This is a genomic window from Zhongshania sp. (assembly GCF_029212375.1).
Classification (GTDB): domain Bacteria; phylum Pseudomonadota; class Gammaproteobacteria; order Pseudomonadales; family Spongiibacteraceae; genus Spongiibacter.
In genome coordinates this window covers 23,688-120,648 of record NZ_JARGNU010000012.1, presented here as the reverse complement: position 1 = coordinate 120,648, position 96,961 = coordinate 23,688, and the positions used below count along the sequence as shown (strand labels likewise).

101 protein-coding genes and 1 tRNA gene are annotated in these 96,961 nt (G+C 50.6%); 60 read left to right on the top strand and 42 right to left on the bottom strand.

The window, feature by feature from the left end:
* Positions 1–121 precede the first annotated feature (121 nt).
* The 4 genes from P1U47_RS13200 to typA form a co-directional block, all read right to left on the bottom strand.
* Positions 122–727 (bottom strand): outer membrane beta-barrel protein, encoded by a 606-nt coding sequence (locus P1U47_RS13200; RefSeq protein WP_301029506.1) that lies wholly within the window; start codon positions 725–727, stop codon positions 122–124.
* 142 nt (positions 728–869) lie between these two features.
* Complete coding sequence (dtd, locus tag P1U47_RS13195; RefSeq protein ID WP_301029505.1) at positions 870–1,307, bottom strand: D-aminoacyl-tRNA deacylase; 438 nt, start codon at positions 1,305–1,307, stop codon at positions 870–872.
* Between the two features lie 104 nt (positions 1,308–1,411).
* The gene (gene pip, locus P1U47_RS13190) at positions 1,412–2,383 is read right to left on the bottom strand and encodes a prolyl aminopeptidase (protein WP_301029504.1); all 972 of its coding nucleotides are present in this window, start codon (positions 2,381–2,383) and stop codon (positions 1,412–1,414) included.
* A 134-nt stretch (positions 2,384–2,517) separates the two neighbouring features.
* A complete protein-coding gene (gene typA / locus P1U47_RS13185; RefSeq protein ID WP_301029503.1) occupies positions 2,518–4,326 on the bottom strand; it encodes a translational GTPase TypA in 1,809 nt (602 codons plus the stop codon).
* A 208-nt stretch (positions 4,327–4,534) separates the two neighbouring features.
* Between typA and P1U47_RS13180 the strand changes: the two genes are divergently transcribed.
* Together P1U47_RS13180 and P1U47_RS13175 are read left to right on the top strand one after the other, a co-directional pair.
* On the top strand, positions 4,535–5,848 hold the full coding sequence (locus tag P1U47_RS13180; protein ID WP_301029502.1) for a sodium-dependent transporter: 1,314 nt from the start codon (positions 4,535–4,537) through the stop codon (positions 5,846–5,848).
* A gap of 14 nt (positions 5,849–5,862) precedes the next feature.
* Positions 5,863–6,318 carry a hypothetical protein gene (locus tag P1U47_RS13175; RefSeq protein ID WP_301029501.1) on the top strand — a complete coding sequence of 152 codons (456 nt, stop codon included), beginning with the start codon at positions 5,863–5,865 and terminating at the stop codon, positions 6,316–6,318.
* Between the two features lie 3 nt (positions 6,319–6,321).
* On the opposite strand, the gene P1U47_RS13170 is transcribed toward P1U47_RS13175, so the two are convergent.
* Together P1U47_RS13170 and thiI are read right to left on the bottom strand one after the other, a co-directional pair.
* Positions 6,322–6,750 (bottom strand): thioesterase family protein, encoded by a 429-nt coding sequence (locus tag P1U47_RS13170; protein ID WP_301029500.1) that lies wholly within the window; start codon positions 6,748–6,750, stop codon positions 6,322–6,324.
* Positions 6,747–8,201 carry a tRNA uracil 4-sulfurtransferase ThiI gene (gene thiI, locus P1U47_RS13165; RefSeq protein ID WP_301029499.1) on the bottom strand — a complete coding sequence of 485 codons (1,455 nt, stop codon included), beginning with the start codon at positions 8,199–8,201 and terminating at the stop codon, positions 6,747–6,749. Before thiI ends, P1U47_RS13170 begins: the two co-directional genes overlap by 4 nt.
* Positions 8,202–8,527: 326 nt before the next feature.
* Between thiI and glnA the strand changes: the two genes are divergently transcribed.
* The 4 genes from glnA to ntrC all read left to right on the top strand — a co-directional run bounded on the left by glnA (position 8,528) and on the right by ntrC (position 13,307).
* Entirely contained in the window at positions 8,528–9,934 is a 1,407-nt protein-coding gene (gene glnA, locus P1U47_RS13160) for a glutamate--ammonia ligase (RefSeq protein WP_301029498.1), read from the top strand.
* A 158-nt stretch (positions 9,935–10,092) separates the two neighbouring features.
* A complete protein-coding gene (locus P1U47_RS13155) occupies positions 10,093–10,593 on the top strand; it encodes a DUF4124 domain-containing protein (RefSeq protein ID WP_301029496.1) in 501 nt (166 codons plus the stop codon).
* Between the two features lie 222 nt (positions 10,594–10,815).
* On the top strand, positions 10,816–11,892 hold the full coding sequence (gene glnL, locus P1U47_RS13150; RefSeq protein ID WP_301029494.1) for a nitrogen regulation protein NR(II): 1,077 nt from the start codon (positions 10,816–10,818) through the stop codon (positions 11,890–11,892).
* Positions 11,889–13,307, top strand: a complete 1,419-nt coding sequence (gene ntrC, locus P1U47_RS13145) for a nitrogen regulation protein NR(I) (RefSeq protein WP_301029492.1) — start codon at positions 11,889–11,891, stop codon at positions 13,305–13,307. Before glnL ends, ntrC begins: the two co-directional genes overlap by 4 nt.
* Positions 13,308–13,403: 96 nt before the next feature.
* Here ntrC and P1U47_RS13140 read toward each other — a convergent pair whose 3' ends face one another.
* The 4 genes from P1U47_RS13140 to P1U47_RS13125 all read right to left on the bottom strand — a co-directional run bounded on the left by P1U47_RS13140 (position 13,404) and on the right by P1U47_RS13125 (position 15,266).
* The gene (locus P1U47_RS13140; RefSeq protein WP_301029491.1) at positions 13,404–13,883 is read right to left on the bottom strand and encodes a tRNA (cytidine(34)-2'-O)-methyltransferase; all 480 of its coding nucleotides are present in this window, start codon (positions 13,881–13,883) and stop codon (positions 13,404–13,406) included.
* Between the two features lie 106 nt (positions 13,884–13,989).
* Positions 13,990–14,460 (bottom strand): protein-export chaperone SecB, encoded by a 471-nt coding sequence (gene secB / locus P1U47_RS13135; RefSeq protein ID WP_301029490.1) that lies wholly within the window; start codon positions 14,458–14,460, stop codon positions 13,990–13,992.
* A gap of 74 nt (positions 14,461–14,534) precedes the next feature.
* Positions 14,535–14,789: a glutaredoxin 3 gene (gene grxC, locus P1U47_RS13130; RefSeq protein WP_301029488.1), complete on the bottom strand. Its 255-nt coding sequence runs from the start codon at positions 14,787–14,789 to the stop codon at positions 14,535–14,537.
* Between the two features lie 63 nt (positions 14,790–14,852).
* A complete protein-coding gene (locus P1U47_RS13125; protein ID WP_301029486.1) occupies positions 14,853–15,266 on the bottom strand; it encodes a rhodanese-like domain-containing protein in 414 nt (137 codons plus the stop codon).
* A 157-nt stretch (positions 15,267–15,423) separates the two neighbouring features.
* On the opposite strand from P1U47_RS13125, the gene gpmM reads away from it, so the two are divergent.
* The 3 genes from gpmM to P1U47_RS13110 all read left to right on the top strand — a co-directional run bounded on the left by gpmM (position 15,424) and on the right by P1U47_RS13110 (position 19,626).
* Positions 15,424–16,980: a 2,3-bisphosphoglycerate-independent phosphoglycerate mutase gene (gene gpmM / locus P1U47_RS13120; RefSeq protein ID WP_301029485.1), complete on the top strand. Its 1,557-nt coding sequence runs from the start codon at positions 15,424–15,426 to the stop codon at positions 16,978–16,980.
* Entirely contained in the window at positions 16,977–18,146 is a 1,170-nt protein-coding gene (locus tag P1U47_RS13115; protein WP_301029483.1) for a peptidoglycan DD-metalloendopeptidase family protein, read from the top strand. Before gpmM ends, P1U47_RS13115 begins: the two co-directional genes overlap by 4 nt.
* Before the next feature lie 94 nt (positions 18,147–18,240).
* The gene (locus P1U47_RS13110) at positions 18,241–19,626 is read left to right on the top strand and encodes a S41 family peptidase (protein WP_301029482.1); all 1,386 of its coding nucleotides are present in this window, start codon (positions 18,241–18,243) and stop codon (positions 19,624–19,626) included.
* A 50-nt stretch (positions 19,627–19,676) separates the two neighbouring features.
* Here the strand turns inward: P1U47_RS13110 and hisF are convergent, their stop codons facing one another.
* Genes hisF through hisB form a run of 4 tightly spaced genes read right to left on the bottom strand, consistent with a single transcriptional unit; the run spans position 19,677 to position 22,495 of the window.
* A complete protein-coding gene (gene hisF, locus P1U47_RS13105; RefSeq protein ID WP_301029480.1) occupies positions 19,677–20,453 on the bottom strand; it encodes an imidazole glycerol phosphate synthase subunit HisF in 777 nt (258 codons plus the stop codon).
* A 21-nt stretch (positions 20,454–20,474) separates the two neighbouring features.
* Positions 20,475–21,209 (bottom strand): 1-(5-phosphoribosyl)-5-[(5-phosphoribosylamino)methylideneamino]imidazole-4-carboxamide isomerase, encoded by a 735-nt coding sequence (gene hisA, locus P1U47_RS13100; protein ID WP_301029479.1) that lies wholly within the window; start codon positions 21,207–21,209, stop codon positions 20,475–20,477.
* Positions 21,210–21,224: 15 nt separating this feature from the next.
* The gene (gene hisH / locus P1U47_RS13095) at positions 21,225–21,890 is read right to left on the bottom strand and encodes an imidazole glycerol phosphate synthase subunit HisH (protein WP_301029477.1); all 666 of its coding nucleotides are present in this window, start codon (positions 21,888–21,890) and stop codon (positions 21,225–21,227) included.
* An 11-nt stretch (positions 21,891–21,901) separates the two neighbouring features.
* Complete coding sequence (gene hisB, locus P1U47_RS13090) at positions 21,902–22,495, bottom strand: imidazoleglycerol-phosphate dehydratase HisB (RefSeq protein WP_301029475.1); 594 nt, start codon at positions 22,493–22,495, stop codon at positions 21,902–21,904.
* Positions 22,496–22,576: 81 nt separating this feature from the next.
* Between hisB and P1U47_RS13085 the strand changes: the two genes are divergently transcribed.
* The 14 genes from P1U47_RS13085 (at position 22,577) to P1U47_RS13020 (ending at position 31,825) form a co-directional block, all read left to right on the top strand.
* Entirely contained in the window at positions 22,577–22,975 is a 399-nt protein-coding gene (locus tag P1U47_RS13085; protein WP_301029473.1) for an acetyl-CoA sensor PanZ family protein, read from the top strand.
* Positions 22,972–24,045: an A/G-specific adenine glycosylase gene (mutY, locus tag P1U47_RS13080; protein ID WP_301029471.1), complete on the top strand. Its 1,074-nt coding sequence runs from the start codon at positions 22,972–22,974 to the stop codon at positions 24,043–24,045. Before P1U47_RS13085 ends, mutY begins: the two co-directional genes overlap by 4 nt.
* Entirely contained in the window at positions 24,042–24,314 is a 273-nt protein-coding gene (locus P1U47_RS13075) for an oxidative damage protection protein (protein WP_301029470.1), read from the top strand. Before mutY ends, P1U47_RS13075 begins: the two co-directional genes overlap by 4 nt.
* 83 nt (positions 24,315–24,397) lie before the next feature.
* A tRNA-Phe gene (locus P1U47_RS13070) sits at positions 24,398–24,473 on the top strand.
* A gap of 676 nt (positions 24,474–25,149) precedes the next feature.
* A complete protein-coding gene (locus P1U47_RS13065; protein ID WP_301029467.1) occupies positions 25,150–25,548 on the top strand; it encodes a hypothetical protein in 399 nt (132 codons plus the stop codon).
* Entirely contained in the window at positions 25,538–26,560 is a 1,023-nt protein-coding gene (locus P1U47_RS13060) for a phage/plasmid replication protein, II/X family (protein WP_301029466.1), read from the top strand. The genes P1U47_RS13065 and P1U47_RS13060 overlap by 11 nt, the downstream gene beginning before the upstream one ends.
* Positions 26,561–26,573: 13 nt before the next feature.
* Positions 26,574–26,876 carry a hypothetical protein gene (locus P1U47_RS13055; RefSeq protein WP_301029465.1) on the top strand — a complete coding sequence of 101 codons (303 nt, stop codon included), beginning with the start codon at positions 26,574–26,576 and terminating at the stop codon, positions 26,874–26,876.
* Positions 26,877–26,885: 9 nt separating this feature from the next.
* Positions 26,886–27,182 carry a hypothetical protein gene (locus P1U47_RS13050; RefSeq protein ID WP_301029464.1) on the top strand — a complete coding sequence of 99 codons (297 nt, stop codon included), beginning with the start codon at positions 26,886–26,888 and terminating at the stop codon, positions 27,180–27,182.
* Positions 27,183–27,271: 89 nt separating this feature from the next.
* On the top strand, positions 27,272–27,409 hold the full coding sequence (locus P1U47_RS13045; RefSeq protein WP_301029463.1) for a hypothetical protein: 138 nt from the start codon (positions 27,272–27,274) through the stop codon (positions 27,407–27,409).
* A 132-nt stretch (positions 27,410–27,541) separates the two neighbouring features.
* The gene (locus P1U47_RS13040) at positions 27,542–28,633 is read left to right on the top strand and encodes a hypothetical protein (protein WP_301029462.1); all 1,092 of its coding nucleotides are present in this window, start codon (positions 27,542–27,544) and stop codon (positions 28,631–28,633) included.
* A gap of 10 nt (positions 28,634–28,643) precedes the next feature.
* Positions 28,644–28,934 (top strand): DUF2523 family protein, encoded by a 291-nt coding sequence (locus P1U47_RS13035; protein WP_301029461.1) that lies wholly within the window; start codon positions 28,644–28,646, stop codon positions 28,932–28,934.
* Positions 28,935–30,032 carry a zonular occludens toxin domain-containing protein gene (locus P1U47_RS13030; RefSeq protein ID WP_301029460.1) on the top strand — a complete coding sequence of 366 codons (1,098 nt, stop codon included), beginning with the start codon at positions 28,935–28,937 and terminating at the stop codon, positions 30,030–30,032.
* A 138-nt stretch (positions 30,033–30,170) separates the two neighbouring features.
* A complete protein-coding gene (locus P1U47_RS13025) occupies positions 30,171–30,479 on the top strand; it encodes a hypothetical protein (RefSeq protein WP_301029459.1) in 309 nt (102 codons plus the stop codon).
* 434 nt (positions 30,480–30,913) lie between these two features.
* On the top strand, positions 30,914–31,825 hold the full coding sequence (locus tag P1U47_RS13020; RefSeq protein WP_301029458.1) for a site-specific integrase: 912 nt from the start codon (positions 30,914–30,916) through the stop codon (positions 31,823–31,825).
* Here the strand turns inward: P1U47_RS13020 and P1U47_RS13015 are convergent.
* Positions 31,773–32,189, bottom strand: a complete 417-nt coding sequence (locus tag P1U47_RS13015; protein WP_301029469.1) for a hypothetical protein — start codon at positions 32,187–32,189, stop codon at positions 31,773–31,775. The two genes, P1U47_RS13020 and P1U47_RS13015, sit on opposite strands and share 53 nt — an antisense overlap.
* A gap of 402 nt (positions 32,190–32,591) precedes the next feature.
* Here P1U47_RS13015 and P1U47_RS13010 point away from each other — a divergent pair, with 402 nt between their 5' ends.
* The 10 genes from P1U47_RS13010 to P1U47_RS12965 all read left to right on the top strand — a co-directional run bounded on the left by P1U47_RS13010 (position 32,592) and on the right by P1U47_RS12965 (position 39,267).
* Complete coding sequence (locus P1U47_RS13010) at positions 32,592–32,990, top strand: hypothetical protein (RefSeq protein ID WP_301029467.1); 399 nt, start codon at positions 32,592–32,594, stop codon at positions 32,988–32,990.
* Positions 32,980–34,002, top strand: a complete 1,023-nt coding sequence (locus P1U47_RS13005; protein ID WP_301029466.1) for a phage/plasmid replication protein, II/X family — start codon at positions 32,980–32,982, stop codon at positions 34,000–34,002. Before P1U47_RS13010 ends, P1U47_RS13005 begins: the two co-directional genes overlap by 11 nt.
* A 13-nt stretch (positions 34,003–34,015) precedes the next feature.
* On the top strand, positions 34,016–34,318 hold the full coding sequence (locus tag P1U47_RS13000) for a hypothetical protein (protein ID WP_301029465.1): 303 nt from the start codon (positions 34,016–34,018) through the stop codon (positions 34,316–34,318).
* 9 nt (positions 34,319–34,327) lie between these two features.
* Entirely contained in the window at positions 34,328–34,624 is a 297-nt protein-coding gene (locus P1U47_RS12995) for a hypothetical protein (protein WP_301029464.1), read from the top strand.
* An 89-nt stretch (positions 34,625–34,713) separates the two neighbouring features.
* Positions 34,714–34,851, top strand: a complete 138-nt coding sequence (locus P1U47_RS12990; protein WP_301029463.1) for a hypothetical protein — start codon at positions 34,714–34,716, stop codon at positions 34,849–34,851.
* A gap of 132 nt (positions 34,852–34,983) precedes the next feature.
* Positions 34,984–36,075 carry a hypothetical protein gene (locus tag P1U47_RS12985; RefSeq protein ID WP_301029462.1) on the top strand — a complete coding sequence of 364 codons (1,092 nt, stop codon included), beginning with the start codon at positions 34,984–34,986 and terminating at the stop codon, positions 36,073–36,075.
* A 10-nt stretch (positions 36,076–36,085) separates the two neighbouring features.
* Positions 36,086–36,376 carry a DUF2523 family protein gene (locus P1U47_RS12980; RefSeq protein WP_301029461.1) on the top strand — a complete coding sequence of 97 codons (291 nt, stop codon included), beginning with the start codon at positions 36,086–36,088 and terminating at the stop codon, positions 36,374–36,376.
* Positions 36,377–37,474 (top strand): zonular occludens toxin domain-containing protein, encoded by a 1,098-nt coding sequence (locus tag P1U47_RS12975; RefSeq protein WP_301029460.1) that lies wholly within the window; start codon positions 36,377–36,379, stop codon positions 37,472–37,474.
* 138 nt (positions 37,475–37,612) lie between these two features.
* Positions 37,613–37,921 carry a hypothetical protein gene (locus P1U47_RS12970; RefSeq protein ID WP_301029459.1) on the top strand — a complete coding sequence of 103 codons (309 nt, stop codon included), beginning with the start codon at positions 37,613–37,615 and terminating at the stop codon, positions 37,919–37,921.
* A gap of 434 nt (positions 37,922–38,355) precedes the next feature.
* Positions 38,356–39,267, top strand: a complete 912-nt coding sequence (locus P1U47_RS12965; protein ID WP_301029458.1) for a site-specific integrase — start codon at positions 38,356–38,358, stop codon at positions 39,265–39,267.
* Between the two features lie 155 nt (positions 39,268–39,422).
* Here P1U47_RS12965 and P1U47_RS12960 read toward each other — a convergent pair whose 3' ends face one another.
* From P1U47_RS12960 to P1U47_RS12945, 4 genes are read right to left on the bottom strand one after another with little or no spacing between them, the layout of a single operon-like run.
* Positions 39,423–40,424, bottom strand: a complete 1,002-nt coding sequence (locus P1U47_RS12960) for a spore coat protein U domain-containing protein (RefSeq protein WP_301029457.1) — start codon at positions 40,422–40,424, stop codon at positions 39,423–39,425.
* The gene (locus P1U47_RS12955; protein ID WP_301029456.1) at positions 40,421–42,808 is read right to left on the bottom strand and encodes a fimbria/pilus outer membrane usher protein; all 2,388 of its coding nucleotides are present in this window, start codon (positions 42,806–42,808) and stop codon (positions 40,421–40,423) included. The genes P1U47_RS12960 and P1U47_RS12955 overlap by 4 nt, the downstream gene beginning before the upstream one ends.
* Positions 42,759–43,547 (bottom strand): molecular chaperone, encoded by a 789-nt coding sequence (locus tag P1U47_RS12950; RefSeq protein WP_301029455.1) that lies wholly within the window; start codon positions 43,545–43,547, stop codon positions 42,759–42,761. The genes P1U47_RS12955 and P1U47_RS12950 overlap by 50 nt, the downstream gene beginning before the upstream one ends.
* A 21-nt stretch (positions 43,548–43,568) precedes the next feature.
* On the bottom strand, positions 43,569–44,075 hold the full coding sequence (locus P1U47_RS12945; protein WP_301029453.1) for a spore coat U domain-containing protein: 507 nt from the start codon (positions 44,073–44,075) through the stop codon (positions 43,569–43,571).
* 548 nt (positions 44,076–44,623) lie between these two features.
* Between P1U47_RS12945 and P1U47_RS12940 the strand changes: the two genes are divergently transcribed.
* The 5 genes from P1U47_RS12940 to P1U47_RS12920 all read left to right on the top strand — a co-directional run bounded on the left by P1U47_RS12940 (position 44,624) and on the right by P1U47_RS12920 (position 47,193).
* On the top strand, positions 44,624–44,917 hold the full coding sequence (locus P1U47_RS12940) for a putative quinol monooxygenase (RefSeq protein WP_301029452.1): 294 nt from the start codon (positions 44,624–44,626) through the stop codon (positions 44,915–44,917).
* A 299-nt stretch (positions 44,918–45,216) separates the two neighbouring features.
* Positions 45,217–45,702 carry a pantetheine-phosphate adenylyltransferase gene (gene coaD / locus P1U47_RS12935; protein WP_301029451.1) on the top strand — a complete coding sequence of 162 codons (486 nt, stop codon included), beginning with the start codon at positions 45,217–45,219 and terminating at the stop codon, positions 45,700–45,702.
* A 7-nt stretch (positions 45,703–45,709) separates the two neighbouring features.
* Positions 45,710–45,961 (top strand): YfhL family 4Fe-4S dicluster ferredoxin, encoded by a 252-nt coding sequence (locus tag P1U47_RS12930; protein ID WP_301029450.1) that lies wholly within the window; start codon positions 45,710–45,712, stop codon positions 45,959–45,961.
* 131 nt (positions 45,962–46,092) lie between these two features.
* Complete coding sequence (locus P1U47_RS12925; RefSeq protein ID WP_301029448.1) at positions 46,093–46,863, top strand: dienelactone hydrolase family protein; 771 nt, start codon at positions 46,093–46,095, stop codon at positions 46,861–46,863.
* 30 nt (positions 46,864–46,893) lie between these two features.
* Positions 46,894–47,193 carry an SET domain-containing protein gene (locus P1U47_RS12920; protein ID WP_301029447.1) on the top strand — a complete coding sequence of 100 codons (300 nt, stop codon included), beginning with the start codon at positions 46,894–46,896 and terminating at the stop codon, positions 47,191–47,193.
* Between the two features lie 29 nt (positions 47,194–47,222).
* Here the strand turns inward: P1U47_RS12920 and P1U47_RS12915 are convergent, their stop codons facing one another.
* Positions 47,223–48,443, bottom strand: a complete 1,221-nt coding sequence (locus tag P1U47_RS12915) for an Nramp family divalent metal transporter (protein ID WP_301029446.1) — start codon at positions 48,441–48,443, stop codon at positions 47,223–47,225.
* A gap of 188 nt (positions 48,444–48,631) precedes the next feature.
* Here P1U47_RS12915 and P1U47_RS12910 point away from each other — a divergent pair, with 188 nt between their 5' ends.
* On the top strand, positions 48,632–50,014 hold the full coding sequence (locus P1U47_RS12910) for an AarF/ABC1/UbiB kinase family protein (RefSeq protein ID WP_301029444.1): 1,383 nt from the start codon (positions 48,632–48,634) through the stop codon (positions 50,012–50,014).
* A gap of 114 nt (positions 50,015–50,128) precedes the next feature.
* On the opposite strand, the gene P1U47_RS12905 is transcribed toward P1U47_RS12910, so the two are convergent.
* From P1U47_RS12905 to P1U47_RS12890, 4 genes are all read right to left on the bottom strand, one after another.
* Positions 50,129–50,710, bottom strand: coding sequence for a YceI family protein (locus P1U47_RS12905; protein ID WP_301029442.1), 582 nt, complete (start codon positions 50,708–50,710; stop codon positions 50,129–50,131).
* Positions 50,707–51,303, bottom strand: a complete 597-nt coding sequence (locus P1U47_RS12900; protein ID WP_301029441.1) for a cytochrome b — start codon at positions 51,301–51,303, stop codon at positions 50,707–50,709. Before P1U47_RS12900 ends, P1U47_RS12905 begins: the two co-directional genes overlap by 4 nt.
* 237 nt (positions 51,304–51,540) lie before the next feature.
* Complete coding sequence (gene ggt / locus P1U47_RS12895; protein ID WP_301029440.1) at positions 51,541–53,310, bottom strand: gamma-glutamyltransferase; 1,770 nt, start codon at positions 53,308–53,310, stop codon at positions 51,541–51,543.
* A gap of 72 nt (positions 53,311–53,382) precedes the next feature.
* Positions 53,383–53,640 carry a hypothetical protein gene (locus P1U47_RS12890; protein WP_301029439.1) on the bottom strand — a complete coding sequence of 86 codons (258 nt, stop codon included), beginning with the start codon at positions 53,638–53,640 and terminating at the stop codon, positions 53,383–53,385.
* 178 nt (positions 53,641–53,818) lie between these two features.
* On the opposite strand from P1U47_RS12890, the gene P1U47_RS12885 reads away from it, so the two are divergent.
* From P1U47_RS12885 to metF, 7 genes are all read left to right on the top strand, one after another.
* Positions 53,819–54,790: a class 1 fructose-bisphosphatase gene (locus tag P1U47_RS12885; RefSeq protein WP_301029437.1), complete on the top strand. Its 972-nt coding sequence runs from the start codon at positions 53,819–53,821 to the stop codon at positions 54,788–54,790.
* Positions 54,791–54,829: 39 nt separating this feature from the next.
* Entirely contained in the window at positions 54,830–55,669 is an 840-nt protein-coding gene (gene rlmJ, locus P1U47_RS12880; protein ID WP_301029436.1) for a 23S rRNA (adenine(2030)-N(6))-methyltransferase RlmJ, read from the top strand.
* A gap of 110 nt (positions 55,670–55,779) precedes the next feature.
* Complete coding sequence (locus tag P1U47_RS12875) at positions 55,780–56,802, top strand: metalloregulator ArsR/SmtB family transcription factor (RefSeq protein ID WP_301029434.1); 1,023 nt, start codon at positions 55,780–55,782, stop codon at positions 56,800–56,802.
* A gap of 36 nt (positions 56,803–56,838) precedes the next feature.
* On the top strand, positions 56,839–58,047 hold the full coding sequence (metK, locus tag P1U47_RS12870) for a methionine adenosyltransferase (RefSeq protein WP_301029433.1): 1,209 nt from the start codon (positions 56,839–56,841) through the stop codon (positions 58,045–58,047).
* A 93-nt stretch (positions 58,048–58,140) separates the two neighbouring features.
* On the top strand, positions 58,141–58,479 hold the full coding sequence (locus tag P1U47_RS12865; RefSeq protein ID WP_301029432.1) for a four helix bundle protein: 339 nt from the start codon (positions 58,141–58,143) through the stop codon (positions 58,477–58,479).
* 55 nt (positions 58,480–58,534) lie between these two features.
* Positions 58,535–59,911: an adenosylhomocysteinase gene (ahcY, locus tag P1U47_RS12860; RefSeq protein WP_301029431.1), complete on the top strand. Its 1,377-nt coding sequence runs from the start codon at positions 58,535–58,537 to the stop codon at positions 59,909–59,911.
* A 130-nt stretch (positions 59,912–60,041) separates the two neighbouring features.
* Entirely contained in the window at positions 60,042–60,875 is an 834-nt protein-coding gene (metF, locus tag P1U47_RS12855; protein WP_301029430.1) for a methylenetetrahydrofolate reductase [NAD(P)H], read from the top strand.
* Between the two features lie 52 nt (positions 60,876–60,927).
* Here metF and P1U47_RS12850 read toward each other — a convergent pair whose 3' ends face one another.
* The 5 genes from P1U47_RS12850 to P1U47_RS12830 are packed head-to-tail and all read right to left on the bottom strand — an operon-like array spanning position 60,928 to position 66,629.
* Positions 60,928–61,776: an SDR family oxidoreductase gene (locus P1U47_RS12850; protein WP_301029429.1), complete on the bottom strand. Its 849-nt coding sequence runs from the start codon at positions 61,774–61,776 to the stop codon at positions 60,928–60,930.
* 27 nt (positions 61,777–61,803) lie between these two features.
* Positions 61,804–62,973 (bottom strand): acyl-CoA dehydrogenase family protein, encoded by a 1,170-nt coding sequence (locus P1U47_RS12845; RefSeq protein WP_301029428.1) that lies wholly within the window; start codon positions 62,971–62,973, stop codon positions 61,804–61,806.
* A gap of 29 nt (positions 62,974–63,002) precedes the next feature.
* Positions 63,003–64,610, bottom strand: coding sequence for a carboxyl transferase domain-containing protein (locus P1U47_RS12840; RefSeq protein WP_301029426.1), 1,608 nt, complete (start codon positions 64,608–64,610; stop codon positions 63,003–63,005).
* A 41-nt stretch (positions 64,611–64,651) separates the two neighbouring features.
* Positions 64,652–65,140, bottom strand: a complete 489-nt coding sequence (locus tag P1U47_RS12835) for a biotin/lipoyl-containing protein (RefSeq protein WP_301029424.1) — start codon at positions 65,138–65,140, stop codon at positions 64,652–64,654.
* A gap of 1 nt (position 65,141) precedes the next feature.
* Positions 65,142–66,629: a biotin carboxylase N-terminal domain-containing protein gene (locus P1U47_RS12830; protein WP_301029423.1), complete on the bottom strand. Its 1,488-nt coding sequence runs from the start codon at positions 66,627–66,629 to the stop codon at positions 65,142–65,144.
* Positions 66,630–67,247: 618 nt separating this feature from the next.
* On the opposite strand from P1U47_RS12830, the gene P1U47_RS12825 reads away from it, so the two are divergent.
* From P1U47_RS12825 to P1U47_RS12805, 5 genes are read left to right on the top strand one after another with little or no spacing between them, the layout of a single operon-like run.
* Entirely contained in the window at positions 67,248–67,373 is a 126-nt protein-coding gene (locus P1U47_RS12825) for a hypothetical protein (RefSeq protein WP_301029421.1), read from the top strand.
* Positions 67,374–67,411: 38 nt separating this feature from the next.
* Complete coding sequence (locus tag P1U47_RS12820; protein WP_301029419.1) at positions 67,412–68,212, top strand: SDR family oxidoreductase; 801 nt, start codon at positions 67,412–67,414, stop codon at positions 68,210–68,212.
* Between the two features lie 55 nt (positions 68,213–68,267).
* Positions 68,268–69,059 (top strand): enoyl-CoA hydratase-related protein, encoded by a 792-nt coding sequence (locus P1U47_RS12815; RefSeq protein ID WP_301029418.1) that lies wholly within the window; start codon positions 68,268–68,270, stop codon positions 69,057–69,059.
* The gene (locus tag P1U47_RS12810) at positions 69,007–69,783 is read left to right on the top strand and encodes a TetR/AcrR family transcriptional regulator (protein ID WP_301029417.1); all 777 of its coding nucleotides are present in this window, start codon (positions 69,007–69,009) and stop codon (positions 69,781–69,783) included. Before P1U47_RS12815 ends, P1U47_RS12810 begins: the two co-directional genes overlap by 53 nt.
* Before the next feature lie 20 nt (positions 69,784–69,803).
* Positions 69,804–70,223, top strand: a complete 420-nt coding sequence (locus tag P1U47_RS12805; RefSeq protein WP_301029416.1) for a GFA family protein — start codon at positions 69,804–69,806, stop codon at positions 70,221–70,223.
* An 88-nt stretch (positions 70,224–70,311) separates the two neighbouring features.
* On the opposite strand, the gene P1U47_RS12800 is transcribed toward P1U47_RS12805, so the two are convergent.
* From P1U47_RS12800 to P1U47_RS12790, 3 genes are all read right to left on the bottom strand, one after another.
* Positions 70,312–71,943: an AMP-binding protein gene (locus P1U47_RS12800; protein WP_301029415.1), complete on the bottom strand. Its 1,632-nt coding sequence runs from the start codon at positions 71,941–71,943 to the stop codon at positions 70,312–70,314.
* Positions 71,944–72,009: 66 nt separating this feature from the next.
* Complete coding sequence (locus tag P1U47_RS12795) at positions 72,010–74,166, bottom strand: 3-hydroxyacyl-CoA dehydrogenase NAD-binding domain-containing protein (RefSeq protein ID WP_301029413.1); 2,157 nt, start codon at positions 74,164–74,166, stop codon at positions 72,010–72,012.
* Positions 74,167–74,263: 97 nt separating this feature from the next.
* Positions 74,264–75,469 (bottom strand): acetyl-CoA C-acetyltransferase, encoded by a 1,206-nt coding sequence (locus tag P1U47_RS12790; RefSeq protein ID WP_301029412.1) that lies wholly within the window; start codon positions 75,467–75,469, stop codon positions 74,264–74,266.
* 163 nt (positions 75,470–75,632) lie between these two features.
* Here P1U47_RS12790 and P1U47_RS12785 point away from each other — a divergent pair, with 163 nt between their 5' ends.
* The 3 genes from P1U47_RS12785 to P1U47_RS12775 all read left to right on the top strand — a co-directional run bounded on the left by P1U47_RS12785 (position 75,633) and on the right by P1U47_RS12775 (position 79,562).
* The gene (locus P1U47_RS12785; protein WP_301029411.1) at positions 75,633–76,655 is read left to right on the top strand and encodes an AraC family transcriptional regulator; all 1,023 of its coding nucleotides are present in this window, start codon (positions 75,633–75,635) and stop codon (positions 76,653–76,655) included.
* A 255-nt stretch (positions 76,656–76,910) separates the two neighbouring features.
* Entirely contained in the window at positions 76,911–78,362 is a 1,452-nt protein-coding gene (locus P1U47_RS12780) for a coniferyl aldehyde dehydrogenase (protein WP_301029410.1), read from the top strand.
* 39 nt (positions 78,363–78,401) lie between these two features.
* Positions 78,402–79,562 (top strand): epoxide hydrolase family protein, encoded by a 1,161-nt coding sequence (locus P1U47_RS12775; RefSeq protein WP_301029409.1) that lies wholly within the window; start codon positions 78,402–78,404, stop codon positions 79,560–79,562.
* 179 nt (positions 79,563–79,741) lie between these two features.
* Here the strand turns inward: P1U47_RS12775 and P1U47_RS12770 are convergent, their stop codons facing one another.
* The 6 genes from P1U47_RS12770 to P1U47_RS12745 all read right to left on the bottom strand — a co-directional run bounded on the left by P1U47_RS12770 (position 79,742) and on the right by P1U47_RS12745 (position 85,764).
* Complete coding sequence (locus P1U47_RS12770; protein ID WP_301029408.1) at positions 79,742–80,017, bottom strand: DUF1971 domain-containing protein; 276 nt, start codon at positions 80,015–80,017, stop codon at positions 79,742–79,744.
* A 77-nt stretch (positions 80,018–80,094) separates the two neighbouring features.
* A complete protein-coding gene (locus P1U47_RS12765; protein ID WP_301029407.1) occupies positions 80,095–80,445 on the bottom strand; it encodes a cupin domain-containing protein in 351 nt (116 codons plus the stop codon).
* A 193-nt stretch (positions 80,446–80,638) separates the two neighbouring features.
* Positions 80,639–81,478, bottom strand: a complete 840-nt coding sequence (locus P1U47_RS12760; RefSeq protein WP_301029406.1) for an alpha/beta hydrolase — start codon at positions 81,476–81,478, stop codon at positions 80,639–80,641.
* A 10-nt stretch (positions 81,479–81,488) separates the two neighbouring features.
* The gene (locus P1U47_RS12755) at positions 81,489–83,048 is read right to left on the bottom strand and encodes a wax ester/triacylglycerol synthase domain-containing protein (protein ID WP_301029404.1); all 1,560 of its coding nucleotides are present in this window, start codon (positions 83,046–83,048) and stop codon (positions 81,489–81,491) included.
* Positions 83,049–83,081: 33 nt separating this feature from the next.
* Entirely contained in the window at positions 83,082–84,554 is a 1,473-nt protein-coding gene (locus P1U47_RS12750) for an HAD-IB family hydrolase (protein ID WP_301029402.1), read from the bottom strand.
* Positions 84,555–85,125: 571 nt separating this feature from the next.
* Positions 85,126–85,764 carry a TetR/AcrR family transcriptional regulator gene (locus P1U47_RS12745; protein WP_301029401.1) on the bottom strand — a complete coding sequence of 213 codons (639 nt, stop codon included), beginning with the start codon at positions 85,762–85,764 and terminating at the stop codon, positions 85,126–85,128.
* 552 nt (positions 85,765–86,316) lie between these two features.
* On the opposite strand from P1U47_RS12745, the gene P1U47_RS12740 reads away from it, so the two are divergent.
* On the top strand, positions 86,317–87,717 hold the full coding sequence (locus tag P1U47_RS12740) for an SDR family NAD(P)-dependent oxidoreductase (RefSeq protein WP_301029399.1): 1,401 nt from the start codon (positions 86,317–86,319) through the stop codon (positions 87,715–87,717).
* 332 nt (positions 87,718–88,049) lie between these two features.
* On the opposite strand, the gene P1U47_RS12735 is transcribed toward P1U47_RS12740, so the two are convergent.
* Positions 88,050–88,751: an FKBP-type peptidyl-prolyl cis-trans isomerase gene (locus tag P1U47_RS12735; protein ID WP_301029398.1), complete on the bottom strand. Its 702-nt coding sequence runs from the start codon at positions 88,749–88,751 to the stop codon at positions 88,050–88,052.
* A gap of 206 nt (positions 88,752–88,957) precedes the next feature.
* Here P1U47_RS12735 and P1U47_RS12730 point away from each other — a divergent pair, with 206 nt between their 5' ends.
* Entirely contained in the window at positions 88,958–89,647 is a 690-nt protein-coding gene (locus tag P1U47_RS12730; RefSeq protein WP_301029397.1) for a hypothetical protein, read from the top strand.
* Here P1U47_RS12730 and P1U47_RS12725 read toward each other — a convergent pair.
* A complete protein-coding gene (locus P1U47_RS12725) occupies positions 89,644–90,168 on the bottom strand; it encodes a TIGR02444 family protein (protein WP_301029395.1) in 525 nt (174 codons plus the stop codon). The genes P1U47_RS12730 and P1U47_RS12725 overlap by 4 nt on opposite strands.
* Positions 90,169–90,200: 32 nt before the next feature.
* Between P1U47_RS12725 and P1U47_RS12720 the strand changes: the two genes are divergently transcribed.
* Positions 90,201–92,084 carry an ATP-binding cassette domain-containing protein gene (locus P1U47_RS12720; RefSeq protein WP_301029393.1) on the top strand — a complete coding sequence of 628 codons (1,884 nt, stop codon included), beginning with the start codon at positions 90,201–90,203 and terminating at the stop codon, positions 92,082–92,084.
* Positions 92,085–92,398: 314 nt separating this feature from the next.
* Here P1U47_RS12720 and P1U47_RS12715 read toward each other — a convergent pair whose 3' ends face one another.
* Positions 92,399–93,061 carry a glutathione S-transferase family protein gene (locus P1U47_RS12715; protein WP_301029392.1) on the bottom strand — a complete coding sequence of 221 codons (663 nt, stop codon included), beginning with the start codon at positions 93,059–93,061 and terminating at the stop codon, positions 92,399–92,401.
* A 211-nt stretch (positions 93,062–93,272) separates the two neighbouring features.
* Here P1U47_RS12715 and P1U47_RS12710 point away from each other — a divergent pair, with 211 nt between their 5' ends.
* On the top strand, positions 93,273–93,902 hold the full coding sequence (locus P1U47_RS12710) for a class I SAM-dependent methyltransferase (protein ID WP_301029390.1): 630 nt from the start codon (positions 93,273–93,275) through the stop codon (positions 93,900–93,902).
* A 24-nt stretch (positions 93,903–93,926) separates the two neighbouring features.
* On the opposite strand, the gene P1U47_RS12705 is transcribed toward P1U47_RS12710, so the two are convergent.
* Positions 93,927–94,595, bottom strand: a complete 669-nt coding sequence (locus P1U47_RS12705; protein ID WP_301029389.1) for a 2OG-Fe(II) oxygenase — start codon at positions 94,593–94,595, stop codon at positions 93,927–93,929.
* 208 nt (positions 94,596–94,803) lie between these two features.
* Between P1U47_RS12705 and argA the strand changes: the two genes are divergently transcribed.
* Positions 94,804–96,114 carry an amino-acid N-acetyltransferase gene (gene argA, locus P1U47_RS12700; protein ID WP_301029388.1) on the top strand — a complete coding sequence of 437 codons (1,311 nt, stop codon included), beginning with the start codon at positions 94,804–94,806 and terminating at the stop codon, positions 96,112–96,114.
* A gap of 1 nt (position 96,115) precedes the next feature.
* Complete coding sequence (locus P1U47_RS12695; RefSeq protein ID WP_301029387.1) at positions 96,116–96,844, top strand: 16S rRNA (uracil(1498)-N(3))-methyltransferase; 729 nt, start codon at positions 96,116–96,118, stop codon at positions 96,842–96,844.
* Positions 96,845–96,961 lie beyond the last annotated feature (117 nt).

Here is a 96,961-nt window from a genome sequence, read left to right as displayed (position 1 = left end):
ACCAAGGCTACTATCTTAAAATAGGATGGGAAGGTGGGTTTGCCGGACGGTTACAGGATTTCGGTAAAACCCAGCAACAAAAAAGGCGCCACTGGCGCCTTTTTTGTAAACAAGTATTTAATTAAAACTGTAAGCGAGCATTTAAACCGATTTCATCGGTATCTAAGTCACCGATAAAGCTGCGGCTTATATTGGCGGCAACCGAAAACTGTGGCACCACGTAAACTCGAATACCCGCACCGAGGATCGCGCCGCTATCTGAGCCGCCGTAATCTGCGTCTTGGTAGGCTAAGCCACCCATCAAATTACCTTCAATATTATTGGTCAACCACGTTCTGGTCATAGCACTACCGGTTAAGGTATCAACATCGTAATTGTCCAGCGCGGGAATCTTGCTGCTTGACTCAGCAAAGCTGTAATCCAGCGCAAAAACTAAATCACTGCGCTCCGACATTCTCATGGGGTGGCCAACACCAATACTGACCGTGTCAAACTCTAGGTTTTTATCGACATCAAGATTACCCAAAGAGCCCCGCACAAAAATATTCTTATCCAGCGCTAGAGAGCCGCCGCCATAAATATAGTCGGCGTCTTCATTGTCGATATCCACATCAGCAAAACCGCCCTCAACATAGGTGTAGCTAAAATCTTTGGCGTACAGTGGGCTTGCGCCAATAACACCCAAGATACCTACGGCAAGTAATACTTTCTGTTTATGTAGCATCATCATCTATCTCCGTTGCGTTGATACCGGATTTAGACTGGAGATTAAGACACAGTTCCTGAATTTCAGAGAGAGTGTGACTTATCTACATAAACAGTTGAAAACAAAGACATTAAGGGAACTTAGTGGCGATAGGCCTGCCCAACTACGCTTCCAATAAAAATGTAACGGGGCCATCATTAATCAAGCTGACCTGCATGTCGGCGCCAAACTGGCCACTGGCAACCACACCATGCTGAGCACGTAATTCCCTCAGCGCAAACTCATACAAAATCTCTGCGCGAACCGGCTCTGCTGCGGTCGAGAAGCCTGGCCGACGACCTTTTTTGGTATCCGCTGCCAAAGTAAATTGCGAAACCAATAACACCCCACCGGCAACGTCGACCACAGACTGATTCATTTTACCGTTGCTATCGGAAAATACCCGATACTGAAGCAAACGCGTCATCATCTTGCTTATCGCCGCTTCGTCGTCGTGCTTTTCTAGCCCCAAAAAAACCAACAAGCCCTGCGCGATCTCACCAACACACTCACCATCGACTTCCACGCGGGCAAATTTAACCCGCTGTAATAACGCTTTCATTGAAACCTATATTTTAAATTTACAAAAAATTGATTAACTGTAACACCGCCCAGCGACCCTAAGGCCCTCGCGTTAACCGCCTCCCGTAAAGCGTAAAAGCCCAATCAATAACTCAATTCACCATTGCTAAGCAACTTGGCAATATCGTTACTGGCCTTAATTAAAGCATCAGTAATACTTGGCTCAAACGCCGAGTGACCGGCATCGCGAACAATATGCAGCTCGGCATTTGGCCAACGCTGGTGAAGTTCCACCGCACTCTCTAGCGGACAAATCATATCGTAGCGACCCTGCACAATAATACTTGGAATGTCTTCAATTTTGGGCATAGCAGCTAAGAGCTGGTTATCTGCCAAAAAGCCCTGATTCACAAAATAATGGGTTTCAATATGCGACATCGACACCGCGGTATGTGCGTCCATCAGGTGATCTTCCACATCATGATTCGGCCGCAGCGTTGAGCAGCGCGCCTCCCACAGCGACCACGCCTTGGCTGCCGACATCCGCGCCAATTCATTTTCGCCATGCAATATGCGGTGATAGGCCTCTATCCAATTCTCACCCTCGCGACGCAGTACTGCGTCATTAAAATCGTGCCAGTAGTCTGGAAATACGCGGCTGGCGCCACCCTCGCTATAGAACCACGCCAATTCTTTGGGACGGCACAGAAAAATTCCCCGCAAAATCATCGCCGCCACCCGCGCAGGATGCGCTTGGGCATAGGCCAAGCCAAGGGTTGAACCCCACGAGCCGCCAAACACCACCCATTTATCAATGGCGAGAAACTCGCGAATACGCTCCATGTCGGCAATCAGGTCTTGAGTGGTATTGTTTTGTAAACAGGCATGGGGTTCGGAATGACCACAGCCGCGCTGATCAAACAAAATAATGCGATAGCGCTCAGGATCAAAAAAGCTTCGCGCCTTTGGGCTGCAAGCAGCGCCTGGGCCGCCGTGCACAAAAATCACCGGAATACCGTCGGGGTTACCAGATTCTTCTAAATACAGAATATGAGGCGCCTGAACCGGCAATTGATGGGTTTTGTAGGGTTTTATATCGGGAAATAAGGTGAGCATAGCGTTGACCACATCCAATTAATGCACTGGATCAGTGTAGCGCAGACTGCGACTTAACGCTCAAAGGAATAATTCGGCGACCTAGAACAGGTCGCCGAGGAGCTGCTTACTTGGGTAAGCAGCTATCTACTAAATTACTTAGGAGCGCGTTTACGCTCGTTTTCTTTCAATAGTTTTTTACGCAAGCGAATGCTCTTTGGCGTTACTTCAACCAATTCATCGTCTTCGATGAATTCTAAAGCTTGCTCCAAGGTATGCTTGATGTGCGGCGACAGGGTCAGCGCTTCATCAGTACCGGAGGCGCGAACGTTAGTCAGCTGCTTAGCACGGGTAGGGTTAACAACTAAGTCGTTGTTGCGGTTATGAAGCCCAATAATCTGACCTTCATACACTTCCGCAGCGTGGCCCATAAACAAACGACCGCGATCCTGCAGGTTAAACAAACCGTAGCTCAGCGTCTTACCGCCAACCATTGACACCATTACGCCATTCTGACGACCAGCTAATTCGCCGCCCTTCACTTCGCCGTAGTGATCGAACACAGTAGTCATAATACCGCTACCAGAGGTCATCGTTAGGAACTGACCACGGAAACCGATCAAGCCACGGGCTGGCGCAATAAACTCAAGTTTAACGCGACCTTTGCCATCGGGTTCCATATTGCTCATCTCGGCTTTACGCAAGCCAAGCTCTTCCATAACCGAACCTTGGTGCTGTTCTTCAACGTCGATTACCACATGTTCAAAGGGTTCTTGAACCACGCCGTCAACGATCTTGGTTACAACTTCAGGGCGAGAAACACCCATTTCAAAACCTTCACGACGCATGGTTTCGATTAGTACTGACAAGTGAAGCTCACCACGACCAGATACCTTAAATTTATCTGGGGTCTCACCTTGCTCAACACGCAGTGCCACATTGTGAATAAGCTCTTGGTCAAGACGGTCGCGAATATTACGCGAGGTAACAAACTTACCTTCTTTACCAGCAAACGGTGAATCGTTTACTTGGAAAGTCATGCTTACCGTTGGCTCGTCTACGCTCAATGGCGGCAACGCTTCTGGGTGACCCGGTGCGCACAAGGTGTCAGAGATGTTCAGGCCTTCAATACCGGTTACACAAACGATTTCACCGGCCTTGCCTTCTGGTACTTCTACGCGCTCAAGCCCGTAGTAACCCATTACTGTCAGCAGTTTACACTTACGGGTTTTGCCATCGGCGCCAACCACAACCAGTTGGTCGTTGGCTTTCATGGTGCCGCGGGTAATACGGCCAACACCAATAACGCCAACATAGCTATTGTAATCGAGGGCCGAGATTTGCATCTGCAGCGGACCGTCGGCATCAACCTCTGGGGTTGGCACTTTGTCGACAATCATTTGAAACAAGGGGGTCATGTCTTCGGCCAGATCATTAAAATCTAGACCCGCAACACCATTAATTGCCGAGGCGAAAATAATGGGGAAGTCTAACTGCTCGTCTGTCGCGCCAAGGCGATCAAACAGATCAAAAACTTGATCCACAACCCAGTCTGGACGCGCGCCAGGACGGTCAACTTTGTTAACTACCACAATTGGGTTCAAGCCTTGCTCAAACGCCTTTTGGGTTACAAAGCGGGTCTGAGGCATGGGGCCATCAACCGCGTCCACCAGCAGCAATACACTGTCGACCATCGACAATACACGCTCAACCTCACCACCAAAGTCGGCGTGACCTGGGGTGTCTACAATATTGATTCGGTAGCCATTCCACTCAATTGCAGTGTTTTTGGCAAGAATGGTGATACCGCGCTCTTTCTCCTGGTCGTTGGAGTCCATGATCCGCTCGGAATCTTGGTTACGGCGATCAAGGGTTCCCGATTGACTCAACAGTTTATCCACTAGCGTGGTTTTACCGTGGTCAACGTGGGCGATAATGGCGATATTGCGCAGCGTATCAATCATGGAGGGGCTTCGTTGTTGGATAAAATGGCCGCGCATTATACAACAAGCCTGCCCCTCATAGCAGCAGGAAGTCACATATCTTCTTGGCAAAATCTACTAATTACGATTAAAAGAGCAAAATCAAGGTCTTGAGCATCCACGCGGTACCCGATACCCGCTACAATCAACCCATAACCCATTTTTCCTCTTTTCTACGGATAGCACTGCAATGACCACCGCAAATGTGACATGGAAAAGCCGCTGGACCTTTATTTTGGCCGCCACGGGCTCTGCGGTCGGCTTGGGCAATATCTGGAAATTCCCCTATATCACCGGAGAATACGGTGGCGGGGCTTTTGTACTGGTGTATCTCGGCTGCATTTTGCTCATTGGCATCCCAGTGATGATTGCCGAAATTATGGCCGGCCGCGCTGGGCGCAGCGACCCCGTACACAGCATGGCCAAGCTCGGCCGCGAAGCGGGCAAGTCCTCATACTGGGGCGCGGTGGGCGCCGCCGGCATTATTGCCGGCCTTATGATCATGATGTTCTACAGCGTTGTTGCTGGCTGGGCGCTGGAGTATGTCGCGCAAAGCGTGATGGGCGGCTATAGCAATGCCTCTACCCCCGAGATAGAAGCTAACTTCAGCAACTTACTTAGCAACAACACCCAGCAAACTATATGGCACTCGCTGTTCACCCTAATCACGGCAAGCGTCGTTGCAGGCGGCGTTGCCAATGGGATTGGCAAAGCAGTAGAGATACTCATGCCAATTTTATTTGGTTTTTTACTGCTATTACTCGGTTACAGCTGGTTTAACGGTGACTTTAGTGCGGGCCTGCACTTTATGTTCGACACCGACTTTAGCAAATTAACTGGGGAAGCCGTGTTAGTTGCTATGGGCCACGCCTTCTTCACCTTGAGCTTGGGTATGGGCGCAATCATGGCCTACGGCGCCTATTTCCCAGGCCACTCATCGATTGGCAAAACTGTACTCGCCATCGCCGCCCTCGATACCATTATTGCGCTAGTTGCGGGCATGGCCATGTTCCCACTGGTCTTTGCCAACGGCCTAACCCCTGGCCAGGGCCCAGGCCTAATGTTTGTCACCCTGCCCATCGCCTTTGCCAACATGAATGGCGGCCTATTTTTTGGCACCATCTTTTTCAGTTTAGTTAGTATTGCCGCACTCAGTTCGTCAATATCCTTGATTGAACCCGGTGTGGCCTGGCTGGAAAAATACGATGTAAAAAGACCGCTATCAACTTTCGGGCTGGCTGGTATTGCGTGGCTTGGCGGCTTAGCGTGCATTCACTATGGCGCCGTGTTTGATGCGCTAGACTACATAACCGCCAACATTATGCTGCCCATTGGCGGCTTATTAATTGCCATATTTGTCGGCTGGGTACTGCCAGCCAACACCACCGCTACCGAAGTGAGCATGGGCCGCGGTCTTATTTTCAAAGCTTGGCGCATAGCGCTGCGCTATATAGCCCCAGCGGGTATCCTGCTGGTCTTTTTAAATAGCCTTAAACTCATCTAAACAGGATCTATTCCGTGCGCAACCCGCTCTTAAATACCTTTATTATTGCCAGCTTAGTTCTGTTTGGCGGCCTTTATTATTACAGCGGCCAAGTGGAAGACCACTACAGCGACAACGCCGCACGCTACTTAAACGCCTCGCTAACCAGCATTTCAAGCTGGCAGGTGGCAGACCTAAAAGCCCAGCTATCGGCAGAAACTTTAGATAAGGTCGACGATGAGCAGCTGGCCAAATTGTGCGCGGACTACGCCCACCTAGGTCAATTTCAATCGATGGAAACGCCCTTGTTTTCGCGCTTAAGCGGCGCGCTGTCGCTGTTTAGCGAGCCGCCCAAATTAAGCTACAGCAGTAATGTTCACTTCGAACACGGCAACGCGGTAATGACCGCAACCCTTACTTTAGAAAAGCAGCATTTCAGGCTATACAATCTTAATCTTGGCAAGCCCGAACAAAGCCCAGCCGCCGAGTAACATTCAAACCGCCAATAAATGCGCCTGCAAATGGGCGCGAGCGGATTCCGACAGAGGTACTGGCCGATGCGCACCGTCAACACAAACCAAGGTTGACTCACCATCGGCAACCAGCTCGCTGCCGTCTTCTGAGTAGAGGCACTGTCGCAAACTAAAGCTACTATTGCCGATGTGCAGCACCCACGCCTTAGCTCTCAGCAAGTGGCCGTGATGCCACTCGCGGCGAAAGTTTAAGCCCACCGCCGCCATTATCAGCCCAAAATTATTAGCTCCTTCGCCCATTCCAAAGCCAGACTGCGCAAGCCAGTCGACCCGAGCCTCCTCTAAATAGCGAAAGTACTGAACATTATTAATATGGCCCATGCTGTCTTGATCGGCCCAGCGCGGCTTAATTAACACGTCAAACAAGGCTTTAATGGCAGCTTCACTCATGATGGACGATACACCTTTACGTTTTCAAAACCCTGTTCTACCAAATGTGAAGCGTGGAGACGGCTCATCACGCCCTTGTCGCAATACAGCATATAGGTTCGCGACTGATCGAGCTGCGCAAAGCGGCTATGTAGCTCGTAAAAAGGAATAGCCTGCACTTCACTCGTCGCCAATTTCAGAGGTTTACGATCAACCTCATCTGGGTGACGCACATCTACAATAACCGCGCCGGGCAGCGGGATCGGCAAGGACTCTACGGCGGCAACCGTGAGATCTTCGTCGGCGAGGGCGTCAATATTGATGTAATTGGCCGCGGCAATCGCCCGCTCTAGCACCGCAAAATCAAAATTCGCCTCTTGAGCCGCAATTTTTTCGGGCTTGGCGCGGGTGGTCGGCTTAACCGAAATCACCCCGCAGTACTCAGGCATATTGGCCGCGAAGGCCTCAGTGCCAATTTTAGCCGCAATGTTAATGATATCGAGCTTGTCGGCGCAGATCAGCGGGCGCAGCACCAAGGTGTCGGTGACTTGATCGATGACCGATAGATTCTGCAAAGTCTGACTAGAAACCTGCGCCACCGCCTCACCCGTAACCAAGGCCGCCACTTCTAGCTCGGCAGCGACTTGCGAGGCGGCACGCAACATCATGCGCTTGAGAATAACGCCCATTTGCGAGTTCTCAACATTTTTCAGAATCTCACCAACCACATCCTCAAAGGGCACGCTGACAAACTTCACACGATGAGAGGCGCCGTATTTTAGCCACAAATACAAGGCGACTTCTTTCACGCCAACTTCATGCTCGCGACCGCCAAGATTAAAAAAGCAAAAATGCGTGCGCATCCCGCGTTTCATGGTCAGATAACTGGAAACCGTTGAATCAAAGCCCCCAGAAATTAGCGAAACCACCGCATCAATGGTGCCCAGCGGAAAGCCCCCAAGACCTTCAATCCGCCGGTTCACAATGTAAACCAAATCCTGACGCACCTCGATGCGTACCGTCACGTCAGGGTTGTGCAAATCAACACCCGCAGACTCAACGTATTGATTCAGGCCGCCGCCCACGTAGCGCTCGACTTCACTGGAATTAAAATCGTGCTTACCCACCCGCTTACAACGCACCACAAAGCGTTTACCGCGGAGACTGTCGCCAATGGCAAGACGGGTTTTCTCGTAAATATCGTGCACATCCACCAGCGGGTATTCCAGCACCTCAACAAAGTGTGAAATGCCAGGGGTATTACTGAGCACAGCAACAAAACCAGCAATGACCTCGGGATCCTCACTCGCGGTTTCAATGGTTATTCTGTCCCAGTCACGAATAATCTCTAGGCTCGGATCTAGCGGCAGGAGTAACTTGCGCAAATTGTCGCGCAGCTGCCGAGTAAACTTCTTGCGAACCGGCTTACTCTTAATGATGATTTCAGGAAATAATTTAACGAGGAATTTCATTTAACGACCGAAAAAATGGAGGGGCGATTATTATACCCCCTCTGCCCAGCAGGGGGCAGCCCATCACCGTGCGCACCAAAACAGAGCAAATTATTGAGCAGAGCACCAATGTAACGCATTTATTTTGGCGTCGTGCACAAGCTTTAAGCAAAATTATCAAATGCAGCTAACAAGCAATACCGTGTAATAATCTTAAATCGGCATGTTTATTGCGTTTTCAGTTCGCAGATTGCGCCGCTATGCGGCACAATACATTGCGAATATAATTAATATCCCTCGGCGATGCCGAATTCAAACTTACTCTCTCTATCTGGAGGACGAAAATAATGTCAGAGAACACTCTGCAGTTAATCGCCGAAAATGACGTAAAGTGGGCCGATATGCGCTTTACCGATACCAAGGGCAAAGAGCAGCACGTCACTATTCCGGCAACAGACGTCGATGTAAGCTTTTTTGAAGACGGCAAAATGTTTGACGGTTCATCTATTGCCGGCTGGAAAGGAATTAACGAATCAGACATGATTCTGATGCCCGACGACGATGCATCTGTTTTAGACCCCTTCACCGAAGAATCTACTATTATCATCCGCTGCAACATCGTAGAGCCTACGACTATGCAGGGCTACAACCGCGACCCACGTTCAATCGCCCAGCGCGCCGAAGACTATATGCGCGCTACCGGCATTGCCGACAACGCACTGTTTGGCCCCGAGCCCGAGTTTTTCATTTTTGACGATGTTAAATGGAAAGTGTCAATGGAAGGCGCTAGCTATGCAATTGCCTCCGACGAAGCCGCATGGAAATCAGGTGACAACTTCGAAGAAGGCAACACCGGCCACCGCCCAGGCGTAAAAGGCGGCTACTTCCCCGTACCGCCGGTAGACAGCCTCCACGATCTGCGTGGCGCTATGTGTAATGCCATGACCGATATGGGTCTGACCATCGAAGTACACCACCACGAAGTGGGTACTGCTGGCCAGTGTGAAATTGGCGTTGGCCCCAACACCTGCGTTAAGAAAGCGGATGAAGTGCAGATTCTCAAGTACTGCGTACACAATGTTGCCCACGCCTACGGTAAAACGGCAACCTTTATGCCTAAGCCAATCGTTGGCGACAACGGTAGCGGCATGCACGTTCACCAGTCACTAAGCAAAGACGGTACAAACCTGTTTGCTGGCGATGTGTACGGTGGCCTGTCTGAAACTGCCCTGTTCTACATTGGCGGCATCATTAAACACGCCCGTGCTATTAACGCCTTCACCAACGCCTCTACCAACTCGTATAAGCGTCTGGTTCCTGGCTTTGAAGCACCCGTAATGCTGGCTTACTCAGCGCGTAACCGCTCTGCATCTATCCGCATTCCCTTTGTACCAAACCCCAAGGCCCGTCGTGTTGAAGTTCGCTTCCCAGACCCGTCAGCCAACCCTTACCTTGCGTTTGCGGTAATGCTAATGGCTGGTCTTGACGGCATTCAAAATAAGATCCACCCCGGCGATGCAGCCGACAAAGATCTGTACGACCTGCCAGCCGAAGAAGCTGCCGCCATCCCAACGGTTGCCTCTAGCCTAGAACAAGCCCTGCAAGCACTGGATGCGGATCGCTCGTTCTTGACCGCCGGCGGCGTATTTGACGACGATACTATCGACGCCTATATCGCCCTTAAGTCTCAGGAAGTTGAGCGCCTAGCCATGACAACTCACCCCGTTGAGTTCGATATGTACTACAGCGTTTAAACCACACTGCGCCTAAAAAGCCCGCTTAATGCGGGCTTTTTTGTGCCGGCAACCTTCGCTAGATTTACCCCCTGTTGCACATAGCCCACACCAATAGCAAAGCTTGCACTCCACAGCGCTTCACCACATCATAGAGCCCTTAAACACCGAGGTGCTGTATGGCTCGCAACTTACTCGTAATTTGTTTCACGCTGCTTACCAGCCTTAGCTTTGCCACTGAAATTTACCGCTCCACGGACCAGTACGGCAACACCGTGTTTTCCGACAAGGCGCCAAAGAACAGCACTCCCGTGGTACTCCCCCCCACCAATACCACCCCAGCAACCGAAGTTAACAGCCAAGCTAACCACCGGCCAGCCAGCACTAGCGTCAGCGCCAGCAACCAAATCACAATTCAATCACCCAGCAATGGCGCCATTATCGCCAACGGACTACTCCCCACCACCGTGAGCGCAAGCACTAAAAGCCCATTAGATTCTTCCCAGCACATAGTTTTCAGCCTAGACAATAAAACCCTAGCCAGCTCTAGCAGCACGCAATTCACCATCCCCAGACTAAGCCGTGGCCCCCACCGCATCAGCGCCACCATAATCGACGAGCACGGCCGACGAATCGGCAAAGACGCCGTCGATATTATGGTGTATCTACCAGGAAACTAAGCAAAGCCGATAATTAGCGCACCAATTTAGAGCGCAACCCCCTATACTAAGGGCAAGGGCGCCCGCAAATATTGCGTGCCACCCCCATCGACACTGCACTATATTGGGACTCAGGTCACAAGAGGCCCTCAAAAGCCGTCGATATTGGCGGTTAAATCTCCCTAACTCGCTTGGCCTAGAAATTGCTTTGAGCTAATGCATTACGAACATAATGGCGACGCTATGCCCCCGAGTAATATCCACCATCAAATTCTCGACAACCTTAAAACGGCAATCTTACTGGTAGAGCCGAACCTGACCGTGAGCTACATTAATCCCGCGGCAGAGGCTTTATTGGCGGTGTCAGATCAACGCATTCACGGCGAAGCCATCACCAAATTATTTCACGAACAAGAAGACACCCTTGTTAAATTACTCGACGCCATTAACAACTGCGAGGCCTATACCAAGCGCGAGACCGTTCTCACCCTGCGCTCGGGAATTGAAATCACCGTCGATTACGCCGTAACCCCAGTTACTGAAAATCGCCGCACCTCGCTCATCATCGAATTACAACCACTGGATCGACTCATTAGAATCAGCCGCGAAGAAGGCCTATTGTCGTCACAGCAAAATAGTCAGGCGCTAATACGCGGCATTGCTCACGAAGTTAAAAACCCTCTTGGTGGACTGCGCGGCGCCGCGCAACTGCTGGCCCGCGAACTCAACGACCCCAAGCTCCACGACTACACCAACATCATTATTGAAGAGGCCGACCGCCTGCGCAATTTGGTCGACACCATGCTCGGCCCCCATCGCGCGCCCGAAAAGCAAATGACGAATATCCACGAAGTTTTAGAGCGCGTGCGCCAGCTCGTCGAAGCCGAGAGCGAAGGCTATATCCGCATTATTCGCGACTACGACCCCAGCATTCCCGATATTCTTGGCGACCGCGAACAATTAATTCAGGCGTTTTTAAATGTTACCCGCAATGCCCAACAAGCACTGCGCCAACACGGTAACGAAGATAGCGACCCCACTATTATTATTCGCACTCGCACCCTGCGCCAACTCACCATTGGCGCCCACCGCCATCGCTTGGTGTGCAGCGTCGATATTATTGATAACGGCCCAGGCATCCCCCAAGACCTGCGCGCCTCAATTTTTCTGCCCATGGTCAGCGGCCGCGCCGAGGGCACAGGCTTAGGCCTGTCAATTGCACAATCCATACTCAATCATCATAACGGACTAATCGAATGTAGCAGCGAGCCGGGCAACACCACCTTTTCACTGCATATTCCGCTGGAGCAAGCCTCATGAGCCAAACCAATGCTGTCTGGATAGCTGACGACGATCGATCGATACGCTGGGTGCTAGAAAAAGCCCTAAACCAAGCCGGCATCATTACCCGCTGTTTTGAAAATGGCGACGGCCTGCTAAGCGAATTAGAGTCTGAAGTACCCGATGCCATCATTAGCGATATACGCATGCCCGGCATCGACGGGCTTAAATTATTGTCGCGTATTACCGCCGCCCACCCAGGCTTGCCGGTAATTATCACTACCGCGCACTCCGACTTAGACAGCGCCGTAGCCTCTTACCAAGGTGGCGCTTTCGAATATTTACCCAAACCCTTTGACGTAGACGACGCGGTTGCCACCACCCAGCGCGCACTGCAGCACGCCAATAAAAACCGGAATTTACTGCCCGAGCAGGCGCCGCTAGAAACTACCGAGATCATCGGTGAAGCGCCCGCCATGCAGGAAGTATTTCGGGCCATTGGCCGTTTGTCGCAGTCGAATATCACCGTGCTCATCAACGGTGAATCCGGTACTGGTAAAGAGCTAGTCGCTCAGGCGCTACACCGCCACAGCCCCCGCGCCACCAAGCCTTTTATTGCATTAAACATGGCCGCCATCCCTAAAGACCTAATGGAGTCGGAACTGTTTGGCCACGAAAAAGGCGCCTTTACTGGCGCCAGCGCCCAGCGCCGCGGCCGCTTTGAACAAGCCAATGGCGGCACCCTGTTTTTAGATGAAATTGGCGACATGCCCGCCGACACCCAAACCCGTTTATTACGAGTGCTGGCCGACGGCGAATTTTATCGGGTCGGTGGTCACACCCCCGTCAAAGTTGACGTGCGCATTATCGCCGCCACCCACCAAAACTTGGAAAAGCTGGTTAAGAGCAATCACTTCCGCGAGGATTTGTTTCACCGTATCAATGTTATTCGCATTCACCTGCCCAAGCTCTCGGAACGTCGCGAAGACATACCCAAGCTCATGCAGCACTTCTTTACCCGCGCGGGCAATGAATTAAACGTTGAGCCTAAGCGTCTGCGCCCAGAAACCGAAGAATACCTATGCCAAATGGAATGGCAGGGCAATGTTCGTCAACTGGAAAACACCTGCCGCTGGCTGACGGTGATGGCCTCGGGCCGCGAAATTCATATCGACGACCTGCCACCTGAGCTACTAGAGCGCCCCCAAGGCGAAGCCGCGCCCGCCTCTAACTGGCAGGACAACCTCAAGCGCTGGGCAGACCAAGAACTGATGCTAGGCCGCGAAAAACTACTCGACCGCGCCGTACCCCAATTTGAACGCATCATGATTGAAGCCGCCCTGCGCCACACCCACGGCCGCCGCCGCGACGCCGCAAACCTGCTCGGCTGGGGACGCAACACCCTGACCCGCAAGATTAAGGAATTGGGAATGGGTGGAGATGATGAGGATTGATTTGGGGCGAGTCGGGTGTCTGAAGTCGGATGTCTGAGGCTTAAAGAACCGGTCGGACGTTACACAACGAAGCTCCGCACGGTTTTTCGTCTGACGTCAGACCTCCGACGTCAGACTTGCCCCTATAAACCCCACTTGCCGCCACGCTTCATAACTCACTAGCGCCACGGTATTCGACAAATTCAAACTGCGCGCCTCGGCCATCATTGGCACCCGCAGGCAGTGTTCCTGCCCTAAGCTTTCCCGCACGGCTGGCGGCAGGCCCGAGGTTTCTGAGCCAAACAGCAGTACGTCTTCAGCTTCAAATTTGGCGTCGGCATAATTGCGGCTGCCCTTGGTGGTTAACGCAAATATCCGGCGGTCGCCCATCGCTGCCAAAAAACTCGGGTAGTCGGGATGGCGGGTCACCCGCGCTAGGTCAGCGTAGTCTAGCCCCGCGCGCCGTAGTTTTTTCTCCTCCATATCAAAACCCAGCGGCTCAATCAGGTGAAGATGGCAGCCATTATTAGCCACCAGCCGAATAATATTACCGGTATTGGGGGCAATGCGCGGCTCGTACAAGGCAATATGGAACATAGCTGAGGCACCAAAAAAACTAAGTGGCTAATAACAATATAGGGGATAAAAAAATACCGCATACCGAGTAATCAGTAATGCGGTATTTTTATACGAGCGCCAGAAATTAGTGTGTCGTAGACGCCGCTTCGGCCTGACGCGCAGCCGCTTCTTCGGCTTGGCGATAAAGCGCTTCAAAGTTCACTGGCTGCAGCGCCAAAGCGGGGAAACCACCTTTCACTACCAGTGAATCAACCGCTTCACGCAAATACGGAAACAGCATATTAGGACAAGCTATGCCGAGTAGCTGACGCAATTGCTCGCCTTCAATACCTTCGGCCATAAACAAACCAGCTTGATGAATTTCCACCAAGAAGGCAGTTTCGTCATCTTCAAGCTTGGCGGTGATCGTCACCGTAAGAACCACTTCGTAGGTATTGTCAGCCACCGCTTTGCTGCGGGTATTGAGGTCAACCTGTATTTTCGGTTTCCACGCCTTGGTAAAAATTAATGGGCTAGCGGGAGACTCGAAAGATACGTCTTTAGTGTAAATACGCTGTAAGGCAAATTTGGCTTGAACGGGCGTTTCTTCTGACATTGTTTTCCGTTTCCTAAACTAATTTAAAGGGGTTATACCGTATATAAGGCCTAGTTCCACACTTAACAAGGCTACTAAGAGGCAATCAGCGCATCTAATTTAGCGCCACGCTCTAAGGCATACAATTCATCGCAGCCGCCAACATGGGTCTCGCCGACCCAAATCTGCGGCACCGTGCGCTGACCACTGCGCTTAGCTAAGTCACTGCGCAAATCATTGCGACCGTCGACTGGGATTTCGTCAAAGGCCACACCCTTGCTAGTCAACAACTGCTTGGCGCGAACACAATATGGGCAAAATCGCGTTGTATAAATTGTTACCTGTGCCATTTCCACCTCTTTTATAACATCTTCACTTACGCAAAACACCGCGTCACAAAATACTGACCAGCTTTATTTTTTAATCAGCGGCATTTGCATTATCTGCCACTCAGAAACGCCACCTTTAAGACGGTAAACTTGGCTATAGCCCAGCGAACCTAACTTTTTACCCGCGGCGCTAGCATGCTGCCCCAACTTGCAAACCAATATCACCGGCTTGTCTTTTTCAACGTGGTCGGCTACTTCTTTCTCTAGCTTAGAGAAAGGCAAATTGACCGAACCCAAAATATGGCCCTTGCTAAACTCGGCCTTATCGCGCAAATCGATCACTACTGCGCCTTGCTGGTTCACTAAATTCACCATTTGCTGGGGGCTAAGACTCTTCCCCGCGCGGCGCTGCTCATGAAAGCTCAGCAACAACAGGCAAGAAATTAATGCCGATATCAGTACCCACTGCTCAGCAACAAAGGGGATTAATTTATCCATGGAAACATCTCTTTATGCCATGTGCGCTGCACAATTCGCGAAAAAAGCGAGAGTATACACTGCCAAGCAGCAATTCTCACCCACCGCCGCATAGCCTCAACTCTGCGAAAAAGCTACAATGCAACGTTAATCCCCAGTGTTCTAAAGTGTGAGATTTATGGCCAACACCCTAGCAAAAAAACCAGTCGTACTCGTCATCCTCGACGGCTTTGGCTATCGCGAAGACCCTAAAGACAATGCTATTTTCCACGCCAACACCCCAAACTGGGACCGCCTGTGGCACGAAGCACCTCACACCCTTATATCTGGCTCAGGCCTTGATGTTGGCCTACCCGACGGCCAAATGGGCAATTCAGAAGTTGGCCATATGAGCCTTGGCGCCGGCCGCGTGGTTTACCAAAGCATTACCCGCATCGACAAAGCCATTAGCGACGGCGACTTTTACAGCAACCCCGTTTACACCCAAGCCGTCGATAAAGCCGTTGCCGCGGGCAAAGCCGTGCACATTCTCGGCCTGCTCTCGGCGGGTGGCGTACACAGCCACGAGAACCACATTCTGGCAATGATTGAGCTTGCCGCCCAGCGCGGCGCCAAGCAGGTTTATGTTCACGCCTTTTTAGATGGCCGCGACACGCCGCCGCGCAGCGCCCTAAGCTCGCTCGACAAGCTCGATGCCAAATTTAGTGAACTGGGCTGCGGCCGCACCGCCACCATGATTGGCCGCTACTTCGCAATGGACCGCGATAATCGCTGGGACAGGGTCGAGAAAGCTTACAATTTACTGACAAGTGCTGACGCCGACTATTGCTACGACAATACCAGCAGCGCCTTGCAAGCAGCCTACGAGCGCGACGAAAACGATGAGTTTGTCAGCGCGTCTATTATTCAGAAGGCGGGTGATCGCGACGCCAAGATCAGCGACGGCGACAGCGTCATCTTCATGAACTTCCGCGCCGACCGCGCTCGCGAAATTACCCGCGCCTTTGTCGACACTGACTTCGATGGCTTTAAACGCAAAGTGCGCCCCGCGCTGGCAGAGTTTGTAATGACCACCGAATACGCCGACAGCATCCCTGCCGCCGTCGCCTACCCACCCAGCACCATGCACAATAGTTTTGGCGAAGTAATGGAAAAGCAAGGTAAAACCCAGCTGCGCATTGCCGAAACCGAGAAGTACGCCCACGTTACCTTCTTCTTTAGCGGCGGCCGTGAAGCGCTTTATGAAGGCGAAGAGCGCAAACTGATCGCCTCACCAGATGTTGCCACCTACGACCTACAACCAGAGATGAGCGCCCCCGAACTGACCGACCAACTGGTTGCGGCAATTCACAGCGGCAATTACGACGCTATTATTTGCAACTACGCCAATGGCGATATGGTTGGTCATACCGGCGTATTTGCGGCCGCGGTTAAAGCGGTTGAAGCCTTAGATATTTGCATAAAACGCGTTGCCGATGCAGTGTTAGAAGTTGGCGGCCACTGCCTAATAACCGCCGACCACGGCAATTGCGAGCAAATGGTAGACTACGACGCCGGCCAAGCGCACACCCAGCACACCACAGAACTAGTGCCATTAGTCTATGTGGGCAGCAACAAACAGAAACTCCAAGAAAAGGGCGGCAAGCTGGCCGACATTGCCCCCACTCTCTTGGGCTTAATGGCTGTGGAGCAACCCGCCGAAATGACCGGCGTAAACTTGCTTAGCGACATTTGAAACGGCCAGCGGCCTTGTCCATTCGCATGAAACTCTGCCGCGCTGTAGTGCTCGCATCACTGCTAGCCGTGCAGTTTGTCAGCACTGCCGTGGCCGACGGCGAAGCCAGCAAGCAACAACTGCGCGAGCTCAACCAAAAAATAGGCAATTTAAAAAAGTCTATTAGCAAACAACAGAGCGAACGCAGTAAAACCGCCAAGGCACTGCAAAGTATAGAAAAAGATATTGGTGTCACTGCCGCTAAGCTGCACCACGCCAAGCAAAAATCACAGCAACAACAACAGCAGCTAAACGAACTAGAAGCCCGTCAGCGCCAATTGCGCAGCCAGCAAGAAAGCCAAAAAGCGCTTATTGCCGAGCACGTGCGCAGCGCCTACGCACTGGGTAAAGAAAGTCAGTTAAAAATGCTGCTGAATCAAGAAAACCCCGAAGAGCTCAGCCGCACCCTCACCTACTTTGATTACTTCAACCGCGCCCGCAGCGTTGAGCTGCACAAATACCGCGACACCCTTCAAGAATTAGACGACATCAAGCCCGCGATCGCTGCCGAAGCGGCGGCCCTAGCCGACAGTCGCCGCGAGCTTGAGCAACAGCAACACGCCTTGGTTGAGCAAAAGCAGCGTCGCGCCAAAGCCTTGGCCGGTATTGATACCGAAATCGCGAATTCAAGCAGCTCACTAAGCGGCCTCGACAAGCAGCGCAAAGATCTCGAGAGCGTACTGCAAGCCGTTGAGCGCGAAGTGACCAATATTGCCATGCCCGCCAACTACAAACCCTTTAAAGCCCTGCGCGGAAAAATGCCTTGGCCCATTAACGGCAAGCCATTAAATCGCTACGGTGCAGCGCGCCACGGCAGCTCAGTAACGTGGCAGGGCATTCAAATTAGCGGCAATGAAGGCGATGCCGTAAAAGCCATTCATAATGGCCGCGTGGTCTTTGCCGACTGGTTGCGCGGCGCCGGCCTGCTTATTATTGTTGACCACGGCGGTGACTATCTCAGCCTTTACGCTCACAATCAGAGCCTATTGCGCGCCGAGGGAGACTGGGTGCGGGGCGGCGAAGGCATTGCCACCGTCGGCAATAGTGGGGGCCAACGTCAAGCTGGGCTGTATTTTGAAATACGCTACAAAGGGCGCCCTACCGACCCGCGCAGCTGGTGCCGCTGAGCTAAACCACGCTAGCCAATTACGGCTCGGCAGCTTTCACCAGCAAAGCAAGATACAATAAGTTTCGTTTTAAAGACGTTCTGGGAATTCATTTATGCCTGATATGTTTCGCCACACCTTTTCTGCTTTATTGGTATTACTGCTGGCAGCACCTACCCCGCTACTGGCCGACCAAGACAAAAGCGCCGATCAAGCAGAGCAGCTCGCCGAAGCGAGCAGCCAAGGCCAGCTACCCCTTCAGGCACTGCGCAATTTTGCCGATGTATTCAACCAAATTCGCCTCAGCTATGTTGAAGAAGTAGACGACAAAACCCTGCTCGAAAATGCTATTCGCGGCATGCTCAGCGGCCTCGACCCGCACTCAGACTATCTCGACGCCAGCTCCTTTGAAGACTTACAAAACCACACCACTGGCGAATTTGGCGGCCTCGGCATTGAAGTCGGCATGGAAAACGGCTTTATCAAGGTCGTCACCCCCATCGACGATACACCCGCAGAGCGGGCTGGCATTCAACCTGGCGATCTGATTATTCAAATCGACAACAAGCCCATAAAAGGCATGAACCTGCAGGAAGCGGTTACCTTAATGCGCGGCCCAGCGGGCAGCAAAATTGTGCTCACTATTTTGCGCAACGGTGTTAACGCGCCCTTTGAAGTGAAACTCAAGCGCGATGTAATTACCGTTGCCAGTGTGCGCGGCGAAATGCTCCAGCCTGGCTACGGCTATATTCGAATTTCACAGTTTCAAAGCCGCACCGGCCAAGACCTGAAAAAAGAATTAGCCACCCTCAACGCCGGCCGCACGCCCCTAAAAGGCTTAATTCTAGACTTGCGCAACAACCCAGGCGGCTTGCTGCAAGCCTCAGTGCAGGTAGTGGACGAGTTTATCAACGACGGCCTTATTGTTTACACTGAGGGCCGCCTACCCAATGCCTATAGCCGTTTTATGGCCAGCGCCAAAGCCCCCGCCGATGACACGCCAATGGTGGTATTAATTAATGGCGGCTCGGCCTCGGCCTCAGAAATTGTCGCTGGCGCCCTGCAAGACCACCAGCGCGCCCTTATTGTCGGCACCCAAAGCTTTGGCAAAGGCTCGGTGCAAACGGTACTGCCACTATCCGAAGACAGTGCAATAAAACTCACCACCGCCCGTTACTACACGCCGAGTGGCCGCTCCATACAGGCACAGGGAATTATCCCTGACATCGTGGTAGAAAAGGCACGGATAGAAACCTTAACCGCAGGCATTCAAGTTACCGAAGCCGATTTAGCGGGTCACCTTGGCCGTGGCGATGGCGCAGAAAGCGACAGCAATAGCCGCAAACAAGATAAAAAAGACAAGAACGACAGCAATGAATTAGCCGCCAATGACAACCAGCTCTATGAAGCGCTAAACTTATTGAAAGGCTTACACATTATGTCTAGCGCCAAGAAGGCCTTGGCCGAAGCGAACGGCGAAGCAGAAACTGCAACAAAGTAAGCGGCAAGCAGAAAGACAGGAAAAACAAAAACGGGCCGCGGCCCGTTTTTTTATAAGCGAACTTCTATTCCCCGCGCCGCCATATAGGCCTTGGCTTCTGGTACGGTGAATTCACCAAAATGGAAAATACTGGCGGCCAATACAGCGTCGGCATGCCCCTCAATAATCCCATCGACTAGATGGTCGAGATTACCCACCCCGCCAGAGGCAATCACCGGCACCGCTACCGCATCGGAAATCGCTCGCGTTAACGCCAAGTCGTAACCGGCCTTGGTGCCGTCGCCGTCCATGCTGGTTAATAGCACCTCACCGGCGCCGTTATTTACCATTTTAATCGCCCACTCCACCGCATTAATACCAGTGTGTTTGCGACCACCGTGGGTAAAAATTTCCCAGCGCGGGCGGCCATCTGCTTCGTCGGCAACGCGCTTGGCGTCAATAGCGATCACAATGCACTGAGAGCCAAAACGGTCGGCCGCTTCTTTTACAAAATCGGGGCGGTGAATGGCGGCAGAGTTAATACCCACCTTGTCGGCACCGGCGTTAAGCATGGCGCGAATATCTTTAATCTCGCGAATACCGCCGCCAACCGTAAGCGGAATAAATACCTCCGTAGCAATCTGCTCCACGATGTGCGCGGTGGTTTCTCGGTCTTCGTGGGTAGCGGTAATATCTAAAAAGGTGATTTCATCCGCGCCCTGCTCGTTATAGCGCTTAGCCACCTCAACTGGGTCGCCAGCGTCGCGAATACCAACAAAATTCACACCCTTCACCACGCGACCTTTGTCAACGTCTAGGCAGGGAATAATACGTTTAGCCAAAGCCATTATGCTGTCCTGTTCCGGTGTTTAAGCCTTGCCGTCGCAATAGCTTTGCGCTTCGCGCAAATCGAGCTGACCTTCGTAAATTGCGCGACCAGTAATAGCGCCGAGAATACCGGCATCCGCAACTTCTTGTAAGGCGCGAATATCATCCATATTGGTCACGCCGCCAGAGGCAATCACTGGCAAGCCGGAAGCTTTGGCCATCGCAACCGTCGCATCAATGTTCACACCCTGCATCATCCCGTCGCGGGCAATGTCGGTATAAACAATGGAATCCACGCCGTCTTGTTCAAAGCGCTTAGCCAGCTCGGTGGCCAATAAGGTAGAAACCTCCGCCCAACCATCGGTAGCCACTAAGCCGTCTTTGGCGTCTAAACCAACAATCACCGAACCAGGAAAAGCCTTACAGGCCTCGGCAACAAACTTAGGCTCTTTAACCGCCTTGGTGCCGATAATCACGTAATTCACACCGGCATCCAAATACTGCTCAATGGTGTGCAGCGAGCGAATACCGCCGCCAATTTGAATTGGCAAATTGGGGTAGGCCTTGGCAATGGCGCTAACCGCCTCGCCATTCATGGGCTTGCCTTCAAAGGCGCCGTTCAGATCGACCAAATGCAGACGACGGCAGCCTTCCTTTACCCAACGCGCCGCCATTTCAACGGGATCGCTGCCATAAACAGTAGCATCATCCATTTCGCCCTGACGCAGGCGCACACAGTGGCCGTCTTTTAAATCAATCGCGGGAATAATCAGCATAGTGAAACCTTAAAATTAGTCAGTTACTGGGAAGAAGGCCGCAGGACGATCCCAGTTCAAAAAATTGCTCAGCAAACGCAGGCCCATATCACCGCTTTTTTCGGGGTGAAATTGCACGGCAAACACATTGTCGCAGGCCAGCGCCGCATGTACTTGCACGCCGTAGTCGCAGCTGCCCGCCACAAACTCTGGCGCGTCAACGTAATAGCTGTGCACAAAATAGAAACGGCTGGCGTCGGGAATACCCGCCCACAGCGGGTGCTCAATGGTCTGAATAACATTATTCCAACCCATGTGCGGAACCTTAAGACGCCCACCTGCTGCATCGCGCAGATCACTGCCAAAGAACTTAACAGCGCCAGGCAATACGTCTAAGCACTCAACGCCGCCATTCTCTTCACTGGTTTCCAGCAATGCTTGCATACCAAGGCAAATCCCAAGTAATGGCTTTTGCGCCGCAACTTCCTGAATTACCTCGTCTAAGCCACGGGATTTAAGCTCTGCCATGCAATCGCGAATCGCGCCCACACCGGGAAAAATCACCCGATCGGCGCTTAAAATTGTGTCAGGGCAATCGGTAACAATGACCTTAACGCCATCGCCAACCTTCTCGAGGGCGCTGGCCACCGAGTGCAAATTACCCATGCCGTAATCGATTACGGCAACGGAAGACTTACTCATATTGAAAAATCCTAGAGACTACCCTTGGTAGAAGGCGTAATGCCCGCCATCCGCTCATCTGCCTGCAAGGCCATGCGCAGCGCGCGGCCAAAGGCTTTAAACACGGTTTCGGCCTGATGATGGGTGTTTTTGCCGCGCAAGTTATCGATATGCAGGGTTACCTTGGCGTGATTAACAAAGCCGTGGAAAAACTCAGAGAATAAATCCACATCAAAGCCGCCAACGCTGCCACGGGTATAGGGCACATGATATTCCAGACCGGCGCGACCAGAGAAGTCGATCACCACCCGCGACAAAGCCTCGTCTAGCGGCACATAGGCGTGGCCGTAGCGAGTAATGCCTTTTTTGTCGCCAACCGCCTCGGCAAAGGCTTGGCCCATGGTGATGCCAATGTCTTCAACGGTGTGATGAGCGTCGATATGCAAATCCCCTACCGCGTGAACGTCTAGGTCAATTAAACCGTGACGGGCGATTTGATCCATCATATGGTCAAGAAACGGCACACCCGTTTCAAAATGGGATTTACCCGTACCATCTAGATTAACGGTCACAGTAATCTGCGTCTCTAGGGTATTACGGCTGATCGTAGCTTTGCGCTCGTTCATCGACGCCTCATCGGTTATTTGCTTACAATGAGGTATTATAAAAAATCCCGAACCGTATTACACCAAGCAGAAACGTCATAAATGCCCGTATACGCAGAAATCATCACTAATCCAGACCAACAAGACAGCAGCGATCTGGAAATACTCTATCCTGGTAGCAGCGCCAAGCTGGTCGCCGAGGCCGCCGCTGGCAAGCTAATCTTGTTTGGCGGTCGCTTTAATGGCCGCCTGCTGGCCGCATGCACCCTCACCCCCATATTCGGTGGCGACTACCAGCTCGCACAGCTCTCTGTGCGGGAAGTGACCCGCCGGCGCGGGGTTGCTCGGCAATTAATCATCCAAGCCATGAAGCAACTCCCTCCCGACCTAAAGTGCATTTCAGCAGATTTGCGCAAAGGCCCAGAGCTGATTAACTTATTCTCTGAGCTGGGGTTCAGCGCCAACAACACCATCTGGCAGTGGCATCGCCCCGACGCATGAGTAAAACCACATTCAGTCAGCAATTGCTGCAATGGTTTGATATTGCCGGCCGCAAAGACCTGCCTTGGCAGCAAGACATTAGCCCCTACCGAGTTTGGGTGTCGGAAATCATGCTGCAACAAACCCAAGTCAGCACGGTAATCCCCTATTACCAGCGATTTATGGCGCGCTTTCCTGACCTAGTAAGCCTTGCACTCGCGGCCAACGATGAAGTGCTCGCGCTATGGACAGGTCTTGGCTACTACGCCCGCGCCCGCAATTTACACAAAGCCGCCAAAATGATTTGCGAAGACTTTGGCGGGGTATTTCCTAACGATCCCGAAACCATCCAAACCCTACCAGGAATTGGTCGTTCCACCGCCGCGGCCATTTACTCCATTGCTATTGGCGGCCGCGCGCCAATATTAGACGGCAACGTAAAGCGCGTACTTAGCCGCTACGCCGCTATCGACGGCTGGCCAGGACTGAAAGACATCGAGGGCCAATTATGGCTCCTCGCCGAAGACCTCACCCCTAACAAGCGCGTGGCCGACTACACCCAAGCCATCATGGATCTCGGCGCCACACTCTGCACCCGCAGCAAACCCAAATGCCCAGAGTGCCCAGTGCAATCTGGCTGCGCAGCCTATGCCGCCGGCAACCAAACTAATTACCCTGGCAAAAAACCAAAGAAAATAACGCCCGTTCGCGAGATTCACCTGCTCATCATTGAAAACCCCACCGGTGAAATTCTGCTAGAACAACGCCCCAATAGCGGCATATGGGGCGGCTTATGGAGCCTACCCGAGGCCATCGACGTTGACGCCGCCAAGCATTATTTAGACAACACCCTCAACGCCAAAGGCCACATTCAGACTTGGCCAAATATGCGCCACACCTTCAGCCATTTTCATTTAGATATCACGCCACTGCACATCAAACTCAAGGCCGATATCAGCACCACCATGGAACCTCGCGAGATGCTCTGGTATAAGGGGCACAGCAATCAGCAAGTCGGCTTGGCGGCACCCGTCAAAAAATTGCTCGACGCCGTATTCAGCCAAGATTTACTAAGGAAACACAGCGCATGACCCGCACCGTATTCTGCAAAAAATATCAGCAAGACCTCGAAGGCCTAGACAAAGCCCCCTACCCAGGCCCAAAAGGCCAGGATATTTTCGAGAACGTCTCTAAAAAAGCCTGGGAAGAATGGCACGCCCACCAAACCATGCTCATCAACGAAAAACACCTGAGCATGATGGATCCAGCATCGCGAAAATTCTTGCAAGCCGAGATGGAAAAATTTCTTTCCGGCGAAGAATATGAAAAAGCAGAAGGCTACGTTCCACCCAGCGAATAAGTCATTGCGTTTGGGGCTTGACTCGCAGATTAGGAACAGGTTTAATACGCGCCTTCTGAGAAGCAGCCAAAGCTCTCAAATATGCCCAGATAGCTCAGTCGGTAGAGCAGAGGATTGAAAATCCTCGTGTCGGCGGTTCGATTCCGTCTCTGGGCACCATTTTAATTATCAGTTTTTTCCCGAATCCTTCCCAAAACTTTTTCACCTCTGGGCTTTTTGCCCCTTCTGCGTTTTGGTCTGCAATAACGGTTTCTGGTGGCAATTCTAGTATTTCTGCGACTTTTAGACACTGTGCGTCATTAAGAGTCTTTATTCTTCCGGTTTTGTGATTGCTCACCGTTGCTCGGGTAATGCCTATTTTTGCTGCTGCTTGGTTATCGCTCGGCAGGTTCAGCTTTGTTTTTACTGCTTGTATTAGCGTGTAACTATCCATTTTTTCTGCCTCTGTATGTCGCTAGATACATATTCTGCTTGACAACTTTATTTTATGCAATGTATCTTGCGACTAACACTGTATTTCACTACTTACACGGTCTTAGGCATGACGCAAAAAAAATGGTTCCTTGACCTCTGGTTTTTCGTTCTCTGTCCTCTGGCGGTCTATTTCGTGCCTCCTTCCGCGTTTTCACCCTTTCTCATTGTTTTAATATTTTTACTGGTCTTGCTTTGGTCATTTTTGCGGATCATGGATTTTACCGATCGCTCGTCGGGCGTTGGTTGCATAGGTGAGGTTCTTAGCTAATGCAATTCTCTTATCGTTGTCCTTGGTGCGGGCTTTCGTGGTTTTCCGATAGCTGTCTCTGCCCCATTTGCAATAACGAAGGCGTCAATCTCCATGAGTAGGCCATATTGGCTTGATGACGTTGGCCGGCCAATAGATTTTGGCACCCCCTATTCTCAGCATGTTCGTGATTATCATTTCTGGATCGGCTTAGAACGCATGCGGTCTTTTCGTGCTGAGTTACATCGTCATCAGGACGCCAAGGCTGCTAAACAGTGTTTGAGCTTTGGCGGCTGTGTTGCCCCTTGCGAGCATTACCGCCTTGAGCATTTGACTCGTATGGATGATTTAGCGGCTTTGTCTCAATCCTCAGATCGTATCATGGCCGAAATGCGGCACGGGTTTTCAGTGGCGGCCCCTGTAACACCGCCACTTAGTCCCATGGGTGGGACTCACAGCCCAAAATTGATCAAAAAAGCAGCAGATTCTTGGGCTAAAAACCATGCTAATTGATTGGGTGACATCTCGTATTTCCCTAGAAGATTGTTCAGAGTCTGTTCGCGCCGCTGCCGTTCAATTGGGAGATCGTGTTGTGAGGTATTGCCCAATAACTGGTGAAGTTCGCTATGAGGTTCAGGCTTGGGATTCTATACGCTCGGATAGCCATCAGATTTCTGTTCGTTGCACATCAGACTTATGGATACAAGGCAGTCCTGCTCGGATCATGGGCGACGGTTGCGCTGTTTTCGGTTCCGGTGCGTCAAGGGCTCTTGATTTGATGGGTTGTGTTACTCGTATGATTGCTTTTGTTACTGATTACCTCGGCGCCGGCGCTTTACCTGATCCTAGTCTTTTTCGCGTATCTCGCGTTGATGTTACCTCGAATTTATTGCTTGGTTCCCATCAAGAAGTTTTGCAAGGCCTCCAAATTTTGCGGAATTGTGAGGGTGGTAGGTATCGCATAAGCCAACAGCGCGGCGAGACTTGTTATTGGAATCACGGATCAAAATTGAGGTCTGGCAAGGCATATTCAAAAGGCCCACATCTTATTGAAATGATGAAAAAACCAGATTATACGGGCCGGCAATATAGCCCTTTAGAAATTCAAGCGGCTATGCCACTTTTGAGGCTTGAGTTATCTCTGAAACGAGAATTTTTTCTCCGCAATGATTGGCGTGAATTAACGCCAGCGGATTTGAATCGCGAATGGTGCGAATATTTCGAGCGCATGATAGGGGGCGCTGACATGGTTAATGAATCGGATTTGAAAACTAAAATTTTAAAGGTTGCTCCTACCGATGGGCAAGGTAAAGCTGCGTATGGTTGTTGGGCAATGATTCAATCTCAAGGCTGGGAAAAGGCCCGTGATTGTTATACCAAAACGACTTGGTATCGGAATTTAAAAATTTTGCGTTCTGCCGGTTTGGGGGACGCGGATATTAGCGCGGGGAAGGTTGTCGCGCTTCGTCAAAGGATCATCGAAGCTCAACAAGTTTCAGATTGGTCACAACTCGTAGCTGCATAAAAAGGTAAATATTATGAAACAGAAAATGTTTGTTTGCGGCGTATCTCGTCGCCAAGGTATTTCTAAGAAAACCGGCAATCAATACGACATAGCGATTGTCACAACTTTACAGCCGCAATATGGCACTGATGCAAATTATGTGGCGTCTGGTTTTAAAGTTGTCGAAATGCAAGCTCCAGCAGTTTTAGTTACTCAAGCTCTTTCTTGGGCCTTTCCTTGCACTGTCGATGCCGAATTGTCCATTCGTAATGATGGGAAGCTTGATATTATGAGTATGGCTGTTTTGTCTAAAAGTAATTTAGCTGCAGCGTCTTAGGCTTAAAAAATGACTGATTTCTATTTGGGATGCAATGATGGCTCATTCACTACGGTTAAAACTCTTGCGGGTGTGGTCATTCGTTGTAGCGGAACAATTGCCAACGTTTCCGAGGCTGAACTAATCGAAAGCCTATCAACGGGTACGCTGTCCCAGTGGTTCGACGTTATTTTTGGAACGCCCAATCAGGCCGAATTGCAAACAGCATTCATGGCCGGTTGTACGATACCGCTAATTGCTTATTTGTCAGCGTGGGCGTATGGGAAATTAATTAATTTCGCTACTCGCGACGACAATAATTATTAGAATTCACCTCTAGGGGTAAATCGCTCACCAGTGCGTTACTGGTCACACTTCGGGGGCTATCTCCGACAACTTTAAATAAGGAGTCCTTTATGGATTTTACAGCAGTTACATCGGCTATTGATGCCACCACCATCGTCGCGGCGGTTACTGCGATCGCAGCAATTAAGATCCTCCCCGGTGTTGCTAAATGGGGATACAACAAAGTTATTGGCTGGTTCGGCGGCTAATCACTTTTTGTCGGGGCTTCGGCCCCGTTTTTTATTTATTTAAAAAACTTTGCGGTGATTAAATGATTTTAATGTCCTTCTCTTTTTTGCTCGGCATTGGTACTGCTGTTGGTATTATCGTGGGGTTTAAAGGTGCGTAGTATTATCTCCATTTTCTTATTTTTTTTTGCTTCGTCCGCTTTTGCCGGTTATAAATGGGTACATGACAATTCGACAGGTGTTTGCGCTGAAAATCCAGAACAAGCTTGTTATACGGTAACTTTGGCCAAGATTTGGACAGGTACAAGATGTGCGCAAGATGTTGGTGGTCAGCCGTCACAGTATAGTTGGATATTCACAAGTTGTTTATACGTTCCTCCTCCTGCTGATGATTGCGCAGCAAAATCTGGTGTTTCTGTGTGGACATCAGTAGATCAAGCCCCGTTAATTAAAGATGCTGACGATTGTTTAGCAGAATGTTCTCTCGTTGTTGATTTTGATTCGAGTACACCTTCAACTCGGTGTACATATACCGGCACTGTTGCCGATCTTGATGAAAACGACAATATTATTCCCCCAAATGATTATCCTGATGAAACTTCGCCTGAGCATTGCGAGGTTGATAACAATGCTGGGGTTTGTCTTGATTCAAACCACCCTGATAATTCCGTCAATGGAGACGGTTCGCCGGCTGAGGGTTGTCCAGATAACCGGCCGCAATACGGCAAAATTGCGCTTAACGGAAAAACTTATAATGTTTGCGTTGCATCTGGTGGGGGTGGCGAGGGGATCACATACACTCAAGACCCTAATAAGCCGGTAAACACTGGCGGCGCCGGTACAGAGGCACCTGCAAATAGCGGTGATTCTGGCACTGGTGGTGCTGGCCCTGCAGCTCCTCAAACGGGAAACACCGGTGGTGGATCATCTGATCCAAGTACTTCGGGTGAATTAGGGGAAAATGATTTTTATGAAGCTGGGCAAACTGGCAATGGTCAAGACTTAACATACTCTAATATTTTAACTAATTTCCAGTTTCGTGTTTCCGAATCCGCGGTAGGCTCAAGCTGGAAAAATTTTTTTAATGTCAGCATAACTGGTTCCTGTCCGTCTTATGCGCTTAGTACGTGGATATTCAATATCACTTTTGATCAATGGTGCTCCGCTATGATGCCGTGGGGGCTAATCAGCGGTGTTTTGATGGCGTGTGCATTATTTATGGCTGGTAGGATCGCGTTCACATGAGGGCTGCATAATGTCGTTTGGAGAAATTGGCGACTGGATTGTAAATTTATTTTTAGAACTTATTCAGTTTTTTCTTGATTTACCAAAATATATATTAGATGGTTTTTTGGGTGCTATTGCATCAATTATCGAGAAAGTGCCTCCGCCAGCTTTTACTGTTAACTATTCAATTGTTGACTATATTCCGGCTGACATTTCATATTTTTTAATTATGTCGTCCTTTCCACCTGCGCTAGCTATTATCGGTGGGGCGGTTACCTTTCGTTTTCTTCGTCGCGTATTAACTTTGGGTATTTGGTAAATGATCGTATTCCATGAGGGCTTGCCAGGCTCGGGTAAATCGTATGAAGCATGCGCAATGCACATATTGCCGGCGCTTGATCGCGCTCGTAGGGTTGTTACAAATATCGAAGGTATTAACCATGCAAAATTTTCTGAGCTTTTGCATATTCCAGAATTGGATTTGAAAGATAAGCTAATTTGCGTGTTCGATCATGATATTGAGCAACAAAAAAAATTATTTTTGGAGTATTCGGGCAAAGATGCTCTGATTATCATAGATGAAATTCAGAATCTTTTTCCTACTGGTCGTCAACAACTCTCAACAGAGTGGAATCGTTATATTTCAGAACACCGGCATGATGGTCTGGATATTGTGCTTATGGGTCAGGATCGTCGCGATTGTCATCCAATGTGGCGCCGTAGAATTCAGCGAGTAATTACGTTCAATAAGCTTTCGGCTGTTGGACTAGATAAACGTTATCGGTGGGAATGTTACGAAGCCACAAGTCCCGAGAAATTTAAAAAGGTGACAGGGGGTAACAGGTCATACGATAAAAAATATTTTGGTTTGTATCAGTCTCATACTGAAGGTACTGACAACAAAGACGTTTACAAAGACAAGCGCGCGAACGTGCTTAATAATAAATCTATTAGGTTTGCAGTTCCTGCGGTCATCGTTGTTTTATATTTTGCTGTTTCTTTTCTGTATGATTTTTTCACGCCCAATTCTTCAGTTGTCGCTGAAATTCCTAAAACTTCGCCCAAGCTTGTTCAGCCTCAGCGTGAAAAAATCGAAACTGTTTCGGTTCCATCAGAACCTGCTGAGCCTCCACCGATAGACATTTTTGATAAATTTGCAAAATCTAATAGATTGCGCTTATCGGCTCTCGTTGTTTCACAAGATAAAAGTAAATTTTTTGCGCAAATCGACGTATTAGATAATAGCTATCATCGACAAGAAGTTTTTAATGTGCAAGGTTTGCGGGATATGGGTTGGCAAGTCACATATAGGGATTCGGGGTTGTATATTACTAAACAGGGCGTTACTCATATTGCGAGATCGTGGCCTATTGATAAATTCGGTAAAGTAGATAATGACACTATGGCGCAGCTTTAGCGCTTGCGACGAAGGAGCTATCGCTAAAACTGCGCCATAGTAAATAAATAAAAATAATTTATCAAAAGTGTTAAAATGATGTATCAATTTCCTAGTTTTGATGTATAATGAATACATCATCAAAAGGGAGATACTAAAATGCTAGATAGAGTTGAGTTAGGAAAAAAAGAAATTGAAAATCTCGTTTCTGCCGGTGCGATTACTTCTTGTCATGCTCGTATATTTTTTGATGATGACGATAAAACGGTAATCGGTTTTGTTATGTTGGATTTTCGCGGTAATGGGCTTAACCTTGGCGTTAGAAAACAGCGAGGTGGTCAGCGGTTATTTAGCAGTATCGAGGCCGCTTATAGATTTGGTATTTCCTTAGGTTTTGATAATGTGATTTTTCATCGTAGTTCTCTGATTAGTGCTGTTGATGATTATCTGGCCGATAGGGCTGGTTGATTATTCCTAATAAGCCCAAATTATTTTCTGTAGTCCTTGCGGGTGCGGTTGCTATAAAGCAATCTTTTATTGAATAAAATTGTTGTGCCGGCTGCTGTTGTTTTAAATATTTGATTTATATGATGATTTAGGATTCTTAAAAAGTTTTTTATATTTTAAAATCATTTTTATATTTTTGATGTTGCAATAGCAATCGATTACCGCCTTTCTAATATCGTCAATGGGTTGGTGCGGCCCGCAAAAAAAAATAGCCTTATCATTTTTTTTGAGGACTCGGCCCATTGATCGACACTCACTAATAACACTTGTGTGGTGGGGTGCATGGGGCTTTTCCCCATGCGCCCCTGCCACACGGCGAGTGCCGCCGGAGGCCCCTCGGAGAGCCTGCGGAGCATTCCTCGATATATAATCCTGTTTTTATAGGGATTTTGTAAATGTCAGGTCTTTCGATTTCTAATGCTTTTGATATAGAAATGTTGCTTTCTGAGCATGGTTTTAGACGTTCTGCGGGTAAAACTTGGAATGATGCTGCTGATCGTTGGGTAATGACTACATCACATAAAGCTGATCATCTTCATGATTTGCAGAAATTAGAATGGTTACAAGGTCATTTTTCGGGCTTATTTTTATCAGATATTAATGAAGATATCATTCTTCGAGTTTCGCATCTAAAGAAGCAAGAAAGCAGCTCTTCTACTGCCAATCGCTATTTGTCATTGATTAGGGCTATTTTGCGGGCTTCTCGAGATGATTGGCGCTGGGTGCACTGGGTGCCCTCTATAAAGTTCTTTCCTGAGCCTGAGCATCGCGTTAGGTGGCTTAAACCAAATGAGGCAAGGCGGCTAATTTCTGAATTGCCGTTGCACCTTTCGGCAATGGCTAAATTCAGTTTAGCGACTGGTTTACGTCAATCCAATGTATCTTATTTATCGTGGGATCAAGTTGATTTAAAGCGGCGTCTTGCTTGGGTTAATGCGGCCGATAGTAAGTCGCGGCGCTCTTTCGCTGTTCCGCTTAATGATTCTGCGCTCGCGGTTTTATTCGATCAACGCCGGCAAAATAAAAAATTTGTTTTTGTATACAAGGGCTTACCAGTTGGTCGTTGCTCAACTGCTGCATGGACTAAAGCAAAAGACAGGGCAAAAATTGAAGATTTTCGCTGGCATGACTGGCGGCATACGTGGGCAAGTTGGCACGTTCAAAACGGTACAACATTGTATGAATTGCAGGAACTCGGCGGGTGGAAAACCTTAGATATGGTGCTCAGGTATGCTCATCTAGCAGGGGATCAACTTATGACTGCTGCGCAGCGTATCGACAAAAATTGTCATTTGGCGTATTCATAAATATTGCAAGAATCACTTTTTTAAGTGTGTTTTTAGAGCATAGGATTGAAAATCCTCGTGTCGGCGGTTCGATTCCGTCTCTGGGCACCATTTTAATTATCAGTTTTTTCCCGAATCCTTCCCAAAACTTTTTCACCTCTGGGCTTTTTGCCCCTTCTGCGTTTTGGTCTGCAATAACGGTTTCTGGTGGCAATTCTAGTATTTCTGCGACTTTTAGACACTGTGCGTCATTAAGAGTCTTTATTCTTCCGGTTTTGTGATTGCTCACCGTTGCTCGGGTAATGCCTATTTTTGCTGCTGCTTGGTTATCGCTCGGCAGGTTCAGCTTTGTTTTTACTGCTTGTATTAGCGTGTAACTATCCATTTTTTCTGCCTCTGTATGTCGCTAGATACATATTCTGCTTGACAACTTTATTTTATGCAATGTATCTTGCGACTAACACTGTATTTCACTACTTACACGGTCTTAGGCATGACGCAAAAAAAATGGTTCCTTGACCTCTGGTTTTTCGTTCTCTGTCCTCTGGCGGTCTATTTCGTGCCTCCTTCCGCGTTTTCACCCTTTCTCATTGTTTTAATATTTTTACTGGTCTTGCTTTGGTCATTTTTGCGGATCATGGATTTTACCGATCGCTCGTCGGGCGTTGGTTGCATAGGTGAGGTTCTTAGCTAATGCAATTCTCTTATCGTTGTCCTTGGTGCGGGCTTTCGTGGTTTTCCGATAGCTGTCTCTGCCCCATTTGCAATAACGAAGGCGTCAATCTCCATGAGTAGGCCATATTGGCTTGATGACGTTGGCCGGCCAATAGATTTTGGCACCCCCTATTCTCAGCATGTTCGTGATTATCATTTCTGGATCGGCTTAGAACGCATGCGGTCTTTTCGTGCTGAGTTACATCGTCATCAGGACGCCAAGGCTGCTAAACAGTGTTTGAGCTTTGGCGGCTGTGTTGCCCCTTGCGAGCATTACCGCCTTGAGCATTTGACTCGTATGGATGATTTAGCGGCTTTGTCTCAATCCTCAGATCGTATCATGGCCGAAATGCGGCACGGGTTTTCAGTGGCGGCCCCTGTAACACCGCCACTTAGTCCCATGGGTGGGACTCACAGCCCAAAATTGATCAAAAAAGCAGCAGATTCTTGGGCTAAAAACCATGCTAATTGATTGGGTGACATCTCGTATTTCCCTAGAAGATTGTTCAGAGTCTGTTCGCGCCGCTGCCGTTCAATTGGGAGATCGTGTTGTGAGGTATTGCCCAATAACTGGTGAAGTTCGCTATGAGGTTCAGGCTTGGGATTCTATACGCTCGGATAGCCATCAGATTTCTGTTCGTTGCACATCAGACTTATGGATACAAGGCAGTCCTGCTCGGATCATGGGCGACGGTTGCGCTGTTTTCGGTTCCGGTGCGTCAAGGGCTCTTGATTTGATGGGTTGTGTTACTCGTATGATTGCTTTTGTTACTGATTACCTCGGCGCCGGCGCTTTACCTGATCCTAGTCTTTTTCGCGTATCTCGCGTTGATGTTACCTCGAATTTATTGCTTGGTTCCCATCAAGAAGTTTTGCAAGGCCTCCAAATTTTGCGGAATTGTGAGGGTGGTAGGTATCGCATAAGCCAACAGCGCGGCGAGACTTGTTATTGGAATCACGGATCAAAATTGAGGTCTGGCAAGGCATATTCAAAAGGCCCACATCTTATTGAAATGATGAAAAAACCAGATTATACGGGCCGGCAATATAGCCCTTTAGAAATTCAAGCGGCTATGCCACTTTTGAGGCTTGAGTTATCTCTGAAACGAGAATTTTTTCTCCGCAATGATTGGCGTGAATTAACGCCAGCGGATTTGAATCGCGAATGGTGCGAATATTTCGAGCGCATGATAGGGGGCGCTGACATGGTTAATGAATCGGATTTGAAAACTAAAATTTTAAAGGTTGCTCCTACCGATGGGCAAGGTAAAGCTGCGTATGGTTGTTGGGCAATGATTCAATCTCAAGGCTGGGAAAAGGCCCGTGATTGTTATACCAAAACGACTTGGTATCGGAATTTAAAAATTTTGCGTTCTGCCGGTTTGGGGGACGCGGATATTAGCGCGGGGAAGGTTGTCGCGCTTCGTCAAAGGATCATCGAAGCTCAACAAGTTTCAGATTGGTCACAACTCGTAGCTGCATAAAAAGGTAAATATTATGAAACAGAAAATGTTTGTTTGCGGCGTATCTCGTCGCCAAGGTATTTCTAAGAAAACCGGCAATCAATACGACATAGCGATTGTCACAACTTTACAGCCGCAATATGGCACTGATGCAAATTATGTGGCGTCTGGTTTTAAAGTTGTCGAAATGCAAGCTCCAGCAGTTTTAGTTACTCAAGCTCTTTCTTGGGCCTTTCCTTGCACTGTCGATGCCGAATTGTCCATTCGTAATGATGGGAAGCTTGATATTATGAGTATGGCTGTTTTGTCTAAAAGTAATTTAGCTGCAGCGTCTTAGGCTTAAAAAATGACTGATTTCTATTTGGGATGCAATGATGGCTCATTCACTACGGTTAAAACTCTTGCGGGTGTGGTCATTCGTTGTAGCGGAACAATTGCCAACGTTTCCGAGGCTGAACTAATCGAAAGCCTATCAACGGGTACGCTGTCCCAGTGGTTCGACGTTATTTTTGGAACGCCCAATCAGGCCGAATTGCAAACAGCATTCATGGCCGGTTGTACGATACCGCTAATTGCTTATTTGTCAGCGTGGGCGTATGGGAAATTAATTAATTTCGCTACTCGCGACGACAATAATTATTAGAATTCACCTCTAGGGGTAAATCGCTCACCAGTGCGTTACTGGTCACACTTCGGGGGCTATCTCCGACAACTTTAAATAAGGAGTCCTTTATGGATTTTACAGCAGTTACATCGGCTATTGATGCCACCACCATCGTCGCGGCGGTTACTGCGATCGCAGCAATTAAGATCCTCCCCGGTGTTGCTAAATGGGGATACAACAAAGTTATTGGCTGGTTCGGCGGCTAATCACTTTTTGTCGGGGCTTCGGCCCCGTTTTTTATTTATTTAAAAAACTTTGCGGTGATTAAATGATTTTAATGTCCTTCTCTTTTTTGCTCGGCATTGGTACTGCTGTTGGTATTATCGTGGGGTTTAAAGGTGCGTAGTATTATCTCCATTTTCTTATTTTTTTTTGCTTCGTCCGCTTTTGCCGGTTATAAATGGGTACATGACAATTCGACAGGTGTTTGCGCTGAAAATCCAGAACAAGCTTGTTATACGGTAACTTTGGCCAAGATTTGGACAGGTACAAGATGTGCGCAAGATGTTGGTGGTCAGCCGTCACAGTATAGTTGGATATTCACAAGTTGTTTATACGTTCCTCCTCCTGCTGATGATTGCGCAGCAAAATCTGGTGTTTCTGTGTGGACATCAGTAGATCAAGCCCCGTTAATTAAAGATGCTGACGATTGTTTAGCAGAATGTTCTCTCGTTGTTGATTTTGATTCGAGTACACCTTCAACTCGGTGTACATATACCGGCACTGTTGCCGATCTTGATGAAAACGACAATATTATTCCCCCAAATGATTATCCTGATGAAACTTCGCCTGAGCATTGCGAGGTTGATAACAATGCTGGGGTTTGTCTTGATTCAAACCACCCTGATAATTCCGTCAATGGAGACGGTTCGCCGGCTGAGGGTTGTCCAGATAACCGGCCGCAATACGGCAAAATTGCGCTTAACGGAAAAACTTATAATGTTTGCGTTGCATCTGGTGGGGGTGGCGAGGGGATCACATACACTCAAGACCCTAATAAGCCGGTAAACACTGGCGGCGCCGGTACAGAGGCACCTGCAAATAGCGGTGATTCTGGCACTGGTGGTGCTGGCCCTGCAGCTCCTCAAACGGGAAACACCGGTGGTGGATCATCTGATCCAAGTACTTCGGGTGAATTAGGGGAAAATGATTTTTATGAAGCTGGGCAAACTGGCAATGGTCAAGACTTAACATACTCTAATATTTTAACTAATTTCCAGTTTCGTGTTTCCGAATCCGCGGTAGGCTCAAGCTGGAAAAATTTTTTTAATGTCAGCATAACTGGTTCCTGTCCGTCTTATGCGCTTAGTACGTGGATATTCAATATCACTTTTGATCAATGGTGCTCCGCTATGATGCCGTGGGGGCTAATCAGCGGTGTTTTGATGGCGTGTGCATTATTTATGGCTGGTAGGATCGCGTTCACATGAGGGCTGCATAATGTCGTTTGGAGAAATTGGCGACTGGATTGTAAATTTATTTTTAGAACTTATTCAGTTTTTTCTTGATTTACCAAAATATATATTAGATGGTTTTTTGGGTGCTATTGCATCAATTATCGAGAAAGTGCCTCCGCCAGCTTTTACTGTTAACTATTCAATTGTTGACTATATTCCGGCTGACATTTCATATTTTTTAATTATGTCGTCCTTTCCACCTGCGCTAGCTATTATCGGTGGGGCGGTTACCTTTCGTTTTCTTCGTCGCGTATTAACTTTGGGTATTTGGTAAATGATCGTATTCCATGAGGGCTTGCCAGGCTCGGGTAAATCGTATGAAGCATGCGCAATGCACATATTGCCGGCGCTTGATCGCGCTCGTAGGGTTGTTACAAATATCGAAGGTATTAACCATGCAAAATTTTCTGAGCTTTTGCATATTCCAGAATTGGATTTGAAAGATAAGCTAATTTGCGTGTTCGATCATGATATTGAGCAACAAAAAAAATTATTTTTGGAGTATTCGGGCAAAGATGCTCTGATTATCATAGATGAAATTCAGAATCTTTTTCCTACTGGTCGTCAACAACTCTCAACAGAGTGGAATCGTTATATTTCAGAACACCGGCATGATGGTCTGGATATTGTGCTTATGGGTCAGGATCGTCGCGATTGTCATCCAATGTGGCGCCGTAGAATTCAGCGAGTAATTACGTTCAATAAGCTTTCGGCTGTTGGACTAGATAAACGTTATCGGTGGGAATGTTACGAAGCCACAAGTCCCGAGAAATTTAAAAAGGTGACAGGGGGTAACAGGTCATACGATAAAAAATATTTTGGTTTGTATCAGTCTCATACTGAAGGTACTGACAACAAAGACGTTTACAAAGACAAGCGCGCGAACGTGCTTAATAATAAATCTATTAGGTTTGCAGTTCCTGCGGTCATCGTTGTTTTATATTTTGCTGTTTCTTTTCTGTATGATTTTTTCACGCCCAATTCTTCAGTTGTCGCTGAAATTCCTAAAACTTCGCCCAAGCTTGTTCAGCCTCAGCGTGAAAAAATCGAAACTGTTTCGGTTCCATCAGAACCTGCTGAGCCTCCACCGATAGACATTTTTGATAAATTTGCAAAATCTAATAGATTGCGCTTATCGGCTCTCGTTGTTTCACAAGATAAAAGTAAATTTTTTGCGCAAATCGACGTATTAGATAATAGCTATCATCGACAAGAAGTTTTTAATGTGCAAGGTTTGCGGGATATGGGTTGGCAAGTCACATATAGGGATTCGGGGTTGTATATTACTAAACAGGGCGTTACTCATATTGCGAGATCGTGGCCTATTGATAAATTCGGTAAAGTAGATAATGACACTATGGCGCAGCTTTAGCGCTTGCGACGAAGGAGCTATCGCTAAAACTGCGCCATAGTAAATAAATAAAAATAATTTATCAAAAGTGTTAAAATGATGTATCAATTTCCTAGTTTTGATGTATAATGAATACATCATCAAAAGGGAGATACTAAAATGCTAGATAGAGTTGAGTTAGGAAAAAAAGAAATTGAAAATCTCGTTTCTGCCGGTGCGATTACTTCTTGTCATGCTCGTATATTTTTTGATGATGACGATAAAACGGTAATCGGTTTTGTTATGTTGGATTTTCGCGGTAATGGGCTTAACCTTGGCGTTAGAAAACAGCGAGGTGGTCAGCGGTTATTTAGCAGTATCGAGGCCGCTTATAGATTTGGTATTTCCTTAGGTTTTGATAATGTGATTTTTCATCGTAGTTCTCTGATTAGTGCTGTTGATGATTATCTGGCCGATAGGGCTGGTTGATTATTCCTAATAAGCCCAAATTATTTTCTGTAGTCCTTGCGGGTGCGGTTGCTATAAAGCAATCTTTTATTGAATAAAATTGTTGTGCCGGCTGCTGTTGTTTTAAATATTTGATTTATATGATGATTTAGGATTCTTAAAAAGTTTTTTATATTTTAAAATCATTTTTATATTTTTGATGTTGCAATAGCAATCGATTACCGCCTTTCTAATATCGTCAATGGGTTGGTGCGGCCCGCAAAAAAAAATAGCCTTATCATTTTTTTTGAGGACTCGGCCCATTGATCGACACTCACTAATAACACTTGTGTGGTGGGGTGCATGGGGCTTTTCCCCATGCGCCCCTGCCACACGGCGAGTGCCGCCGGAGGCCCCTCGGAGAGCCTGCGGAGCATTCCTCGATATATAATCCTGTTTTTATAGGGATTTTGTAAATGTCAGGTCTTTCGATTTCTAATGCTTTTGATATAGAAATGTTGCTTTCTGAGCATGGTTTTAGACGTTCTGCGGGTAAAACTTGGAATGATGCTGCTGATCGTTGGGTAATGACTACATCACATAAAGCTGATCATCTTCATGATTTGCAGAAATTAGAATGGTTACAAGGTCATTTTTCGGGCTTATTTTTATCAGATATTAATGAAGATATCATTCTTCGAGTTTCGCATCTAAAGAAGCAAGAAAGCAGCTCTTCTACTGCCAATCGCTATTTGTCATTGATTAGGGCTATTTTGCGGGCTTCTCGAGATGATTGGCGCTGGGTGCACTGGGTGCCCTCTATAAAGTTCTTTCCTGAGCCTGAGCATCGCGTTAGGTGGCTTAAACCAAATGAGGCAAGGCGGCTAATTTCTGAATTGCCGTTGCACCTTTCGGCAATGGCTAAATTCAGTTTAGCGACTGGTTTACGTCAATCCAATGTATCTTATTTATCGTGGGATCAAGTTGATTTAAAGCGGCGTCTTGCTTGGGTTAATGCGGCCGATAGTAAGTCGCGGCGCTCTTTCGCTGTTCCGCTTAATGATTCTGCGCTCGCGGTTTTATTCGATCAACGCCGGCAAAATAAAAAATTTGTTTTTGTATACAAGGGCTTACCAGTTGGTCGTTGCTCAACTGCTGCATGGACTAAAGCAAAAGACAGGGCAAAAATTGAAGATTTTCGCTGGCATGACTGGCGGCATACGTGGGCAAGTTGGCACGTTCAAAACGGTACAACATTGTATGAATTGCAGGAACTCGGCGGGTGGAAAACCTTAGATATGGTGCTCAGGTATGCTCATCTAGCAGGGGATCAACTTATGACTGCTGCGCAGCGTATCGACAAAAATTGTCATTTGGCGTATTCATAAATATTGCAAGAATCACTTTTTTAAGTGTGTTTTTAGAGCATAGGATTGAAAATCCTCGTGTCGGCGGTTCGATTCCGTCTCTGGGCACCACTACTTTCCTGTTTAAAAATCAACAACTTACTACCAAGCGAAATCCAAGCAATTGCGCCCTATTTTTAATAGTAAATCGTTACCGTTACTGTATCGCTATAACTACCTTGCGACGGCGTGGTCTGTGGCGCCGTACGAGCGTAAATACTTTTAGCTTGGGCGCTACCCGTGCCGATGCCAGCAAGCGTATCGCTGTTAAGGGTGTCGCCCCAGCGCTGGCTCCGAGCGGCATCTCGATATAACTCGTAGCTTACATACTTACCAGCTCCGTTGTGCATACGGCGGGTATTTCCGTTAGCATTCTGACCGTTGTCTAATCCAATTTGATACGGCGTGGTGTTGGTGCACTGCGGTGCAATAATGGCTGTGGTATCTATATTCGCGCTGAGAATCCCCTGTGTGCCAAAGCTTATGTTTTGTACAGAAAAAACTGGATTGCAGCTCGCCACCACAATCGCGCTGACCTCAAAAGGGAAGCTGCCAGTACCGCTAAATGAGCCACCACTGGTGCAGCTTGTAGGAAAGGATGGAGGGAAAAGCGTCCCCACACTGCCTCGATATTGCATTTGAGCATCGACACCCGAGAAATTATTGCTGTAATTGCCCGGGATGACTGTGTTTTGGCTAGAATTAACATTGCCATAAACAGTAATGCTGCCACTTCCTGAACCACCCAATAGCGGCACCGAATATTGCAGGTCAACCTGATTAACCAAACTTGGAGTATCAGGCCAAACCACCGAATGCGCGGCATTTTGATATAGATTGAACTGCAGCTCGCTGCCTGCACTGGTCATTCGCCTTGGCAGGATTGTACTCCCCGAGCCCTGGGTTCCACTGCCAATACTAAAACAGAGCCTAAGCTTTACGGTTTGGAGCGCGGTTATGCCGCTTGTATTGCATTGGTAATTAATACTGGCACTAACACCGCTCCAGCCAGTAAAGGGATCACTCGCGCCGAAATCCACATTGGTCATGGTCGCACTGCAGCTTGTGGCGGCCTGAACTGAGGCCGGCAAAGCTGCAAGTATTGTGAGCAAGGCCGCCGTTATATAGGGTGCTGTCATGGTTGCTCTCGGCAGATCAATGGACCGATGGCGGAAATGCCATCCATTTGCTCAGGTAGCACTATATCTACAATACAATTGCCAGCACCTAACCGCTCCACGATAACAGGATTGTGCGTGGGCAAATCCTCTACATAGGCTTGACCATCGTGGCCCACAATTGCAAGGGGGTTTCCGTCCTGCAACACACGGCTGCCGAGAGGAATTGCTTTACCACTACTATCATGAAGAGTGAGCAAGACGGCACGCACTCGGCGCATACCGAAATCAACACGCACCCCTGCGCGTTCGGCAGGTACCGCGAGCACACTCTGCCTTTCGAATTGAATACTACTCGGCAATTGCAAGGGGTCGATAGACACTTGGTTGCCACGGTAGGCGCCCAAGCCTGTTAGTAAATAATAGCCGTGCTTATTGGTGCGACCGATAGGACGATTTTCCAATAGAACCGGCACCTCGGCAATGCCGTTAGTGGCGACCAATGCAAAACCGTCACTGACCTCGCGGGCGGGGAAGACACTTTGCGGCGCGTCGGCCATCCAGATAAATGAACCACTAAGGTCGCCAAAGGCTGATTCACCACTGGGCAGCGAGCGAACCCCGCCGCCAATTTGGGCGTAATCACCGCGGTATAATGCATCGGCTTGCACGTAATCCATTCCCCCTGTGCGCTGCATTTGCAGCCCCCAGCCAGCACCACCGTCAGCAGATACCCCGCGGCGAAGATAAGCTGCCTGCTGACTGTCGCCAGCGCGACTGTGGTTGACGGATACGCCGCCATTCACGCGGCTACCCAACGACACCGACAGTCCAGCATACAGACTGAAACTCTTGTTATTGTCGAGTTCACGAGAAGCATTAACAAACAGTGTGACCCCCGCAAAAAGGCGTTTGCTGTAGCTAGCGCCAATACTTCGGTAAGGCTCTTCTTCTAGCCTATCGAGACGACTGTAGTTTAGCGATACTCGGCCACTATTACTGGAACCAAGGCCTAGTAATAGACGCTCGGTGCGCTGCGGCGGTGGACGACCATCCCTAGATGCAATATCACGATAACTGCCAACGCTACGCTGCAAACTGTAATCAACCGTGACGCCAAGACGGCTCCAGTTATATCCCAAGGTTTGTTGCCTGCCGTCAGCTTGGTGGCCCGCGCTCTGCGCCAAAGAACCACTAAACAGCCCTACGCTGCCCAATGTAAATAGCGCCCCGACGCCTCCTGCCGCTAGCTGCTCATCACCTTCTGCGTGGCTTTCTAGGGTGACAGTATCACTGAGGCCGTGACGTAGGCTCGCGCTAGCGACGAGATGCTCGCGATAGCTAAACGAGTCGGTGCCGTATAATTGGCGAACACTACCTGCCTCTAAAGAAAAATCACTTAGTCCTTGTTGCAGCAAGCGCGGCGAACTGTAGAAAGAAAAATCTTGCACGGTGGTTCGCCCGAGAGCATCGGTTAACACCATTTGTGCTTCGCTCAAACCACTAATAGTTGGAATACTGTCAATGCGATAGGCGCCGGGTAAAACCTCGCCACTGTATTGACGTAGGCCCTCTACATAAAGCTCAACTTGCGAGGGCAACGCTGCCTCGCCAAAAAATGCAGGCAGCGGTTGCGTAACCAATTCTGGCTGAAGAGCGAAATTACGTCGCAATTGGACGCCGCCTAGTCGCGTCGCTCGGGTCCACGACAGGCCGCCACTGACAAAGTCTCCCGCTGTTACGGTGACTAGATCGTCCTGAGAGGACCAAGTCCAATGTGTATCTAGGCGAGTATAACTTTCATTGTCGCCACTACTGGCGGCCCGTAATAAGCTGGTATTCTCCACTACATTATTGGCAACAAAGGCGCGCATGGCGGTGCTAGCCGCGAGACTGTATTCACCGCGCTCATCTAGCGTCATGTACATATCGTAATTGAGTAGAGCACCAAGACTAGCCTGTGCTTGAAGTGTACGACTACGGTCGTTGTGATAAGACTGTCGGCTCATATTGAGCAGATGAGACGCGACCGTAAGGTGCAATTGTTGCTGTGATACGTCGTAGCGGTAATTAAGATCGGGGATTGAATCTAGTGCTAGGTACTGCTCCTCTGATGGCTTGCTCAACGCTATACCGATCACGGCAAGATGCTGCGGCAGTACATAAAAGGAACCATTAAGCGGCATCACCTGCAGAATATAGCGAGTGGGCACCATATTGAGAACCACTTCAAGATAAAGTGGCTCTTGGCTGCTAGGCATAACAGGCCCGTCGAGAAGTATTATGCCGCCGTCAGTTGTTAAAATAGGCGTAGGGGAAAGGTCAGCGCTAACCCAAACCGATGCCAGCGCGCAGCTAATCAGTAATGTCAGCTGGCGACAAAGGGTGCCGAGTGGGCTGACCATTGACTTGCATCCTTATTTCCGTCGCTGTAGCCACGCGGCTTGGCAAGCTGAAAGGCCAGAGCCGCGAATTCCCCGATAGCACGTAACCTGCGAGGCCTTTATGTTCGTAGAGTACCCGACCTTCGCTACTCATCAGTTTGAGATCTGTAATCTGGGCGCGGCTACCGCCGGTATTGTCCGTTACTAATTGCAAGCCTGCCTCAGTATGTTGCAAGCGCCAGCTGAGCTTGGCGCCCGCGCCATCTAAAGGTGAAGCAATAAATACTGGGACAGAAAAACGCAGCAAAAAATTAAGACCCGGTTGTGCGCCGGCCAGGCTGTTAACCCCCGTTTCGTCAACGGGCGGGGCCGGTAATTCATCCACTAAAATACGAAAACTGCGTTCGCCGGCGAGCGTGTCTGGCGCTATTCCGCCGCGCTGGATAATTCGTACCATCTGCCGACCGCCTGGGGCGATATTTAAAAATGGCGGACTGGCTACCAGTGCCGCAGAGGGCGCGAGCACATCCTTGCCATTCTGCTGCTGCCACCTAAAAATTCGCACTTGTGCTCGCAATGCAGTGGTGCCGGAATTACGCAAAGTCAAACCCTTAGCCACCTCTTGGGGCGTGAACTCCAGTAACGTAGGAGCAACCCCTAAGCCGGCAGCGAATGTTGGCAAAATTGTCAGCGCAAGAATCAGCCCGAGGAAGTGATGTAACCGCAACGAGAACCAAACAGCAGACAGTAAACGGTGCATAAATAAGGGGCCATATATTACTTAGAAAGTTACAGAAACCGTAACTGTATCAGAATACGTGCCCGCAGGCGGGGTAGTAGCGTTGTCGCCCGCTTCAACGCGCCCATATACCGTTATATCCTGCTCGATGCCGGTACCGGTACCAGCCTTAACACTACCAAAAGTAGTGCCATCGCCCCATAAAGCACTGTGCCCTGAATCACTGTATAGGCGATAACTGACAAAATTAGTTGCGCCAACGTCGGCCATACGACGTGTTGTAGCGCTGTCGTTTCCACCTTGATCCAGCGCAAGGTCGTAAGCGGCATCAGTGGTGCAAGTAACAGATACTGTCGACGTCGCCGTGTATGCGGTATTAAGCAGTTGAACCGTACCGAAGCTCATATCAGTGGCTGGAGTTGTCAGCTCACAACTATCTTCGATAGTAATATTAACGTCAAAAGTATCGCTTGTTTGACCGAATGAGGTGCTTGACCATATGAGCGTGCTAGCCAAGATTCCATATAAGTAATTCCGGTGAACAGCCATGCTCAACAATCCCTTTATTTAACAATTTGTGTGAGATGTGAGTATGTGCTTCCTAGGAAGTACTTATAGCTAGTAATTGTACGGATCATCGAATCCGTAGTGCGCAATAAAAAGTATTACACTCTGTCTTAATTTGTAGTGCACGCTAACGCTTACCGAGGGAATAAATTTCGGGACTTTCATGATGATCATTAGGCATCCATACAACACCTTTTTAATTGATTGAAAAATTTCGCCAGCTAATTGCAGGAATACAAAGATCCGCCACATTACGGGGTATGCGCTAGATTAAATCGGGTTCCCTCGCCCCAAACAAAAACGCACAGTCGCCCAACTCAACCGCGCCTTTGCCCGCATCGACAATAGCTGAGCTAGCGCCGACGACAACTATTTGCACAATTCAAAGGGTTTGTACTTAGGGTAAGCGCCATGGCAGTGTAATAAGCAGACTTGTGCAAAACCCTAGGCGCCCAGTATGATCATTAGCCTTACATATAACGAATGGCCTAAGTAGGCAAAAAACCACTCACTTCAGGAAGGAGAATAATATGGCAGTCCAAGTCATTCTTGAGTTCGATGCAGCAGACGGTAAGGCCGATACAGTCAAAGCGTATTTCGCTGAAATTTTACCCGACACTCGACGCTACAGCGGTTTCATTCAACTCGATGTGCTCTGCGATCTCGATAACCCAAACAGCTTTGCGGTGTACGAAACATGGGAAAGCCGTGAGGCCTACCAAAACTATTTTAACTGGCGAGCAGAAACCGGTGTGTTCACCAAGCTTGCCGAAATGATTGCCGACAAACCAAAGATGCGGTTTTTTGAAAATACAGGGATTTAGCCCTAAATTTGAATGGCTGCGCCGCGGCAGAGTGCCTCATGCCGTTGCGCGTCACGTTAAAAATATGCAGCTACGTCAACCTCGCCCAAGAAAACCGATTTGCAATACGTTTAATGCTGGGCGCTAAGCAACCACCATTACCATCTTAAACAGACCTTATCCCCCGCTTTTCGATACATACCACACCGTATTTATGCTCAAATTATGATCGTCATGATTAATGCGTTAAAATTCCCCAACGCCGTTGACCCAAGCAATATTGGTGTCGACATGCCAACCCCTCGCAGATTCGGTGAGCCATGAAACGTATTATTTACCCCGGCACTTTCGACCCTATTACCCGCGGCCATATCGATTTAGTTGAGCGCGCCTGTAAGCTGTTTGACACAGTGGTTATTGCCGTGGCCAATAGCGAAAAGAAAGTGCCCATGTTTGCCCTAAAAGAACGCATGGATTTGTGCAAACAAGCGCTGGCCCACGTCCCCAATATTGAGGTATGCAGTTTTACTGGCTTAACCGTAGAGCTCGCTAAGGCCCAAAATTGCAGTATTATTCTGCGCGGAGTTCGCACCGTGGCCGACTATGAGTATGAGCTGCAATTGGCCAATATGAACCGCTCCTTGGCGCCAGGTATCGAAACCGTGTTTTTAACCCCCGGCGAATCCCTGTCTTATGTGTCGTCTTCACTACTGCGGGAAATCGCCAGCATGGGCGGCGATGTATCGCGCTTTGTACCCGACAACGTCAGCGCAGCGTTAAACGCGCGTTTCCCCGCCCGCAAATGAGTCTGCTATGGCACTGATTATTACCGACGAATGTATTAACTGCGATGTGTGCGAACCCGAATGCCCAAATGAGGCCATTTATCAGGGTAACAGTATCTACGAAATTGACCCCAATCGCTGCACCGAATGCGTGGGCCATTTCGACGAGCCCCAATGTCAGCAGGTATGCCCAGTTGACTGCATCCCTTTAGATCCGGCCTTTATGGAAACCGAAGACCAACTAATGGAGAAATACCAGAAACTCATTGCGATTGCTTAACCTCGCCCCTCAGCGCCAACCCCGCAAACCCTAAGGGTGGCGCTAGACACAAGCTCACCTATCCCCTGTCATCAAATAAGCGTTATATTCCGTATCACTCTGTCTTAATCCAGCCACTCAAGGAGAATCAGATGAAAATAATTGCATGGATCAGCGCCCTAATATTGTGCAGCTCGGCACTGCATGCCGAGATTATCGAAACCAAATTAAGCCTGCCCAACAAGCTCGGCTCGGCAGTGCTATACCACGACTCAACAGCAAGCAAGTCCGGCCCTGCGGTGGTCGTGGTGCATGAGTGGTGGGGCCTTAACGACTACGCCCGCGGCCGCGCCAAGCAGTTGGCCGAAGCCGGTTACCCAGCAATTGCCGTGGATATGTATGGCACGGGCAAGAGTACCGAACACCCCAAAGATGCCATGAGCTTTATGAACGCCGCCTTGGCAGAACCAGAAAAAATGAATGCCCGCTTTGATGCCGCACTGGCCATTTTACGTAAACAGCCTCATGTTTCAGCTAACAAGCTTTACGCCATTGGCTATTGTTTTGGCGGCGCAGTGGTATTGAACCAAGCGCGGCGCGGACTTGATTTGGCAGGGGTAGCCAGTTTCCACGGCAGCCTAGGCACGGAAGCCAAGGCCGAGCCTAATACCGTAAAGGCAAAAATATTGGTTGCCACCGGCGGCGCCGATCCCATGGTGCCACCCGCCCAAGTTGGCGCCTTTGTTGAAGAAATGAGCACCGCTGGCGTTGATTTACAATTATTAAGTTTTCCAGGCGTGGTTCATAGCTTCACCAACCCCAGCTCCACCGCGATTGGCGAAAAAACCAAGATGCCGCTGGCCTACAATGCCAATGCTGATAAAGTTAGCTGGGCGGCATTAATGGCGATGCTCGCCGAGTAACTATTTAGAACAGCAAGTCAGGTAGGAAGAATGACTAAATACTACCGAGTGGCGAGTAGCAAGATTCACGGTCGCGGCCTGTTTGCCCGCCGCGACATTTGCGGCGGTTTCCTCTTAGGCATTTGCAAAACCAAACCGGCGCACACCGCCGGTTTACACACCCTTACCCTGCCAGACGGCCGCTTAATCGACGTTACCTGCACACTGAAATACATCAACCACAGCAAGTCTGCTAATGTGATTTACTACGATGACTATAGCGTTGTTGCCCTGCGCGACATTGCCGCTGGCGAAGAACTACTACACGACTACGGCGATGACTGGGATTAAACGCAAGTCTCCAGCGCGCCCTATAATGCTTAAAAAAAGAAATGCTGCACACCCAAGACACTGAATATCAGCAGTGCTATACCCATCATCATGTTGCTAATTACGCCGTAGCCCTGCCCTTTAGCAATAATACGATTATTCAAATAGAGCAACGTAAGTGCAAGAAACGGCATAAAAAACGCACCCGTAACCGCATACAACATCACCAGCCACACCGGCTTACTCATTAATAATAACAACATGGGCGGCAGGGCCAAGTACGCCAAAAATCCGCGATAGAATGGACTATTAGATTCTAGCGGCGCCTCAACATCCTTATGACCACCGCGTTGCTGCCAGTTTCTCAGTACGTCAGCAAACAAATAGGGCACACCCTGCCACACCCCGAGCATCGAGCTAAATACGGCGGCCCACACCCCAATCAAAAACACATTTCGAAACAGCGGATGTAAGGTGCGACCTAACTCATCAGCCATGGCTGGTAAAATTTGACTGCCCTGCACCGAGGCGGGTGCAGCTTTAGCCGCCAACACCATGATGCCCACGCCAAATAGTGCGGTAATCGCATAGGCCACCCCCAAATCAATTCGCGCCAAGGGCAGCGCACTGCGGTCATGCCACCCCTTTTCAGCCATCCAATAGCCGTAACACAGCAAGGTGACGCTGCCACCAACACCGCCAATAACCGCCAGCACCAAACGGCCGTGGGCTTTATTTCCAGAGTCGACCAGCAGCGATTGGCTAAAGCTAAGCGCGGATAAATCCAAGCTAAATACCGCCGCCATCACGGTGGTAAACATCAATAAAATTAAGACCTTCATCGCCTGCTCAAAAAAGCTGTAGCGACCAAATAACACTAAAATGAGGGCCAACAAAGAATGTATAAACGCCCAGGCATTCACCGACAATTGCGGTAATAGCGCATTGGCAGCAAGGCCACAGGCCGCCATTAAAGCGGCGCCTACCAAAAACCCCCAGAGCAACAAGTATAAGAAAAAATAAGCGTTAACCCAGCGCGGCAAATACACTGCCCAGCCCCGCAACACACTTTGGCCTGTACACAACTGCCAGCGCGCCAAGCCCTCATTCAATGCCAGTTTAATCACGGCGCCAAACACCACTGCCCACATAATGGACGCGCCAAGACTGGCGCCAGACACCGCCGCGGCCACTAAATCGCCGGCCCCAAGTCCCGTTGCTGCCACCACAAAGCCAGGGCCGATCAAGGTCAGGCTTTTTAAAAATTTCATCGCGATTACCCAAAAGAATAAAATCAGACTGCCGCCAAGCCTCAGTATGACAAGCAGGGACATTAGCGTCATCTGCGCTATTGCCAAATCTAATGCTTAAGCTATGCCAAATAGCTGGCGCCAATAAAAAGGCCGCATTGCTGCAGCGTATGCTGCGTTAAACACGCGCATTCATTACAATGGCAAACATGAGTACTCAACCACCAGATAAACCGCTTCACCAGCTTAAAACTGGTGCTTTTGGCCGTCGCCTTGCACTCTCTACCCTTGGCCTGCGTTATGGCAGCCGTGCGCTGCGCCAGAGTATGTGGCAACGAGTGAGCGGCAACGATGACGCGGCGCTGGCCAAACGCACCGAAAATATCGACTTCTTTGTTAGCGAGCTGGGGCGCTTAAAGGGCAGCGTCGTCAAAATTGGCCAGATGATGGCCACCTATGGCGACTATATGATGCCGCCCGAGGTTGCCGACGCCCTGCACAATTTAGAAGACAATACCCAAGCCATGGCGTGGCCGGTCATTGCTAAAGTTTTACAGAAAGAGCTGGGTGCCAACGCCTTAGCTGAATTAGAAATAGACCCAGAACCACTCGCAGCCGCTTCGCTGGGCCAAGTACACCGCGCAGTTTTGCGAAAGAGCGGCGAAGCGCTGTGTATAAAAGTGCAATACCCCGGCGTGGAAGACACCATCGACGCCGATTTTAATGCCGTGCTGCGTTTGCTAAAAATCTCCCGCCTGCTGAGCAGCACCCGCAATATCGATGACTGGTTTGGCGATATTCGGCTATTGCTGCACAAAGAAGTGGACTACGAACAAGAGCGCAGGGATTTAGATTTTGTCGGCAAGTCGCTCGCTGGCGATGATCGCTTTGTGGTACCCAAAAGTTACCCCGCCTTCTCTACGCGGCGAGTCCTAACCATGAGCTACGAAGCCGCCGACTCAGTGAACTCCGCTGCGGTGGCCGCCCTAGCCCAAGCCCGTCGCGACCGTTTGGGCAGCGCGGTATTAGATGTTTTTCTCACTGAGCTATTTCAGTGGCGACGCATGCAAACCGACCCCAATTTTGGCAATTTTAGAGTGCGCATAGACCCAAAGGGCGAGAGCGATAAATTAGTACTACTCGACTTTGGCGCGATGCGAATGCTACCCGACACCTTTGCCAATGAGTTCTGCGCCATGATGATTGCCGCCTACCAGCGGGATAGGCCGCAGTTTTTAGCCAAATCGCTAAGTTTGGGCTTTATGAAAGCCCACTTCCCGCAAACCGTACTCGACAATTTTGTCGATATTGGCATTGATATCGCCGAGCCCCTGCGCACTCCCGATGCTAGTGTGCCGGCCTGCGCAGTAAACGCCAACGGTCAGTATCACTGGCGCGACAGCGGCCTACCTAAACGCATTGCCAAACGTGCGATAGCCGCGTCAATCAGCAAGTATTTTGCGCTGCCGCCCAAGGATTTCTTATACGTGATGCGCAAGCTGATGGGTGTCTACGCCTTAATCTCGCTACTCGATGCACAATTCACCGCCGATACCGCGCTGCTAAAATACTTACCCAAAAACGAAAAATAGCGCTATAAACTCTAGGCATAAAAAAGGGCCGCTATAAGCGGCCCAAAAATTTGAGACTGAATGAGGGTAATTCCTAATCTTCGAGTACTACTACGCTAAAAAAGTTCAATCGGTTTACATCATTGATTGGGCAATGCCTTCTACATCCAAAGTCAGCTCCACAATTTGTGATGCAGGGCCAAGATCAAAATCAATCCCAAAGTCCTTTAAAGCAATTTGAGTTGTGCCGTGAAAACCTTGACGGTAGCCGCCCCAAGGATCTTTACCGCCACCAATCTCGCTTACAGCGATGGTCACCGGTTTGCTTACGCCGTGCAAGGTTAAAGTGCCTTTCAGCTCGGCCTTGCCATCGCCCAACGATTTAAAGCTTGAGCTTTTAAAGCTGGCGGTGGGAAATTTATCTACCGCCAAGAAATCTTTACCGCGCAAATGCTTATCGCGCTCGGCGTGGTTGCTGTCAACGCTGGCGGTTTTAATCGTCACGTCCACTGACGACTCATCGGGTTTGGCTGGGTCGTAATTAAAGCGCCCCTCAAAATCATTGAAGCGGCCATATAACCAGCTATAGCCCAAGTGCTTAATTTTGAAATTAATAAAAGCGTGCGCGCCAGCGTTATCAATTTTGTATTCCGTGGCCTGCAGGGCGCCGCTAAAGCCGAGTAAGGCAGTAAAACCAATCGCAATTAAACGTTTCATTCCTTCGCTTCCTTTTTGATAGTTGATGGTGCGGGGTGAAGTGCTGCGTCACGGCCCAGCATTTTGAGCAAGGTCGAGTCGCGGTTAATAAAATGGTGTTTTAAGGCTGCCAAGGCGTGAACGCTGGCCAGCAAAATCAAACACCACGCCAAAATTTCGTGAATCTCACCGGCAATGTCTTCTTGCTCTGGCAAATCGTGCAAGGTGGCGGGCACGCTAAACCAGCCGAACACCTCAATGGCGCGACCATCGGCGGTCGAGATCAAATAGCCGGCAATCATCAGCGCAAACATCACGGCATACAGCGCAATGTGGGTGAGGTGAGCGCTAATTCGTTCCCATACTTTTAAGGCTGGGTCATCGTTAGGCCGCATATTCACATTGCGCCAAACCGTGCGCACAATAAGCAAGCCAAACAACACGATGCCAATACTTTTATGAAGCGCCGGCCCGTCTTTATACCAAGGGTCGTAATAGGACAGCTCACGCATCCACACCCCCAGCGCAAACATCCCGACCACCGCCAGCGCCATGCTCCAGTGCAAAGCGATGCTCAGCCAACCGTAACGGTTTGGGGTGTTCTTAACAGACATTGCGGCTCCCTCGCTAAATTCAATGAGCCAAGTATAGAAGCATTTCATTGATAGAAAAGCGCAAAATTCTGGGTTAATAGATCAGATTAGTTGATGTATTTGCAGGAGTACAATTAAACCCGTCATGCTGGACTTGATCCAGCATCTGGTGGGGCGACCGTGAACTACATCAGCGGCACTGGATTCTGAATCAAGTTCAGAATGAGGTTACATAAAGAATGCATTGTATAGCGACATTTAAAACCCGAGCGCCTGCCCCTCGCGGCGCGGGTCGGCGGCGCCTTCCAAGCCAGATTTTTTAATCACAATTCCGTGCAGGCCGCTGGTTTGGTCGCGCTCACGAAATTGATGGCCGAGCTTGTTGAGCTGCTTTTTATCGCCGGTTTTGAAGCGACCGCTTTCCAGCTCCAAGGTGTCGCCCATCGCAACGATATGCCCCCGCGCAATGGCGGCGCTAATCGTGTCTCCCTCTGCCAATACGTGGTAAAGACTGCCTGCCACATAATCAATAATCCGCGCGCCGCCGGGCGAGCCAATCGCCAACACCGGACGATTATTTTTAAACACAATCATTGGCGACATTGACGAGCGCGGACGTTTACCCGGCTGAATGCGATTGGCTATTTTGCTGCCGTCAGCGTCTTTGGGGCTAAAAGAAAAATCGGTCAATTGATTGTTTAGTAAAAAGCCACCGACAAAAACCCGTGAGCCAAAGGCGGTTTCGATGCTCGTTGTCATACTCATCACATTGCCATCGGCGTCGACAATACTAAAGTGGCTGGTCGACGGTAGCTCCGGTGAGCGGCTGTCGCTACGCTTAGGCGCATCGGGCGGAACGCCGGCCTCAACCACCGCAAGGCGCGTGTTTTGGATCAGATCGGCGCGCTGTTTTAAGTAGTGTGAATCAAACAAGCCCGCGCTGGGCACCGCAACAAAATCAGGGTCGGCAACGTAGCGATTGCGGTCGGCAAAAGCGAGCCTAGAGGCCTCGATAAAGCCGTGCATAAACCCAGCCCCCTTCAATGCACCACTGCGGGCCTCAAACGCATCAAGCATGCCTAGAATAGCTAGCACCGTGGTGCCACCCGACGATGGCGGCGGCGCGCCGCACACTTGGTAAACTCGAAAGGGCGCGCACACCGCCGGCCGACGCACTGCATGGTATTGTTTTAAATCCGCAAGGCTCAGCCGTCCAGCCCGATTCGGGTCCTTCGCCACCGCGGCGACAATATCATGGGCAATAGCGCCGCGATAAAAAGCGTGACTACCTTCTTTTGCCAACAGTCGTAAGGTCTGTGCATAGGCGGGATTGGCTAAACGGCTGCCAATGGCCTTTGGCTGAAGTTGCTCGTCAAAAAAATACGCGCTAATCGCGGGGTTTACCGCAACCTTGGGCATTTCTTTAAGCAAAGTATGCAGACGTGGCGAAATAATAAAGCCGGCCTCAGCCAACTCAATTGCGGGTGTAAATAGATTCGTCCACGGTAATTTACCGAACTCCCTGTGCGCTGCCTCTAGCATCGCAACAACACCGGGCACCCCAACCGAGTGACCGCCAATAACCGCCTCAAAAAAACCCATCTCGCTGCCATCAGCGTTCAAAAAGTACCGGTCATCTATCGCTTGTGGCGCAGTTTCGCGGCCATCCCAGCTACTTAACTGATTGTGCTTGGCATCCCAGTGCAGCATAAACGCGCCGCCGCCAATACCAGAAGACTGGGGCTCAACCAAACCCAAAACCAGCTGCGCGGCAATGCCGGCGTCGATGGCTGAGCCGCCTTGACGCAGAATTTTTACAGCGGCTTCGCTTGCATAGGGGTTGGCAGTAACCGCCATGGCCGACTTCGCGTAAACCGTTGGGCTGTCTCTAAAGCCGCTTGCCGCCTCTGGTACAATGACTGGGTCGCTGGCGTAGGCCGGCGTCACGCCCAATAGCAGCAAGGCGACACACTGCAGCACCAATAAAGGACGCAAATAGAGCATTGACCGAGACTTGGAAAGAGACATAAACATCATCACGTGGCGGAATCCAGAAATCAGCTTGCCACGACACGCCCACAATCGCAAAGCACTCGCGCCTTACATCATGTCCCGCTCAACATCTCGCAACCGCCGTGAATAGCTGCGGCAGTGCTTCCACAGCCAATCTTCTTTGCTGCGCCGCGCCTTTTTCATGGCGGTGCCGCTGGCGTAGCCTTTGAGCTTTTTACCAGCGCCCAGCGCCTGCTCTAGGCGCACCACTTCAACTTTGCGCGCTCGGCATGCTTTCCAATCGGCGGCGCGAGCCGAGTGGCTCATTACTAAAAAGATACCCAATAGCGCAAGGGAGTATTTCATGGCGACCTCCGTGTCGACCGTGAACAATTGATCTCACTTATTTCTAGTTGCGAACTAAAGCTATAACTTAAAACACTGTAAAACCGAATGCAAAGCCCAGCCGCCGCGCCATTCACTGTCTTCTAGCGCAGGCCGGTGGCATAATAGATCGCTGTCGCCCGCTACCGGAATGCCTTGCATGAGCAGATATACCCTTCCCGAGTTTCTTGCCCAACACCATGTTACCGCCGACCTTCAAACTGTTATTTTAGGTTTAGCCGAGGTCAGCGTGACCATTAGCCAAGCCTTAGCAAAGGGCGCACTGGCCGGAATACTCGGCGCTGCCGGCGCTGAAAATGTGCAGGGCGAAGACCAAAAAAAGCTCGACGTTATCGCCAACGATTTAATCAAAGACGCGCTAGCCACACTGCCCGCCGTGCGGGGCGTGGCCTCTGAAGAAGAAACCGATGTACTGCCCTGCCACACCGATGGTCGCTATTTAGTTACCTTCGACCCCCTTGATGGCTCATCGAATATCGACATTAACAGCATGGTCGGCACCATCTTCTCGGTGCTGCCCCACACTGGCAGCGCGCCAGTGTGCGAGCAGGATTTTTTACAGCCCGGCCGCAATCAAGCTGCAGCAGGTTATGTGCTGTATGGCCCCTCGGTCATGCTGGTACTCAGCACCGGCAACGGCGTGACCATGTTCACCCTAGACCAAGACAGCAACACCTATCTGCTCACTGACGCCGAGGTTAACATTCCCGCCGACGCCAAAGAGTTTTCCATTAATATGTCTAACCAGCGCCACTGGACGGCCGGCATGCAAAGCTATATTAGCGACCTAATTGCCGGCAAAGACGGCCCGCGGGGCAAAGATTTTAATATGCGCTGGGTTGCAGCAATGGTCGCCGATGTACACCGCATTCTGTGTCGCGGCGGCTTATTCACCTACCCCTGGGACAGCCGCAAGCCAGAGCAAGCGGGCAAATTGCGTTTAATGTACGAAGCCAACCCCATGGGCTTTTTGGTTGAGCAAGCGGGCGGCGAAGTGTGGACCCCCGAAGGTAAAATACTCGACATTCAACCCGAGCATATTCACCAGCGGGTGCCGGTTATTCTCGGCGCCGCCAACGAAGTTAAAACCTGCGTCGATTACCATAAATAACGCTGAGCTTTTTCAGAGCAACAACCGAGATTTATTATCATGCTCAGCTACCGTCACGGCTTTCACGCTGGCAACCATGCCGACGTGCTCAAACACCTAGTTCAGGTTTTGTGCCTAGATTACTTACAGCAAAAGCCCACTGGGGTGTCGTATATCGACACCCACGCGGGCGCCGGTTTTTACCATTTTGGCAGCGCGTTTAGCGCCCAAAACCGCGAGTTTGACAGCGGCATTGCCAAATTGCGCGCCGCGGCAGCAAGCAGCGAATTCCCCGCGCCCCTGCAGCACTACCTCGATATTATTGAGGCTTGCTGTAAAGGCGAGGCCGAGGGCTACCCCGGCTCGCCCGCCATTGCCCTGCAAATGTTGCGCGAGCAAGACAAGGCCCATCTATTTGAGCTGCACCCTAACGATCACGAAAACCTGCGCAAGCGTTTTCACCACAGCGCGCGCATCAGCGAGAGCGACGGTTTTGCTGGCTTAAAAGCCCTGTTGCCACCCCCCAGCAAACGGGCGCTGGTGTTAATCGACCCGCCCTACGAAGACAAAAATGACTACCGCAATGTCATCGCCGCGCTCAAAGACAGCCAGCGCCGTTTCGCCAATGGCGTTTACGCGCTGTGGTATCCCTTGATTCCTCGCGAGGAATCCAAGGATCTTGGCCGCCGCCTAAAAGCTCTGTCACCCGACAATTACCTGCACATCAAGCTCACCGTGCAAGCCCCCGCGGGTGAACACGGCATGTTTGGCAGCGCCATGTTTGTTATTAATCCGCCGTGGCAACTCGCCGCTCAGCTAGAGCAAGCGATGCCAGTCATCGAGCAATTGCTCGGCGACGGCGTAAACAGCAGTTTTGAATTAAATTCAGCCATTCGCTAACGCTCGCAACGGCCAAGCCGTAAAACAGCCAGCAAAACTGACGCGCAGCCCAGACGAGAACTATATCAATATATTTTGATATAGATAAAAATCCTGCTACACTGCGCGGCATGAACTCAGCGAGCCCACTCAGCACCGCAATAACTGCGAGCAACGATGCCCTATTGCAACTCTGCAAAGCCGGCGGCGATATGCTGCGCCTGCAAGTTTTGCGGGTATTGAGTCGCGACGCCTACTCGGTTCAAGAGCTTTGCCACATTCTCGATTGCCGGCAGTCAGGGATGAGTCACCACCTTAAAACCCTAACCACCGCGGGCTTAATTACCAAGCGCAGAGAAGGCAATAGCCTATTTTATCGGCGCACTTACACCGCCGCGATCGCCGATTTAGCGCCTCTGCACGACGCCCTGCTCAGCAGCGCCGACCTCATGCAGCTAGACCTCGACCAGCAACAGCGCCTAGAGCAAGTCTACGTAGAGCGCGCCGAACGCTCGCGGGCCTTTTTTGCCGAACACGCCAGCGAATTTGGCGAGCAGCAAGAACAGATGGTGGCCTTTAATGTATACGGCCACAGTTGCATGGAATTACTACGCAGCAGCCAACCTCAGGGCGGTGAGCTCGCTATTGAGATTGGCCCAGGCGAAGGCGCTTTTTTAGCCGAACTGTCACCTCGCTATGCCAAGGTAGTGGCGGTGGATAATGCCGAGGCCATGCTCAAGCGCGCGGGCGAGTTTGTAAACCAACAGGGCCTTGGCAACGTAGCCATGGTGCTGGGCGACAGCCGCGATGCCCAGTTAGCGCCCAATAGTGCCGACTGCGTGGTGTGCAATATGGTGCTACACCACGTGCCTTCGCCGGCCGATATTTTTAAAGACGCCGCGCGCTTATTAAAGCCCGGCGGCTTATTTTGCGTTACCGATTTGTGCCGCCACGATCAAAGCTGGGCCCGTGACGCCTGCGGCGATTTGTGGCTGGGTTTTGAACCCGATGATTTAAGCGAGTGGGCCGTAGCCAGCGGTTTGCAAGACGGCGCCGCCGCCTACCTCGCCCAGCTCAATGGATTTCGCGTACAGGTTCGGCAATTTATTAAAGCCGAGCCCCACACTTTTCACACCCCGAGCCACAGCGCGTAAAACCGCGCAGGCCATTACCAAAGGACGATTGCCAATATGTCTGAATACAGTATTTTTACCTCGGAGTCGGTGTCTGAAGGACATCCAGACAAGATGGCCGACCAGATTTCTGACGCCGTGCTCGACGCAATTATCGCCCGCGATAAGCACGCCCGCGTAGCCGTAGAGACCCTAGTAAAAACTGGCATGGCGATTGTTGCCGGTGAAGTGACCACCTCCTGTTATGTCGATTTAGAAGACATCATTCGCGACGTAATCACCGGCATTGGCTACAACAGTTCAGACGTTGGCTTCGACGGCGCCAGCTGCGCGGTATTAAACGCCATTGGCAAGCAGTCGGTAGACATTAACCAAGGCGTTGACCGCGCCCGCCCAGAAGATCAAGGCGCTGGCGACCAAGGTCTAATGTTCGGCTACGCCACCAATGAAACCCCGTCGCTGATGCCCGCGCCGCTGTTTTACGCCCACCGCTTAGTAGAGCGTCAGGCCTACCTGCGCAAAAATCGCGTGCTCTCATGGTTGCGCCCAGACGCGAAAAGTCAGGTCACCCTGCGCTATGAAAACGGCCTACCCGTTGCCGTAGATGCCGTTGTACTGTCTACCCAGCACAACCCAGAAATTTCACAGAAAGACCTGCAAGAAGCCGTGCGCGAAGAAATCATTAAAAACGTGATTCCAACTGAACTACTGCACGCCGGCACCCAGTACCACATCAACCCTACCGGCAAATTCGTGATTGGCGGCCCCGTTGGCGATTGCGGCCTGACCGGCCGTAAAATTATTGTAGACACCTACGGCGGCATGGCCCGTCATGGTGGCGGCGCGTTCTCGGGCAAAGACCCCTCAAAGGTTGACCGCAGCGCGGCGTATGCAGGCCGTTATGTTGCCAAAAATATCGTTGCCGCCGGCCTTGCCGACCGCTGTGAAATTCAGGTGAGCTATGCCATTGGTGTTGCCGAACCCACCTCGATTTCGATCAACACCTTTGGCACCGGCAAAGTCAGCGACGCCAAACTGGTAGCCGCAGTACGTGAAGTCTTCGACCTGCGCCCCTACGGCATCACCAAAATGTTGGACTTAGCTCACCCCATGTACCAACCCACCGCCGCCTACGGCCACTTTGGTCGCGAGCCTTACGAGTTGACCTATAACTTTAAAGAAAACGGCGAAGAGAAATCAGAAACTGCTACGGCGTTTAGCTGGGAGAAAACGGATCGGGCGGAGGCGTTGAAGGCGGCGCTGTAGCGCGGGAGAGGCTGAACGGGAGACGGTATACGCAAAAGCGTAAAACCCGCTCAAAACTATTTGGAGATTGCCATGGAGCGGCGACATATACGAATGGATGTTTGGCAGGACTCTGTGGCGCTGGTTCATCATGTTTATGAATTCAGTGCAGCGTTTCCGCAAGATGAACGATTCGGGCTTATCAGCCAGATGCGACGCTCAGCAATTAGTGTTCCGAGCAATATCGCAGAGGGAGCCGCCCGTGGATCAGACAAAGACTTTTTACGCTTTCTGTATATCGCTAGGGGATCCTTAGCAGAATTAGAAACGCAAATAATTATAGCCACACAACTAGGCTATATAAACGAACAAGAGAATTGGCAGCCAGCCCTTGAACGCGTTTTCGCGAAACTGGCGGCACTAATTAACCGACTTAGGGCGAGTACCGAATGAGCGCTTTTGCGTCTCCCGTCTCCCGTCCAGCATTTAGCTTATAGAGGTATACACCATGAGCAACACCTTCACCGATTACAAAGTAGCCGACATCTCCCTTGCCGCTTGGGGCCGTAAAGAACTCAGCATTGCCGAAGGCGAAATGCCTGCGCTGATGGCTATGCGTTCAAAATACGGCGCTGACAAGCCATTGGCTGGCGCCAAGATTTTGGGTTGTATTCACATGACAATTCAAACTGGGGTTTTGATTGAAACCTTAATCGAGCTCGGTGCAGAAGTGCGCTGGTCGTCGTGCAATATTTTCTCTACTCAAGATCACGCCGCTGCTGCGATTGCCGCTGCTGGTGTTCCAGTATTTGCTTGGAAAGGCGAAACGGAAGAAGAGTATGAGTGGTGCCTAGAGCAAACTATTTTAAAAGATGGCCAGCCTTGGGATGCCAATATGGTATTGGATGATGGCGGCGATTTGACTGGCCTGCTTCACCAGAAATACCCGCAGATGATGGACCGCATTCATGGCATCACGGAAGAGACCACTACCGGTGTTCACCGTCTACAAGAAATGATGGCGAAGGGCGAACTAAAAGTACCTGCGATCAACGTTAACGACTCGGTAACCAAGTCTAAAAACGACAACAAATACGGCTGCCGTCACAGCCTGAACGATGCGATCAAGCGCGGCACCGATCACCTGCTGTCTGGTAAAAAAGCATTGGTCATTGGCTACGGCGATGTGGGTAAAGGTTCTGCAGCATCATTACGCCAAGAAGGCATGATTGTTAAGATCAGCGAAGTCGATCCAATCTGCGCCATGCAAGCTTGCATGGACGGTTACGAAGTGGTTTCACCCTACAACAACGGCGTTAACGACGGCAGCGAAGCCTGTGTTAACACGTTGGTGTTGGGCAACACCGACCTGCTGGTGACCACTACTGGCAACGTCAATGTTTGCGATTCCAATATGCTTAAAGCCCTGAAAAATGGCTGCGTAGTGTGCAATATCGGTCACTTCGACAATGAGATCGACACCGCCTTTATGCGCAAAAACTGGGAGTGGGAAGAAGTTAAACCACAGGTACACTTGGTTTACCGCAACAAGGCCGCTAACGATCACTTGATTCTATTATCAGAAGGCCGCTTGGTTAACCTTGGCAACGCCACTGGCCACCCAAGCCGTATCATGGACGGTTCTTTTGCCAACCAAGTACTGGCACAAATTTACCTTTACGAGCGTCGCTTCGCCGATTTAGAAGCTAACTTCAAAGCTAACGCCATTACCGTAGAAGTACTGCCCAAGAAATTAGACGAAGAAGTAGCCGCCCACATGGTTGCCGGTTTCGGCGGTGTGCTGACCCAGCTCAGCAAAACTCAGGCAGACTACATCGGTGTGCCCGTTGAAGGACCGTTTAAGCCAGAGAGTTATAAATACTAAGGCGGCAGACGCTTTACGGGAGACGGAAAACGCGAAGTCGTAGCGTCTCCCATCTCCCGTCTAGCATTTAGCCTAGCGGCTTTAATAAATACGGAAAGCTCGAAGCTTCCAACACACTACGGATTACATCATGGCAAACCGCTATAGCTTTGAATTCTTCCCGCCTAAAACCGAAGCCGGTCGCGAGAAGTTAAAAGACACCCGCAGCCAGTTGGCGGCTTTAAACCCCGAATTTTTCTCGGTTACTTATGGCGCTGGCGGTTCGACCCGCGACAATACCCGCGGGATTGTTTTAGAAACCAAAAAAGCAGGACTCTCGGTTGCGCCGCATTTGTCTTTTGGTGGCGATGAAGAATCAGAGATCCTGACCCTGCTCAATGACTACAAAGATGCGGGCATCGACCGCATTGTTGCACTGCGCGGCGACATTCCCTCGGGCATGGGCGCAACGCGTCAGGTTTACGCCAGAGAGCTGGTAGAGTTTATTCGCAAGCACACCGGCGATCACTTTCAGATTGAAGTAGCGGCGTATCCAGAGATTCACCCCGATGCCAAAAGCTATCAAGCTGACATCAACTTTTTGAAAAACAAATTGGATGCCGGTGCCAATAGCGCCATCACCCAGTATTTTTTCAATGCCGATGCCTACTTCTACTTTTTAGAAGACTGCGAAAAAGCCGGCATCGAAAAGCCGATTTATCCCGGCATTATGCCCATCACTAATTTTGCCAATCTCGCGCGTTTCTCTCGCAATTGCGGTGCAGATATACCGCGTTGGTTGACCCAAAAATTAGAAGGCTATGGCGACGACCAGCAGAGTATTATTGAATTTGGTACCGAGTTCGTCAGCGAGCTATGCCATATTCTGATGGAAGGCGGCGCACCTGGTATTCATTTTTACAGCATGAATCAAGTTGAACCGATTAAACGCATTGCCGAAGCGGTAATAAGCGCCCATCCATAAAAAAAGGGGTGAGGCTTGCGCCTCACCCCTTTGCCAATTATCTGGCAAAACTTTATTTAAAATAATCCGGCTTACCCTGCATCCACAAATCTCCCCACAACTGACCACCACCATCAATGGTGAGCACTTCACCGGTAATGAAACTGCCGCTAGGGCCACCGAGATACACACAAGCTTGGGCGATATCCCAAGGTGTACCGAAGCGCTTCATAGGGTTGGACTTATCGAACTCGCTCATGGCCTCGGGGCTGTAGGCACCCATGCCTTCGCTGTAAATAACACCGGGGGCAACGCAATTGACGCGAATATTGTATTCCGCCCACTCCACCGCCACCGTTTTTGAAAGGTGTATAACCCCAGCGCGGGCCGCACAAGTGTGAGCGCCGCCGCACATACCCCGCGGCACAACCGCGACAATGTTCACAATGCTGCCCTGCAGGCCACGGTCGCGCCATTGGCGCGCAGCGTGTTGCATCATATACCAGCTGCCATTGAGGTTATTATTAACCACGGCATCCCAGCCGTTTTTAGAGAAGTCGATAGACGATTGGGGGAACTGGCCGCCCGCATTATTAACGAGCACATCGAGGCGACCAAATTCGGCGTATATGGCTTCGTACATCGCCGCAATGCCTTCGTAATCACGAATATCTTGAAGCTTGTAACTCGCCGACAAACCAGCGTCTGTCAATGCCGCAACGGTATCGACGAGCTTTTGCTCGGTGCGTCCAGTAATAATAAGGTGGGCGCCAAGGCGTGCAAACAACCACGCAGTGGCTTTACCAATGCCGCTGCCGCCGCCACTGACCAACACCACTTGGCCCGCAAAAGAGCCCCCGCTAAAAGGCAGCGGGGCAGTGGCAAATTCAGCGTCGCTCGGTACGACCAGCGGCTTTTTCATTAGCAATATCTCAGCCGATTACGACTCTTAACGGAGTAGTTCGCCGGCAATTATCAGTTTACGAACTTCTGTTGTACCGGCACCAATCTCTAATAGCTTAGTGGCGCGGAACAGACGGTTTATTTCAGATTCCCAAATATAACCGCTACCGCCATGTACTTGCACGCCGTCGTCGAGGACTTTGTTCAAAGTGTTGGCTACAAACATAATCGCCGCTGCCGTCAGCTTGTGAATCTCGCCACGACCAGCTTCGCCGTGAGCAACGCCTTGGCAGGCAGACAGTGCGCGGTAGGTCATCAGCTTCATGGTTTCAACATTGGCGTACATATCGGCCAAGCGGCTTTGTACCATTTGGAAGCTCGCAATAGGCTTACCAAATTGCTGACGGGTTTTGGCGTAATCTACCGACAATTCCAATGCCCGCTCGGCAATACCGACACAAATTGGATTAATCATGGCGCGCTCAAGATCCAGACCGCTCATGACAACGCGGTGGCCCTGACCTAATTCGCCCACGATATTTTCTGCGGGTACGCGGCACTCTTCAAAAACCAATTCCGCAGTTTGGCTGCCACGGAAACCCATTTTAGTGAGTTTCTGTGCAACTTTAAAACCGGGGAAATCTTTCTCTACCAAAAATGCAGTGATGCCTTTTGAGCCTGCGTCTTTTTCGGTTTTTGCATAAACCAACAACACGTCGGCAACGGGGCCGTTAGTGATGTAAATCTTGCTGCCGTTCAACACGTAGTGATCGCCGTCTTGACGGGCAGTGGTGCGCATAGAACCTAGCGCGTCAGAACCTGCACCCGGCTCAGTCAAACCCAAAGCGCCAATCTTGGTACCGGCGCAGACATCTGGCAGGTATTTCTTTTTCAGAAACTCGCTAGCGTTTGCATAAATATTATTGGCGAACAAATTGTCGTGAACCACCCAGCTCAAACCTAGGGCGTGGTTCCAGCGCGAGAACGCCTGGGCGATAACGCCGCAAGACAAGAAGTCCATGCCGGCGCCGCCGTACTCAGGCGCAACAGTAACGCCCAACAGGCCGAGTTCGCCTAATTTTGGAAACAGCTCAGACGGCCACCACTCTTCATTGTCCATACGCTCAGCTAATGGATACAACATATCCTTAGCAATACGGTCGGCGTGGTCTAGCAGGCCTTGATGCTCTTCACCTAATTCAAATAAATTTGTCATGACTATTCCTCAATTCTTAGCAAACGCGCTTAGATGCGCAATACGCCGTAACGCGGATCTTCAATCGGTGCATTCATCGCGGTGGCAATCGCCATACCCAGTGCATTGCGGGTATCGGCTGGATCAATAATGCCGTCATCCCAAATTAACGATGAAGTGTAGTAAGCGCTACTTTGATGCTCGTAATCGTCAGTTACATCGCTGTAAATTTTTGCACGCTCTTCATCGCTCAGGGTTTTGCCTTCGCGCTCAAGCTGAGTGGTTTTAATGGTCGCCAAAGTTTTTGCTGCTTGCTCGCCACCCATTACCGAAATTTCGCTATTGGGCCAGCTGAACAAGAAGCGGCTGTCAAAAGCGCGACCACACATGCCGTAGTTACCAGCGCCGTAAGAGCCATTGGTCATAATAGTGAACTTAGGCACTTCGCTACCCGCTTGCACCATGATCATTTTGGCGCCGTCTTTGGTAATACCTTCGCGCTCGTATTCGCGGCCAACCATATAACCGGTGATATTCTGCAAGAACACCAGCGGCGTTTTATTCTGGTTACACAGCTGAATAAAGTGCGACGCCTTTTTAGAGCTGTCGTTAAACAGAATACCGTTGTTGCCGATAATGCCCACTTTATAACCCCAGATATGCGCAAAGCCGCAGATCAAGGTTTTGCCGTAGGCGGGCTGGTACTCGTGGAAACGGCTGCCATCGACTACACGGGCAATCACTTCCATCATGTCGAACTGAGTTTTGATATTGGCTGGGATAATGCCGTACAACTCTTTAGGGTCGTAATACGGTGCTTCCGGCGCCTGCTGCTGGGCATCCCATTTTTTGGTTTTGCTCCACTGGGCAACGATCTCGCGACCAATGGCAATGGCTTCTTCTTCGGTGTCTGCGGGGTAATCGCAGGTGCCACTTACAGAGGTGTGCATGTCTGCACCGCCCAGCTCTTCAACCGTGACTTCTTCGCCGGTTGCCGCTTTAACTAATGGCGGCCCACCGAGGAATACTGCGCCGGTGCCGCGAACGATTACGCTGTAATCACTTAAGGCCGGTACATAAGCACCGCCCGCGGTGCAGTGACCAAATACTAATGACAACTGCTTGCAACCCATCTTACTGAGGATGGCTTGGTTGCGGAAAATACGACCAGCAAAATATTTGTCGCCAAACAGTTCAGACTGCAGCGGCAAGAAACCACCGGCGCTGTCGCACAAGTGAATAACGGGCAGGTGATTCTCAATGGCGATATCCATGGCGCGAACAATCTTTTTGATTGTCATTGGATACCAAGCGCCACCTTTTACCGTGCTGTCGTTGGCGTGAATCAATACTTCACGGCCACAGACAATACCAATACCGGTGATGCAGCTTGCCGATGGCGAATCGCCGTCGTAGTGCTCGCCCGCCGCCAAGGTAGACAGTTCCAAAAATGGCGTGCCTGGATCGAGCAGCATTTCTAAACGCTCGCGCGGTAACATTTTGCCTTGGCGCGCCAAGCGGTCTAAATCCCGCTGGGGACGCTCGTGGCGAGCGGCGTTTTGGCGGCGATGAAACTCGCCCAAACGCGCTTCGTTAGCTTTAAGGTTTTCTTGGTACTCTGGCGAGTTAATGTTAACTCGCGATTGAATTCTACGCATGGCGATAGTCCAGCCGATATCAATGAATGTCAGAAGTGAATTTATTCGCTCTCAATTTCAACAAGAACATCGTCTTTGTTGAATTCGGAACCTTCACTCACGTGTATACGTCCAACAACGCCGTCACAGGCCGCTCTAACGGTCGATTGCAATTTCATACTTTCGATAGTCAGTAATTTATCGCCTTCAACGACGGTGTCGCCTTCGGCAACCAGCACTTCAACCACAACGCCAGGCATTGGTGCGCTAATAGCACCAGCACCAGCGCTGGCGCCGGAGGCCGCAGCGCGAGGATCAACAGCGGTAACCTTGAAATAATGGCTAGCCATTTTGATATAGATGTCGTCACCGTCACGAGCAACCCAAGACTCATAGCTGCGCCCGTCTAGCGTTAAGGTGCAACGTCCTTCGCGGCCGTGATCAAAAACAACGCGGCAATTCTGCTCGCCAATGGCCAAAATAAGTTCATCGGCCATGCTGCGCGGCGCAACTTTAACCAGCTCTTCGCCAATTTTGAATGTGTATCTCAACTCAGTTTCTCCATTCTTTCATGAGGCGGTATGGATAAGGCACTTCATCCATCATTGCCACAAATTGACGATCACTCAGCGCGGCCGTAGCTAATACAGCGGTTTGCAAATCGGCACTCAGCGCATCTGGCCCAAGGTCAGCCGCGTGGTCTTTGATAAAACCAGTATTCGTCTCGCCAGCAATAAACGCGGGGTGACGAAGCAGGCGGCCAAGGTAATCTGAATTAGTCTCAACACCGAGCAATACAAACTGCTCTAGCGCCTCACCGGCACGGGCAATTGCCGCATCGCGATCTTCAGCGTGAACAATGAGCTTGGCGATCATAGAGTCAAAGGCGGTACCGACTTTTTGACCTTCGTAACTGCCACTGTCAAAGCGCATGCCTTCGCCAACTGGCGGACGCAACATGAGAACCTTACCCGCAGCAGGCGCAAAGTCGTCGTCGGGAATTTCTGCGCAAATACGGCATTCAATAGCATGACCGACCTGCTTAATCTCTTCTTGGCGGTAGCTCAGGGGATGGCCCATGGCAATCCGCACTTGCTCCGCAACCAGATCAACACCAGTAACCATTTCGGTAATGGGATGCTCTACCTGAATACGGGTATTCATTTCCAAGAAGTAGTAATCGCCATTAGGGGCGAAAATAAACTCGATGGTACCGGCACCGGTGTAATTGGTTGCCTTGGCGATACCCACTGCTGATTCGCAAATATCTTTGCGCAGCTCTGGGGTCAGCGCGGGGGACGGCGTCTCTTCAATTACCTTTTGGAAACGGCGCTGAATAGAGCACTCGCGCTCCCACAAGTGCACGCAATTGCCGTGCTCATCGCCTAATACCTGTACTTCGATATGGCGTGGGCTTTCGATGTAGCGCTCTGCGTATACACGCGGATCACCAAAGTAACGCTGGGCTTCTACTTTTGCGGTCGCAACGATGTCACGCAAGCCGTCGGCTTCGCGAACAATCTGCATACCTTTACCACCGCCGCCAGCAGAGGCTTTAATCAAAACTGGGAAGCCAATTTCGATAATGCTGGCAATCAGCTTGTCTTCGTCGCCATCATCTATAACTGAAGGCGCGATAGGGAAACCGCGCTCGGCAACAAAGTCGCGCGAGCCAATTTTGTCGCCCATTAAGTTCATCACTTCTGGGCGCGGCCCTATAAAGCAAACACCCGCGGCGTCTAGCGCGCGAACAAAAGCCGCGTTCTCAGCCAAAAAGCCATAACCAGGATGCACCGCATCGACGCCGTGCTTTTTGCACAGCTCAACAATCTGCGGAATATCAAGGTAAGCGCTGACCGGTGTATCGCCAAAGACCTCAAAGGCCTCGTCGGCAAAACTGAGCGCAGGGCTTTCAATTTCTTGACGATGATAGAGAACAGCAGAAGGCAGCCCAAGATCCTTGAGCGTGCGCAGAATCCGCATCGCAATTTCGCCACGGTTGGCGACAAGTACTTTTTTGAAACTTCGTACAGCAGACATTGAATTTTCCAGTGTGCTTAGTTGATATTAATATTTATACCTTACAATTGAGTCATACTCAATAGCAAGCATTTACATTCGCTATAACAAACGTCAAAAAACGTGTCGTAAAGCGCCTACAGCAGAGATATAGCCAATACAAATCAAAAAGTTACAGCCAATCACTCACCTATTGATAAAGACTCAAAAAATTTAATAAGTGACGCTCAAAGCCAGCTTATTAGCTGAGCCGCAATAAATGACCGACAAAAAAAGGGGGGCGACACCGTCGCACACCCCTTTACAACAACCTTCCCTTAACGGACACCAAACTGCTTCCACGCGCTTAAATAAAAAGCCCCGCTCCTAAAAACGGGGAAAAATCGCACCTGGAAGGGCACTACTAAAAAACACTGCACGGAGCCAAGACCCCGCAGCGCAGCAATAGTGGAAACTCAGCACTATTGAGCAAGAGTTAATATAGACAATATTGACCTCGATATCAATATTTGTATACTCACCCCACTACCGCTAAGTAGCCAAATAGAAAAGTGCGCAAACCGGTATATTGAAAGTACCGCCATATTTTGCGCCAAAACACTACGAAACAGAGGCTAAAACCCTCAATAAGAACTTTTTATGCAGACAGAAATCGAGCGCAGCAAGCGCCTCGGCCAGAGCAAAAACCCGATAGTGCGCGGCCTACAAGCTGGATTTTACGCTTTAGCTGGCGTACTATTAAAATTGAGCCAAACTCAATTATAAGATAAACAACCCTTACATACCGTAAAAGGAAGGCCCCAGTGTTTAACGAAAATACCCTTGAAGGAAAAGTCGCTTTTATCTCTGGCGGCACCAGCGGCATCAACCTTGGCATTGCCAAATCAATGGCAAAACACGGCGCCAAAATCTGCGTGGTTGGCCGCGACATAGAAAAAGCCAATAAAGCTGCTGCCGAAATTACCGCGATTAGCGGCTTAGAAACCTTGGCCGTTAGCGCCGACGTTCGCGATTACGACGCCATTAATGAAGCGATTAAAGCCACCGTTGCTAAATTTGGCAGCCTCGACATTGTTATTGCTGGCGCTGCGGGCAACTTCTTTGCCCCCGCAGTCAATATTAGCCCCAACGGTTTTAAAACCATTGTTGATATCGACCTTATTGGCAGCTATCACGTATTCCGCGCCGCCTACGATCACTGCAACAAGCCCGGCGCCAGCTTTATTGCCATCACCGCGCCCCAAGCCGTGAATCCAACCCCACTGCAAACCCATGTGTGCGCCGCTAAAGCCGGTGTTAACGCCATGCTCAAAACCTTAGCAATGGAATGGGGCCCAGCAGGTATTCGGGTTAACGGCATTTCACCTGGTTTAACCGCCGAAACCGAAGGCTTAACCCGCCTATTTGCCACCGACCCCGCCGCTGGTGAAAAATTAGTAGCCGCACTCCCCACCCGCTACCTCGGTTCAGTTGAAGATATTGGCAGCGCCGCCATTTATTTGAGCAGCGATCTTGGCAAATACGTTACCGGCACTATTTTTGACATCGACGGTGGCTACCAGCTCGGCGACGCCAGCATAGATTGCGTAACACCGCGCCGCTAAGCCAATTTACGAGCACGCGCATTAACAGCGGCACCTAACGAGTCGGAGCAAGTACATGATTGAAATTAGCGACCAGCACCACGTTCGCACTATCGCCCTGAATGAGCCCGCCTCGTTCAACAGTATTACCGAAGAATCGGCCAATGCCTTACTAAACGCTCTGCGCGATGCTGTCGCCAGCGACACCGTGCGCGCCGTGCTATTAACCGGCAACGGTAAATTTTTCTGCGCGGGCGGCAATCTTAAGAATTTTATGGCTCAGCAAGGCCCCCTCGACGCCTACGTTAATAAGGCAATTGAAGAGACCTATAACCCGCTGGCCAATTACATGATGAATATGCCCATTCCGCTGATTTCTGCGGTAAATGGCCCAGCAATTGGCGCCGGTGTGGGCTTAGCATTAAATTGCGACATTGTACTGGCTGCCAAGTCTGCGTATTTTTCACTACCCTTTGTACCCAAGCTGGGTGTCGTTCCCGACATGGGCTGCTCATGGCTGGTGAGCAGAGGCCTAAATTACAATCAAGCATTGGCCATGTGTTTAACCGGCGACGCGCTCAGCGCCGACGATGCGGCGCGCGCAGGAATGATCTGGAAAAGTATTGACGATAGCGAGCTGATGACAGAAGCTTCGGCACTGGCGGCCAATCTGGCCAAATTATCTCCTGGCGCTGTTCGCAGAACCAAAGAGTCGCTGCGTGCCGCTTATCAAAACAGCTTTAACGAGCAGCTCCTGCTAGAGCAAAAATTGCAAACCGAAAGTTTCGGTGGCAAGGCTTTTCAGGAAGGGCTCAATGCCTTTCGCGAGCGCCGAGAAGCGGATTTTATTGCCAATGGCGATGAGTGATAACGCAACCGGCCTCGCACCCAGAGCGAGAGAAAAATACATAGTGAGCAAAGTAAAAAAGCCAAGCACCCGCACTCGACTCTCGCGCGAACAGCGCGAAACTGAAATTATTAGCGCTGCGCGACAAGTCTTTATTAATCGCGGCTATGAAATCGCCACCATTGCAGAAATAGCCGACATGGTGGGCGTAGTTGAAGGCACGGTGCTCCATTACTTTAAAAGTAAGCGCGCCTTAATGGCCAAAGTAATCGAAAATTTCTATGAAGAGATCACTCTCGCCATGGAAACGGGGGCTGCCGCCATCAGTGGCGCGCAAAATAAATTGCGCTATGTAATTCATACCCACATGTCGTTTTTGCACAATAACTGCGATCTCTGCACTGTAATTCTCAATGAGTCTCGCGGCTCGCATACCGAATTACTTGAAAAGGTGCACAACTTCAATCGCCGCTATACCAATGTCGTTATTAACGTGGTGCGCGAAGGCAAAGAAAGCGGTGAGATTGACGAATCCGTATCGCCAATCCTCATTCGCAATGTCGTCTTTGGCGCGATAGAACACTATCTCTGGGACATCGTCTCGGGCACCAAGCGCGAAGACAGCAATGTTATTGCCGAGCAACTCACTCACTTGTTATTCAATGGCATTGTAAGCAGCGCCGACGATTCCCGCAGTGAAATAAATCACCTCATTCTGAAATTAAACAAATTAATCGACGAGTAACAGACCTTCCGGAGAATGGCATGAGCGACATCAAATATAAGGGCCAGTGTGCCTGCGGTGATTTTACCTACAGCTGCGAAGGCGAGCCAGCCAGCGTAATGGCCTGCCATTGCCGCGACTGCCAGTACGCCTCTGGCAGCGCCTTTGCAACGGTTGCTTTCTTTCCCGCCGCTAACTGCGCAATGACCGGTCCAAGCAAAGTCTACACCGTTAAAGGTGAGGCCGGACTCACAGTAAAGCGCCACTTCTGTGGCAACTGCGGCACGCCACTGTATTCCATGCTAGCCGAAATGCCCGAGATGTTATTTATTAAAGTGGGCACCTTAGAAGACCCCAACCTTGCCACGCTGCAAGGCCATATGTGGTGCGCGTCTAAATTGTCTTGGCTGAAGCTAGACGACGGTTTGGTGCAATTACCAGGTAACCCCCCGCTCGCATAAGCCCAGCACCAATAGCACAAGCAATAAAAAAGCGCCGAAAGGCGCTTTTTTATTGCTTTAAGCCGACTAGCGGCTAGCTAGATCGAGCCTACATAAACACCACAGTGTCAGTATGCTTAGCTTCAATCTGATCTTTAAAATGCGCAATAATGCTTTTGCGCTTAAGCTTCAAGGTAGGTGTGAGCAGACCATTCATAATTGTCCACTCCGGTGTAATCACAACGTGATTGACCCGCTCATAAGCGGCTAGCTTGGCATTTATTTTCGCCAGCGAAGCGCTAAGGCTTGCAGTGAGCTCATCCGCAGACAAGCCTTTACCAAGCTCAGACAAGGTCGCCAATAACAGCGGCTGATCCAAACCATGACCACAAACGCAAACTTGCTCAAGCTCAACTAAAGAGCCGAAATCGTCTTCGAGTTTAATCGGCTGAATAAATTTGCCCTTGGTGGTTTTAAACACTTCGCTGATACGGCCGGTAATCCACAGATTGCCGTTTTCGTCGAGCTTGCCAGTATCGCCGGTGTGATACCAGCCATCGATAAGCGCTTCGGCAGTTTTTTCTGGGCTTTTGTAATAGCCAACCATCAAGCCATTACTTTTAAAGCATACTTCTTCATCGTCGGTAATTTTTATTTCAACGCCAGTTAAAGGCACCCCGACACAACCGGCTTGGGGCCGCTCGTCAGACAGCCAAAAAGTACCGTCACAGAAATTTTCGGTCATGGAATACCCTTCGCGCAGTACCACGCCAAGATTGATAAACCAATTTTGCACATCGCGTGGGCAAGGTGCTGAACCCGTTAAGACCATACGCGCTTGATTTAAACCCAGCTGTTTTCTGATCTGCTCCTTTTCAGCTTCGCCAAACCCTGCCTGCGCTTCTGGCGGAATCTTCGCGTCAATAGCAGCTTTAAATTTTACCCACAGGCGCGGCACAGAGAAGAAGAAAGTTGGCTCAACATCGCGCAATTCGGCGGCAAAGGTTTCTAGCCCCTCAGAGAAAGACACCACGCCATTACAGTACAGTGCATTCATTTCAACAATGGCGCGCTCAGCAGCGTGAGACAGTGGCAAATAAGACATGAAGCGCTCGCGCTCTTTACCCAAACCCACATTCCAATCTTTGTGCATACGCGGTAAAACCCGTCCTGGCGTGCCGTGCACATGCATTACACCCTTCGGATTACCAGTGGTGCCCGAGGTGTAAAGTATTGTCATTAGCGCTTCAGTGTCTGGCACTGGTGACTCAGCCATCGGCGGGTGAGCAGCCACAATAGCGTCTAGATTTGCTTCCGTTTCACAGCTACAGCCGTGTATCGCCACGCGCTTCATACCCGCGGGCAAAACCTCATCTGCTTGGCCGGCAATATCAAACTGGCCCAGGAAAATCATCTGACTTTCGCTGTGCTCTAAAATATAACGTGAAGACGGTGCATCCTGACCTGGGTACAAAGGCACGCTAACGTGACCACTCAGCATAATTGCAAAATCTACAACTACCCAGTCGGCACAGTTTTTTGCAAATACCGCGATACGGCTGCCGGGCTCATAGCCTTGCGCAGAAATATAGCTCGCTAAGCGACGCGCGCGATCAGCTACCTGCCCCCAAGTAAATTCGGTCCACTGCAAGTCTTTAGGCTGACGCAGAAACACTTGCTCTGCAGCCACCGACTCCCAGTGGTAAAACATTTCCAATGGTGTCTTTATCGTATTACTCATCGCTCATACTCCGGCAAATCTTTATTGTTGAATATCCCGGGCTGACTGCCCGGGATAGCATCCGCCTTACTGGAACAGCTCACCAGCAGCGGCCTTATCAATCACAATAGCTGGCGGCGCAAAACGCTTACCGTATTTAGCTTCTAACTCGCGGCAGCGATCTACAAAACGCTGCACGCCATAGGTATTAATAAACTGCAGATAGCCGCCTGTCCACGCCGGTGCACCGATCCCCATAATCGAGCCAATATTGCCGTCGGCTACGGTGCGTAATACACCGGTTTCTAGGCATACCAAACTCTCAATCACTGGACGGAACAGCAGACGATCACGAATATCTTGATCATTTACCTCGCCATCAACCTCGGCATTAAAATACATTTCCCGTAAACCAGGCCAAATATGCTTGCCGGCTTCAGTGTATTCGTAATAACCGCCGCCATGAACCCGACCTCCGCGCTTATGCTCGGTTAACAGGCAGCGCATCAGCGCAGTTCCCTGTGGCGTCGGATCATCTTCAGCTTTGCTCAAGCCCATACTGATTTGAGCATCAATAATATCTAAAGACAACTTTTGGCTAACTTCATCTTGCAGCGCTAAGGGGCCAACTGGCCAACCCACTGATTTACCTACCGACTCCACGCGCACTGCATTAATACCTTCGGCAATTAACTGAGCCGCTTCTTGTATTGGCGTACCAATAGTTCGAGAAGTATAGAAACCAGGTGAATCGTTAACTACGATGGGAGTCTTTTTCAGCTGGCGAGCCAGATCGAAGGCCTTAGCAAGGGTTTCTTCGCTGGTTTCTGCACCGCAGATAATTTCCACTAACGGCATTCTGTCTACCGGCGAGAAGAAATGCATTCCAATAAAATTGCTAGGGTTTGAGCTGGCGCCAGACAAAGACGTAATTGGCAGCGTAGATGTATTAGATGCCCACACGCCGCCCTCTGCCAAGCAGGACTCCGTCGATTTGGTCAGCGAGTGCTTGAGTTCGACGTTTTCAAAAACGGCTTCAATAATAAAATCGCAGCCCTGCAAATCGTCATTGCTAATACTTGGTTTGATGCGCGCCAATACATCTTGGGCGGCAGCCTCAGTCATCCGACCTTTTTGAATCAGCTTAGCCAGACCTTTTTCAGAATAAGCCTTGGCTTTTTCTGCAGACTCCATGGTTACGTCTTTAATAACAACGCTAATGCCGACCATAGCCGCCGACATGGCAATACCTTGGCCCATCATACCGCCACCCAGTATACCTAGGCGCGAGACGGTGCTTTGCTCAAACCCTTTGGGTCGGCTTTGGCCGCCAGCCACCTGATTCATTTGGAAGAAGAAGGCGTTAATCATGTTCTTCGCTTCTGGCGTGGTTACCAGCTGAGCAAACTGCCGGCTCTCGATACGCAGCGCGGTATCGAGATCTACGCGCAGGGTTTCGACCATAATATCCAGTATCATTTCTGGCGCAGGTAACAAGCCCCGCGTCTTTTTACGCAGACCAGCGGCATAAAATACGATTGCCTGGCGAATACTTGGCTGCTCTTCGCCGCCACCTGGTATTTTAAAGCCGCGCACATCCCAAGGCTGAACAGCTGCTAACTCATTGCCGCGCTGCTCAAGAATCCACGCCTTAGCGCGGGGCAGCAAGGCTTCTTGGTCCGCCACCGTTTCGTGAATCAAGCCGGCCGCAACCGCGGGCGCCGCGCCCAATTTTTTACCTTCAATCAAAAACGGAAAGGCTTTTTCAAAACCCAGCAATGTAGTCAGGCGCACTACGCCGCCGCCGCCTGGCAACAGACCCAAGCCCACTTCCGGCAGCCCAACCATAACCGCCTTGGAATCCACAGCTATGCGGTAGTTACAGGCCAAACACAATTCTAAACCGCCACCCAGCGCCGCGCCATTAATGGCGGCAACAACCGGAACCGGCAGTTTTTCTATGCCGCGAAATAATGCCTTAATCTCTTCGGTGCGCACAAATACACCATGCTCTTCACCGGGCTGGGCCGCGACCAAGTCGTTGAGATCACCGCCAGCAACAAAAGTTTTCTTAGCAGAAGTAATAACCACCCCCGCCAAATCTGCCTCGCCCGCTAATTTCTCGAGCGAGCTGCGCAAACCGTCGATAAACTCATCGTTAATCGCGTTTACACTGCCGCGCATATCCATAGTGACGGTTACGATATTGTCGCTGTCTTTTTCATAGAGAAATGATGTTGTCATTGTGCTTTCCTGAATTTTGTCTGCTGTTCGTCAGAGCGGCACCGCCGCGAAATTGCCTTGTGCGATGCCGAGATTACTGCCGTCTGCTACTCGCGGTTTACACCCGCTCGATGATAGTGGCGATACCCATACCGCCGCCCACACACAGGGCGACCAAGCCGCGCTTTAAATTGCGGCGCTCAAGTTCATCTAGAACGGTGCCAACTAACATACCGCCGGTGGCGCCTAGTGGATGTCCCATAGCAATTGAGCCACCGTTAACATTGGTAATGCTGTCGTCAATGCCAAGATCGTCCATAAAGCGCAACGCGACAGAAGCGAAGGCCTCGTTGATCTCCCAAAGGTCGATATCTTTAACGTTTAAACCGGCTTTTTTCAGGCATTTCAATGCTGCGGGGCCTGGGCCAGTGAGCATGATAACGGGATCTGTTGAGGTAACTGCGGTGGCGACAATACGGCCACGGGGTACCAGTCCCAACTCTTTTCCAATTGCCTCGCTGCCAATAAGTACCGCGCTGGCACCGTCAACAATACCGGAGGAATTTGCTGCGGTGTGTACGTGATTGATCTGCTCAACCGAGGTGTATTTAGACAATGCCATATCATCCATACCAGCACTGCCCATCGCTGCAAATGAGGGCCGCAGGGTGCCGAGGGACTCAAGGGTACTATCGGGCTTAATAAAATCGTCTTGGCCCAGAATCACCGCACCACTGGCATCACGTACTGGCACGACTGATTTAAAATAACCATTGTCTCTCGCAAAGGCCGCGCGCTGCTGCGACTGCACTGCAAAACTGTCGACGGCGGTACGATCCCAGCCGGCCAGAGTAGCGATCAAATCAGCGCCGACGCCTTGGGGAACAGAGCGCTGCCCAAAAATAAACTCGGGATCAGAAAACATCACCCCGCCATTGCTGCCCATTTGCACGCGCGACATCGACTCAACGCCACCAGCAACAATCAAGTCGTCCCAACCCGAGGCAATTTTTTGCGCTGCGGTGTTAACGGCCTCTAAGCCAGAGGCGCAAAAACGGTCTAACTGCACCCCAGCAACCGTTTCATCCCAGCCCGCAAATTGGGCGGCGGCCTTGGCTATATTGCTGCCTTGCTGAGCAATTGGGGTTACGCAGCCTAGCAACACATCGTCAACCCGGCTGGTATCAAGGTCGTTGCGCTGCTGGATTTCTTTCAGCAAGCCGGCGATCAACGCCACAGGCTTCACTTCGTTAAGTGTACCGCCCGTCTTACCTTTACTACGGGGACTACGAATGGCTTCATATATAAATGCAGCTGTGCTCACGGCGTACCTCGGATTTACATTATAGAGATTCAAATTCTGGCCAAAACTGACTTAGCCTAGGTTCGGGGCCACAGTGTGAAAGATTGGACTGACCGAGACAATGACCAAAAAATGACACAAAAATTAACATTTGAATGCAAGTCGTCAGCTATAATCACGCTATATGGATAATTTCGACTCGCTCAGTATCTCAATGGCCACCGTGGGCCGCAGCCTGTCTGGCGCGACAAACAAAGGGCTGAACATTCCCGCATTGCTGCGCAAATGCGGTATAGATGCTCGGCTATTAGAATCGCCACAAACCCGTATCCCCATCCAAAAATTCATTAAGCTATGCCGCCTCAGCAGTGACCGCCTCAATGATGAACAGTATGGATTGCTCGCCAAACCCCAGCGCTTAGGTACCTACCGAGCGATATGCGTTAACGTAGTACATGCCAAAACCCTTGGCGACGCGCTGCTGCGCTACATTGAATTTAGCAACCTCTTCGAAAACAGCTTGGCCTACCAGCTCAATGTGCAGGGCCGCCGCTGCGAATTACAAATTCGCCGCCGCGACAATATGCCAGTGCTAAACGATTTTGCCATAGACACCGCACTCATGGTGGTACACCGCTTTAGTAACTGGTTAATAAATGAGCGCATTGCCTTGCAAGGGGTGCGTATTGACTATCCCAGCCCCGCTTTTCATGAACACCACTACCTATTTTACGGTTCCCCCGTTTTAACAAGCCAAGCCTATAGCGCCCTTGAGTTTGACAGCGCCTACCTAGAGCGACCCATTGTGCAAAACGAAGCCAAGCTCGCGGGCTACCTAAAAGAAGCCCCAGCAAACTTGTATTTGCCTTTGAGTGAAAGCGGCCAGTTCTCGTTACAAGTACGCCATATTCTTAGCGAAATGCCCGACCACCTCACCGCCAAAACAGCGCTGCGCGACACTAGCGCAGCGCTGGGCTTTAGCCCCGACACCCTGCGCCGCCGTTTAAAGCAGGAGGGCACCAGCTTTCAATCCATACGCAGCACCATGCGCCGCGAACTCGCCATTCACTATCTGGCCAGTAGTAGCGACAGCATCGAAAAAATTGCCTACAAAACCGGTTATACCGAGCCCGGCGCCTTTATTCGCGCCTTTAAAAACTGGACCGGCGCCACCCCACTGCAATTTCGCAAGCAGCTCGAGCGCTAGCCGCATTTCTGTTCGGCGGCCCTACTGGCCGTTATTGACTTAGAAGTCACTAAGTGCCACCATCAAAAGATAAGTCCGCGGAAACCCAGACCAGTAGCGTCACAAGCACGCCGCTGCAGCCTTGGTTTCACGCTAATTTGCGGGAATATCCCGTCAAAATAACAGCTTAAAACACCCAATTCCGCGGTTTTTCCACACCTAGCGTAAGGACATAATCGCAGCCATAACCACACCCTCAGATCAGAGGTTTATACTATGAACAGCGTTGCCCCCCTAGCCGAAAACCCCGTTTCAGACTTTCAAAGTATAAAAGAAGCCGTTGATCTTCAGCGCGCCAGTTTTCTTGCCGAAGGCTACCCGAGCGCCAAAACGCGGATCGACCGCCTAGATCGCTTAATCGCCATGCTGCGCACCAATAAGCAGAAGCTGGCCGCCACCCTAAAAGCCGATTACAGCGCGCGCTCCCACTTCGACAGCGTGGTTTTTGACATACTAGTACCCATCGAAAGCCTTAAATACTGCCGCAAAAATACCGCCAAATGGATGAAGCCAGAAAAGCGCGGCGCTAAATTCCCGCTGAATGTACTGGGTGCCGACGCCCATGTTTTTTATCAGCCACTGGGCGTGGTCGGTATTGTTGCACCGTGGAATTTCCCAATTCAGCTCACGTTTTCACCGCTTGGCAACGCTATTGCAGCGGGGAATCGCGCCATCATAAAGCCCTCTGAGCTAACTCCGGCTACCTCAGAATTATTGGCAGAATTATTCGCAGAGTCTTTTAGCCCCGAAGAAATTACCGTGGTCAACGGCGGCCCCGAAGTTGCCTCGGCGTTTACCTCGCAAGCTTTTGACCACCTCGTGTTCACCGGCGCCCCCTCGGTGGCCAAACACGTAATGCGCGCCGCCGCCGAAAACCTCGTTCCTTTAACATTAGAACTAGGCGGCAAATGCCCCGTTATTATTGGCGAGGGCGCCGACTTAAAAGCTGCGGTTGAACGCATCTTCACCTTTAAGACCATGAACGCGGGGCAAATTTGCTTGGCCCCCGACTACACCTTTGTTAAAAAAGAAGTGCTGCCCGAGTTTATTCGCCTCGCTAAAAACTTTGTGTCCGACAATTTTGGCCATCTTGCCAACAACGACGACTACGGCTCGATCATCAACGCCCGCCATCGCGCCCGTATTGCCTCTTACATTCAAGAGGCAATGAGCAAAGGCTTTGAAACTATTCCGCTGTCTGACGACATTGGCTTAGACGCACTGCACGACCACCACAAGCTGGCACCAACCTTGGTTATCGACCCCAGCGACGATTGCAAAATTATGACCGACGAAATTTTTGGCCCCGCCATGCCAATCAAAACCTACTCCGACATCTCTACCGTCGTTGGCCACATCAATGCCGGCGAGCGGCCCTTGGCGTTGTATTACTTTGGCAAATCCCCATCCGAAATAAATTTGCTAAAGCACAACACCACCTCCGGCGGCATGGTCGTAAACGATATTGCCGCCCACGTTTTACAAGACACCATGCCCCTCGGCGGTGTTGGTCACAGCGGCATGGGTTCTTATCACGGCTTTGACGGTTTCCGTCAATTAAGCCACGGCAAAGGCTATTACAAGCAAGGATTACTCAGCTTAACGCCATTCTTCAAGGCGCCACACACCGACAAAATGCTGGCCTTGCTTGAAAAGATGATGGGCTAAACCTGACGCTGCTTTGGCATTAATAAGGAAATTTACTCGATGAACATTGAACGCTTTGTTATAGATATTAATAAAAGTCAGCTCGACGATTTACAGAGGCGCTTAGACAGCGCTCGCTTTTGCGACGACTTTAGCAATGACAACTGGGAATACGGCACCAATGCCGCTTATTTAAAAGAGCTAGTCGACTACTGGCGCACAGATTACAACTGGCGCGAACACGAAGCGACCATGAACCAGTTTGAGCATTTTCGCGCCGACATCGACGGCATGCCCATTCACTTTCTGCACAAGAAAGGCGTTGGCCCCTCGCCCACCCCGCTGCTCTTAAGCCACGGCTGGCCCTGGACCTTTTGGGATTACCAAAAACTCATTGGCCCACTAACCGACCCCGCCGCTTATGGCGGCGACCCCGCCGACGCCTTTGACGTGGTGATTCCCTCACTGCCCGGCTACGGCTTTTCAACGCCACTGACCACCGCCGGTATTAACTTCAGCAGCGCCGCCGATATATTTGTAAAGTTAATGACGGGGCTGGGCTACGACAAATTTGCCGCCCACGGCCACGACTGGGGCGCGATTATCACCGCCCAGCTCGGTCACAAATACGCCGACCGCCTAATTGGCGCCCACTTCACCACCATGCTACCGCTAGACACCTTCAGTGGTGGCGTTGTTGAAGAGCGCTTCTTTACTGCCGCAGACCAAAGCATTGCCGAAAAAAACGCGATGTTTTTTGCCGACGGCGGCGGTTACTTCGCCCTGCAAACAACCCGCCCGCAAACCCTTGCTAACGCACTAAACGACTCGCCAGTTGGCCTGTGCTCGTGGATTATAGAAAAGCGTCGCGACTGGAGTGACTGCGGCGGCAACGTAGAGAGCCGCTTTTCAAAAGACGATCTCATTACCACGGTCATGCTGTATTGGCTTACTCAAAGCTTTGGCACCTCGGCGCGCTTTTACTACGAAGCCGTGCACCGCCCCTGGACGCCGTCCCACGACCGCAGCCCAGTGGTAGAAACCCCCGTCGGCTTAGCCATCTTCCCAGAGGAAGTGCTCGGCCAACCCAAAGCGTGGATAGAGCACTACTATAATTTGCAGCACTACTCAGAAATGCCAAGCGGCGGCCACTTTGCCGCAATGGAAGAACCCGAGCAGCTCACCCAAGATATCCGCAAATTCTTTGCTAGCTTGCGCTGAATTATAGCGGCTTCGCGTTAATCTAAAGCCCCTTTCAGAACCTAAAACCGTAACTGTTTTAGGTTCTTTTTTTGCACACTCAAGACTTGCTTACATTCCCAAAAAGTTCAGAACAAACCTCTTGGAGAAAGTCCAATTATTGCAGCGAACAATATGCATAGCGCTCGTTAAAAAGTGCCCTACTTGCAAAATTCGACGTAGAATCTTACCTTGCCTAGAGGCTTAACTGAGTGGAGTACTTTCGGCTCAACCACACCAAATATATTTTCATCAAGAACAACAACTTCACTCTCAGGCTCATTTATGGTGTATTGCAACTTGCCATCAAGAACCACAATCTTGCCCCAGACAGACTCTTTAGTGCTGTGATCATTGAGCAAGCCGCTAGGAATGGTGTCTTCATTGAATTCAGAAGTTCTTTTATAAGCCACTACATTTTCCGGAAGATGTTTCATATGATTTACCTTCAAACTCTTACAACTGGGGAAATTAGGACCGCGAAGCGCAGAGAATCCCCCCTTGTTTGTAATTATTAAGTATTTACTCTATCGCCGTGACTCATTGGCTCTGAGACGAATAAGAACTCTAGATCAACACTGCCACTATTTTTTAACTGATGCGCTTCTTTTGCAGCAATATGAATTCCATGGCCCCTACCAACGTTGTAGGTAATGCCTGATATTTCAATTTGAGCAGTGCCAGACAGCACATAGAAGAATTGCTGAGAATTATTGTGAAAGTGACGACACTCTGATTCTCTAAGTGGAACTCTCTCCTGAATTACACTCAATAAGTCAGAGTTCAATAAGTACCAACCATCGGAGCCATTCTCCCACTTATAATGCTCGGCATTGTTCCCGCTGATAGCACTGATTGCAGTCATGCCGGACTTGATCCGGCATCTGGTGGGGTAACCGTGAGCCATTTCAGTGGTACTGGATTCTGAATCAAATTCAGAATGACAAAGGTAGCCTTCACAATACCGGTATATCGGGGAATGACATTTACAGGGTGCCAAAAACAAAAAATGCACAGTGAGAGTCGCCTCGCACTATGCATTTTAGAGTCGCTACAACTTACGCTGCGGGATAGCGCTCGCCTACCCAAGCGACAATATCGCTGACCACTTGCTGTCGATCTTCTGGCAGTTCATTGAGTATTTCGTGATAGAAATCAGGGTAAATCTTGAGGGCTTTGTCTATTGAACTTACGCCCTCAAACAATATTTCGCTGGACGAGGCAGGCACCAATTTATCGTCGCTGCCGTGCATTATAAATATTGGCAAACTGATATTGGAAAATTGCGCCGGTAATTTGGTGACTTTATTTACCAGCTCAGAAATAGTTTTTAAAGGAACTCGCGACGTAAGGTTTAAAGGGTCGTCTGAATAATCTTTAACCACGCCTGGGTCGCGACTCACCAAGTTGGGGGCAACACTAAACGACGGCAGGTTGGGAACAAAGGTACTCACAATGCCACAAAATAATTGTATCGGCGTATTGATGGCGTCTACCGACAAGGCCGCACCAGACAATAGTAATGCCGATAGTTTTTCTTGGTGCTGCAAGGTGTAGGCCACCGAGATTGCGCCGCCCATGCTATGCCCAAACAGCAGCAGTGGCAGTTTGTGCTCTTCGGTCACTTTATCAACCAGCTGATCTAAATCGTCTATACAATATTGTAAGCGATTGATCGCGCCGCGATGGCCATAAGACTGGCCGTGGCCGCGATGGTCGATTGCGTAAACGGTGATATTTTTAGCCACCAGCGCGTTCGCCAATTCGGCGTAACGACCACCGTGTTCGCCTAGGCCGTGGGCAATAATCATGACCGCCACAGGATTTTCTGCGTGCCAACACTGCCAGAAAATTTTAACGCCGTCGCAGCCGCTAAACTTGCCATTACTTTGCTTCATAGTTACTCCCTTAATTTGCGGCGTACTGCCGAATAATGTCGTTAAATTCGGCAGTGACGCTATCAAGCAGGAGCTGTGGCTCGATGATGGCCGCCGGATCAATATTTAAAGCAATGCAGGCGTTGTCACCGTGCGTAATCATGGCGTACATCACCGCGCAGCCAGGCCGTGGTGGCAGAGCGTAGTGCGCCAAAACCTTGGTGCCGGCCAAGTACGCGGTGTCGCGCATACCGGGGATATTACTGGCTTGGGCATCCATGCGACTCGTTACCAATGACATGAGCGCCGCCACAACGGAACTTGGCATAGCCAATAGGCCTGGCATTATCTGGTTAAAAAAGTCGATTGCCGGCTCTTTGCGCACTCGGCTAACAAACTCACTCACTTCTTTTAGTTGGGCTGCCAAATCGCTGTGTACTGGGGCGCGGTAACTTACTCCGCTAAATTTGTTGCCGCCCGCTGAGTCACCGGGCTTGCGCACACTTACGGGAAAAGACAATGGCACTGCTTCGAGTGTCATATCGTAGGCTTCGTGGTAACGACGAAAGCCGCCAATAATCCCTGCCAGATAAACATCATTAAACGACACGCCAGCAGCTTTAGCGGCGGCCTTTAAGGGCGCAAAGGGCACGTCTAGTAACTCAAACCGAGTTGCCAAGCTGCGCTTGCGAAACAGCGGCGAACCACCGCCACTTTGCGCCTGGGTTAAGGCGATAAGAGAGCGGCTATAATTTAAGGCGATACGCGAAAATTCGGTATTACCACTGCGCAGCCACGCCATACTCTGCCGGCCCAAGGCCGACACGCCACCAGAAAAATGTTTGGCGTCGCCAATTACCCGCGCCGCAAAATTCCGCGACCAAGGTGTGCCTGCGGTCTGCCATTTTGCGTCTGCATGAAAATGCTCATTAGGGTCGCGGGCCAGAAAACTGTTAAATAATTGTATTAAGCCACTGCCGTCGGTCAGGCTATGGTGAATTTTCATTGCAAAGGCGCTGCGCTGTTCTGCACAGCCTTCAATCAATACGACTTCCCATGGTGGCCGGCTACGATCGCAGGGCGTGGTGGCGAAGGTTTCTAAAAAATCCATTAGCTCCCGATAACCGCCAGGCGCTGGCAGCGACACGCGGCGCACATGGTAGTGCAGGCTGAAGGTATCGTCGTTTACCCAGCACGGTAGCTGGCCGGGAATACCGGTTTCAAACACCTTTTGCCGCAAACGCGGCACCGAGCTCACCATCCAGGTCATGGTATCTAAAAAGCGCTGCCAATCTGGGCAGCCGTCCAGCATATGCACCGAGGTGCCGGTGGAGCGGGTTTTTGGCAACACTTCCATACGCCACATAATGGCTTCGGCGGCAGACATGACTTTATCACCGCCCCAACTGCGCAAGACCTGCAAGCGCTCAGGGCTGCAGGCCTCGGCTTGCTGGGGAGCTGCATTAACAGCGGCAACTTTATTTACACGCGCTTTAGCGACTCTGCGCGGCTTTGGCGCTGGCTTTGGTTTTGAGTCTGGGGCGGCAGCCGGAACTTCGTCCGCCGTGACCGGCTTTTGCACTTCTTGCATAAGAACATCCTGCTCTGTGTTTATTTGCTGCGCTTAATTTACCAAGCTGCTGTCGTTCATTGTTTTGGTCTCGGTAGGCCAATCTGCCAAGGTATCTACAAACAATTGGCGCACGGCGGCAATATTGTCATCTAAATTTGCAGGGTCCCACTGGCTCACATCGATTGGGTCTAGCACGCAAATATCCACCGTGCCAGCGCGCATCGTTGCATCTTCGCGCCACATTAATTCGCCAGCATTGCGTATTACCACCGGCACAATAGGCACGCCCGCTTGCATCGCAATATGAAAAGCGCCTTTTTTGAAGCGCCCAACCTTGGGTGTGTAAGAGCGCGTACCCTCTGGCGCAATGGCCACCGACAAGCCGCGCTTCAGGCGGTCTACTGCGGGTTGCAGTGCATCAATCGCTTTTTTGGAGTTGCTGCGATCAAGGAAGGACATTTCAGCCATGCGTAAAAAGGGACCAATCACCGGGACATTTTCGGCTTCTTTTTTAACAACACCGGTAAGTTCGCGGCGAATAATATTGTAGAAAATAAAGAAATCGAGTTTGCTCTGGTGATTCAAAATAAACACTGCGGGACGCACCCGCCACAGATTGTGCTCATTGAGAATATTCACTTTTATACCGGCCAGTGCCAAGCCCAACTCACTGCCAATGGTGCCAACCATATCGGCTGCGCGGCGCGGTTCTTTGTAAAAGCGGTTATACGCCATGCCGGCTAGCATTGTTGCGGTCATTGCCGAATACGCGCCCACGGTTCCGGCAAACGCTTTAAACGGTGCGCGCTTGCGAGGATCGAAAGTTAATACCGGCCAAGCTTCGGCGCTCGCTTTGAGCAGCAGCTCTTTCTGGGGGTTAACTGCGGTGGCTAAACCAACGGTAGATAAGAAGTCGATATCTTCATCGCCATTGGCGTAGCCGTAACTTTTGCTCAGGCTAATTTTTTGTGTTTTGGCAAAACGGCGAACCGCGGCCGCTTTGTTTTTACCCCACAGCGGCTCGCCGTGTAGTTTGCCGTTAACAATGCCGCGCTTAATTTCTAGCTCGGTGGCCAGAATATGCTCTATACCGTATTCGGTCGCCAAGGGTTCTATTTGGTAGCGGGTTGCCGACGAGGCAATGGCCACGGTGTGACCTGCGCGCATATGAGCCTGCACCAGACTATAGGCTTCGTGAAACATGTGTCGTGCAATGCGTTCAATAAATAATTTTTGCCACAGCGCCCTAACCTCTTCCTCGCTATTACCTGCCCACTCGGCGATTAAATCTTTAAACAACAGCGTGAACTCTGCCTCGTTGGCAATTCCCTTAAATGGGGCCGTCACTCCAGTAACAAGTTCTTTAACACTAATTGTGCGATTGCGAATACGCTCTTTGAAATACTCAGCAACCGAATAGCCGTCAATCAAGGTGCCGTCAAAATCAAAAAAAGCGCCTATGCTTGGCCCCTGTGGTCCGGCCTTAATTTTCGCTATTGCGTCGGTGGTATTAAATACATCCATTTACTAACTCCAATGCACCGGCGTGGCGCTCTCTATTAAGAATAACTCTACATTTATTAGTGCTATCACGGCAGAGCCCTTGATACGCAAGCAGATACATTTAAAAAATTCGGTTGCCAATAGCTTTTCAGCTGCGTACAGCGCTCACCCCCTAGCAAATAGGGTCGAAAAACAAGGTATTCTGCACCAAGCCAAAGTCTGGCATTCAGTAAATCACGATTCCAAGTAAGTTTGAGCACATACACAAACAATAATGTCAAAAACGCGAGAGGCTTTGTATCTTATGTTGTAGCACAAACTGATGACCAACTAATGTGTACTTGGCAATCCTTGGCGCCGAACCTTCGCCAGCTTGAGCGCTGTTCGCGCCTGCACACTAGCTCTAAACATGGGGCTAGGTAGCCCAATGGCTTCGCTGCTGATCGCGGCCACATTTATTTGCCGAGCCCCAAGGAATCTTGATATCAACTATTGACCATTAAGTCAATATAATTCCCTAGGCAAGCGGTCTCGGTAGGCCTATTGGGCCACACAGTCCAGTTCGCGAACAGAATAAGGGGAGGCGAAGGCGTTATTCTTCCGGCGCCAAATAGCTCATAACGAGCGAGTGCACGGTATTTTGCACGGTGCGTTTAGAATTGCCGGAATAACGCATATGGGCGACGGTGTGCGCCATACCCATAATAACCCGCGCGGCGTCACTGGCATTAATTTCTGTCGAGATGGAGTTATCTTGGCGACCTTCCAAAAGCAGTTTGCGCAGACCGGATACCGCTTCTTTATAAAAATCGAGGTACATATCCCAAATAAAGCCCCGCGTAAAACCTGACCACTCCAGCCATATCCGCACGTAATGGCTGTTCTCATCGATCAAAATCTGAAAGGCGAGCAGCAAATCTTCAATGCGTTCATAAGCCGGTGCCGCTTTATCTAAACGCACAATAATCATTTGATCGAGAAAATAGCGGTGGATTTCGGTCAGCACTGATCTTTGTAGCATGTCTATCGACGGAAAATAATGAAATACCGTTGGAATAGACACCCCCACTGCAGCGGAAATATCCGCGTGATTAGCATTGGCCAATCCCCGCTCGGCAAACATCTGAATGCCACAGTGCAATATTTGCTCGTGGCGCAACTCCGGCGACATTCTCCGGGCACGGGTTTTCGGTTCGCTACTACTTACCGGTTTAACACCCTGCTTTTTCAATTCGCATCTCCATCTATAACTCAAATACCCTCACTAAGGGCAGAACTCATTTAGCACCCGTTACGTAGATAGGCGCGACCTAGTATATCGTAGTTTCACATCGTGGTTTGCCCTTAAAAGCGGCCGCTAGCGCACTACCGGCCGCTTTTGAGCAACAGAGAATTACTACCAAGATAATCACTGGCACCACCCCTGCGTACTTACAGATACTATAAACGCGGCGCTTCAACAGGAGAGACGGCGATGCTTAATAGCAAGGATGACGCTATAACCACCAGTAACGATCGATTTAATATCCACCTCGCGCTGCTGCTTGGCGCGATGGCCATTTTGATCCTTTTTATACCCGATATGGGCTAAACCCTTGCCCACACATTAGCTAAAGTGGCAAACCGCGCACTTTAGTAAGTAAGCCACCTCACAAAGACGGCGGCCGGTAAAGCTCAAGCCCGCTTTTGCATTAGACCACCTTAATCTACCACCCCCGCACGGCTTGATCGGAGTTGTTGTTGCCAGCGTATAAGCTAAGGCACACCTCACTGGTCAGGCCCGATGATTCAAACCCTAGAAGAACACATTACCGTAAAGCGGCCTATCGCCGATTGCTTTGCCTACTTGCGGGACTTCGCCACGATCGAACAGTGGGATCCGGCGGTATTGCGCGCCCGTAAGCTAAGCCCTGGCTCGGCAGAAATTGGTAGTGAATACCAACTAGTACTAAAACTGCCCAGCGGCCAATCCACCGTTATGCTCTACACCCAAATCGATATAGACGAGCAGCGGCAACTGGTATTGCGCGGCGTAGGGCGTAATTTTTCAGCACTAGACACCCTAAACTTTAAAGCCTTAGACCCGTACACTACCGAAATTCACTATTGCGCCGAGCTCCACCTCGACTGGCTGCCATCGCCCTTTGCGTGGTTCATTAGCCCCCTGCTAAAACGTATCGGTAAAAATGCCATTTGCGGCTTGCAGAACGCCTTAGAAATCCCCGCGGCTCCCGCCGCGCTAGGTTTTAAAGATGCCATTGCCGACCGGCTTATACTGCCCGCCGCGCTCAATTTCGGTCGTCGCGGCTATTTGACCCAAGCCAGAAAATCCCACTCAACACGCGCAGATGGCAAAGTGATTGCAATCACCGGTCCCACGGCTGGTCTAGGCCTTAGCGCGGCCTGCGAGCTCGCCCGCCTCGGCGCCAGCTTAATTCTCATTGGCAGAGATAAAGCCCGCCTAGACCAAGCGGCCAAGACCATTCAAGACTTTAGCGGCTGTACCAGCAACGCCCTTCACATCTACAACACAGACTTATCTAAACTTAAAAATACCGCGACCACCGCCAAGCAAATTAGCGCAAATTACCCCCGCATCGACGTGTTAATTAACAATGCTGGCGCACTGTTTGCCGAGCGCCAAATCACCGAGGAAGGCATTGAACGCAGCTTAGCCCTAAATTTTCTTGCTCCGCTATTACTTACCAAGGCACTAAGCCCGAGCTTCACCCAACATAGCAGAGTGGTTAATGTGGTCTCCGGCGGGCTTTATTTGCAGGGTTTGGCACTCGATGATCTCCAGTACTGCAAACCCCCTTTCGATGGCAGTAAAGCCTATGCGCGCGCCAAGCGCGCACTATTAACAATGAGCCAGCACAGCGAAGGCCAGCTCGCGAACATTCATACCATGCACCCAGGCTGGGCAGCCACACCCGGCGTTGCTAAATCTTTACCTGCCTTCAACAAGGCCATGCACCGTTATCTTCGCGACAGCCGAATGGGAGCAGACACCATGGTTTGGCTAGCCACCGCACCAGAAGTAGAGCACGCCCCTTCTGGCCAGCTCTGGTTCGATCGCAGAATCCATACCGACGCAGTACTACCAAATACCACAAGTTCGGCGCAAGACAGGCAAAAACTACGGGATTGGAGCGAGCAGATACTGTCTAAGCTTATGTTTTAATTTCAAATTGTTAGCCCATAACACGCTGCAGCAGGCCAAACTCAACAGCGAGCGCTGCACACTGTTTGCGATATTTCCTACACAACAAGGGGTTAATTGCCGATTTCCCTGCTTAGCGAAGCGAGTACACTTAACAGCGTCAAGGATGACACCGGTGCATACAGGGATGTACTGCACCACATATACCGGCTCTAGGGCCGGTTTTTGTTTTTATAGTGTTCACATTTCTACTGTTCAAGCCCACCGCAAAAGCCGATTTCAGTCAACAGTACAATATACAAGCGTAAAAAAGCCCCAACGTGCGGGGCTTTTTGGCAAACTACCTTAGCAGCTTATTCGGCGCCAACAATCTTGATCAGCTCAACATCAAATACCAATGCGGCATTTGGGCCAATCATTTCACCCGCACCACCCGCGCCGTAGGCAAGGGCTGGCGGTATAAACAATTTCCATTTAGAACCAACTGGCATCAACTGCAATGCCTCGGTCCAGCCGGGAATAACGCCGCCAACAGGAAAACTCACGGTTTCACCACGCTGGTACGAACTGTCAAACACAGTGCCATCCAGCAAAGTGCCGTGATAATGCACTTCTACCGTGTCGTCAGCCGTCGGTTTGTCGCCTTTGCCTTCAACCAATACTTGATACTGCAAACCGCTGTCGGTGGTAGTTACACCCTCAACGCTGGCGTTTTTAGCAAAAAAGGCCTCTGCTTCTGCCTTGTTTTTACCGCCTGCGGCTTGAGCCTCTTCTTGACGTAGCGCCAGCTGCTTCTGCTGGTAGGCTTGCAGGGTACTCATAATGTCTTCTTCAGACATCTGCATTTCGCCACCGGCAAGTGCGTCACGCACCCCAGCACTGAAGGAATTAACGTCTAGGGGCAGGTCATCGCCAAAACGAGCACCGATATTCGCGCCGATGCCATAGCTCACCTTGCCGATCTCGGTATCTAAATTAGCTTTTGACGATGCATCGTCATTACAAGCCGTAAGCAGACCACTCAATACCACCGCACATACCAGTGTCTTTTTCATGTAACTACCTTAATTTTATGGATAAAAAAACCGTCGTGGATTCGACATGTGTTATCAGACCTCAGTCTGCCACAAGCGTTCCAACAGGCCCAGAGCCATTATCAATAAATACCTTGAGCTGCGCCAACACTTCAGTGATAGATTCTCTGTGACAAGTTTGTATAATGTAAATTGATGTTTTTTTAACCATTTACAGGGTTAAACTCATGACTAGTAGCAATAATAACAAGGGCAAATCAACTATCAGCCCACTGGCAACATTGCACCACTTGCAATCCGAGCTATTCACGCTCAGGGAAAAGCAGATTAACGTCTTAGAAAAAGCGATCATTGTCCTCGAAAAAGAAGAAAACATGCAAAAAGCACAGCTCGACAAAGCGCGTGTGCAACTCAAACTCTACCAAGATCGCCTTAAGGATCCCAAAAATGCCAAGCCAAGCGCACAGGGCCGCATTAAAACCAGCGTAACAAGCCTGCAGCGCAATATTGAGAGCGATCAGGCCAGCTTAGCGTTGTTACGGGGTAAAATTATTGAGCAGCGGCTACTGTTACGCAAAGAAAGAGCCGTATTGAAAGCCATGCTCGACACCGATAAGTCGCTCGGCAAACCACTAAGCAAGCCCAGCGCCAACAAAGCCAAGCCAGCAGTTAAAGAGCCTGCCGCAGCCCGACCAAAACCGGCAGAAAAGCCAGCAGCCAAGACCGCCGTCAAAACTGAAGCAAGCAATACCGCCGCTAACATCGAGACACCAGCCGCGCTTGCCGACACGGCCCCGCCATCAAAAGACGCTATCGACCTGCCCCGCCCCAAGCGCCGCGTGCGCCGCATGAGCGACATTCCCAGCCATCCAGACAAACAAACAGATCGCCTAGCCAGCTTATTTGACGACTTCTAATTAACCGCTGCGGCCATCGCCGCAGCCAACTCCGCGAGATCCGTCGTTAAGCTAACCCGCTCCCTGCCCGTGTACACACGGGCATAAGCCTGCAGATTGAGCTCATACTCGTTTGCATCATCTGGCTGGGCACTGCTGGGCATAACACTGAGCAGGTGAGCAATTGCGTCAATTTGCAAGCGCTCGGCAGCCAACTCTGCGGTTTTCAATGCTTGGTATAGGGCCTTGCGCTTTGGCCCAGTTGCATTGGTACGCAGGGCACGCAGGGGCAACACATAGTTTTCGCGCAGCTCCGCCGACTCGGCCACCAGTTCATCGACCTGCGCATTGCTCCAGCAGCGCTGGGCACAGGCCCAATATCCGGCCGCCAACAGCAAGTTTACATCTAGCTCGTAACGATCTTGCAAGTGTAAACACTGGGCTTGAATCGCCGGTTGCGAGTACACTGCCAGCGCATAATCCCACAGCGAGTAGTCACGTATGGCTTCTCGGGGACGATCATCAACAAATTTTTCATCCATTAGCGATACTCACGCTATAATCGCGGCCCATCATGATAGAACTCCTAAATCTCAGCTTACAACGCGGCGGCAAGCCATTATTAGAGGCAGTCGACCTGCGGGTCAATCCCGGCGAACATATTGCGCTGGTCGGCGCCAATGGCAGCGGCAAATCTAGCCTATTTCAATTGCTGTGCGGCAAACTCATTCCCGACAGCGGCGAGCTGCGCCTGCCCAGCAGCTGGCAAATTGCCCAGATGCGGCAAGAAGTCGACGCTAGTAATCAACCCGCCATAGAGTATGTTATAGACGGTCATCACCGTTTTCGCGACATTGAAGCGGCAATCGCCAACAGCCGCGACGACCATCAGCTCGCAGAACTTCACGGCGAACTCGATCTAATTAATGCCTACCAGATACGCAGCGACGCCGAGCGCCTGCTCACCGGTCTTGGCTTTAAGCTCGACGAGCTCGAAAAGTCGGTAAATGACTTCTCCGGCGGCTGGCGCATTCGCCTTAACCTAGCCCAAGCGCTGATGTGTCCCTCAGACCTAATGCTGCTGGACGAACCCACCAACCATTTGGATCTCGACGCCAGCCTGTGGCTGGAGCAGTGGCTGCACCGCTACGAAGGCACTCTGCTGCTTATCTCCCACGACCGCGACTTTATCGACGCCTGCTGCGACCACGTTGTGCATCTTGAGCGCGAAACACTGACCCGCTATCGCGGCAACTACTCTGCCTTTGAACGCCAGCGCGGCGAGCGCATGGCGCAACAACAGCAAGCCTTTGAAAAACAACAAGTGGTGCGCGCCCACATGGAAGACTTTGTGCGCCGTTTCCGCGCCAAAGCCACCAAAGCCAAACAGGCGCAGAGCCGGCTTAAAGCCCTAGAGCGCATGGCCGAAATTGCACCGGCTCATATCGACTCGCCGTTTCGCTTTAAGTTTTATGAGCCGTCGCAGTTCTCTGACCCACTGCTAAGCCTGTCGCAGGCTGACCTTGGCTACAACAGCGCGATTGTAAAAAAACTGAACCTGAGTATTCACCCCAATACCCGGCTGGGCCTGCTCGGCGCCAATGGCGCGGGTAAATCAACCCTCATGAAAACCTTGGCGGGCAGCCTGCAACCCCTGCACGGCCAGCGCCAGCAGGGCGAACACCTGTATATGGGCTATTTCAACCAGCATCAGCTAGAATCTTTGGACTTAAGCGCCAGCCCCATACTCCAGTTGCAGCGCCTGCGCCCGACAGCCCGCGAACAGGAAATTCGCAATTTCATCGGTGGCTTCAATTTTCACGGCAGCCACGCCGAACAGAGTTGCGAAAACTTCTCTGGCGGTGAAAAAGCCCGTCTGGCGCTGGCACTCATTGTTTGGCAGAAACCAAACCTGTTACTACTCGATGAGCCCACTAACCACCTTGATTTAGAAATGTGTCACGCCCTCACCACGGCGTTGCAAAATTTTGAAGGCGCGGTGATTTTGGTGTCCCACGACCGTCATCTGCTGCGCAACACGGTAGATGAATTTTTGCTGGTCGACAGCGGCAAAGCCGAACCCTTTGACGGCAGCTTAGAAGACTACCGCCACTGGCTGCTCAATCGCGATAAAAGTGCGCCGGCAAGCGCCACCGACCCCAGCGCGCCCTTAATCGACAAAAAGCAGGCCCGCCAAGACGCCGCCGCGCGCCGCGCGCAGCTCGCGCCGCTAACCTCAAAAATCAAAAAACTAGAGCAAACCATGCACAAGCTTGGTGAGCAAATGGCGGCCATTGAACAACAGCTTGCCGATGTCACACTTTACGATGACGCGAATAAAAATAAGCTTAAGCAGATACTGGCCGAGCAAGGCCAGCTCAGCGCAAAAAATGACGACATCGAAGAGCAGTGGCTGGCACTACAGGAAGAACTAGAGCTATTGGAAGCTGGGGCATAGGCCCTAGCTTACCTCGCGACGCCTCACACCCCTTAGCTCTGAACCAGTCTACGACCGCCCCACCAGATACCGGCTCGGGGGCCGGTATGACGTATTTTTATGGCCGGTACGACGTATTTTTTACGGCCGGTATGACGGTGTATTGGTCCGGCATATCTGCACAATGCTGTCATTCTGAACTTGATTCAGAATCCATTACCACTGAACCAGTTCACAACCACCCCACCAGATATCGGCTCGGAGGCCGGTATGACGTATTTTTTACGGCCGGTATGACGGTGTATTGGGTCCGGCATATCTACGTAAAGAGTCGTCTACTTAGCCTTTACCGCTTGTAAAAACGCGGCCATGCCTTCTTGGTTGGCTTTGTCTAATTGCTTGGAAATGTCCATTGCGGCCATGTGTTTACTCCATTCAGCAAGGCCTGGCACCTCACTGAGTAGATCCCATTGATACACTTTTTGAGCACACAGGCCTCCCGTAATTAAGGCATAGCGCACCACAATATCGGCCATTGTCAGCTCATCGCCAACTAAATACTTGCTGTTTGGCAGGTGAACTAACGCGGCCAGTGCCTTGCAGCCTTTTTGAAGGGTTTCGCGGGAGTCGGCCTTAATATCGTCGCTCACTACTTTGCCAGCCAAGACCTCTGGAAATAAGCGGCGCGCTGGTAACTCAATATACAGTTCTGCCACTTTCATAATTTCATTTACTTTAGCGCGCTGAAAAGCATCCGCAGGCAAGAGCGGCTTTGCTGGGTAAGTTGTTTCTAAATAATTAAGAATAACGCTGGTTTCTGCTAAGCAGCCTTGCTCGGTTTCAATACACGGCACTTTACCCATCGGGCTTTTAATATTGAACGCCGGATCCATACCCGGAAAGGTGGTGACCTCGTCAAAATCGAGGCCTTTATGCAATAGGGCGTGCTTCACCATATTGAAATAATTACTCACTGCAAATCCGTATAATTTGAGCATAACAGCACCCTCGGCTATTCAATTATTGTGTTTAAATTATTACCGCCACCAGCAACATACACCATTGCCATGTTAATCGCAGTATTGCCAAGGGAACAAGATGCTAAGTTGCTCGGTGGGTTGATGTTGGCTAAGCTTCGCTTCCGTCACCGTGCTGCCACACCATATTTGGCCTGACAATAAATTCCCTAAAAGCCACGCAGAGTAGACCATGAGCATTGCACTCCCTATTACAAGCCCTTTGGATATGAGCAACATCAAAGGCTTTTTGGCCGACGACGAAGCCCAGGCGCTGTATGACTACGCGCTGAGTGTTGCCGAGCGTGGCCCGGTGCTAGAGGTGGGCAGTTACTGCGGTAAATCCACCATTTATTTGGCCCTCGCCTGCCAACAAAAGCAGGGCGTGGTGTATGCGGTGGATCACCATATTGGCTCCGAAGAACATCAAGTTGGCGAGATGTTTCACGACCCCGAACTGTACGATGCCAGCGAAGCCCGCTTCGACACCTTCAAAGAGTTTCGCCGCAATATTCGTCGCGCCGGATTGGAAGACACCGTGGTGCCGCTAGTTGCCACCTCAGAAGTCAGCGCCCGCCACTGGCAAACGCCGCTAGCAATGGTCTTTATAGACGGCGGCCACAGCCTCGACGCTGCGCTTTGCGACTACCGCTGCTGGGCAACACATATCATTAAAGGAGGGATATTGGCGGTTCACGATTTATTCCCCGCGCCAGAAGAAGGCGGCCAAGCGCCTTATGCCATTTACAAGCTGGCGTTGGCATCTGGCCTGTTTGAAGAGATTGCACGGGTAAATACCTTGGGTTTGCTGCGCCGCCTTTAAGGCAGATAGAAGCAAAGGTGCCGCCTAACGGGGCGGATCAATATGCGCGCCTAGCGTCGCATTAACCCGAAACCACCCGGCAATGCTGTAACGCAGGCGGCTGGCCGCGGTCACTTCGTGGGGAAAGCGATCACTGAGAAACACCACCAAACTGCCCATGAGCGGCGCTATTTTACTTATTGGCTCCACGCTCGGCTGCAGGGTATCGCTATACATCAATAACTGACCGCCATCGGCCAAAGCCCAGCCTGGGTTTAAGTAAAACACCGTGGACAAAACGCGGTTAGTGCGGCCCTTAAACGCATCAACATGCTTTTTGTAAAAAGCGCCCTCGGTATAGCGCGAGAAATGCGCCTCGTAATCAAATAAGCCCATAAACAAGCGGCGATTTAGCCCCCGCCGCAATTGTTCCATCCACGCCAAGTAACTGGCCTCGACGGGGTCTTGCTGGCTCAGCCAGCGAATCTCGTCTTTGCGCACAAAGGGGTTAAGCTGAAACTCGTCAGCGCGGCCCACCCCCGCCGCCTGAAAGACCTCATCTTCAAAGGAGGCTATGCGCAAGAACAGTGCCTCGGCAATGCTCGGCGGCAGCGCTAGAGGCAAGACCACATAGCCAGTTTCGACTAAGGCATCGGCGATTTGATCAAAAATCAGTTCGGCGTCTGGCGCCGCTACGAGTAATTCCGCCGCCACTGTTTGCTCCCCAAAAAAGCGCCTTTGTAGCGCCAAACACGCCACTGTGTCATCAATTAAATTCAAGCGCAGCCTATTATTTCTGGCCTTAACAACCAAACGCCGCCGCAGTGAATTCAGCCAACTGCATGGCGAGTGTAAAAATGCCTTGTAAGCCTATGACATTCCAAAGAAAATAAAGCCACCAGCCATAACACACGGCACTGCCATGTCTGCACAAACCGATTACGTAAAATGGTTCCGCAACTCTGCGCCCTACATCAATGCCCATCGCGGTAAAACCTTTGTATTGATGTTTGGCGGCGAAGCCGTGGCCCACCCCAATTTTGCCAATATTGTGCACGACATCGCCCTGCTCAACAGTCTTGGCGTGCGCCTAATTTTGATTCATGGCGCCCGCCCGCAAATCGAGCAGCGCGTTAAAGACGCGGGCATTGAAAGCCGCTATCACAATGATTTGCGCGTCACCGACGACATTGAGCTGCGCTGCGTCACCGACGCCGCCGGCACCTTGCGCGCCCATATTGAAGCCCTGCTGTCGATGGGGGTGGCCAACTCACCCATGCACGGCGCAGCCATTCGCGTGTGCTCGGGCAACTACGTTACCGCCCGTCCTATTGGCGTGGTTGATGGCGTCGATTTACGGCACACCGGCATGGTCCGCAAAGTAGACGCCGCCGCGCTGCAGCAGCAATTAAATAATCAGCACATTGTGATTCTGTCGCCCATTGGCTATTCCCCGACTGGCGAGGTTTTCAACCTTACCGCCGAGGACGTAGCCGTGCACACCGCCGCCGCGCTCAAGGCCGACAAATTAATTTTATTCACCTGCGATGCTGGTTTGCTCGATAGCGACGGCCAATTAATTCACCAGTGTGAGTATCGCGACGTTGACAGCGAGCTGGCCAAACAACCCCTACTAAAACACGACAGCATTGTGCAGGCGGTGGTCGAGGCCGGCGATATTGGTATCAATCGCTGCCATATGGTGTCCTTCCAGCAAGACGGCGCCCTGCTGCGGGAATTATTCACCCGCGACGGCGCCGGCACCTTGATTACCCAAGAGCATTACGAGCAGTTTATGACTGCCGATATCGACGACGTCGGTGGCCTGCTTGCGATCATCGAGCCGCTAGAGGCCAAGGGCGTACTTTTAAAACGCTCGCGGGAATTGCTAGAAAACGAAATAAACCATTTCAAAATTCTGGTCCGCGACGGCATGGTGGTCGCCTGCGCGGCGCTCTACCCCTACCCCGAACAACGCAGCGGCGAAATTGCCTGCGTTGCCACTCACCCCGATTACCGGGGCGCCGACCGCGCCGAGCGTTTGTTAGCACTGCTCGAAAAAGAAGCCCGCCATCAGGGTTTAGATTCAGTGTTTGTGCTTACCACCCAAACCGCCCACTGGTTTCAGGAGCAGGGCTATGTGGAGTGTAAAATCGACGATCTGCCGCCTGCTAAAAAGCAGCTCTACAATTTTCAGCGCAACTCCAAAGCCTTTATCAAGGTGTTAAATTAAGATGCGAGTGCCACGCGTTTATGTAGATCAGCCCTTGTCTGGCGGCGAGCTTAGCCTAGACGAGCGCGCCGCCCACTATATTGGCCAAGTACTGCGGATGCGCGCCGGACGGGAGTTGCTGCTGTTTAATGGCGACGGCCATGCCTATGCGGCGACCATTACCGAGGCCTCCAAGCGCAGCGTAAGCTGTCAGGTCGATAGCACGCCACTAAAAACCATGCCAATTTCTCCGCTAAAAATAGAGCTGGGCATTGGTATTTCCAAGGGCGACCGCTTCGATTGGGTTATTCAAAAAGCCACCGAGCTGGGCGTTACCGCCATAACGCCACTGTTTACCGAGCGGGTAGACGTAAAGCTCAGCGGTGAGCGGCTAGAGAAAAAACAGCGCCACTGGCAGCAAATTATGATCAGCGCCTGCGAGCAGTGCGGCCGCAATGATTTGGTCACTATCAATACTGCCCAGCCCCTCGCGCAGTGGTGCAATGACTTGAGCGCGCCAGTAAAACTGGTACTGTGCCCTGCCGTAGCAGGCACTATTACCGCTGATCACGCCACCGACGTGGCGCTGTTGGTCGGCCCCGAAGGCGGCCTGAGCGACAGTGAAATAGCAGATTGTTTACGGCAGGATTTCGCTGCGCTACAACTGGGGCCGCGAGTTTTACGCACCGAAACCGCGCCTATAGCCGCCATTAGTATCTTGCAATACCGCTGGGGCGATATGGGCGCCTAGGCCATTTAAATACATAATCTACGCCAGCCCTTAAACCGGAGAGGCCGTCATTTTGAACGCCCTACCTCGTCATTCTGAACGCCCTACTTCGTCATTCTGAACTTGATTCAGAATCTG

Excerpts from the sequence above, each read along its gene's own strand:
- P1U47_RS13045 (WP_301029463.1), top strand. The coding sequence starts at position 27,272 with ATGGATTTTACAGCAGTTACATCGGCTATTGATGCCACCACCATCGTC.
- P1U47_RS12990 (WP_301029463.1), top strand. The coding sequence starts at position 34,714 with ATGGATTTTACAGCAGTTACATCGGCTATTGATGCCACCACCATCGTC.
- P1U47_RS12805 (WP_301029416.1), top strand. The coding sequence starts at position 69,804 with ATGAGCGACATCAAATATAAGGGCCAGTGTGCCTGCGGTGATTTTACC.
- P1U47_RS12780 (WP_301029410.1), top strand. The coding sequence starts at position 76,911 with ATGAACAGCGTTGCCCCCCTAGCCGAAAACCCCGTTTCAGACTTTCAA.
- P1U47_RS12755 (WP_301029404.1), bottom strand. The coding sequence starts at position 83,048 with ATGCAAGAAGTGCAAAAGCCGGTCACGGCGGACGAAGTTCCGGCTGCC.
- thiI (WP_301029499.1), bottom strand. The coding sequence starts at position 8,201 with ATGAAATTCCTCGTTAAATTATTTCCTGAAATCATCATTAAGAGTAAG.
- hisB (WP_301029475.1), bottom strand. The coding sequence starts at position 22,495 with ATGAACGAGCGCAAAGCTACGATCAGCCGTAATACCCTAGAGACGCAG.
- grxC (WP_301029488.1), bottom strand. The coding sequence starts at position 14,789 with ATGGCACAGGTAACAATTTATACAACGCGATTTTGCCCATATTGTGTT.
- P1U47_RS13180 (WP_301029502.1), top strand. The coding sequence starts at position 4,535 with ATGACCACCGCAAATGTGACATGGAAAAGCCGCTGGACCTTTATTTTG.
- P1U47_RS12890 (WP_301029439.1), bottom strand. The coding sequence starts at position 53,640 with ATGAAATACTCCCTTGCGCTATTGGGTATCTTTTTAGTAATGAGCCAC.
- P1U47_RS12965 (WP_301029458.1), top strand. The coding sequence starts at position 38,356 with ATGTCAGGTCTTTCGATTTCTAATGCTTTTGATATAGAAATGTTGCTT.
- typA (WP_301029503.1), bottom strand. The coding sequence starts at position 4,326 with ATGATTGATACGCTGCGCAATATCGCCATTATCGCCCACGTTGACCAC.
- dtd (WP_301029505.1), bottom strand. The coding sequence starts at position 1,307 with ATGAAAGCGTTATTACAGCGGGTTAAATTTGCCCGCGTGGAAGTCGAT.
- P1U47_RS13025 (WP_301029459.1), top strand. The coding sequence starts at position 30,171 with ATGCTAGATAGAGTTGAGTTAGGAAAAAAAGAAATTGAAAATCTCGTT.
- P1U47_RS12770 (WP_301029408.1), bottom strand. The coding sequence starts at position 80,017 with ATGAAACATCTTCCGGAAAATGTAGTGGCTTATAAAAGAACTTCTGAA.
- P1U47_RS13065 (WP_301029467.1), top strand. The coding sequence starts at position 25,150 with ATGAGTAGGCCATATTGGCTTGATGACGTTGGCCGGCCAATAGATTTT.
- glnL (WP_301029494.1), top strand. The coding sequence starts at position 10,816 with ATGCCCCCGAGTAATATCCACCATCAAATTCTCGACAACCTTAAAACG.
- glnA (WP_301029498.1), top strand. The coding sequence starts at position 8,528 with ATGTCAGAGAACACTCTGCAGTTAATCGCCGAAAATGACGTAAAGTGG.
- P1U47_RS12940 (WP_301029452.1), top strand. The coding sequence starts at position 44,624 with ATGGCAGTCCAAGTCATTCTTGAGTTCGATGCAGCAGACGGTAAGGCC.
- P1U47_RS13170 (WP_301029500.1), bottom strand. The coding sequence starts at position 6,750 with ATGAGTGAAGCTGCCATTAAAGCCTTGTTTGACGTGTTAATTAAGCCG.
- mutY (WP_301029471.1), top strand. The coding sequence starts at position 22,972 with ATGAGTAAAACCACATTCAGTCAGCAATTGCTGCAATGGTTTGATATT.
- P1U47_RS13155 (WP_301029496.1), top strand. The coding sequence starts at position 10,093 with ATGGCTCGCAACTTACTCGTAATTTGTTTCACGCTGCTTACCAGCCTT.
- ahcY (WP_301029431.1), top strand. The coding sequence starts at position 58,535 with ATGAGCAACACCTTCACCGATTACAAAGTAGCCGACATCTCCCTTGCC.
- P1U47_RS12850 (WP_301029429.1), bottom strand. The coding sequence starts at position 61,776 with ATGAAAAAGCCGCTGGTCGTACCGAGCGACGCTGAATTTGCCACTGCC.
- pip (WP_301029504.1), bottom strand. The coding sequence starts at position 2,383 with ATGCTCACCTTATTTCCCGATATAAAACCCTACAAAACCCATCAATTG.
- P1U47_RS13015 (WP_301029469.1), bottom strand. The coding sequence starts at position 32,189 with ATGGATAGTTACACGCTAATACAAGCAGTAAAAACAAAGCTGAACCTG.
- P1U47_RS12795 (WP_301029413.1), bottom strand. The coding sequence starts at position 74,166 with ATGACAACATCATTTCTCTATGAAAAAGACAGCGACAATATCGTAACC.
- P1U47_RS13140 (WP_301029491.1), bottom strand. The coding sequence starts at position 13,883 with ATGTTCCATATTGCCTTGTACGAGCCGCGCATTGCCCCCAATACCGGT.
- coaD (WP_301029451.1), top strand. The coding sequence starts at position 45,217 with ATGAAACGTATTATTTACCCCGGCACTTTCGACCCTATTACCCGCGGC.
- P1U47_RS12995 (WP_301029464.1), top strand. The coding sequence starts at position 34,328 with ATGACTGATTTCTATTTGGGATGCAATGATGGCTCATTCACTACGGTT.
- P1U47_RS13020 (WP_301029458.1), top strand. The coding sequence starts at position 30,914 with ATGTCAGGTCTTTCGATTTCTAATGCTTTTGATATAGAAATGTTGCTT.
- P1U47_RS12875 (WP_301029434.1), top strand. The coding sequence starts at position 55,780 with ATGAACTCAGCGAGCCCACTCAGCACCGCAATAACTGCGAGCAACGAT.
- P1U47_RS13075 (WP_301029470.1), top strand. The coding sequence starts at position 24,042 with ATGACCCGCACCGTATTCTGCAAAAAATATCAGCAAGACCTCGAAGGC.
- P1U47_RS13050 (WP_301029464.1), top strand. The coding sequence starts at position 26,886 with ATGACTGATTTCTATTTGGGATGCAATGATGGCTCATTCACTACGGTT.
- rlmJ (WP_301029436.1), top strand. The coding sequence starts at position 54,830 with ATGCTCAGCTACCGTCACGGCTTTCACGCTGGCAACCATGCCGACGTG.
- P1U47_RS12750 (WP_301029402.1), bottom strand. The coding sequence starts at position 84,554 with ATGGATGTATTTAATACCACCGACGCAATAGCGAAAATTAAGGCCGGA.
- P1U47_RS12920 (WP_301029447.1), top strand. The coding sequence starts at position 46,894 with ATGACTAAATACTACCGAGTGGCGAGTAGCAAGATTCACGGTCGCGGC.
- ntrC (WP_301029492.1), top strand. The coding sequence starts at position 11,889 with ATGAGCCAAACCAATGCTGTCTGGATAGCTGACGACGATCGATCGATA.
- metF (WP_301029430.1), top strand. The coding sequence starts at position 60,042 with ATGGCAAACCGCTATAGCTTTGAATTCTTCCCGCCTAAAACCGAAGCC.
- P1U47_RS12960 (WP_301029457.1), bottom strand. The coding sequence starts at position 40,424 with ATGACAGCACCCTATATAACGGCGGCCTTGCTCACAATACTTGCAGCT.
- P1U47_RS12825 (WP_301029421.1), top strand. The coding sequence starts at position 67,248 with ATGCAGACAGAAATCGAGCGCAGCAAGCGCCTCGGCCAGAGCAAAAAC.
- hisA (WP_301029479.1), bottom strand. The coding sequence starts at position 21,209 with ATGCTGATTATTCCCGCGATTGATTTAAAAGACGGCCACTGTGTGCGC.
- P1U47_RS12930 (WP_301029450.1), top strand. The coding sequence starts at position 45,710 with ATGGCACTGATTATTACCGACGAATGTATTAACTGCGATGTGTGCGAA.
- hisH (WP_301029477.1), bottom strand. The coding sequence starts at position 21,890 with ATGAGTAAGTCTTCCGTTGCCGTAATCGATTACGGCATGGGTAATTTG.
- secB (WP_301029490.1), bottom strand. The coding sequence starts at position 14,460 with ATGTCAGAAGAAACGCCCGTTCAAGCCAAATTTGCCTTACAGCGTATT.
- P1U47_RS12785 (WP_301029411.1), top strand. The coding sequence starts at position 75,633 with ATGGATAATTTCGACTCGCTCAGTATCTCAATGGCCACCGTGGGCCGC.
- P1U47_RS13125 (WP_301029486.1), bottom strand. The coding sequence starts at position 15,266 with ATGGATAAATTAATCCCCTTTGTTGCTGAGCAGTGGGTACTGATATCG.
- P1U47_RS13110 (WP_301029482.1), top strand. The coding sequence starts at position 18,241 with ATGCCTGATATGTTTCGCCACACCTTTTCTGCTTTATTGGTATTACTG.
- P1U47_RS13085 (WP_301029473.1), top strand. The coding sequence starts at position 22,577 with ATGCCCGTATACGCAGAAATCATCACTAATCCAGACCAACAAGACAGC.
- P1U47_RS12915 (WP_301029446.1), bottom strand. The coding sequence starts at position 48,443 with ATGAAATTTTTAAAAAGCCTGACCTTGATCGGCCCTGGCTTTGTGGTG.
- P1U47_RS12710 (WP_301029390.1), top strand. The coding sequence starts at position 93,273 with ATGAGCATTGCACTCCCTATTACAAGCCCTTTGGATATGAGCAACATC.
- P1U47_RS12900 (WP_301029441.1), bottom strand. The coding sequence starts at position 51,303 with ATGTCTGTTAAGAACACCCCAAACCGTTACGGTTGGCTGAGCATCGCT.
- P1U47_RS13005 (WP_301029466.1), top strand. The coding sequence starts at position 32,980 with ATGCTAATTGATTGGGTGACATCTCGTATTTCCCTAGAAGATTGTTCA.
- P1U47_RS12905 (WP_301029442.1), bottom strand. The coding sequence starts at position 50,710 with ATGAAACGTTTAATTGCGATTGGTTTTACTGCCTTACTCGGCTTTAGC.
- P1U47_RS12910 (WP_301029444.1), top strand. The coding sequence starts at position 48,632 with ATGAGTACTCAACCACCAGATAAACCGCTTCACCAGCTTAAAACTGGT.
- ggt (WP_301029440.1), bottom strand. The coding sequence starts at position 53,310 with ATGTCTCTTTCCAAGTCTCGGTCAATGCTCTATTTGCGTCCTTTATTG.
- P1U47_RS13200 (WP_301029506.1), bottom strand. The coding sequence starts at position 727 with ATGATGCTACATAAACAGAAAGTATTACTTGCCGTAGGTATCTTGGGT.
- P1U47_RS13010 (WP_301029467.1), top strand. The coding sequence starts at position 32,592 with ATGAGTAGGCCATATTGGCTTGATGACGTTGGCCGGCCAATAGATTTT.
- P1U47_RS12970 (WP_301029459.1), top strand. The coding sequence starts at position 37,613 with ATGCTAGATAGAGTTGAGTTAGGAAAAAAAGAAATTGAAAATCTCGTT.
- P1U47_RS12720 (WP_301029393.1), top strand. The coding sequence starts at position 90,201 with ATGATAGAACTCCTAAATCTCAGCTTACAACGCGGCGGCAAGCCATTA.
- P1U47_RS13030 (WP_301029460.1), top strand. The coding sequence starts at position 28,935 with ATGATCGTATTCCATGAGGGCTTGCCAGGCTCGGGTAAATCGTATGAA.
- P1U47_RS13000 (WP_301029465.1), top strand. The coding sequence starts at position 34,016 with ATGAAACAGAAAATGTTTGTTTGCGGCGTATCTCGTCGCCAAGGTATT.
- P1U47_RS12950 (WP_301029455.1), bottom strand. The coding sequence starts at position 43,547 with ATGCACCGTTTACTGTCTGCTGTTTGGTTCTCGTTGCGGTTACATCAC.
- P1U47_RS12735 (WP_301029398.1), bottom strand. The coding sequence starts at position 88,751 with ATGAAAAAGACACTGGTATGTGCGGTGGTATTGAGTGGTCTGCTTACG.
- P1U47_RS12740 (WP_301029399.1), top strand. The coding sequence starts at position 86,317 with ATGATTCAAACCCTAGAAGAACACATTACCGTAAAGCGGCCTATCGCC.
- argA (WP_301029388.1), top strand. The coding sequence starts at position 94,804 with ATGTCTGCACAAACCGATTACGTAAAATGGTTCCGCAACTCTGCGCCC.
- P1U47_RS12975 (WP_301029460.1), top strand. The coding sequence starts at position 36,377 with ATGATCGTATTCCATGAGGGCTTGCCAGGCTCGGGTAAATCGTATGAA.
- P1U47_RS12810 (WP_301029417.1), top strand. The coding sequence starts at position 69,007 with ATGCCTTTCGCGAGCGCCGAGAAGCGGATTTTATTGCCAATGGCGATG.
- P1U47_RS12695 (WP_301029387.1), top strand. The coding sequence starts at position 96,116 with ATGCGAGTGCCACGCGTTTATGTAGATCAGCCCTTGTCTGGCGGCGAG.
- gpmM (WP_301029485.1), top strand. The coding sequence starts at position 15,424 with ATGGCCAACACCCTAGCAAAAAAACCAGTCGTACTCGTCATCCTCGAC.
- P1U47_RS12945 (WP_301029453.1), bottom strand. The coding sequence starts at position 44,075 with ATGGCTGTTCACCGGAATTACTTATATGGAATCTTGGCTAGCACGCTC.
- metK (WP_301029433.1), top strand. The coding sequence starts at position 56,839 with ATGTCTGAATACAGTATTTTTACCTCGGAGTCGGTGTCTGAAGGACAT.
- P1U47_RS12845 (WP_301029428.1), bottom strand. The coding sequence starts at position 62,973 with ATGACAAATTTATTTGAATTAGGTGAAGAGCATCAAGGCCTGCTAGAC.
- P1U47_RS12885 (WP_301029437.1), top strand. The coding sequence starts at position 53,819 with ATGAGCAGATATACCCTTCCCGAGTTTCTTGCCCAACACCATGTTACC.
- P1U47_RS12715 (WP_301029392.1), bottom strand. The coding sequence starts at position 93,061 with ATGCTCAAATTATACGGATTTGCAGTGAGTAATTATTTCAATATGGTG.
- P1U47_RS12925 (WP_301029448.1), top strand. The coding sequence starts at position 46,093 with ATGAAAATAATTGCATGGATCAGCGCCCTAATATTGTGCAGCTCGGCA.
- P1U47_RS12760 (WP_301029406.1), bottom strand. The coding sequence starts at position 81,478 with ATGAAGCAAAGTAATGGCAAGTTTAGCGGCTGCGACGGCGTTAAAATT.
- P1U47_RS12730 (WP_301029397.1), top strand. The coding sequence starts at position 88,958 with ATGACTAGTAGCAATAATAACAAGGGCAAATCAACTATCAGCCCACTG.
- P1U47_RS12980 (WP_301029461.1), top strand. The coding sequence starts at position 36,086 with ATGTCGTTTGGAGAAATTGGCGACTGGATTGTAAATTTATTTTTAGAA.
- hisF (WP_301029480.1), bottom strand. The coding sequence starts at position 20,453 with ATGGCTTTGGCTAAACGTATTATTCCCTGCCTAGACGTTGACAAAGGT.
- P1U47_RS13035 (WP_301029461.1), top strand. The coding sequence starts at position 28,644 with ATGTCGTTTGGAGAAATTGGCGACTGGATTGTAAATTTATTTTTAGAA.
- P1U47_RS13060 (WP_301029466.1), top strand. The coding sequence starts at position 25,538 with ATGCTAATTGATTGGGTGACATCTCGTATTTCCCTAGAAGATTGTTCA.
- P1U47_RS12765 (WP_301029407.1), bottom strand. The coding sequence starts at position 80,445 with ATGACTGCAATCAGTGCTATCAGCGGGAACAATGCCGAGCATTATAAG.
- P1U47_RS13055 (WP_301029465.1), top strand. The coding sequence starts at position 26,574 with ATGAAACAGAAAATGTTTGTTTGCGGCGTATCTCGTCGCCAAGGTATT.
- P1U47_RS12815 (WP_301029418.1), top strand. The coding sequence starts at position 68,268 with ATGATTGAAATTAGCGACCAGCACCACGTTCGCACTATCGCCCTGAAT.
- P1U47_RS12830 (WP_301029423.1), bottom strand. The coding sequence starts at position 66,629 with ATGTCTGCTGTACGAAGTTTCAAAAAAGTACTTGTCGCCAACCGTGGC.
- P1U47_RS12800 (WP_301029415.1), bottom strand. The coding sequence starts at position 71,943 with ATGAGTAATACGATAAAGACACCATTGGAAATGTTTTACCACTGGGAG.
- P1U47_RS12840 (WP_301029426.1), bottom strand. The coding sequence starts at position 64,610 with ATGCGTAGAATTCAATCGCGAGTTAACATTAACTCGCCAGAGTACCAA.
- P1U47_RS12865 (WP_301029432.1), top strand. The coding sequence starts at position 58,141 with ATGGATGTTTGGCAGGACTCTGTGGCGCTGGTTCATCATGTTTATGAA.
- P1U47_RS12725 (WP_301029395.1), bottom strand. The coding sequence starts at position 90,168 with ATGGATGAAAAATTTGTTGATGATCGTCCCCGAGAAGCCATACGTGAC.
- P1U47_RS12955 (WP_301029456.1), bottom strand. The coding sequence starts at position 42,808 with ATGGTCAGCCCACTCGGCACCCTTTGTCGCCAGCTGACATTACTGATT.
- P1U47_RS12775 (WP_301029409.1), top strand. The coding sequence starts at position 78,402 with ATGAACATTGAACGCTTTGTTATAGATATTAATAAAAGTCAGCTCGAC.